At 71.6% G+C, this 111,451-nt stretch carries 111 protein-coding genes (2 of these 111 cut by a window edge); 53 read left to right on the top strand and 58 right to left on the bottom strand.

Features of this window, described 5'->3' with window-relative positions; translation table 11 throughout:
- The 17 genes from ACNJ93_RS20730 to ACNJ93_RS20650 form a co-directional block, all read left to right on the top strand.
- On the top strand, positions 1–96 hold the end of the coding sequence (locus tag ACNJ93_RS20730; RefSeq protein ID WP_418958908.1) for an ATP-grasp domain-containing protein. The gene continues 1,149 nt to the left of window position 1, outside the view; the window shows 96 of its 1,245 coding nt (coding positions 1,150–1,245); its start codon lies beyond the left edge, outside the window; the stop codon is at positions 94–96.
- 21 nt (positions 97–117) lie between these two features.
- On the top strand, positions 118–1,179 hold the full coding sequence (locus ACNJ93_RS20725; RefSeq protein WP_418958907.1) for an LLM class flavin-dependent oxidoreductase: 1,062 nt from the start codon (positions 118–120) through the stop codon (positions 1,177–1,179).
- On the top strand, positions 1,176–2,423 hold the full coding sequence (locus ACNJ93_RS20720) for an ATP-grasp domain-containing protein (RefSeq protein ID WP_418958906.1): 1,248 nt from the start codon (positions 1,176–1,178) through the stop codon (positions 2,421–2,423). The genes ACNJ93_RS20725 and ACNJ93_RS20720 overlap by 4 nt, the downstream gene beginning before the upstream one ends.
- Before the next feature lie 5 nt (positions 2,424–2,428).
- On the top strand, positions 2,429–3,676 hold the full coding sequence (locus ACNJ93_RS20715; protein ID WP_418958905.1) for an ATP-grasp domain-containing protein: 1,248 nt from the start codon (positions 2,429–2,431) through the stop codon (positions 3,674–3,676).
- A gap of 8 nt (positions 3,677–3,684) precedes the next feature.
- On the top strand, positions 3,685–4,941 hold the full coding sequence (locus ACNJ93_RS20710; protein WP_418958904.1) for an MFS transporter: 1,257 nt from the start codon (positions 3,685–3,687) through the stop codon (positions 4,939–4,941).
- A gap of 14 nt (positions 4,942–4,955) precedes the next feature.
- Positions 4,956–5,468: a flavin reductase family protein gene (locus ACNJ93_RS20705; protein ID WP_418958903.1), complete on the top strand. Its 513-nt coding sequence runs from the start codon at positions 4,956–4,958 to the stop codon at positions 5,466–5,468.
- A gap of 82 nt (positions 5,469–5,550) precedes the next feature.
- Positions 5,551–6,615 carry a 4-hydroxyphenylpyruvate dioxygenase gene (gene hppD, locus ACNJ93_RS20700; protein ID WP_418958902.1) on the top strand — a complete coding sequence of 355 codons (1,065 nt, stop codon included), beginning with the start codon at positions 5,551–5,553 and terminating at the stop codon, positions 6,613–6,615.
- A gap of 268 nt (positions 6,616–6,883) precedes the next feature.
- Entirely contained in the window at positions 6,884–7,804 is a 921-nt protein-coding gene (locus ACNJ93_RS20695) for a phytanoyl-CoA dioxygenase family protein (protein ID WP_418958901.1), read from the top strand.
- Positions 7,804–8,724: a prephenate dehydrogenase gene (locus ACNJ93_RS20690; protein ID WP_418958900.1), complete on the top strand. Its 921-nt coding sequence runs from the start codon at positions 7,804–7,806 to the stop codon at positions 8,722–8,724. The genes ACNJ93_RS20695 and ACNJ93_RS20690 overlap by 1 nt, the downstream gene beginning before the upstream one ends.
- A gap of 1 nt (position 8,725) precedes the next feature.
- Positions 8,726–10,045 (top strand): PLP-dependent aminotransferase family protein, encoded by a 1,320-nt coding sequence (locus ACNJ93_RS20685; protein WP_418958899.1) that lies wholly within the window; start codon positions 8,726–8,728, stop codon positions 10,043–10,045.
- Positions 10,046–10,281: 236 nt separating this feature from the next.
- Positions 10,282–11,379 carry an alpha-hydroxy acid oxidase gene (locus ACNJ93_RS20680; protein WP_418958898.1) on the top strand — a complete coding sequence of 366 codons (1,098 nt, stop codon included), beginning with the start codon at positions 10,282–10,284 and terminating at the stop codon, positions 11,377–11,379.
- A gap of 99 nt (positions 11,380–11,478) precedes the next feature.
- Positions 11,479–12,060: a Uma2 family endonuclease gene (locus tag ACNJ93_RS20675; RefSeq protein WP_418958897.1), complete on the top strand. Its 582-nt coding sequence runs from the start codon at positions 11,479–11,481 to the stop codon at positions 12,058–12,060.
- A gap of 90 nt (positions 12,061–12,150) precedes the next feature.
- Complete coding sequence (locus ACNJ93_RS20670) at positions 12,151–12,321, top strand: CPCC family cysteine-rich protein (RefSeq protein ID WP_418958896.1); 171 nt, start codon at positions 12,151–12,153, stop codon at positions 12,319–12,321.
- Positions 12,318–13,049: a HEAT repeat domain-containing protein gene (locus ACNJ93_RS20665; protein ID WP_418958895.1), complete on the top strand. Its 732-nt coding sequence runs from the start codon at positions 12,318–12,320 to the stop codon at positions 13,047–13,049. Before ACNJ93_RS20670 ends, ACNJ93_RS20665 begins: the two co-directional genes overlap by 4 nt.
- Positions 13,050–13,052: 3 nt before the next feature.
- On the top strand, positions 13,053–13,685 hold the full coding sequence (locus tag ACNJ93_RS20660) for a DUF6000 family protein (RefSeq protein WP_418958894.1): 633 nt from the start codon (positions 13,053–13,055) through the stop codon (positions 13,683–13,685).
- Between the two features lie 113 nt (positions 13,686–13,798).
- Positions 13,799–14,050, top strand: coding sequence for a hypothetical protein (locus tag ACNJ93_RS20655; protein ID WP_418958893.1), 252 nt, complete (start codon positions 13,799–13,801; stop codon positions 14,048–14,050).
- Positions 14,050–14,442 carry a DNA-binding protein gene (locus ACNJ93_RS20650; protein WP_418958892.1) on the top strand — a complete coding sequence of 131 codons (393 nt, stop codon included), beginning with the start codon at positions 14,050–14,052 and terminating at the stop codon, positions 14,440–14,442. Before ACNJ93_RS20655 ends, ACNJ93_RS20650 begins: the two co-directional genes overlap by 1 nt.
- Positions 14,443–14,570: 128 nt before the next feature.
- Here the strand turns inward: ACNJ93_RS20650 and ychF are convergent, their stop codons facing one another.
- Entirely contained in the window at positions 14,571–15,659 is a 1,089-nt protein-coding gene (gene ychF / locus ACNJ93_RS20645; protein ID WP_418958891.1) for a redox-regulated ATPase YchF, read from the bottom strand.
- A 267-nt stretch (positions 15,660–15,926) separates the two neighbouring features.
- On the opposite strand from ychF, the gene ACNJ93_RS20640 reads away from it, so the two are divergent.
- Positions 15,927–16,520, top strand: a complete 594-nt coding sequence (locus tag ACNJ93_RS20640) for a DUF6542 domain-containing protein (RefSeq protein WP_418958890.1) — start codon at positions 15,927–15,929, stop codon at positions 16,518–16,520.
- 10 nt (positions 16,521–16,530) lie between these two features.
- Here the strand turns inward: ACNJ93_RS20640 and ppgK are convergent, their stop codons facing one another.
- Together ppgK and ACNJ93_RS20630 are read right to left on the bottom strand one after the other, a co-directional pair.
- The gene (gene ppgK / locus ACNJ93_RS20635; protein WP_418958889.1) at positions 16,531–17,319 is read right to left on the bottom strand and encodes a polyphosphate--glucose phosphotransferase; all 789 of its coding nucleotides are present in this window, start codon (positions 17,317–17,319) and stop codon (positions 16,531–16,533) included.
- A gap of 56 nt (positions 17,320–17,375) precedes the next feature.
- Positions 17,376–18,389: a 4-hydroxy-3-methylbut-2-enyl diphosphate reductase gene (locus tag ACNJ93_RS20630; protein WP_418958888.1), complete on the bottom strand. Its 1,014-nt coding sequence runs from the start codon at positions 18,387–18,389 to the stop codon at positions 17,376–17,378.
- A gap of 103 nt (positions 18,390–18,492) precedes the next feature.
- Here ACNJ93_RS20630 and ACNJ93_RS20625 point away from each other — a divergent pair, with 103 nt between their 5' ends.
- The 4 genes from ACNJ93_RS20625 (at position 18,493) to ACNJ93_RS20610 (ending at position 22,286) form a co-directional block, all read left to right on the top strand.
- Complete coding sequence (locus tag ACNJ93_RS20625) at positions 18,493–19,890, top strand: APC family permease (protein WP_418958887.1); 1,398 nt, start codon at positions 18,493–18,495, stop codon at positions 19,888–19,890.
- A gap of 204 nt (positions 19,891–20,094) precedes the next feature.
- Positions 20,095–21,315, top strand: coding sequence for an exodeoxyribonuclease VII large subunit (gene xseA / locus ACNJ93_RS20620; RefSeq protein ID WP_418958886.1), 1,221 nt, complete (start codon positions 20,095–20,097; stop codon positions 21,313–21,315).
- A gap of 19 nt (positions 21,316–21,334) precedes the next feature.
- Positions 21,335–21,574: an exodeoxyribonuclease VII small subunit gene (locus ACNJ93_RS20615; RefSeq protein WP_418958885.1), complete on the top strand. Its 240-nt coding sequence runs from the start codon at positions 21,335–21,337 to the stop codon at positions 21,572–21,574.
- Between the two features lie 118 nt (positions 21,575–21,692).
- Positions 21,693–22,286, top strand: coding sequence for a malonic semialdehyde reductase (locus tag ACNJ93_RS20610; protein ID WP_418958884.1), 594 nt, complete (start codon positions 21,693–21,695; stop codon positions 22,284–22,286).
- 55 nt (positions 22,287–22,341) lie between these two features.
- Here the strand turns inward: ACNJ93_RS20610 and ACNJ93_RS20605 are convergent, their stop codons facing one another.
- Positions 22,342–22,875 (bottom strand): DUF4245 domain-containing protein, encoded by a 534-nt coding sequence (locus ACNJ93_RS20605; protein ID WP_418958883.1) that lies wholly within the window; start codon positions 22,873–22,875, stop codon positions 22,342–22,344.
- A gap of 117 nt (positions 22,876–22,992) precedes the next feature.
- Between ACNJ93_RS20605 and glpX the strand changes: the two genes are divergently transcribed.
- Positions 22,993–24,027, top strand: coding sequence for a class II fructose-bisphosphatase (gene glpX / locus ACNJ93_RS20600; RefSeq protein WP_418958882.1), 1,035 nt, complete (start codon positions 22,993–22,995; stop codon positions 24,025–24,027).
- A 74-nt stretch (positions 24,028–24,101) separates the two neighbouring features.
- Here glpX and ACNJ93_RS20595 read toward each other — a convergent pair whose 3' ends face one another.
- Both ACNJ93_RS20595 and ACNJ93_RS20590 read right to left on the bottom strand, forming a co-directional pair.
- Positions 24,102–24,473, bottom strand: a complete 372-nt coding sequence (locus tag ACNJ93_RS20595) for a WhiB family transcriptional regulator (RefSeq protein WP_418958881.1) — start codon at positions 24,471–24,473, stop codon at positions 24,102–24,104.
- A 145-nt stretch (positions 24,474–24,618) separates the two neighbouring features.
- Positions 24,619–25,320, bottom strand: a complete 702-nt coding sequence (locus tag ACNJ93_RS20590; protein ID WP_418958880.1) for a DUF1707 SHOCT-like domain-containing protein — start codon at positions 25,318–25,320, stop codon at positions 24,619–24,621.
- A gap of 233 nt (positions 25,321–25,553) precedes the next feature.
- Here ACNJ93_RS20590 and ACNJ93_RS20585 point away from each other — a divergent pair, with 233 nt between their 5' ends.
- Positions 25,554–27,224, top strand: a complete 1,671-nt coding sequence (locus ACNJ93_RS20585) for a fumarate hydratase (RefSeq protein WP_418958879.1) — start codon at positions 25,554–25,556, stop codon at positions 27,222–27,224.
- Between the two features lie 81 nt (positions 27,225–27,305).
- Here the strand turns inward: ACNJ93_RS20585 and ACNJ93_RS20580 are convergent, their stop codons facing one another.
- Positions 27,306–28,418, bottom strand: coding sequence for a calcium-binding protein (locus ACNJ93_RS20580; protein ID WP_418958878.1), 1,113 nt, complete (start codon positions 28,416–28,418; stop codon positions 27,306–27,308).
- A 397-nt stretch (positions 28,419–28,815) separates the two neighbouring features.
- Here ACNJ93_RS20580 and ACNJ93_RS20575 point away from each other — a divergent pair, with 397 nt between their 5' ends.
- Complete coding sequence (locus ACNJ93_RS20575) at positions 28,816–29,445, top strand: HAD family acid phosphatase (RefSeq protein ID WP_418958877.1); 630 nt, start codon at positions 28,816–28,818, stop codon at positions 29,443–29,445.
- A 53-nt stretch (positions 29,446–29,498) separates the two neighbouring features.
- On the opposite strand, the gene ACNJ93_RS20570 is transcribed toward ACNJ93_RS20575, so the two are convergent.
- A complete protein-coding gene (locus ACNJ93_RS20570; RefSeq protein ID WP_418958876.1) occupies positions 29,499–31,025 on the bottom strand; it encodes a ricin-type beta-trefoil lectin domain protein in 1,527 nt (508 codons plus the stop codon).
- A gap of 106 nt (positions 31,026–31,131) precedes the next feature.
- Here ACNJ93_RS20570 and ACNJ93_RS20565 point away from each other — a divergent pair, with 106 nt between their 5' ends.
- From ACNJ93_RS20565 to ACNJ93_RS20555, 3 genes are all read left to right on the top strand, one after another.
- Entirely contained in the window at positions 31,132–32,526 is a 1,395-nt protein-coding gene (locus tag ACNJ93_RS20565) for a class II fumarate hydratase (RefSeq protein WP_418958875.1), read from the top strand.
- A gap of 44 nt (positions 32,527–32,570) precedes the next feature.
- On the top strand, positions 32,571–33,245 hold the full coding sequence (locus ACNJ93_RS20560) for a DUF402 domain-containing protein (RefSeq protein WP_418958874.1): 675 nt from the start codon (positions 32,571–32,573) through the stop codon (positions 33,243–33,245).
- Positions 33,246–33,511: 266 nt separating this feature from the next.
- Entirely contained in the window at positions 33,512–35,659 is a 2,148-nt protein-coding gene (locus ACNJ93_RS20555) for a SpoIIE family protein phosphatase (RefSeq protein WP_418958873.1), read from the top strand.
- A 104-nt stretch (positions 35,660–35,763) separates the two neighbouring features.
- Here the strand turns inward: ACNJ93_RS20555 and ACNJ93_RS20550 are convergent, their stop codons facing one another.
- Together ACNJ93_RS20550 and ACNJ93_RS20545 are read right to left on the bottom strand one after the other, a co-directional pair.
- Positions 35,764–37,950 (bottom strand): transglycosylase domain-containing protein, encoded by a 2,187-nt coding sequence (locus ACNJ93_RS20550; RefSeq protein ID WP_418958872.1) that lies wholly within the window; start codon positions 37,948–37,950, stop codon positions 35,764–35,766.
- A gap of 206 nt (positions 37,951–38,156) precedes the next feature.
- Positions 38,157–39,116 (bottom strand): LysR substrate-binding domain-containing protein, encoded by a 960-nt coding sequence (locus ACNJ93_RS20545; protein WP_418958871.1) that lies wholly within the window; start codon positions 39,114–39,116, stop codon positions 38,157–38,159.
- 151 nt (positions 39,117–39,267) lie between these two features.
- Between ACNJ93_RS20545 and ACNJ93_RS20540 the strand changes: the two genes are divergently transcribed.
- Together ACNJ93_RS20540 and ACNJ93_RS20535 are read left to right on the top strand one after the other, a co-directional pair.
- Entirely contained in the window at positions 39,268–39,822 is a 555-nt protein-coding gene (locus ACNJ93_RS20540; RefSeq protein ID WP_418958870.1) for a peroxiredoxin, read from the top strand.
- Between the two features lie 2 nt (positions 39,823–39,824).
- The gene (locus tag ACNJ93_RS20535; RefSeq protein ID WP_418958869.1) at positions 39,825–40,358 is read left to right on the top strand and encodes an alkyl hydroperoxide reductase; all 534 of its coding nucleotides are present in this window, start codon (positions 39,825–39,827) and stop codon (positions 40,356–40,358) included.
- A gap of 88 nt (positions 40,359–40,446) precedes the next feature.
- Here ACNJ93_RS20535 and ACNJ93_RS20530 read toward each other — a convergent pair whose 3' ends face one another.
- Both ACNJ93_RS20530 and ACNJ93_RS20525 read right to left on the bottom strand, forming a co-directional pair.
- The gene (locus ACNJ93_RS20530; protein WP_418958868.1) at positions 40,447–41,889 is read right to left on the bottom strand and encodes an AI-2E family transporter; all 1,443 of its coding nucleotides are present in this window, start codon (positions 41,887–41,889) and stop codon (positions 40,447–40,449) included.
- 134 nt (positions 41,890–42,023) lie between these two features.
- Positions 42,024–42,731: a transglycosylase SLT domain-containing protein gene (locus tag ACNJ93_RS20525; RefSeq protein WP_418958867.1), complete on the bottom strand. Its 708-nt coding sequence runs from the start codon at positions 42,729–42,731 to the stop codon at positions 42,024–42,026.
- Between ACNJ93_RS20525 and ACNJ93_RS20520 the strand changes: the two genes are divergently transcribed.
- The gene (locus tag ACNJ93_RS20520) at positions 42,670–42,873 is read left to right on the top strand and encodes a hypothetical protein (RefSeq protein ID WP_418961622.1); all 204 of its coding nucleotides are present in this window, start codon (positions 42,670–42,672) and stop codon (positions 42,871–42,873) included. The two genes, ACNJ93_RS20525 and ACNJ93_RS20520, sit on opposite strands and share 62 nt — an antisense overlap.
- Positions 42,874–43,099: 226 nt before the next feature.
- Here ACNJ93_RS20520 and ACNJ93_RS20515 read toward each other — a convergent pair whose 3' ends face one another.
- Positions 43,100–44,422: a PhoH family protein gene (locus tag ACNJ93_RS20515; protein ID WP_418958866.1), complete on the bottom strand. Its 1,323-nt coding sequence runs from the start codon at positions 44,420–44,422 to the stop codon at positions 43,100–43,102.
- 296 nt (positions 44,423–44,718) lie between these two features.
- Complete coding sequence (locus tag ACNJ93_RS20510) at positions 44,719–45,480, bottom strand: isoprenyl transferase (RefSeq protein WP_418958865.1); 762 nt, start codon at positions 45,478–45,480, stop codon at positions 44,719–44,721.
- A gap of 110 nt (positions 45,481–45,590) precedes the next feature.
- On the opposite strand from ACNJ93_RS20510, the gene mgrA reads away from it, so the two are divergent.
- Positions 45,591–46,628 carry an L-glyceraldehyde 3-phosphate reductase gene (gene mgrA, locus ACNJ93_RS20505; protein ID WP_418958864.1) on the top strand — a complete coding sequence of 346 codons (1,038 nt, stop codon included), beginning with the start codon at positions 45,591–45,593 and terminating at the stop codon, positions 46,626–46,628.
- 522 nt (positions 46,629–47,150) lie between these two features.
- Complete coding sequence (locus ACNJ93_RS20500; protein ID WP_418958863.1) at positions 47,151–48,125, top strand: SMP-30/gluconolactonase/LRE family protein; 975 nt, start codon at positions 47,151–47,153, stop codon at positions 48,123–48,125.
- 44 nt (positions 48,126–48,169) lie between these two features.
- Here ACNJ93_RS20500 and ACNJ93_RS20495 read toward each other — a convergent pair whose 3' ends face one another.
- Positions 48,170–49,702 carry a DUF2079 domain-containing protein gene (locus ACNJ93_RS20495; RefSeq protein ID WP_418958862.1) on the bottom strand — a complete coding sequence of 511 codons (1,533 nt, stop codon included), beginning with the start codon at positions 49,700–49,702 and terminating at the stop codon, positions 48,170–48,172.
- Positions 49,703–49,815: 113 nt separating this feature from the next.
- Positions 49,816–50,775, bottom strand: coding sequence for a prepilin peptidase (locus ACNJ93_RS20490; RefSeq protein ID WP_418958861.1), 960 nt, complete (start codon positions 50,773–50,775; stop codon positions 49,816–49,818).
- 111 nt (positions 50,776–50,886) lie between these two features.
- On the opposite strand from ACNJ93_RS20490, the gene ACNJ93_RS20485 reads away from it, so the two are divergent.
- Positions 50,887–51,240, top strand: coding sequence for a DUF192 domain-containing protein (locus tag ACNJ93_RS20485; protein ID WP_418958860.1), 354 nt, complete (start codon positions 50,887–50,889; stop codon positions 51,238–51,240).
- Between the two features lie 99 nt (positions 51,241–51,339).
- On the opposite strand, the gene ACNJ93_RS20480 is transcribed toward ACNJ93_RS20485, so the two are convergent.
- The 13 genes from ACNJ93_RS20480 to ACNJ93_RS20420 form a co-directional block, all read right to left on the bottom strand.
- Complete coding sequence (locus tag ACNJ93_RS20480; RefSeq protein WP_418958859.1) at positions 51,340–52,134, bottom strand: hypothetical protein; 795 nt, start codon at positions 52,132–52,134, stop codon at positions 51,340–51,342.
- Between the two features lie 61 nt (positions 52,135–52,195).
- Positions 52,196–53,323, bottom strand: a complete 1,128-nt coding sequence (locus tag ACNJ93_RS20475; protein ID WP_418958858.1) for a hypothetical protein — start codon at positions 53,321–53,323, stop codon at positions 52,196–52,198.
- Positions 53,324–53,421: 98 nt separating this feature from the next.
- On the bottom strand, positions 53,422–53,748 hold the full coding sequence (locus ACNJ93_RS20470) for a hypothetical protein (protein ID WP_418958857.1): 327 nt from the start codon (positions 53,746–53,748) through the stop codon (positions 53,422–53,424).
- 92 nt (positions 53,749–53,840) lie between these two features.
- The gene (locus ACNJ93_RS20465; protein ID WP_418958856.1) at positions 53,841–55,253 is read right to left on the bottom strand and encodes a polymorphic toxin-type HINT domain-containing protein; all 1,413 of its coding nucleotides are present in this window, start codon (positions 55,251–55,253) and stop codon (positions 53,841–53,843) included.
- Between the two features lie 315 nt (positions 55,254–55,568).
- The gene (locus ACNJ93_RS20460; RefSeq protein WP_418958855.1) at positions 55,569–55,841 is read right to left on the bottom strand and encodes an Imm32 family immunity protein; all 273 of its coding nucleotides are present in this window, start codon (positions 55,839–55,841) and stop codon (positions 55,569–55,571) included.
- 76 nt (positions 55,842–55,917) lie between these two features.
- Positions 55,918–57,336: a Hint domain-containing protein gene (locus tag ACNJ93_RS20455; RefSeq protein ID WP_418958854.1), complete on the bottom strand. Its 1,419-nt coding sequence runs from the start codon at positions 57,334–57,336 to the stop codon at positions 55,918–55,920.
- Between the two features lie 217 nt (positions 57,337–57,553).
- Positions 57,554–58,357: a hypothetical protein gene (locus ACNJ93_RS20450; protein WP_418958853.1), complete on the bottom strand. Its 804-nt coding sequence runs from the start codon at positions 58,355–58,357 to the stop codon at positions 57,554–57,556.
- On the bottom strand, positions 58,354–59,904 hold the full coding sequence (locus ACNJ93_RS20445; RefSeq protein ID WP_418958852.1) for a polymorphic toxin-type HINT domain-containing protein: 1,551 nt from the start codon (positions 59,902–59,904) through the stop codon (positions 58,354–58,356). The genes ACNJ93_RS20450 and ACNJ93_RS20445 overlap by 4 nt, the downstream gene beginning before the upstream one ends.
- 299 nt (positions 59,905–60,203) lie before the next feature.
- Complete coding sequence (locus ACNJ93_RS20440) at positions 60,204–60,860, bottom strand: class I SAM-dependent DNA methyltransferase (RefSeq protein WP_418958851.1); 657 nt, start codon at positions 60,858–60,860, stop codon at positions 60,204–60,206.
- A gap of 9 nt (positions 60,861–60,869) precedes the next feature.
- Positions 60,870–61,790, bottom strand: a complete 921-nt coding sequence (locus ACNJ93_RS20435; protein WP_418958850.1) for a hypothetical protein — start codon at positions 61,788–61,790, stop codon at positions 60,870–60,872.
- Positions 61,791–61,926: 136 nt separating this feature from the next.
- Positions 61,927–63,675: a polymorphic toxin-type HINT domain-containing protein gene (locus tag ACNJ93_RS20430; RefSeq protein WP_418958849.1), complete on the bottom strand. Its 1,749-nt coding sequence runs from the start codon at positions 63,673–63,675 to the stop codon at positions 61,927–61,929.
- Between the two features lie 186 nt (positions 63,676–63,861).
- Positions 63,862–64,464: an SUKH-4 family immunity protein gene (locus ACNJ93_RS20425; protein WP_418958848.1), complete on the bottom strand. Its 603-nt coding sequence runs from the start codon at positions 64,462–64,464 to the stop codon at positions 63,862–63,864.
- A 152-nt stretch (positions 64,465–64,616) separates the two neighbouring features.
- A complete protein-coding gene (locus tag ACNJ93_RS20420; protein WP_418958847.1) occupies positions 64,617–66,452 on the bottom strand; it encodes a hypothetical protein in 1,836 nt (611 codons plus the stop codon).
- Between the two features lie 120 nt (positions 66,453–66,572).
- Between ACNJ93_RS20420 and ACNJ93_RS20415 the strand changes: the two genes are divergently transcribed.
- Positions 66,573–67,631, top strand: coding sequence for a hypothetical protein (locus tag ACNJ93_RS20415; RefSeq protein ID WP_418958846.1), 1,059 nt, complete (start codon positions 66,573–66,575; stop codon positions 67,629–67,631).
- Here ACNJ93_RS20415 and ACNJ93_RS20410 read toward each other — a convergent pair.
- The 16 genes from ACNJ93_RS20410 to ACNJ93_RS20335 form a co-directional block, all read right to left on the bottom strand.
- Positions 67,559–67,972, bottom strand: a complete 414-nt coding sequence (locus ACNJ93_RS20410; protein WP_418958845.1) for a hypothetical protein — start codon at positions 67,970–67,972, stop codon at positions 67,559–67,561. The genes ACNJ93_RS20415 and ACNJ93_RS20410 overlap by 73 nt on opposite strands.
- 25 nt (positions 67,973–67,997) lie before the next feature.
- Complete coding sequence (locus ACNJ93_RS20405) at positions 67,998–68,597, bottom strand: DinB family protein (protein ID WP_418958844.1); 600 nt, start codon at positions 68,595–68,597, stop codon at positions 67,998–68,000.
- Positions 68,598–69,390: 793 nt separating this feature from the next.
- Positions 69,391–70,032, bottom strand: coding sequence for an OmpA family protein (locus tag ACNJ93_RS20400; protein ID WP_418958843.1), 642 nt, complete (start codon positions 70,030–70,032; stop codon positions 69,391–69,393).
- Positions 70,032–70,628, bottom strand: a complete 597-nt coding sequence (locus ACNJ93_RS20395; RefSeq protein ID WP_418958842.1) for a hypothetical protein — start codon at positions 70,626–70,628, stop codon at positions 70,032–70,034. The genes ACNJ93_RS20400 and ACNJ93_RS20395 overlap by 1 nt, the downstream gene beginning before the upstream one ends.
- Before the next feature lie 28 nt (positions 70,629–70,656).
- A complete protein-coding gene (locus ACNJ93_RS20390) occupies positions 70,657–71,313 on the bottom strand; it encodes a pilus assembly protein TadG-related protein (RefSeq protein WP_418958841.1) in 657 nt (218 codons plus the stop codon).
- A complete protein-coding gene (locus tag ACNJ93_RS20385; protein WP_418958840.1) occupies positions 71,310–71,540 on the bottom strand; it encodes a hypothetical protein in 231 nt (76 codons plus the stop codon). Before ACNJ93_RS20385 ends, ACNJ93_RS20390 begins: the two co-directional genes overlap by 4 nt.
- Before the next feature lie 221 nt (positions 71,541–71,761).
- On the bottom strand, positions 71,762–72,865 hold the full coding sequence (locus ACNJ93_RS20380) for a response regulator (protein ID WP_418958839.1): 1,104 nt from the start codon (positions 72,863–72,865) through the stop codon (positions 71,762–71,764).
- A gap of 19 nt (positions 72,866–72,884) precedes the next feature.
- Positions 72,885–74,216 (bottom strand): sensor histidine kinase, encoded by a 1,332-nt coding sequence (locus tag ACNJ93_RS20375; RefSeq protein ID WP_418958838.1) that lies wholly within the window; start codon positions 74,214–74,216, stop codon positions 72,885–72,887.
- A 44-nt stretch (positions 74,217–74,260) separates the two neighbouring features.
- Positions 74,261–75,145 (bottom strand): DUF5936 domain-containing protein, encoded by an 885-nt coding sequence (locus tag ACNJ93_RS20370; RefSeq protein ID WP_418958837.1) that lies wholly within the window; start codon positions 75,143–75,145, stop codon positions 74,261–74,263.
- 17 nt (positions 75,146–75,162) lie between these two features.
- Positions 75,163–76,101 (bottom strand): type II secretion system F family protein, encoded by a 939-nt coding sequence (locus tag ACNJ93_RS20365; RefSeq protein WP_418958836.1) that lies wholly within the window; start codon positions 76,099–76,101, stop codon positions 75,163–75,165.
- A gap of 56 nt (positions 76,102–76,157) precedes the next feature.
- On the bottom strand, positions 76,158–77,495 hold the full coding sequence (locus ACNJ93_RS20360) for a CpaF family protein (RefSeq protein WP_418958835.1): 1,338 nt from the start codon (positions 77,493–77,495) through the stop codon (positions 76,158–76,160).
- Positions 77,496–77,582: 87 nt separating this feature from the next.
- Positions 77,583–77,945 (bottom strand): TadE/TadG family type IV pilus assembly protein, encoded by a 363-nt coding sequence (locus ACNJ93_RS20355; protein WP_418958834.1) that lies wholly within the window; start codon positions 77,943–77,945, stop codon positions 77,583–77,585.
- 2 nt (positions 77,946–77,947) lie between these two features.
- Positions 77,948–78,361, bottom strand: coding sequence for a TadE/TadG family type IV pilus assembly protein (locus ACNJ93_RS20350; protein WP_418958833.1), 414 nt, complete (start codon positions 78,359–78,361; stop codon positions 77,948–77,950).
- 71 nt (positions 78,362–78,432) lie between these two features.
- Positions 78,433–79,686, bottom strand: coding sequence for an AAA family ATPase (locus ACNJ93_RS20345; protein WP_418958832.1), 1,254 nt, complete (start codon positions 79,684–79,686; stop codon positions 78,433–78,435).
- Between the two features lie 7 nt (positions 79,687–79,693).
- Positions 79,694–80,413: a Flp pilus assembly protein CpaB gene (cpaB, locus tag ACNJ93_RS20340; protein ID WP_418958831.1), complete on the bottom strand. Its 720-nt coding sequence runs from the start codon at positions 80,411–80,413 to the stop codon at positions 79,694–79,696.
- Positions 80,414–80,620: 207 nt separating this feature from the next.
- Positions 80,621–81,475, bottom strand: coding sequence for a hypothetical protein (locus ACNJ93_RS20335; RefSeq protein WP_418958830.1), 855 nt, complete (start codon positions 81,473–81,475; stop codon positions 80,621–80,623).
- A gap of 439 nt (positions 81,476–81,914) precedes the next feature.
- Between ACNJ93_RS20335 and ACNJ93_RS20330 the strand changes: the two genes are divergently transcribed.
- The 6 genes from ACNJ93_RS20330 (at position 81,915) to ACNJ93_RS20305 (ending at position 88,554) form a co-directional block, all read left to right on the top strand.
- Positions 81,915–83,453 (top strand): hypothetical protein, encoded by a 1,539-nt coding sequence (locus tag ACNJ93_RS20330; protein WP_418958829.1) that lies wholly within the window; start codon positions 81,915–81,917, stop codon positions 83,451–83,453.
- A gap of 28 nt (positions 83,454–83,481) precedes the next feature.
- Positions 83,482–84,051: a hypothetical protein gene (locus tag ACNJ93_RS20325; RefSeq protein WP_418958828.1), complete on the top strand. Its 570-nt coding sequence runs from the start codon at positions 83,482–83,484 to the stop codon at positions 84,049–84,051.
- Position 84,052: 1 nt separating this feature from the next.
- Complete coding sequence (locus ACNJ93_RS20320) at positions 84,053–84,469, top strand: DUF3592 domain-containing protein (protein ID WP_418958827.1); 417 nt, start codon at positions 84,053–84,055, stop codon at positions 84,467–84,469.
- Between the two features lie 174 nt (positions 84,470–84,643).
- Positions 84,644–85,096: a hypothetical protein gene (locus ACNJ93_RS20315; protein WP_418958826.1), complete on the top strand. Its 453-nt coding sequence runs from the start codon at positions 84,644–84,646 to the stop codon at positions 85,094–85,096.
- 192 nt (positions 85,097–85,288) lie between these two features.
- Positions 85,289–86,995, top strand: a complete 1,707-nt coding sequence (locus ACNJ93_RS20310) for a chitinase (protein WP_418958825.1) — start codon at positions 85,289–85,291, stop codon at positions 86,993–86,995.
- A gap of 224 nt (positions 86,996–87,219) precedes the next feature.
- Positions 87,220–88,554 (top strand): M14 family metallopeptidase, encoded by a 1,335-nt coding sequence (locus ACNJ93_RS20305; protein WP_418958824.1) that lies wholly within the window; start codon positions 87,220–87,222, stop codon positions 88,552–88,554.
- Between the two features lie 196 nt (positions 88,555–88,750).
- Here the strand turns inward: ACNJ93_RS20305 and ACNJ93_RS20300 are convergent, their stop codons facing one another.
- The 3 genes from ACNJ93_RS20300 to ACNJ93_RS20290 are packed head-to-tail and all read right to left on the bottom strand — an operon-like array spanning position 88,751 to position 91,007.
- Positions 88,751–89,158, bottom strand: coding sequence for a RidA family protein (locus ACNJ93_RS20300; protein WP_418958823.1), 408 nt, complete (start codon positions 89,156–89,158; stop codon positions 88,751–88,753).
- Positions 89,155–89,919 (bottom strand): IclR family transcriptional regulator, encoded by a 765-nt coding sequence (locus ACNJ93_RS20295; RefSeq protein ID WP_418958822.1) that lies wholly within the window; start codon positions 89,917–89,919, stop codon positions 89,155–89,157. The genes ACNJ93_RS20300 and ACNJ93_RS20295 overlap by 4 nt, the downstream gene beginning before the upstream one ends.
- The gene (locus ACNJ93_RS20290; protein ID WP_418961475.1) at positions 89,916–91,007 is read right to left on the bottom strand and encodes a sugar kinase; all 1,092 of its coding nucleotides are present in this window, start codon (positions 91,005–91,007) and stop codon (positions 89,916–89,918) included. The genes ACNJ93_RS20295 and ACNJ93_RS20290 overlap by 4 nt, the downstream gene beginning before the upstream one ends.
- Positions 91,008–91,183: 176 nt before the next feature.
- On the opposite strand from ACNJ93_RS20290, the gene ACNJ93_RS20285 reads away from it, so the two are divergent.
- Positions 91,184–92,467 carry an amino acid deaminase gene (locus tag ACNJ93_RS20285; protein ID WP_418958821.1) on the top strand — a complete coding sequence of 428 codons (1,284 nt, stop codon included), beginning with the start codon at positions 91,184–91,186 and terminating at the stop codon, positions 92,465–92,467.
- A gap of 14 nt (positions 92,468–92,481) precedes the next feature.
- Positions 92,482–94,065, top strand: a complete 1,584-nt coding sequence (locus ACNJ93_RS20280) for an N-acyl-D-amino-acid deacylase family protein (protein WP_418958820.1) — start codon at positions 92,482–92,484, stop codon at positions 94,063–94,065.
- A gap of 106 nt (positions 94,066–94,171) precedes the next feature.
- On the opposite strand, the gene mptB is transcribed toward ACNJ93_RS20280, so the two are convergent.
- Positions 94,172–95,623 (bottom strand): polyprenol phosphomannose-dependent alpha 1,6 mannosyltransferase MptB, encoded by a 1,452-nt coding sequence (gene mptB, locus ACNJ93_RS20275; protein WP_418958819.1) that lies wholly within the window; start codon positions 95,621–95,623, stop codon positions 94,172–94,174.
- 11 nt (positions 95,624–95,634) lie between these two features.
- Positions 95,635–95,964 carry a hypothetical protein gene (locus tag ACNJ93_RS20270; protein WP_418958818.1) on the bottom strand — a complete coding sequence of 110 codons (330 nt, stop codon included), beginning with the start codon at positions 95,962–95,964 and terminating at the stop codon, positions 95,635–95,637.
- A gap of 194 nt (positions 95,965–96,158) precedes the next feature.
- Between ACNJ93_RS20270 and ACNJ93_RS20265 the strand changes: the two genes are divergently transcribed.
- From ACNJ93_RS20265 to ACNJ93_RS20240, 6 genes are all read left to right on the top strand, one after another.
- Positions 96,159–97,370 carry a pyridoxal phosphate-dependent aminotransferase gene (locus tag ACNJ93_RS20265; protein ID WP_418958817.1) on the top strand — a complete coding sequence of 404 codons (1,212 nt, stop codon included), beginning with the start codon at positions 96,159–96,161 and terminating at the stop codon, positions 97,368–97,370.
- A gap of 84 nt (positions 97,371–97,454) precedes the next feature.
- Positions 97,455–97,844, top strand: coding sequence for a hypothetical protein (locus ACNJ93_RS20260; protein ID WP_418958816.1), 390 nt, complete (start codon positions 97,455–97,457; stop codon positions 97,842–97,844).
- 138 nt (positions 97,845–97,982) lie between these two features.
- Positions 97,983–99,083, top strand: coding sequence for a hypothetical protein (locus ACNJ93_RS20255; RefSeq protein ID WP_418958815.1), 1,101 nt, complete (start codon positions 97,983–97,985; stop codon positions 99,081–99,083).
- A gap of 19 nt (positions 99,084–99,102) precedes the next feature.
- Positions 99,103–100,302 (top strand): toxic anion resistance protein, encoded by a 1,200-nt coding sequence (locus ACNJ93_RS20250; protein WP_418958814.1) that lies wholly within the window; start codon positions 99,103–99,105, stop codon positions 100,300–100,302.
- Entirely contained in the window at positions 100,299–101,876 is a 1,578-nt protein-coding gene (locus ACNJ93_RS20245; protein WP_418958813.1) for a substrate-binding and vWA domain-containing protein, read from the top strand. Before ACNJ93_RS20250 ends, ACNJ93_RS20245 begins: the two co-directional genes overlap by 4 nt.
- Entirely contained in the window at positions 101,863–102,474 is a 612-nt protein-coding gene (locus ACNJ93_RS20240) for a hypothetical protein (protein ID WP_418958812.1), read from the top strand. The genes ACNJ93_RS20245 and ACNJ93_RS20240 overlap by 14 nt, the downstream gene beginning before the upstream one ends.
- Before the next feature lie 138 nt (positions 102,475–102,612).
- Here the strand turns inward: ACNJ93_RS20240 and ACNJ93_RS20235 are convergent, their stop codons facing one another.
- Positions 102,613–104,436 carry a phosphoenolpyruvate carboxykinase (GTP) gene (locus tag ACNJ93_RS20235; RefSeq protein WP_418958811.1) on the bottom strand — a complete coding sequence of 608 codons (1,824 nt, stop codon included), beginning with the start codon at positions 104,434–104,436 and terminating at the stop codon, positions 102,613–102,615.
- Positions 104,437–104,632: 196 nt separating this feature from the next.
- Here ACNJ93_RS20235 and trhA point away from each other — a divergent pair, with 196 nt between their 5' ends.
- Complete coding sequence (gene trhA / locus ACNJ93_RS20230) at positions 104,633–105,319, top strand: PAQR family membrane homeostasis protein TrhA (RefSeq protein ID WP_418958810.1); 687 nt, start codon at positions 104,633–104,635, stop codon at positions 105,317–105,319.
- Positions 105,320–105,381: 62 nt separating this feature from the next.
- Here trhA and ACNJ93_RS20225 read toward each other — a convergent pair whose 3' ends face one another.
- Together ACNJ93_RS20225 and ACNJ93_RS20220 are read right to left on the bottom strand one after the other, a co-directional pair.
- On the bottom strand, positions 105,382–106,038 hold the full coding sequence (locus tag ACNJ93_RS20225; protein WP_418958809.1) for a vitamin K epoxide reductase family protein: 657 nt from the start codon (positions 106,036–106,038) through the stop codon (positions 105,382–105,384).
- 4 nt (positions 106,039–106,042) lie between these two features.
- Positions 106,043–106,540 carry a DUF5949 family protein gene (locus ACNJ93_RS20220; RefSeq protein WP_418958808.1) on the bottom strand — a complete coding sequence of 166 codons (498 nt, stop codon included), beginning with the start codon at positions 106,538–106,540 and terminating at the stop codon, positions 106,043–106,045.
- A 167-nt stretch (positions 106,541–106,707) separates the two neighbouring features.
- On the opposite strand from ACNJ93_RS20220, the gene ACNJ93_RS20215 reads away from it, so the two are divergent.
- Positions 106,708–107,106 carry a tyrosinase family oxidase copper chaperone gene (locus ACNJ93_RS20215; RefSeq protein ID WP_418958807.1) on the top strand — a complete coding sequence of 133 codons (399 nt, stop codon included), beginning with the start codon at positions 106,708–106,710 and terminating at the stop codon, positions 107,104–107,106.
- Positions 107,090–107,956 (top strand): tyrosinase family protein, encoded by an 867-nt coding sequence (locus tag ACNJ93_RS20210; RefSeq protein WP_418958806.1) that lies wholly within the window; start codon positions 107,090–107,092, stop codon positions 107,954–107,956. The genes ACNJ93_RS20215 and ACNJ93_RS20210 overlap by 17 nt, the downstream gene beginning before the upstream one ends.
- An 86-nt stretch (positions 107,957–108,042) precedes the next feature.
- Here ACNJ93_RS20210 and ACNJ93_RS20205 read toward each other — a convergent pair whose 3' ends face one another.
- The 5 genes from ACNJ93_RS20205 to ACNJ93_RS20185 all read right to left on the bottom strand — a co-directional run bounded on the left by ACNJ93_RS20205 (position 108,043) and on the right by ACNJ93_RS20185 (position 110,787).
- Positions 108,043–108,321, bottom strand: a complete 279-nt coding sequence (locus ACNJ93_RS20205) for a chaplin (protein ID WP_418958805.1) — start codon at positions 108,319–108,321, stop codon at positions 108,043–108,045.
- Between the two features lie 375 nt (positions 108,322–108,696).
- A complete protein-coding gene (locus tag ACNJ93_RS20200; protein ID WP_418958804.1) occupies positions 108,697–109,224 on the bottom strand; it encodes a hypothetical protein in 528 nt (175 codons plus the stop codon).
- Positions 109,225–109,342: 118 nt separating this feature from the next.
- Positions 109,343–109,603: a hypothetical protein gene (locus ACNJ93_RS20195; RefSeq protein WP_418958803.1), complete on the bottom strand. Its 261-nt coding sequence runs from the start codon at positions 109,601–109,603 to the stop codon at positions 109,343–109,345.
- A gap of 239 nt (positions 109,604–109,842) precedes the next feature.
- Positions 109,843–110,262: a hypothetical protein gene (locus tag ACNJ93_RS20190; RefSeq protein ID WP_418958802.1), complete on the bottom strand. Its 420-nt coding sequence runs from the start codon at positions 110,260–110,262 to the stop codon at positions 109,843–109,845.
- Positions 110,263–110,547: 285 nt separating this feature from the next.
- Positions 110,548–110,787, bottom strand: coding sequence for a chaplin (locus ACNJ93_RS20185; protein WP_418961474.1), 240 nt, complete (start codon positions 110,785–110,787; stop codon positions 110,548–110,550).
- A 364-nt stretch (positions 110,788–111,151) separates the two neighbouring features.
- Between ACNJ93_RS20185 and ACNJ93_RS20180 the strand changes: the two genes are divergently transcribed.
- A protein-coding gene (locus tag ACNJ93_RS20180; RefSeq protein ID WP_418958801.1) for a glycosyltransferase crosses the window boundary here: on the top strand, positions 111,152–111,451 show its beginning. 861 nt of this gene lie beyond the right edge of the window; 300 of the gene's 1,161 nt are visible here — the first part of the coding sequence; the start codon lies at positions 111,152–111,154; the stop codon falls past the right edge of the window.

The following is a 111,451-nucleotide window of genomic DNA, read 5'->3' as shown; positions in this document are numbered from 1 at the left end:
CGGATCGCCGCCGTCGTCTTCACGGCGGACTCCCCCGAAGAGGCCCACGAACGCTGGTCCCAGATCGGTGACCGCGTACGCGTGCTCGGCGCCTGAAAGAGAAGGGAAAACCACACGATGGATGCTCCTCTGCGCCTTCACTGGTGTTCGCCCCCCGACACGGGCCAGGCGACGCCGACGGACACCTACAAAATCGGCAAGCTCGACATGGGCGAGGTCCGCGACTTCGTCCAGGAGGCCGAAGAACTCGGCGTCGACAGCCTGCTGTTCGGCATATCCAACTATCTGCCCGATCCGCTCCCGGTGCTCGGCGCCCTCTCCCAGGTGACGGACCGCGTCAAGTTCATGCTGGCCTACCGGCCCGGACTGATGTCGCCGACGCTTTTCGCGCAGGTCGTCAACACGCTTTCCTGGATGACCGACGGGCGTATTTCGCTCAATATCGTCTCCGGAATCTCCCCCGCGGAGCAGGCTGGCTACGGCGATTTCCTCAGCCACGACGAGCGCTATGCGCGCTGCAACGAATTCCTGGAGATCATCCGCGGTCTCTGGGAGGGCGAATCCCCGTTCAGCTACGACGGGCAGCACTACACGCTCAAGGACGCCTCGCTCGGTCTCGGCCACAAGGGCGGCGGCCGGCCCGAGATCTACATCAGCGGCGCCTCCGCCGTCGCCCAGCAGACGGCGCTCGCCTCCGGCGACTGCTGGCTGCGCTACGGGGACACCCCCGAGGGCATCGCCAAGGCGAGCAAGCCGCTCATCGACGGCGGCTGCCGCGTCGGCACCCGCATGCACGTCCTGTCCCGGCCCACCCGCGAAGAGGCCATCGCCGAACTCGCGAACCTCATGAAGAACCCGGACGAGGACCACACCGCCTGGATCCGGCAGTGGGTGAACACCACCGACTCCGAGGCCGTGAAGTCCTCCTACAAGCTGGCCGACGAGGCCGCCGACGAATGGCTCTCGCCGTACATCTGGACCGGCGCCGTCGCCTACCGCGGCGGACCGGCCCTGTGCATCGTCGGCAGCCACGAGGAGGTGGCCACGTACATCCACAGCTACAAGGCCGCCGGCATCAGCGAGTTCATCTTCTCGGGCTGGCCCACCCGGGACGAGATGCGGAACTTCTTCACGAACGTCGCCCCCCTGATCCGCCGGCTCGAGGAGCAGGAGTCATGAGCGAGGCGAACGACACGACCGGGAACGCGGCCGACGCCGGGGAACTCCTCCTCGTCGGGGTCGGCTTCATGGGCCGCCCGTACGTGGCGGCCGCCAAGCGGCTCGGCCTGCGGGTGCGCGCCGTCGAGGCGCACGACTGGGCCCACATGTGCGAGGACCTGGTCGACGAGGTCGAGCCGAGCTGGGGCAAGTACGGCGCCCTCGACGAGCTGTGGGCCGAGACCGTGCACGCCGCCGCCGAGAAGCGGCGGCCGACCGGGATCTTCGGGTTCACCGAGTCGCACGTGCTCGGCGCCGCCATGGCGCAGGACCGGTTCGGGCTGCCCGGGCCGTCCCTCCAGGCGGCCGTGATCTCCCGCAACAAGGCGCTGCAGCGCGGCCGTTTCCGCGCCCACGGCGTCGGCCAGCCGGAGTACCTGCTCACCGACGACCTGGCGTCCGCCGCACCGTGGGCCGCCGAGCGGCTGCCCGTCGTGCTGAAGCCGCTGTCGTCGGCCGGCAGCGACGGCGTGGAGCTCGTCCCCGACGCCGCCGCCTTCGAGCGCGCCGCCGTGCGCCGGGCCGCCGAGCGGCCGATCCTCGTGGAGCAGGCGGTCGAGGGCCCCGAGTACAGCTGGGAGGCCCTGGTCCGGGACGGCGAGGTCTGGTTCGCCAACGTCACCGCGAAGACCACCACGGGCGCCCCGCACTTCGTCGAGCTGGAGCACCGCGCCGCGGCGCCCCTGTCGCCGGAGGACTCCGAGCGGGTCGCCGCGCTCGGCCGGTCCGTCCTCGACGCGATCGGGATGCGCACCGGCATCGTCCACCTGGAGTTCCGGCTGACGAGCGAGGGCCCCGCCGTGATGGAGGTCGCGGTGCGCACGCCCGGCGACTACCTCATGGAGCTCTGCTCGCTGACGTACGGGATCGACTGGTTCGAGATGGTGGTGCGGCTCGCCGTCGGCGCCGAGCTGCCGGCCCCGCCCCAGGGCCCGGTCAAGCACGCGGCCAGCCTGTTCGTGGTCTCCGACCCGGGCGAGGTCGTCGCCCTGGAGGGGCTCGACGAGGTCCTCGCCCACCCGGCCGTCGAGACCGCGGCGTTCCGGGTCTCCGTCGGCGACACCGTCGGACGCACCTCCTCGTCCCTGCAGCGGACCGCGTACGCGGTGCTCGCGGCGGACACGGCGGAGGAACTGGAAGAAGCCATCGCGTTCACCCGGCGGACCCTTTCGATCAAGACGGTTCCCACGGGGACTGAGGAGTGACCCCCTTGCACATCGTCGTCGTCAATCGCTGGCCCAGGTTCCCGGACGACGGGCGGCGCTGGGACTTCTCCCTCGGCCGCTTCGAGGAGTTCGTCGACCACGAGCGGCACCGCGTCAGCTACGTGGTGGACGCCGTCGGCGCCACCGGCGTCCTCGCGGACCCCGAGCGGATCGCCGGCCTCGTCGAAGTCCCGGACGTCAACGACTTCGAGGCGCTCAGCACCGCGGTGCGCAAGCTCGCCGACGAGGTCGGCCCCGTCGACCGGCTCATCGCCGTCTCCGAGTTCACGCTCGGCATCGCCGCCGAGGTCCGCGAGGCCCTCGGCATCCCCGGCCCGCGCCCCGCGGAGGTCGCGGTCTACCGCAACAAGGTGCGGATGAAGGAGCTGATCGCCGAGGCCGGCATCCGCGCGCCGCGCTTCACCTCCTGCGACAGCACCGAGGCGGCGCTCGACTTCGCCCGGACGACCGGCTACCCGCTGATCCTCAAGCCGGTCGCGGGCGCGGCGAGCATGGGGGTGCACCGCGTCGACGACGAGGCCGCGCTGACGGCCCTCCTGGAGGGGGCCGACACCGCCGGCCTCGAACTGGAGGAGTTCGTCGAGGGGCCGATCTACCACGTGGACGGCTTCGCCGACGAGCAGGGCGGCATCCCGTTCATGGCGGTCTCGCGCTACATCAACGACTGCCTGTCGTACGAGGCCGGCGGGCAGCCGCTCGGCTCGGTCGTCGTGCAGGCGTCGCCGCTGCGCGCCCGCATGGAGGAGTTCGCCCGCCGTTGCGTGGCGGCCCTGGGCATGACGTCCATGCCGTTCCACCTGGAGCTGTTCCTCACACCGGACGACGAGCTGGTGTTCCTGGAGATCGCCGGCCGCATCGGCGGCGCCGAGGTCCCGTACCTCACCGAGAAGCTCTTCGGCGTCAACCTGTTCCAGCCCTGGCTGGAGGCGCTCTGCGAGGGCCGGGCGACGCTGCCGGCGCAGGCCGGCGACCCCTCGGGCGGCTGGCTGATCATCCCCAAGCCGTCCGGCCTGCCGGCGAAGGTCGTCTCGTCGACGCCCATGAGCGGGAAGCTGCCCACGGTCTGGAAGGAACTGGTGCCGGAGCCGGGCGAGATCCTGCAGCCGGGCGGCAGCTACGACGCCCTCCACAGCGGGCGGTTCATCCTCGTCGGCGACGAGGCGGCCGTGGAGGCGGACATCCGCAGGATCATCGCGGAGTTCCGCATCGAGACCGTCCCGGTGTCCGAGTGACGGCCCCCGTGACTGAAGGAACCAGCGCCTCGCAGCTGCACCGCAGGCTCTTCGCCACCGGTGTCCTGCTCGGCATCGTCGCCGAGCAGATGGTGCTCTTCGCGGTGCCGCTGCTCATCTTCCAGGACACCGACGAGGTGGCCTCGCTCGGCCTGGCCTACGCCGTCGAATGGCTGCCGGCGCTGCTGGCGTACCCGTTCGCGGGGCTCCTCGCCGACCGGGACGGCGGCGCGCGGCTGTTCTCCCTGGTGACCTCCGGCCGGGGCGTCGTCCTCGGCGCCGCGCTCGTCGGCTGTCTGGCGGCCCCCGAGCTGCTCACCCCGATCCTCATGGCGACGGGCGCGCTGCTCTCGCTGCTGATGGCGCCGGTGCGGATGTCCGTCGAGAAGGTGGTGCCGCAGCTCGCCAAGGGCACGGAGCTGCCGAAGGTCCAGGGCCTGGTGCAGAGCATGGAGGTGTCGGCGATGGCCGTCGGCCCCGCGCTCGCCATGCTGGGCGTGGCCTTCATCGACAAGGTCTGGCTGCTCGGCGGCGCCGCGGCGATCTTCCTCGCGGCCGCGGCCTGCTGGCTGCCGCTGCCCCGCGGGGTGCGGACGCCCAGCGAGGGCGGCGCGAAGGAGATCCTCGCCGAGCTCCGGCTCGGCTGGTCGCTCCTGATCGGCAGCCGGCCGCTGGTCCTGCTGGCCTCGGTCAACTTCTCGATCAACTTCGTCTTCGCCACCGTGCTCGCCGCCAACGCGGCGCTGGTCACCGGGGTGTTCAAGGCCCCCGAGTCGTCGTTCGCGCTGCTCAACATCTGCGTCGGCGTCCTCGGGATCGTCAACCTCCTGGCCATCCCGTTCGTCCTCAAGCACGTCGAGGTACGGGTGCTCGGGGTCTTCGGCCTCGCGCTGCTGTGCGGCTGCCTGCTGCTCATCGGCGTCGCCCCGTCCATGGCGGTGTACGCCCCGGCGTTCGTCGCCGCGATGGTCGGCGTGACGTACTTCAACGTGTTCAACCGGACCCAGCGGATCAAGGTCCTGCCGGAGGAGCACCTGGGCAAGGTGATGGGGCCGTTCTACCTGCTCAACATGCTGGCCCTGCCCTTCGCCGGCCTGCTCGTGGCCGGCTCCGGCTCCCAGCTGGGCCCGCAACGGCTCGTCCTCGTCCTCGCGGCGGCGCTCACCGTGTTCGGCGCGATCATGCTGCCGCTCACGATCCGCGCCTTCGGCCGCGCCATCGCCGCACGGGAGAAGACTCTCGTCGGCACGAACGCAGAACAGTGAGGAACGTGATGGACGTGGGTTCTGCACGTTTCAGCGAACTCTTCGGCTCGTTCCCGACCCCGATCGCGATCGTCACGGCCGTCGACGCGGACGGCACCCCGTACGGATTCACCAGCAACGCGTTCTGCTCCGTCTCCGCGGCGCAGCCGTCCCTGCTGATCTCCGTGGGGAAGAGCTCCCGGACCCTGCCGGCGATCCTGTCCTCGCAGGCCTTCGCGGTGAACTTCCTCTCCGCGGCCGGACGGGCCGCCTCCCAGGTGTTCGCCAGCAAGGCCACGGACAAGTTCGCGCAGGTGGAGTGGCGTCCCTCGGCTCTCGCTGAGGGCGCCCCGCTGCTCGTCGACATCGCCCTGGGCTACGCGGAGTGCCGCGTGGACAAGGCCGTCGAGGTCGGCGACCACTGGCTGTTCGTCGCCCGGGTGGAAGGCACCGCCGTCTTCCCCCGCGAGCCGCTGCTCTACCGCCGGGGCGACTACGGCGTCTGGTCGCCGAGGAACGTCGACCTGGAAGAACTGTCGGCCCTGTGACCAGCGGCCGGCCCTCGCACCACCCTCATGTGACGCACCGTCACTTACTTGCTCGTCGATCAGTCACAGAGAAAGGCTACGCATGGACATCGGCGCCGTAGATCACGTCGAGTTCTACGTCGGGGACGCCCAGCAGTCCGCGTTCTACCTCTGCACCGCCTTCGGCTTCCGCGTCTGCGGCGAGGCCGGCCCGGAGACCGGGCAGCCCGACCACCGCTCGCTGCTGCTCCGCCAGGGCGGCGTCGAGCTCGTCCTGACCTCCGCCCTGAGCCCCACCCACCCCGCCGCCGCGTACGTGACGCAGCACGGCGACGGCGTGGCCAACATCGCCTTCGAGGTCGACGACGCCGCCAAGGCGTTCGAGACCGCGGTGGAGCGGGGCGCCACCCCGGTCGAGCCGCCCGCCGTGCACAGCAAGGACGGCACCGAGGTGGTGACCGCCTCGGTCCTGGGCTTCGGGGACGTGGCGCACCGGTTCGTCCAGCGCTCCGGGGACCGCGAGCAGTTCCTGCCCGGCGTGATGGACATCTTCGCGCCGGACCCGGACGAGGGCGAGCACCTGCTGAAGACCGTGGACCACGCGGCGATCTGCCTGCCCGCCGGTCAGCTGCGCCCGACGGTCGCCTTCTACGAGGAGGTGTTCGGCTTCTCGCAGATCTTCGAGGAGTTCATCGAGGTCGGCAGCCAGGCCATGGACTCCAAGGTGGTCCAGAGCCCGTCCGGCCAGGTGACGTTCACCCTGATCGAGCCGGTCACCGACCGGGATCCGGGCCAGATCGACGGCTTCCTGGCCCGCCACGGCGGCGCCGGCGTGCAGCACCTCGCGCTGCTGTGCGACGACATCGTGGGCACGGTCGGGACGCTGGAGAACCGGGGCGTCAAGTTCCTGCAGACCCCGGGCTCGTACTACGACCAGCTGCAGGAGCGCTTCGCGCGGCCGAACCTCCAGATCGAGGACCTGCGCCGGACGAACGTGCTGATCGACGAGGACCACTGGGGCCAGGTGTTCCAGATCTTCACCCAGTCCCAGCACGTGCGGAAGACCTTCTTCTGGGAGGTCATCGACCGGCACGGCGCGCGGACCTTCGGCAGCGGCAACATCAAGGCGCTGTACGAGGCCGTCGCCCGCGAGAAGGCCACCTCCTGAGGCAGGCCCCGCGCACCGCGCGCCCGTCGCGCGCTTCCGGCGCCGCAGCGTGCGTCCTCCCGGTGCCGTGACGCGCTCCGCGCGTCCCTGACGAGGGCCGCCGCGCCCTCCGCCCGGCGCTCCGCCGCACCCCCGCCCGCGGCTCCACGGGCCCCCGACCAGGGCCTCTCCGTCCACGATCCGGTTTCCGCCGGCGACCCGTACCCGCCGAACGGCGGTGCTTGTCGCGTACATGTCACACACCTGTCACGTACCCGTAAGGAACACCATGACCGTCCAGGACTCCCGCACCACCTTCACCCTCACCGACGAGGAGCGGGCCCTCCTCCCCACCGACGAGGACGTCGCCTTCTACGCCGAGCACGGCTGGTACCTCTCCCAGAAGCTGTTCACCGACGAGGAGGTCGAGCAGCTCGAGGCCGCCAGCGAGCGCTTCTACGCCGGCCACCGCGACCGCACCCTGCCGGTCCGGCCGCCGAAGCTCGCGTACTGGGAGCCGGAGCACGGCCCCGTCCAGCGGCACAACGACTACATCCACTACGAGGACGACACCATCGGCCGCATCCTGCGCAAGCCGCTCCTCGGCGCGGTGGCGGCGCGGCTCGCGCAGGCCGAGCAGATACGGGTCTTCCAGTCGACCCTCATCTACAAGCCCCCGGTGGCGCAGGAGCAGTCGAACATCGTGCCCTGGCACTTCGACCGGCACTACTGGGCCACGTCGACCTCCGAGCGGATGCTGACCGCCTTCATCCCCTTCCACGACTGCGGCGAGGAGATGGGCACCATCACGATGGTCGACGGCAGCCACCGCTGGAAGGAGATCGCCACCAACGACGCCACCTCCCTCCACTTCGCCGAGCGCGACCGCTCCGAACTGGACCGGATGCTGGAGGAGAACGCGGCCTACAACGGCGTCGAGGTCAAGAAGATCCCGGTCTTCATCCCGAAGGGCCACGTCAACTTCCACCACTGCCGGACCTACCACGGCAGCGGCGCCAACGTCAGCGACCGCCCGCGCCGGGCCATCTCCTTCCACCTCCAGGACGGCGACAACCGCTACCGCGAGTTCCGCCGCTCCGACGGCGCCCCGGTCTCGTACAACCACGACGTGCTCGTCCGGCGCACCGCCGAGGGCATCCCCGACTACAGCGACCCCGAGTTCCTGCCGCTCCTGTGGAGCGACCACTGATGCGCAGTGCCGCAGTGGTGGGGACCGGCCTGATCGGTACCTCGATCGCCCTGGCCCTCCGGGGCCGGGGCGTCACCACCTACCTGATCGACACGGACCCGGAGGCGGCCCGGACCGCCGCCGAGCTGGGCGCCGGGATCGCGGAGAGACCCCGGCAGCCGGTCGAACTCGCCGTCATCGCGGTGCCGCCGCAGTACGTGGCGGCCGCCCTGAGGGAGCATCAGCTCGCCGACCTCGCCGAGGACTTCACGGACGCGGCGAGCGTCAAGGAACTCCCCCAGCGGGAGGCGGCCCGCACCGGCTGCGACCTGACGCGCTTCGTCGGCGGGCACCCCATGGGCGGCCGGGAGCAGTCCGGGCCGCTGGCCGCGCGGGACGACCTGTTCCACGGCCGGCCCTGGGTGCTCACGCCCTCGCCCGAAAGCCGGGCGCAGACCCTCGCGCGGGCCGAGGAGCTCGCCGGGCTGTGCGGGGCCCGGCCGGTGGTGATGTGCCAGGCGGAGCACGACCGGGCCGTCGCGCTCACCTCCCACGCGCCCCACGTGGTGTCCAGCCTCCTCGCGGGGCGCCTGCTGCACGGCGAGCCGTCCCAACTGGGGCTCGCCGGACAGGGCCTGGCGGACGTCACCCGGCTCGCCGGCGGCAGCGCCGAGCTGTGGACGGACATCCTCGGCTCCAACGCGCCGGCCGTCGCCGACGTGCTCGCGGAGTTCACCCGCGACCTGCACCAGGTCGTCGACGCCCTGCGGGGCCTGGGCTCCGCCCGGGAACCGGAGCAGCGGCGCGCCCACGCGGACCGGCTCTCCACGGCGCTGGTCCGCGGCATCCAGGGCCGGGCCCGGATCCCGGCCCGCGGCACGAGCACGACCGCCGCACCGGGCCTCGGCCCGGCGCTGGCGACGGCACCGAGAGGGGTGTGAGATGACACCGACGCCACCGCCGCTGCGGCTCTCCGAGCTGCACGGCTCCCTGACCGACCCGGTCCTCGACGCGATGAACTTCCTCAACGAGGTCGTCGGCCGCTTCCCGGAGGCGATCTCCTTCGCCCCCGGCCGGCCGACCGAGGGGGACTTCGAGCCGGAGGACCTGGCCCGCCACCTGGCCACGTACACCCGGTACCTGGAGGAGGAGCGCGGCTGGTCGCGGGACCGGATCCGCACCCAGCTCTTCCAGTACGGCAGGACCAACGGGATCATCCACGAGCTGATCGCCCGCACGGTCGCCCACGACGAGGGCATCGAGGTCCCGCCGGAGGCGGTCGTGGTGACGACCGGCTGCCAGGAGGGCATGCTCCTCACCCTGCGGGCGCTGTTCGCCCGGCCCGAGGACACCCTGCTGGTCAGCTCGCCCTGCTACGTCGGCATCACCGGCGCGGCACGGCTGCTGGGCATCCGGGTGCGGCCGGTGCCGGAGGGCCCGGACGGACCGGACCCGGAGGCGGTCCGCGCCGCCGCACAGGCGGCCAGGGCGGCCGGCGAACGCCCCCGCGCGTTCTACGTGGTCCCCGACTTCGCCAACCCGACCGGCACCAGCATGACCACCGCCGACCGGGAGCGCCTGCTCGACGTGGCGGCGGCGGAGGACCTGCTGATCCTGGAGGACGACCCGTACGGCTTCTTCGTCCGGACCGGCGAGGCCCGGCCCACGCTGAAGGCCCTCGACCGCGAGCGGCGCGTGGTGCACCTGGGCTCCTTCGCCAAGACGGCGCTGCCCGGGGCGCGCGTGGGGTACGTCCTGGCCGATCAGGAGGTGCTCGGCGAGGACGGCAGGCGGTCCCTGCTCGCCGACGAACTGTCGAAGATCAAGAGCATGACGACGGTCAACACCTCGGCCGTCAGCCAGGCCGTGATCGGCGGGCTGCTCGTCGAGGCCGGCTGCCGGCTCCGCGAGGCGAACGCCGGGACCATCGCGTACTACCGGACGGCCATGGACACGCTGCTCGGCGAGCTGGAGCGGCACTTCCCGGCGGACCGGCGGGCCGAGCTCGGCATCTCGTGGAACCGCCCGGACGGCGGCTTCTTCGTGGTCGTCACGGTGCCGTTCGCCGCCGACCACAAGGCCCTGGAACTCTCCGCCCGCGCGTACGGCGTGCTGTGGACGCCGATGCAGGACTTCCACCTGGACGGCGGCGGCACGCACCAGCTGCGGCTGTCGTGCAGCGCGCAGACCCCGGAGCGGATCACCGAGGGCATGGCACGCCTGGCGGCCTTCGTCACGGACCAGCTCGAAGCACGGCCATGAACCGCGGGCCGAGCCCGGAACCGAGGGCACGGCCCTGAGCGGAGGGCACGGCCGTGAGCGGGGCACAGCCCTGAGCAGAGGGCACAGCCCTGAGCAGACGGCACAGCCCTGAGCAGAGGGCACCGCCCTGAGCGGGCGGGGCACCGCCCGAACCGACCGCACAACCCTGAACGACCGCACAACCCTGAACGATCGCACTGCCCTGAACGATCGCACTGCCCTGAACCGGAGGAAAAGTGGCACTGGCACTGCACGCCTACGAGGCAGCGGCCAAGGAGCGGCTGCCGGGCCCGGTGTGGGACTTCTTCGCCGGCGGCAGCGGCACCGAGTCGATGCTGACGGCCGGCCGGAAGGCCCTGGACCGCATGCAGCTGCGGCCGCGCTGCCTCGTCGACGTCTCGCACTGCGACCCGCGCACGCGGCTGCTGGGCTCGGACCTGGCCGCTCCGCTGGCCGTCGCGCCCATGGCGTACCACCGGCTCGCCCACCCGGAGGGCGAGGTCGCCACGGCGCGCGCGGCGGGCGAGGCGGGCGTGCTGCTGACGGTCAGCATGTTCGCCAGCCGCACGCTGGAGGTCATCGCCGCGGCGGCGAGCGGCCCGCTGTGGCTCCAGTTGTACTGGCTCAGGAACCGCGCGGTGATGCGGGACCTGATCCACCGCGCGGAGGCGGCGGGCTACCGGGCCCTGGTCCTGACGGTGGACGCCCCCCGCGTGGCGACCCGCCCGCGGGACGCGCGGAACGGCTGGGCGATCCCCCCGGACATCCGCGCCGTCAACCTCCCCGAGGAGACCATGTCGGCCTCCCACGGGAGCCGGGCGGGCGAATCGGCGATCGCCCGCCACTCCAGGGACCAGTTCGACTCCTCGATCACCTGGGCCGACCTGGCGTGGCTGAGGGAGACCACAAGCCTCCCCCTGGTCCTCAAGGGCGTCCTCACCGCCGAGGACGCCGAACTGGCCGTCAAACACGGCGTCTCGGCCCTGATCGTCTCCAACCACGGCGGCCGGCAACTGGACTTCGCCCGCAGCGCTCCCGAGTGTCTCACCGAGATCGTGGAGGCCGTGAAGGCCGCGGACGCAGAATGTCAGGTCGTCCTCGACGGCGCGATCCGCCACGGCGCGGACATCGCCAAGGCCCTGTGCCTCGGCGCCGACGCCGTCATGACCGGCCGCCCGGCCCTCTGGGGCCTGGCCCACTCCGGCACCGAGGGCGTCACCGCGGTCCTCCGCCACCTGATGGACGAGTTCGAGGAGGTCATGGCCCTCATGGGCGCCCCGACCCCCACGGACTTCCCCCGCACGGGGGTGACCCAGCCCACCTGCCCGCACTGACCCGGCCCCGGGGGGCGGCTGCGGCCGCCCCCCGGGCGCAGAGGCGCACAGGCCCCGCCACAGACCCCGACCTGCCGACGCAATCGCTAGGGTTGTCCCATGACCGCACTGCCCGACTGGATGCGCCCGCCGCGCGCGGAAGGCTGGTTCGCGGAGGATCTCGACCGCCTCCCCGAGGCGCCCCGCCACACCGAGCTGATCGATGGAGCTCTCGTCTTCATGATGTCGCCGCAGAGGTGGTGGCACGGCCACCTCGTCACCATGCTCACCGTCGCTCTCATGGAGCAGGCACCCGCCGAAGTCAGAGTCGGCCGCGAGATGACCATCAAGCTCGACCAGCGCAACCGCCCCGAGCCGGACCTGCTCGTGACGACGGCGGACTTCGAGGACGACCGGACTTGGTTCGCCCCCGCCGAGGTGCAACTCGTCGTCGAGGTCGTCTCCCCCGAGTCCGCCCACCGGGACCGCACCGTCAAGCTCCGCAAGTACGCGGAAGCCGGCATCCCGCACTACTGGTGCGTCGAGGACGAGCACGGCGCACCCGTCGTCCACGTGTACGAGCTCGACGAGCCCACCGGCGCCTACGCGCCCGCCGGCATCTTCCGCACCACCCTCAAGCGCCCGGTCCCCTTCGACATCACCCTGGACCTGGACGCCCTCACACCCCGCCGGCAGGGCTGACGCCTCGGCTCCCGACCGCCGTTCACGAGGGGCGTGCGGAGGCCGGGAAATCCGTGGCGCACCGGCCGGACCTGCACCGAGACTACGCAGGTGAGCGCCGCCTACCCCTGCCCCTGCCGCGGGCACCGCGTGCTGGACGCGATGCCCGGCTCGTACGGGATCCGCCCCGTCTGCTTCCGGGAGGACGACGGGGTCCAGTTCCGCCGGCCCACGGTGCTCTGCTGGTGGCTGCCCACCTTCTGGCGCCGGGACCACCCATGACGCCTCGAACCGAGGAACTCGTCCAGCAGCTCGACGACTCGACCGGCCCGTCGTACGACGCCCGCGCGGCACTGATCGGCATCGGCGCCGACGCCATCCCCGCCCTCATCGACGGTCTGCCCTCCCTGGGCGGCTTCGGTCAGCTGACCGCCATCGAGGTCTTCGAAGAGGTGGCGGACCCCCGCTGCGGCCCGGTCCTGATCGCCCTCCTGGGCAGCGACGACTCCACCGTCCGGGAATGGGCGGCCATGGCCCTGGGCAGCCTGAAGATCGACGGCGCGGTCGAGCCCGTGCGCCGCGCCTACCGCGCCTGCCTGGAACGGGCGACGCCACCGCACTGGACCGAGCCGGAAGGCATCCGCTGGGCCCTGACGGAACTCGGCGCCCGCACGCCCCTCGTCCCGCCGCGCACCGCCCGCCTGCGCGCCACCGCCGCGGCCGGCGCCCCGGGCTGGCCCTCGGCCCACTTCACCGAGATCGTCGACGACCTGGCCGACCACGCCCAGGTGATCCTCCACTCCCAGTTCTGGCGAGTGGAGGCCGGGGGCACGTACGGCGTCTCCGGCCCCGGCCTGGACTGGGAACTCGACTGGACCGCGCCCTGGGAGCACCTGGTCGAGGAGTCCCGCACCTGGTCGCTGCTGGAAGCCTCCGAAGCGCCCCTCGGCGACGACATCTTCGTCGCCCCCACCTGGATCGACCGTACCGACCTGTACCCGGAGAGGTGACCGATGCCGTTCCAGCACCCCGAGGAGATCGGTCACGGCCACGTGATCGAGCGCTATGTGACGAGGAAGGACTCGGGCCGCCCGCGCTACCTCGACCTGAAGAGCCGTCGTGTCCTGCTGCCCGGATGGCCGCACGCCGAAGGCTTCATCCGGCACCTCGTCGACGACGCGGCCACGATCAGCGACGCCGAGCTGGAGGCCCTCCTCGGCTACGAGTGGCGCTCACGCCTCACCGCCGGCTGGCTGATCGGCGTCGACCGCCGCGCGTCGTTCCGCGAGCGCCTCGGCGACCTGCTCCTGGCCAGCGAGTTCTGCTACTCCGGCGGCGCCTACTGCTTCGCCCTGGCCCGCTTCGGCACCCCCGCCGACGCCGAAATCCTCACCGCCTACCTCGACCATTACCTCCCCCGCACCGACCTCCGCTACGACCAGCCCGCAGCCCTCGGCGCCCTTCTCCGCCTCGACGCCCGCCTCGGCACCCACCACGCCGACCGCTTCACCCAGCCCGGCGGCCTCTGGGACGAGTGGGTCGACGCCCTCCCCCACCTCCGCGGCGACCCGGCCTACACCCCCGCCGAGGTCCACCGCCGCACGGACCTCGCCTGCGACGCCGCCCACAGCTGGTCCCACACCTGACAGAAGACCCCCTCGCGTGCGTCGCCGCGCAGTGCGAATTCATCCAGCACATCCAGCACGAGCGATAGAGCGCTATTGCCCCCGGACTTACGACCGCCGGTAGGATCGGCACCATGAGCGGTAGTAGGAAGTATTCGATCAGCCTGCCCGAGGATCTCGCCGAGGCCGTGCGCGCCCACGTCGGGCCCGGCGGTTTCTCCGCCTACGTCGCCGAGGCTCTCGAACAGAGGGTTGCCATGGACAAGCTGCGGGAGATCGTCGCCGACTTCCAGACCGACAACGAAGCTCTCACCCGCGAGGAGGTCGAGGCCGCCCGGGCGCTGCTGCGCCACGACCACCGGCAGGCCGGCGGGGCCGCCGCCTGATGCCCGGCACCCTCCTGCTCGACAGCGAAGGACTCTCGAAGCTCTACCGCAAGGACCGCACCGTCATGGCTCTGGTCCAGGCGGCGGCGGAGGAGGGCGTCCGCGTCGCCACCAGCGCCATGACCACGCTTGAGGCCGACTACGAACGCATCCACCCGGCCCGCATCAAGTGGGTCCTCTCCCGCGTCGACGTCCACGACGTCACCAAGGAGATCACCGACCAGGCCGCCGCGCTTCTGCGCGCCCATCACCTCCACGGCCACAAGTACGCCACCGTTGCCGCCTTCGCCGTCATCGCCCGCGACGCACCCCGGCCGGTCACGGTCCTTACGTCCGACCCCGAGGATCTGGCACTCCTGTGCGGCCCTTCCGTGGAGGTCGTCAAGGTCTGAGACCGCGTCCCGCCACGCCGGCCGGCCGAACGCTGTCACCGCATCGCGGGATCGAGAACGCCACTGCGGACACAACAGCTGTGCCCGACCCACCCACAGGCGGATCGGGCACAGATATCGGCATAGCGTCAGACGTTGAAGCGGAACTCCACCACGTCGCCGTCCTGCATGACGTAGTCCTTGCCTTCCATGCGGGCCTTGCCGGCTGCGCGGGCGTCGGCGACCGAGCCCGTCTCGACGAGGTCGGCGAAGGAGATGACCTCGGCCTTGATGAAGCCCTTCTGGAAGTCGGTGTGGATCACACCGGCCGCCTCGGGGGCCGTCGCGCCCTTCTTGATGGTCCAGGCCCGGGTCTCCTTCGGGCCGGCCGTCAGGTAGGTCTGCAGGCCCAGCGTGTCGAAGCCGACGCGGGCGAGGGTCGCGAGGCCCGGCTCCTCGGCGCCGACGGACTGGAGGAGCTCCATCGCGTCCTCCTCGTCCAGCTCCGCCAGGTCCGCCTCCAGCTTGGCGTTCAGGAAGATCGCCTCCGCCGGGGCGACCAGCGCGCGCTGCTCGTCCTTGAACGCGTCGTCCGTCAGCTCGTCCTCGTCCACGTTGAAGACGTACAGGAACGGCTTCGTGGTGAGGAGGTGCAGGTCGTGCAGGAGCTCGGCGTTCTCCGAGCCCTGGACGATGCCCTGGGAGAAGAGCGTGTCGCCCCGCTCCAGGATCTCCTTCGCCGCCTCGACCGCCGCGACCTTCGGCGCCACGTCCTTCTTGATCCGGGACTCCTTCTGGAGGCGCGGCAGGACCTTCTCGATCGTCTGCAGGTCGGCGAGGATCAGCTCGGTGTTGATCGTCTCGATGTCGTCCTTCGGCGAGACCTTGCCGTCCACGTGGACGACGTTCTCGTCCTTGAACGCCCGGATCACCTGGCAGATGGCGTCCGACTCGCGGATGTTCGCCAGGAACTTGTTGCCCAGGCCCTCGCCCTCGCTCGCGCCGCGCACGATGCCGGCGATGTCGACGAAGTCGACCGTCGCCGGGAGGATGCGCTGCGAGCCGAAGATCTCCGCCAGCTTCGCCAGGCGGGCGTCCGGCACGCCGACGACGCCGACGTTGGGCTCGATCGTGGCGAACGGGTAGTTGGCCGCCAGCACGTCGTTCTTGGTCAGGGCGTTGAACAGGGTCGACTTGCCGACGTTCGGCAGGCCGACGATTCCGATCGTGAGCGACACGGGGCGACTTCCCTAGCGGTGTGGGTGTGGAGTGGCTGATGCGGTCTGGTGGCGGGGCGCGGTGTACTGCTGCTTCGCGATGCCGTGCGGGGTTCTGTTCCGCTCTGCTGTGCTCTGCCGGGCCGTCCTCGCGCGCCGCGATCCCCCAGTTTACGGGCGTGGCGAACCGGCCAGCCACGCCCACCTTCGGCCGTTCTCACCGCCCGCCTCACCCAAAGGGCGTGTCCTGTGCCCGGTTCCTGCCCGGTTGCGACCTACGTTGGAGACGTGGAGCAGCCCAAGACTCGTCCCCCTCAGCGCCGCGCCTTCGCCGACGGCGCCGCGGTCTACCCGGTGCCCGCGCGCCCGGGCGGCCGCCCGGTCCGCGCGGCCGGCGCCGCCGCGCGGCCCCGCCCGGCCCGGCCCGCCGCCGTGCCGGCCGCCCCCGCGCCCCTGCTGCGGCGGCTGCCGAACCCCCGGCTCACCGGGCTCGGCGCCGGGCTCTTCGCCTCCGCGGCCATGCTCGTGCTCGGCTTCCTCGACGCGCTGCTCCTCGACGGCTCCCCGCTCGCGTACGGGCTGCTGTTCCTGCCGGTCAGCGCCCTCACCGCGCTCTGGGTCCGTACGGCCGACCTCGTGACCGCGCCGATCAGCGTGCCCATCGCCTTCGCGGTCGGCGTCGTGCCGATCTCGGGCGGCAGCGGCGGCGCCGGCGGCCGGACCATGGCCGTCGTCACCGCCCTCGCCGTCCACGCCGGCTGGCTGTACGGGGGCACGCTGATCGCCGGGCTCATCACCTGCGTGCGGAAGGTACGGGACATGGGGCGGCGGCAGCGCGCGGCCGCCACGGCCGCCGCCAGGCGGGCGGGCGCGCGGCCCTGACCCGGCGAAGCTAGCGAGCGGACTCCGGTCCGCCCGTCCTCGCGGCCGTGGCCGTACTCGCGGCCGTCGCCGCCATCGCCGCTCCCACGATGCCCGCGTTGTTCTGGAGCTTCGCCGGGACGATCTCCGCGCGGATGCCGTCGAGCAGGTGCAGGAACTTGTCCGCCTTGCGGCTCACCCCGCCGCCGATGATGAAGAGCTCCGGCGAGAACAGCATCTCCACGTGCGCCAGGTACTTCTTCAGGCGCCGGTCCGCCCAGTGCTCCCAGGTGAGGTCCTCGTCCTCCTTGGCCTTCGTGGAGGCGCGGGTCTCCGCGTCGTGGCCCTTCAGTTCCAGGTGGCCGAGCTCCGTGTTCGGGACCAGGCGGCCGTCCGTGAACACCGCCGAGCCGATGCCCGTGCCCAGGGTGAGCAGGATGACCGTGCCCGTACGGCCCCGGCCCGCGCCGAAGGTCATCTCGGCCACGCCCGCCGCGTCCGCGTCGTTCAGGACGGTCACCGGGAGGCCGCCGAGGCGCTCGCTCAGCAGCCGGCCGGCGTCCACGCCGATCCACGCCTTGTCCACGTTGGCCGCCGTGCGGACGGTCGAGTCCGTCACCACGCCCGGGAACGTCACGCCCACCGGCCCCTGCCAGCCGAACTTCCCGACGACGTCCGCGACGCAGCCCGCCACGCCGTCGGGCGTGGCGGGCTGCGGGGTCAGCACCTTGTGGCGGGGCTCGGCCAGGTCGCCGCGTTCCAGGTCAACGGGCGCGCCCTTGATGCCAGAGCCGCCGATGTCCACTCCGAAGACGTTCATGCCGTCCACGGTAGGGGGAGTGCGGGCGGCCCACTGCCGGAACTACTCCCCCGGCGTCACTCCTTCACGAGTTCCGCCGCCTCCGCGCGCAGGTCGCGGCGCAGCTCCTTCGGGAGGGAGAAGGTGAGGGACTCGTCCGCGGTCTTCACCAGCTCGACATCGGCGTAGCCGCGCTCCGTCAGCCACTGCAGGACCTCCTGGACCAGGACGTCCGGCACCGACGCGCCCGAGGACAGGCCGACGCTGGTCACGCCCTCCAGCCACGCCTCGTCGATCTCGCTCGCGAAGTCCACGAGGTACGCGGCGGCGGCGCCGGCCTGCTTGGCGACGTCGACCATGCGCTGGGAGTTGGACGAGTTCTTGGAGCCGACGACGATGACCAGCTCCGCCTGCGTGGCCAGCTCCTTGATCGCGGCCTGACGGTTCTGGGTGGCGTAGCAGATGTCGTCGGACGGCGGGGAGATCAGCTGCGGGAACTTCTCCTTCAGCGCGTCCACGGTCTCCATCGTCTCGTCGACGGAGAGGGTGGTCTGGGAGAGCCAGACGACCTTCGACGGGTCGCGGACCTCGACCTTCGCGACGTCCTCGGGGCCGTCGACCAGCTGGATGTGGTCGGGGGCCTCGCCGGTGGTGCCGATGACCTCCTCGTGGCCCTCGTGGCCGATCAGGAGGATGTCGAAGTCCTCGTTGGCGAAGCGGACGGCCTCCTTGTGGACCTTGGTGACCAGCGGGCAGGTGGCGTCGATGGTCGCCAGCCTGCCGCGGCGGGCCTCCTCGTGGACGGTCGGGGCCACGCCGTGGGCGGAGAACATCACGATGTTGCCCGGGGGGACCTCGGTCGCCTGGTCGACGAAGATCGCGCCCTTCCGCTCCAGGGTCTGCACGACGTACTTGTTGTGGACGATCTCGTGCCGGACGTAGACCGGCGCCCCGTACTGCTCCAGGGCCTTCTCGACGGCGATCACGGCACGGTCCACACCCGCGCAGTAGCCGCGCGGGGCGGCGAGCAGGACACGCTTCGGGCGGGTGGGCGCGGGCGACGACGCGGGCGTTGCAGTCATGCGTCCCATCGTAAGGGTGGGCGGGGCGGCGGCCGCGTGCGCGGGCCTCGCGGCAGGGGTGCGGGTCGCGTCGCAGCGGGGCTGTGCACAGGCCGTGCCAGAGACTGTGCGCATGACCGAGGAAACGCGCATTGCGGGACATACGGGACTGCGACGGAACCTCGGGTTCCAGGACCTGGTCGTCTATGGCCTGCTCTTCATCGCGCCCATGGCACCGGTCGGCGTCTTCGGCACGCTGGACGCGCGCTCGCACGGGGCGGTGGCGCTGGTGTACGTGGTCGCCACGGTGGCGATGGCGTTCACGGCGTACAGCTACGCGCAGATGGTCCGGGTCGCGCCGCTGGCCGGGTCGGTGTTCACGTACGCGCGCAAGGGGCTCGGGGACGGGCCCGGGTTCATCGCCGGGTGGATGGCGATGCTCGACTACCTGCTGATCCCCGCGGTGGCCTACCTCTTCGCGGGGATCGCGATGGAGGCGCTGGTGCCGGGGGTCGACCGGTGGGTGTGGACCGGGCTGGCGGTGGTGATCACGACGCTGCTGAACCTGTGGGGGGTGCGGGCGGCGGCGCGGGTGGGTTTCGCGGTGCTGGCGATGGAGATCGTGGTGCTGCTGGTGTTCGTGGTGTCGGCGATCGTGGTGCTCGTCCGGGACGGGGCGCGGCGCGACTGGTGGTCGCCGCTGGCCGGCGACACGGCGTTCTCCCTGGCGGCGGTGCTGGGGGCGGTGTCGGTGGCGGTGCTGTCGTACCTGGGGTTCGACGCGATCGCGAGCTTCGCGGAGGAGGTGACCGGGGGGTCGGCGAAGGTGGCGCGGGCGGTGCTGTTCTGCCTGGCGCTGGCGGGCGTGCTGTTCGTGGCGCAGACGTACCTGGTGGCGCTGCTGTCGCCGGTGCCGTCGGAGACGCTGGCGCTGGAGCCGGCGCGGCAGGGGTCGGCGTTCTACGACGCGGTGGACGCGTCGGTGGGGACGTGGCTGCACGATCTGGTGGCGGTCAGCAAGGCGATCGGGGCGGCGTTCGCGGCGCTGGCGGGGCAGGCGGCCGGCGGGCGGCTGCTCTTCGCGATGGGGCGCGAGCGCCGACTGCCGCATGTGCTCGCCCGGACGGACGCGGGGGTGCCGCGGGTGGCGCTGCTCGTCTCGGCGACGGTGACGATGGCGGCGGCGCTGTGGGCGGCGCGGCGGGACGACGGGCTCGACCACCTGGTGTCGGTGGTCGACATCGGGGCGCTGACGGCGTTCGTGCTGCTGCACGCGAGCGTCGTCGGCTGGTTCGCGGTGCGGCGGATGGCGGGGCCGCCGCACTGGCTGCGCCATGTGGTCGCGCCGGTGACCGGTGCGGCGATCCTGATCGCGGTGATCGCGGAGGCGGCGGTGTCGGCGCAGGTGGTGGGCGTCGTCTGGCTGGGGGTGGGGCTGGTGGTCCTCGCCGTCCAGGGCGCCCGCGGCGGCCCGGAGGCCCACGGCGCGGCCAAGGGCCGGCACGACCCCGGCCCCTCCCGGCCGGTCTGACGGGGCCGACGAAGCGCCCGGACCGCGCGCCACCTTCAGCCACGCTTCGAGGGGTACGAGCTCCGCCCCGCACCGCCCCGGACTTCCGAACCGCCCCCGAGCCGAGCCCCCGCCACCGAAGGCCCCCGCCAAGCCGGGCCCCAGGGCGAACCGACCGTGGCGGGGGTGGGTGGAGTTGTCCTTGGGGGGCGCTACGGTCGGGGCATGGCTTTGACTACGTCTGCCGAGGCGCCGTTGCCCGTGGGGGAGGTCTCGCGGCTGATCGGAGGGTGGATCGACCGGCTCGGGGCCGTGTGGGTGGAGGGGCAGATCACGCAGCTGTCCCGGCGGCCCGGGGCCGGGGTCGTGTTCCTGACCCTGCGGGACCCCTCGTACGACATCTCCGTGTCCGTGACCTGCTACCGCCAGGTCTTCGACGCCATCGCCGACGTCGTCTCCGAGGGCGCGCGGGTCGTCGTGCACGCCAAGCCCGAGTGGTACGCGCCCCGGGGGCAGCTGTCGCTGCGGGCCGCCGAGATACGGCCCGTCGGCGTCGGCGAGCTGCTGATCCGGCTGGAGCAGCTCAAGCGGGCCCTCGGCGCCGAGGGCCTCTTCGCGGCCGAGCGGAAGAAGCCGCTGCCGTTCCTGCCGCAGCTCGTGGGGCTCGTGTGCGGACGGGCCTCCGCCGCCGAGCGGGACGTCCTGGAGGTGGCCCGGCGCCGCTGGCCCGCCGTCCGGTTCGAGGTGCGGAACGTCGCCGTGCAGGGCGTGCACGCCGTCCCGCAGGTCGTCCAGGCGGTCAAGGAGCTCGACGACCACGAGGAGGTCGACGTGATCGTCGTGGCGCGCGGCGGCGGCAGCGTCGAGGACCTGCTGCCGTTCTCGGACGAGCAGCTGATCCGCGCCGTCGCGGAGTGCCGCACCCCCGTCGTCTCCGCGATCGGCCACGAACCCGACTCACCGCTCCTCGACCTGGTCGCCGACCTGCGCGCCGCCACCCCGACCGACGCCGCGAAGAAGGTCGTCCCCGACGTCGGCGAGGAGCTGGAGCGCGTGCAGTCCCTGCGGGACCGCGCGTTCCGCACCATCCACGCACTGCTCGACCGCGAAGAGCGCGGGCTCGCCCACGCCCTCGCCCGCCCCGTCATGGAGCACCCGCAGCGGATGGTCGAGGAGCGCGGCGCCGAGGTCGACGCCCTGCTCGCCCGGAGCCGGCGCGTCCTCGGGCACCTGCTCGACCGGGCCGACTCCGAGCTCTCCCACACCCGCGCCCGCGTCCGGTCCCTCTCCCCCGCCGCGACCATGGAGCGCGGTTACGCGGTGCTCCAGCGCGCCGACGGGGCGGTGGTCCGCTCCCCCGAGGAGGTCGCCGAGGGCGAGCGGCTGCGCGCCCGGGTGTCCGAGGGGGAGTTCGCCGTGCAGCGCGTCCCGCAGTCCGATTCGTAGCAACCCGAAGGTGGAATTGATGGCAACCCGTACCGACGAGACCGCGCCCGGCTACGAGCAGGCCCGCGACGAGCTGATCGAGGTCGTGCGGCGCCTGGAGGCCGGCGGGACGACCCTCGAGGAGTCGCTGGCGCTCTGGGAGCGGGGCGAGGAGCTCGCCAAGGTGTGCCGGCGGTGGCTGGATGGCGCCCGTGCCCGGCTCGACGCCGCGCTCGCCGCCACGGACGAGAGCGGGGAGCTGGTCGCTGACCAGGACTGATACAGAGAGCAGGTGTGAAACGGACCACTATCCGGTTCGATTGGTTGAATTTTCATCAATCCAGGGCGTACCTTTCAAGACATCGCACCACCCCCTTGCACGTCCGGAAGGTACGCACATGTCCCTCGTTCTCGACCCCGCCGCCCAGGACCTCCTCTTCCGCGAGGCCCGCACCGCCAACGCGTTCACCGACGAGCCGGTGACCGAGGAGCAGGTCCAGGCGATCTACGACCTGGTCAAGTTCGGGCCGACCGCCTTCAACCAGACCCCCCTCCGGGTCACCCTGGTCCGCTCCGCCGAGGCCCGCGAGCGCCTCGTCGCGCACATGGCCGAGGGCAACCAGGCGAAGACCGCCGCCGCCCCGCTGGTCGCGATCCTCTCGGCGGACAACGAGTTCCACGAGGAGCTCCCGCAGCTCTTCCCGCACTTCCCGCAGGCCAAGGACGTCTTCTTCGGCGAGCGCCCGGTCCGCGAGCAGTCCGCGCTGCTGAACGCCGCTCTGCAGGCCGCGTACTTCATCGTCGGCGTCCGCGCCGCCGGCCTGGCCGCCGGCCCGATGACCGGCCTGGACTTCGCCGGCGTCCAGAAGGAGTTCCTGGACGACGACCACACCCCGCTGATGGTGATCAACATCGGCCGGCCGGCCGAGGACGCGAACCCGTTCCCGCGTTCCCCGCGCCTCGCCTACGAGGACGTCGTCACCACCGTGTGACCCACGCGCACCGGAAAGGCCCCGCACACCTTGTGTGCGGGGCCTTTCCCGTTCGTCACGCCTTCTTCGACTGCAGCGCGCCCGCCATCTCCGCCAGCCGGTCCAGCGACGCCGTGCCGGTCACCACCGTCGTCGCCCCGCCCTCGGCGCGGACCAGGGCGTCGTACTTCGGGCCCTCCCACACCTGCCAGGCGCGGCCGGCCACCGTCCGGGTCTTCCCCGTCGCCTTCGCCTGCTGGGTGACCTCCGGCACATACTTCTCCGGCTGCGCCGTCGACTGGTACAGCGCCGCGTACTGGGTGTCCGGGGTCAGGAAGCCGAGCTGCCAGCGGTCGCCCGCCTCACGCTTGTACGAGACGACCGTCGCCCTCCAGCCCTCGCCCAGCCCCTCCGGGGCCAGCACGGGGTACGGGGCGGCGCGCTGCGCCGTCAGCAGCTCGACCCGGTAGTCCTTCGTCCGGACCGGGTTCGCGTCCTCGTCGTGCGGGATGAACAGATACATGACGCCCGCGGCGACCATGATCACCGCCAGCGACTGGAACATTCCGCGTACTGTCTGCCTGCCTCGCATACCTGCCACGCCCCCCATGGTCGCATCATGGTGTTGTGCTCATCCGTGGGCCCCTCTGCTCAATTTGTCGACCTGACGATAGAGTCACAGCACCCTCTTGTTTTCCGGCCGTCGCCGTACAGAAAGGTGCGCTCGATGACCGAGCATCACTTGCTGCCGCCCGAGCTGGAGGTCTCTCCCGAGGCCCCCGACCGCAACCTCGCCCTGGAGCTGGTCCGCGTCACCGAGGCGGCCGCGATGGCCGCGGGCCGCTGGGTCGGCCGCGGTGACAAGATCGGCGCGGACGGCGCGGCGGTCAACGCCATGCGGACCCTGATCTCCACCGTCTCGATGAACGGCGTGGTCGTCATCGGCGAGGGCGAGAAGGACGAGGCGCCCATGCTCTTCAACGGCGAGCGGGTCGGCGACGGCACCGGCGCCGAGGTCGACATCGCCGTCGACCCGATCGACGGCACCACCCTGAACGCCAAGGGCATGCCGAACGCGATCGCCGTGCTGGCCGCCGCGGACCGCGGCACCATGTTCGACCCGTCCGCCGTGTTCTACATGGACAAGCTGGTCACCGGCCCCGAGGCGGCGGACTTCGTCGACATCGACGCGCCCGTGTCGGTGAACATCCGACGGGTCGCCAAGGCCAAGAACTCCTCGCCCGAGGACATCACGGTCGTCATCCTGGACCGCCCCCGCCACGAGGGCATCGTCAAGGAGATCCGCGAGACCGGCGCCCGGATCAAGTTCATCTCCGACGGCGACGTCGCCGGCTCGATCATGGCGGTCCGCGAGGGCACCGGCGTCGACATGCTCATGGGCATCGGCGGCACCCCGGAGGGCATCATCTCCGCCTGCGCGATCAAGTGCCTCGGCGGTGTGATCCAGGGCAAGCTGTGGCCGAAGGACGACGCCGAGCGGCAGCGCGCGCTGGACGCCGGTCACGACCTGGACCGGGTGCTCTCCACGAACGACCTGGTCAGCGGCGACAACGTGTTCTTCGTCGCGACCGGCATCACCGACGGCGAGCTGCTGCGCGGGGTCCGCTACCGCGCCGAGACCGCGACCACGCAGTCGCTGGTCATGCGCTCGAAGTCCGGCACGATCCGGCAGATCGACTCCACGCACCGGCTGTCCAAGCTGCGCGCGTACAGCAAGATCGACTTCGACCGGGCCAAGTAGCCCGCGCGGCGGTACGAAGAGGGGCGCCCCCATGTGCGGTGGGGGCGCCCCTTCCCGTACGGGCGAGAGACCCGTCAGCCCGCCTGGGCGATCCGCTCCGCGGCCGCGGCCTTGCGCAGCTCCACCTCGCGGCGCCGGCGGCGGGCCAGCACCACCCGGCGCTCGGCGGCGGTGAGCCCGCCCCACACGCCGTACGGCTCGGGCTGCAGCAGCGCGTGCTCCCGGCACTCGACCATCACGGGGCAGCGGGCGCAGACCCGCTTGGCGGCCTCCTCGCGGGAGAGCCGGGCGGCGGTCGGCTCCTTGGAGGGGGCGAAGAACAGTCCGGCCTCGTCGCGGCGGCAGACCGCCTCCGCGTGCCAGGGTCCGGCCTCGTCCTCTCGGGCGGGCGCGCGCTGGGCCGGAACGGTGGCGGCGTGGAGGGGCTGATGCGGCAGTTGCAGCACGGTCTACTCCTGACGACGGCGACGGCTTCGCGAGCGAGAGACGATGCAGCAAGCCCTACCCGCTGTGCGCGCGCCTATGCACCGGGTGGCGTCAGGGTTCCGAACTCCGGGCAGCCGTCGGCGAATTCCGGTCGGCCCGGACCGCTCAGTGGCCGAGGTGCTTGCGCAGCCGGTCCTGCAGGTCGGCGATGAACTTGCCCCGCTTGGGGCGGGCCTCCACGTGCCCGAGGACCGCGTAGCCGTTGACCACGACGACCGGGGCCTCCGGGTCGGGCGCCTCCAGCGTGCGCACCTCGAAGTTGCCGAGGACGCCGGTGCCGTTGCCGCGCAGCGTGATGTTCTCCGGGACCCGGACCTCCACGCTGCCGAAGATCGACGTGGCGTTGATGGTGGTGAGCCGCTGGGCGAAGATCGCCTCGGTCAGGTCGATCTCGACGTTGCCGAACACCGCGAAGGCGTTGGTGCGGCGGCCGACCCGCCAGCGGCCCTTGCGGGTCGTGCTGGAGAAGACCGCGACGAGGTTGTCGGCGGGGACCGCCGGGTCGTCGGGCCCGTAGGCGTAGGGATCCTCGGCCGGCCGGCGGGCCGCGGTCGGCCGGGGCAGGTCCCGTACCAGCGGCTCCAGTTCGCCCATGGTCTTGGCCCGGTAGACGGCGTCGATCCGCTCGCCGTGCTCCTCGGCGTCGAGCCGCCCCTCGGCGAGGGCTTCGCGCAGGATGTCCGCGACCCGGTCCCGGTCGGCGTCCGAGGCGCGCAGCGAACCCGCCGGGTCGGCGGCGGCCGGCGGTGCGGCGGCGGGCTCCGCGGGAGCGGCCGGCGGCTGCTGGGGCTGCTTTTCGAGGTCCACGGAGGCAGCGTAGCGAAACGCGATAGATCGCGACCAGGGGGCGCGGGGGGAGGGTCGCGTTCCACTTGACGGGCCGAGCGGGGGGAACGAAACACGCCATTCCGGCGTGGTCGGGTGCTCCTAGTGAGCCTTACCTCACAGGATCGGCGCCGCGCCCGCGTCTTACGCTGGAGGGCGCGCCCGCCAACGGAGGCGGCGCGCCGCCGTCTGCCCGAGTGAGGAATGGCCCCGTCATGCCAGAGTTCGCGTACTCCGATCTGCTCCCCCTGGGAGAGGACACCACGCCCTACCGCCTGGTGACCTCCGAAGGCGTCTCGACCTTCGAGGCCGACGGCCGTACGTTCCTCAAGGTCGAGCCGGAGGCGCTGCGCCAGCTGGCCGCCGAGGCCATCCACGACATCCAGCACTACCTGCGCCCGGCCCACCTGGCCCAGCTGCGGAAGATCATCGACGACCCGGAGGCGTCGAGCAACGACAAGTTCGTCGCGCTCGACCTGCTGAAGAACGCCAACATCGCCGCCGCCGGCGTGCTGCCCATGTGCCAGGACACCGGCACCGCGATCGTCATGGGCAAGCGCGGGCAGAACGTGCTGACCACCGGCCGCGACGAGGAGGCCCTGTCCAAGGGCATCTACGACGCGTACACCAAGCTCAACCTGCGCTACTCCCAGATGGCCCCGGTGACCATGTGGGAGGAGAAGAACACCGGCTCGAACCTGCCCGCGCAGATCGAGCTGTACGCGACCGACGGCGGCGCCTACAAGTTCCTCTTCATGGCCAAGGGCGGCGGCTCGGCCAACAAGTCGTTCCTCTACCAGGAGACCAAGGCCGTCCTGAACGAGGCCTCCATGATGAAGTTCCTGGAGGAGAAGATCCGCTCGCTGGGCACGGCCGCCTGCCCGCCGTACCACCTGGCGATCGTCGTCGGCGGCACCTCCGCCGAGTTCGCGCTGAAGACCGCCAAGTACGCCTCCGCGCACTACCTGGACGAGCTGCCCACCGAGGGCGACGCGGCCACCGGTCACGGCTTCCGCGACAAGGAGCTGGAGGAGAAGGTCTTCGAGCTCACGCAGAAGATCGGCATCGGCGCCCAGTTCGGCGGCAAGTACTTCTGCCACGACGTCCGCGTGGTCCGTCTCCCCCGCCACGGCGCCTCGCTGCCGGTCGCGATCGCCGTCTCCTGCTCGGCCGACCGCCAGGCCGTCGCGAAGATCACCGCCGAGGGCGTCTTCCTGGAGCAGCTCGAGACCGACCCGGCGCGCTTCCTGCCGGACACGACCGACGAGCACCTCGACGAGGCGGGCGACGTCGTCAAGATCGACCTCAACCAGCCGATGGACGAGATCCTCGCCGAGCTGACCAAGTACCCGGTCAAGACCCGGCTCTCGCTGACCGGCCCGCTGGTCGTGGCGCGCGACATCGCGCACGCCAAGATCAAGGAGCGGCTGGACGCGGGCGAGGAGATGCCGCAGTACCTGAAGGACCACCCGGTGTACTACGCGGGTCCCGCGAAGACCCCCGAGGGCTACGCCTCCGGCTCCTTCGGCCCGACGACGGCCGGCCGCATGGACTCGTACGTGGAGCAGTTCCAGGCGGCGGGCGGCTCGAAGGTCATGCTGGCCAAGGGCAACCGCTCGAAGCAGGTCACCGACGCGTGCGGCACGCACGGCGGCTTCTACCTGGGCTCCATCGGCGGCCCCGCGGCGCGCCTCGCGCAGGACTGCATCAAGAAGGTCGAGGTCGTCGAGTACGAGGAGCTCGGCATGGAGGCGGTCTGGAAGATCGAGGTCGAGGACTTCCCCGCGTTCATCGTCGTGGACGACAAGGGCAACGACTTCTTCCAGAACCCGGCGCCCGAGCCGACGTTCACCCACATCCCGGTCCGCGGCCCCGGCCTCGGCTGAGCCGTACGGCGTGACGACGACGCCCCCCGGTCCGTACGGGCCGGGGGGCGTCGTCGTGTGTCGTCGCGCGTCGTCCCGGTGCTACGGGACTCCGACGACCGTCTCGCAGCGGGTCGCGGAGTCGGCCGTGCCCGTCTGGCCGTCGCAGTGGTCGGTGTGCGGGCCGCCGTCGAGGCTGTCGGCGCCGGGGCCCGCGAAGATCCGGTCGTCGCCGGCGCCGCCGCGCAGGGCGTCGTTGCCTCCCGCGGTGCCGACGGTGGTGTCCGCGTCGAAGTTCACGTTGTCGCCGAAGATCACGTCCGCGCCGCCCCGGCCCTCGATGAGGTCGTGTCCCGCGGCCGTCTGCGAGGCGTCGGGGACGGAGCTCTCGCCGATGAGGATCTCGTCCGTGGCGCCGCCGCGGATGTGGTCGTTGCCCGCGCCCGTGGCCCGGCCGCCCGTGGGGCTGTTGATGTTGTGGTCGCCGAGGGCGAAGAAGCCGCCGTCGCCGCCGAGGTCGATCAGGTCGTCGCCGCCGTTGCCGTGCGCCCCGGTCACGCCCTCGCTGTCGCCGATGACGTTGTCCTCCGGGCCCGGACCGGCGAGCAGGACGTCGTCGCCGGCGCCGGTCGCCGAGCCTCCGAAGGGCGAGGCCGAGTCGCCGAGGAGGCCGTCGTTCCCGGGGCCGCCCTCGATGTGGTCGGCGCCGCCGCCGGTCGCCTCGCCGCCGCCGAAGGCGAGGCTGTCGCCGTCGAGGTGGGCGTCGTCGCCGGGGCCGCCGTAGATCCGGTCGCGGCCGCCGCCGGTGGCGTCGCCGGTCTCGGCCTTGTTGTCGCCCTGGATGTTGTCGTCGCCCGGACCGCCGTACAGGACGTCGTTCCCGCCGCCCACGGCGTCGCCGGTCGCGGCGTAGGCGTCGCCCTGCATGCTGTCGTTCCCGGCGCCGCCGTCGAGGCGGTCGTTGCCGGACCCGCCGATGACGTGGTCGGCGCCGCCGAGGGCGCAGATCAGGTCGTTGCCGCCGCGGCCGTCGACGACGTCGGCGCCGTCCGAGGCGACGATGACGTCGTTGCCGGGGGTGCCGGTGACGGTGCCGGAGCCGGTGATCGTGGCCGTCTGGCCGAGGCAGGTGGGCTGGGCCGCGGCGGCGGTCGCGGGGGCGCCCAGGAACAGCAGGGCCGCGGCCGCCAGGCCGGTGGTGAGCGGACGGGCCATCGAGGACCTCCGTGTCGGTGGGGCGGGCGCCGGGCGGCGCCCCGGTCCGGACGCTAGGGCGGCCCGCCGGGCCCGGCGACCGCGGCCCGGTCAACCGGGTGAGCACGGGGACCGCACGGGTGGCGACCTTGCTCCGTCGCGGTGGCCGGCCCACCGACTGCGGGTCCGCCCCAGCCGGGAGCCGAGGCCGCCGGCGACGGCCTCACAAGCCGCGAGCCGGGCCCGACGGTGCGCCCCAGCCGCGAGCCGGGCGACACTCCAAGGCGCCATCGCCCCCGCGGTGTCGACGGTCGATCAGAAACTCGCTACCGACCGGTAGTCCTGTCGTCGCCTACCGGTCAGTATTAGCCGCGAGCATGTCAACCACTGAGCCGGTTCGACCACTCGGGAGCCCCCCATGTCCTCCTCCGCCACCCGTGCCAGGGCCGCCGCGACCCTCGGCCTCACCGCCGTCCTCGTCGTCGGGCCCGCGCCCGCGGCCCTCGCCGCCGACCCGGACCGCCACCACACCTCCACCGCCGCGGTCCACGACATCGACTACACGACCTGGCGCAAGGACGTCGCGGCGGTGATCGCCCAGGCCCGCCCGTACATCGAGCAGCGCTCCGAGGAGGCGGGCGGCGAGAAGCAGGCGATCGTCCTCGACATCGACAACTCCTCGCTGGAGACGGACTTCCACCCGTTCTGGGAGCTGCCGACCCCGGCCATCCCCGAGGTCCGCGCGCTGGTCGAGGACGCCCACGAGCGCGGGGTGGCGATCTTCTTCGTGACCGCCCGCCCGGGCATCATCCACTCGCTCACCGACTGGAACCTCAAGCAGGTCGGCTACCCGGTCGACGGGCTGTACGTGCGGTCGCTGCCGGACCTGTTCGCCGAGGTGAGCGCGTACAAGACGGAGAAGCGCGCGGAGATCGAGGCCAAGGGCTACACGATCATCGCGAACATCGGCAACAACACCACCGACCTCGTCGGCGGCCACGCCGAACGCGCGTACAAGCTGCCGGACTACGGCGGCAAGCTGTCCTGACACGCCGGAAGGCCCGGCCACCCCCCGGTGGCCGGGCCTTCCGCGCGTACCGCCTACGCGAAGCGCTGGTTCGCCGCGCCGGTGCAGCTCTGGATCCGGACCGGCTCCCGCGCCGCCGCGTGCGTCAGGCACATGCCGGTCGCGGCCGCCGGGCGGATCGTGGCGCCGACCTTCACGAACTTCTGGTTGCCGCCGCCGTGGCAGTTCCAGATCAGCAGGGCCGTGCCCGCCGCGTACGAGGTGCTGGGCACGTCGAGGCAGCGGTCCTGGGTCAGGCCGGTGTGGACAGTCTGCCGGGCGGAGTCGTGCCACCAGGTCTGGTTGCGGCCGCCGTGGCAGTCCCAGCCGAGGACCGCGGTGCCGTTGGCGCTGGTGGAGGCGTTCACGTCCACGCAGTTGCCGGTCGCCTCGTTCCTCAGCGGCCGGTACGCGTCGTCCCAGGCGAGCGGGAACAGGGTCGGCTTCCCGGTCGAGTTGACGTCCGCGCAGCTCGCCTCGCGCAGGCCCGAGCCGTACAGCTGGGTCAGGCAGGAGGCGAAGGCGGCGTGGCCGCGGGCGTTCGGGTGGAAGGACTGGCGGACCGAGTTCTCGTCCGGGGTCCCGGGCTTGGAGAGGTCGATGTACAGACCGCGGGCCCAGGGGTCCTCCATGCAGACCTCGTGGCCGTGGAACAGCCGCGAGTTGTCCAGGTACGTCGCCCCGGTGGACTGGGCGGCCTTGCGCATGCCGCGCTCGAAGGCCGGGACGGCGGTGTTGCGGCCCCAGACGGTGTCGGAGTCGTAGCCCATGCCGCCGCAGGCGAGCTTGCCGGGGAAGTCCGGGTTGTCGCGGAAGTCCGGGCCGATGGGGCTCGGGTAGCCCATGACGACCAGCTTGTAGTCGCCGTCCGCGTAGCCGGCGTCGCGCATCACCGTGCGCAGGTCGCGCACGGTCTGCTCGACCTTGGGGACGAGGGCGTCGACGCGGGCCTGCCAGCCGGGGGCGTACTTCGGCTCGCAGGGCCCCTGGGAGAGCAGGTAGCGCTGGACGCAGTCGGTCATGACCGGGCCGAACTGCAGGTCGTCGTTGGCACCGGCGACGAGCAGCACCATCTTGACGCGGGTGTTGCGGGCCTTGATGGCGAGGTTGTCGCTCTGGACCAGCTCGTCGGCGTACTGCTTGGAGCCGCCGATCCGGATGTTGCCGGTGTACGCGCCGGAGCAGGACACGTTGAACGTGAGGTCCGCGGGGATTCCGGTGCGGTGGATGGCGGCCTCGGGCGAGCGGTGGCACCAGTTGGTGGGGCCGTTCGTCGGCGGCTCGTACGTGCCGACGCCCTCGCCGGAGATCTCGCTGTCGCCCAGCGAGATCAGGCCCGTCTTGCGCTGGTCGAGCGGCCGTTCCTCCGGGGAGCCGTAGATCTTCGTGGCCTCGGCCGCCCGGATCGCCTCCAGCTCGGCCGGGAGCGGAACGGATGCGGTGGTGCGGGGAGCGGTGGCGGCCGCGCCGGCGGGGGCGGCGGCCGTCATGGTTCCGAGGACTGCCGCGGCCGCGGCGCCGGCCGCGATCGCCCATCGGAGTCTGTACCTGGTGCGCCTCATCGCGCCTCCTGGTGAGTGGGGTTACCCACGGTTTTTACTGGCCGGTACGTGACATGGGAATAGCCGGAACAAGACAAGTGCTCATCTTTACTGGGAGGTTGAGGACATGAACGACAACGACAGGTTCCGCATCGAGCACGACTCCATGGGTGAGGTACGGGTCCCCGCCCACGCCAAGTGGCGCGCCCAGACCCAACGGGCCGTGGAGAACTTCCCCGTCTCCGGGCAGCGCCTGGAGCGCGCCCACATCGAGGCCCTGGCCCGCATCAAGGCGGCGGCGGCCAAGGTGAACGCCGAACTCGGGGTGATCGACGCGGACGTGGCCGGCGCGATCCAGGAGGCCGCCGCGGAGGTCGCCGAGGGCCGCTGGGACGAGCACTTCCCGGTCGACGTCTTCCAGACCGGCTCCGGCACCTCGTCCAACATGAACACCAACGAGGTCATCGCCACCCTCGCGAGCGAGCGGCTCGGCAAGGACGTCCACCCCAACGACCACGTCAACGCCTCGCAGTCGTCCAACGACGTGTTCCCGTCCTCCATCCACATCGCGGCCACCGCCGCCGTCACCGCCGACCTGATCCCGGCCCTCGAACACCTGGCCGCGGCCCTGGGGCGGAAATCAGCCGAATTCGCGGACGTGGTGAAGTCCGGCCGCACCCACCTCATGGACGCCACCCCGGTCACCCTCGGCCAGGAGTTCGGCGGCTACGCGGCCCAGGTCCGGTACGGGATCGAGCGGCTGCGCGCCTCCCTGCCCCGGCTCGCCGAACTCCCCCTCGGCGGCACCGCCGTCGGCACCGGCATCAACACCCCGCCCGGCTTCTCGGCCGCCGTGATCGCCGAGGTCGCCCGCACCACCGGACTGCCGCTCACCGAGGCCCGGGACCACTTCGAGGCGCAGGGCGCCCGCGACGGCCTGGTGGAGACCTCCGGCCAGCTCCGCACCATCGCCGTCGGCCTCACCAAGATCGCCAACGATCTGCGCTGGATGGCCTCGGGGCCGCGCACCGGGCTCGCCGAGATCAACCTGCCCGACCTCCAGCCCGGTTCCTCGATCATGCCCGGCAAGGTCAACCCGGTGGTCCCGGAGGCCGTCCTGATGGTCGCCGCGCAGGTCACCGGCAACGACACCACCGTGGCGGTGGCCGGCGCCGCCGGGAACTTCGAGCTCAACGTGATGCTCCCGGTCATGGCCAAGAACCTGCTGGAATCCGTACGGCTTCTGGCCAATGCCTCCCGGCTGCTCGCCGACCGCACCGTCGACGGCATCACCGCCAACGCCGAACGGGCCCGCGAGTACGCCGAGTCCTCGCCGTCCGTCGTCACCCCGCTCAACAAGTACATCGGCTACGAGGAGGCCGCGAAGGTCGCCAAGCGGTCGCTGGCGGAACGGAAGACCATCCGCGAGGTCGTCCTCGCGTCCGGCTACGTCGAACGCGGCGACCTGACGGTCGAGCAGTTGGACGAGGCGCTGGACGTGCTGCGCATGACGCATCCGTGACCTTCGCCGCAGCGGCCGGAGCGCGCCCCACCTAAGATCTGCGCATGACAGCATCGGCAGCTTCGCAGGACACCGTGCACTGGGCGCCGGGGGACCGCATCCTCTGGCGCTACCGCGGCATCGGCTCCGGTGACGTGCACATCTGCCGGCCCGTGACCGTCGTGCAGGACACCGACGAGCTGCTCGCCGTCTGGATGGCGCCCGGCACCGAATGCGTCAAGCCGGTACTCCTGGACGGCACCCCGATCCACCAGGAACCGCTCGCCACCCGCTACACCGCACCGCGCACCACCACCCGCGCCCCCTGGCAGGGCGCGGGGGTGCTGAAGCTGGCCCGGCCCGCCGACCCCTGGTCGGTCTGGCTGTTCTGGGATCAGGGGTGGCGGTTCCGCAGCTGGTACGTGAACCTGGAGCAGCCGCGGACCCGGTGGTCCGGCGGCGTCGACTCCGAGGACCACTTCCTGGACATCTCCGTGTACCCGGACCGCAGCTGGCTCTGGCGCGACGAGGACGAGTTCGCGCAGGCGCAGAGCTGCGGGCTGATGGGCGCGGCGCAGGCCGCCCGGGTGCGGGAGGCCGGCGCGGCCGCCGTGGAGCTGATCGACGCGTGGGGACCGCCGTTCTCGGACGGCTGGGAGCACTGGCGGCCGGATCCCGCCTGGACGGTCCCCGAACTGCCGGCCGACTGGGACAGAACCCCGGCGCACACGGCACCGTGAGACCCTTGATGCGCCCCCCGGGTTCAAACGTAGGATCGTCCTCCGCAAGCCCGTGACGCAGCAACCAGCGAATACCGCACAGGACCTGACCGTAAGTCATTCATGAGGGGGAGAGCCGTGCCGGACGTGTGCCCGGGTGGGCGTGCCCCCGCCGATGCCGTGCCCGCATCGTGCTCCCGTCAGGGGTTTAGCCCCGGTGACGGCGCGGCATCGGCTGACAGAGCGATGGCATCGCACCACCGGCCCGGACGGACGGAATCCCACGCGTGACGGAGCATCCCACCTCCCACGAAGGCCGCCAGCCCCTGGCTGCCCGCCCCCAGGAACCCACCCGGCCGCGCCCCGACGCCGCGGCGGGCGGGGACGGCGCGGCGCCCGACGCCGTGCCCTCGCCGCGCGCCTCCGATCCGGCCCGCCCGGCCGACGCCGTACGCCCCGCCGACGCCGTACGCCCCGCCGACGCCGTACGCCCGGCCGACGCCGCCCGCGCCAAGCCGTCCCGCCGCCGCAAGCCCGCCCGCAAGCCCGGCTCCGCCGCGGCCCTGCCGGCGCAGGCCGCCGCGCAGGACCGGAAGGACGCCGGCCGCCGCCGCGGCACCGGGCCGGCCGCCCGGGCCACGGTGCCGGCCCAGCCCGCCGACGACCACGCCCGTACGGACGCGGGCGGCGCGGCCGGCGGCGACGGGCCCGCCCGGCCCGGCGGCAACGGACCCGCGGGGGAGCCCGCCCGGCGCGAGGGCGACCGGCTGCGGTTCGTCGGCGCCGCCACCCGCCGGGTCGCCCGCGGCCTGGACCTGGACGAGATCGTGCTCGGTCTGTGCCGGGCCACCGTGCCGACCTTCTCCGACGCGATCCTGGTCTACCTGCGCGACCCGCTGCCGGTCGGCGACGAACGCCCGGTCGCGCCGTTCGTGCTGCGGCTGCGCCGCACCGACCGGCTCCGTTTAACCGACGTCGACGGCGAGGACCCGATGCTGGTCCCCGACCCGGACCCCACGCCGGCCGCCGAGCTGTGCGAGGTCCTGACCGGCGGCGCGCTCGCGGAGGTGCTGCGCGGCGTCCGCCCGGTGTTCGGCGACTCCGCCGCCGTCCGGGAGGCCCTGGCCGAACTGCTCGGCCCCGAGCACCCGCTGCCCTCCGGCCACCGCGCGGTCCTCGCCCCGCTGCGGGGCCGCCGCCGGGTGATCGGCGCGGCGGTGTTCCTGCGCCGGGCCGAGCGGCCCGCGTTCGAGCCGAACGACCTGCTGGTCGCCGCCCAGCTGGCCACGCACACCGCGCTCGGCATCGACAAGGCCGTGCTGTACGGCCGCGAGGCGTACATCGCGGACGAGCTGCAGCGCACGATGCTGCCGGACTCGCTGCCACAGCCGACCGGCGTCCGGCTCGCCTCGCGCTACCTGCCCGCGGCCGAGACCGCGCGGGTCGGCGGCGACTGGTACGACGCGATCCCGCTGCCCGGCAGCCGGGTCGCCCTCGTCGTCGGCGACGTCATGGGCCACTCCATGACCTCCGCCGCGATCATGGGCCAGCTGCGCACCACCGCCCAGACCCTCGCCGGGCTCGACCTGCCGCCGCAGGAGGTACTGCACCACCTCGACGAGCAGGCCCAGCGGCTCGGCCAGGACCGCATGGCGACCTGCATGTACGCCGTGTACGACCCGGTCTCGCACCGCATCACCATCGCCAACGCGGGCCACCCGCCGCCGATACTGCTCCACCTCGGCGGCCGCGCCGAGGTGCTCCGCGTCCCGCCGGGCGCGCCGATCGGCGTGGGCGGCGTGGACTTCGAGGCGGTGGAGCTGGACGCCCCCGCCGGGGCGACGCTGCTGCTCTACACCGACGGCCTCGTGGAGTCCCGGCTGCGCGACGTGTGGACCGGCATCGAGCAGCTGCGCGAACGGCTCGCCGCGACCGCGCAGCTGACCGGCCCGGACCACTCGCCGCCGCTGGAGGCGCTCTGCGACGACGTGCTCGACATGCTCGGGCCGGGCGACCGGGACGACGACATCGCGCTGCTCGCGGCCCGCTTCGACGGGATCGCGCCGAGCGACGTGGCGTACTGGTTCCTGGAGCCGGAGGACGCGGCCCCGGGCCGGGCCCGCCGGCTGGCCCGCCGGGCGCTGGCCCGGTGGGACCTGGAGGAGCTGACGGACTCGGTCGAGCTGCTGGTCAGCGAGGTCGTCACCAACGCGGTCCGGTACGCGGAGCGGCCGGTGACGCTGCGGCTGCTGCGTACGGACGTGCTGCGCTGCGAGGTGGGCGACGACTCGCCGCAGCTGCCGCGGCAGCGCCGGGCGCGGGAGACGGACGAGGGCGGCCGTGGGCTGTTCCTGGTGAACCGGCTGGCCCGGCGCTGGGGCGCGACCCGGCTGTCGGGCGGCAAGGTCGTCTGGTTCGAGCTGCCGACGCGCTGACCGTCCCGGCGCGGCGGCCGCGCGCCGCACGGACGAAGGGCCGCGGCCCGGAACCCCCTCAGGGGCTCCGGGCCGCGGCCCTTCGCATGTCGTCGCCGGTCCCGTCACTGGAGCGCGTCGGAGACCACGCCCTCGTCCGGGGGCGGCGGGGTCGCCGGCGAGGTCGGACGGGTCGGACGGGTCCAGGTCGGCGTGGGATCCGGGTCCTGGGTCTGCGTCCGGGTGGGCGTCGGCTCCTGCGGCGTCCCGGTCTCGGCCGGCGCCGTCGGCTCGTCGGTCTCCGTCCGCGTCGGCGTCGGGTCCGGGCTCTCGGAGGTCTCGCTGCGGCTCGGCACCGGCTCGACGATCTGGCTCTCGTCGATCTCCAGGTCGAAGCGCTCGTCGGAGCCGCCGCCCAGGGCCTTCGTGGTGTACGCGCCCCAGATCTGCGCGGGCGTCCGGCCGCCGTTGGCGCGGCCCGGGTTGATGGTGTCGGTGAGCGTGACCTGACCGGTGCCGTCCGGCTTCTCGCCGAACAGCCCGACCGCGGTGACCAGTTCGGGGGTGTAGCCGACGAACCAGGCGGAGCGGTTGTTCTCCGAGGTGCCGGTCTTGCCGGCGGCGTCGTAGTTCCCCGCGGCGCGGAAGCCGGAGCCGGACTCCACCACGCCCATCATGGCCTTGGTGACCGTGTCGGCGGTCTCGCGGCTGACGACCTGGCTGCCGATCGACCGCACCGGCTCGGCCTTGCGGTCCTTGTGCGCGGCCGTCTTGACGATGGTCGGGGTGACCTTCTTGCCGTGGTTGTCGAGCGTGGCGTAGACGCCGGCCATGTCCCACGTGGAGGCGCCCATGGTGCCGAGCGACATCGCGGGCGTCTCGCCGAAGTCCTTGCCGTCCTTCATGCCGAGGTCGAGCGCGGTCTTCTTCACGTTGCCCACGCCGACGTCCACGATCATCTGGGCGTAGACGGAGTTGATGGACTTGTTGGTGGCCGTCTGCACGGTCACCATGCCGTGGCTGCGGTCGTCCTCGTTCTCCGGGGCGAACGGCTCGTCGCTGCCCTCGACGGGGCGCTTGCTGGTGCCGTCGTAGACGGTGCCCAGGCCGATCTTGCGGCCGTCCTGGGTCTCGGCGTCGTTCTCCAGGGCGGAGGCGAGCACCAGCGGCTTGAAGGTCGAGGCGGGCTGGTAGTCGCGGCGGGTGGCGTTGGACATCCAGTGCTCGGTCGCGCCGACGCCGCCGTACAGGGCGACGACCGCGCCGGTCTTCGGGTCGACGGAGGTCGCGCCGGCCTGGACGACGGCCTGCTCGTCGTCCTTGCGGTCGATCTTGTCCTCGAGCTGCTGCTCGACGGCCTTGACCAGCGCCTTCTGCTTCTTCTCGTCGATGTTGAGGGTGATCGTCCAGCCGCCGGCCTTCAGGTCGGTCTCGTTGACGCCCTGGCGGACCAGTTCGGCGTTGGCGGCCTCGACGATGTAGCCGGTCTGGCCCTCCATGCCGGGGGCGGCCTTCGGGGCCTTGGGGACCGGGAAGGTCAGGCCGGAGCGCTCGGCGGCGGGCAGCCAGCCCTCCTCGACCATGTTGTCGAGGGTGTAGTTCCAGCGCTCCTGGACCAGGCGGCGGCCCTTGTCGCCGGCGGCGTGCCAGTCGTACTGGCTCGGGGCCTGGAGCACGGAGGCGAGGTAGGCGCCCTGGGCGACGGTCAGCTTCGAGGCGTCGACCCGGTAGTACGCCTGGGCGGCGGCCTGGATGCCGTAGGCGTTGCGGCCGTAGTAGCTGGTGTTGATGTACCCGGCGAGGATCTCGTCCTTGCGCATGCGCTGGTCGACCTTGAGCGCGATGACGAGTTCCTTGAGCTTGCGGGTCGCGGTCTGGCTCTGGTCCAGGTAGTAGTTCTTGACGTACTGCTGGGTGATCGTCGAACCGCCCTGCTTGCCCTTGCCGGTCAGGGTGTTCCAGGCGGCGCGGGCGGTGCCCTTGATGTCGACGCCGTTGTCCTTGTAGAAGGTCTTGTTCTCGGCGGCGACGAAGGCGTTCTGGACCTTCTTCGGGATCTGGTCGAGGCCGACGATCTCGCGGTTCACCTTGCCGGTGCGGGCGAGGACCTTGCCGTTGCTGTACTTGTACACGTTGCTCTGCATCGTCGCCTCGGCGTTGGCGTTCGCCGGGACGGGGACGATGAGGTAGGCCGCGTACAGGGCGCCCATGCCCAGCAGGCAGGCCACGAGAAACGTGCCAAGCAGCTTGCGCCAGGTGAACAGGCGGCGTATGCCGCCGCCCCGTGACGCTCGCGTGTCGCCTCGGGCCATCGCTTCGTCGCTCCGCTCGTCGTGGTGGTGTGGGTCTGCTACCGAATCAGCTGAAGAAGCTAACACCGCCGCCTATGACAAAGCGCGATCGATCCGGTCTTTTCCGGACGTGAGAATCAGCACCCACTTCACTGGAACCGACGCTCAGAAGCCCCGAAGGGTTGCGTCCGGGGCGGTTTCCGTCACCCGTAGGGGGCCCCTCCGGCTCATGACCGAGCAGCCCGGGCGGCCTCGTCCGCCCCCGTCGCCACCCGGACCGGGAGGCGGCGCATCGCGTCGCGGAGGGCGTGCGCCAGTTCCTCGAACTCGGACTGGCGGGCCGCTCCCGCGCGCATCGCCAGGGCGATCCGGCGGGACGGCGCCGGGGCCGCGAAGTCGCCGGTGCGCAGCGACGCGTTCCGGGCCGTCTCCACCTTCACCGCCGTACGCGGCAGCAGCGTCACGCCGAGGCCGCCGGCGACCAGCTGGACCAGCGTGGACAGGCCCGCCGCGGTCGTGGTGACCGGCGTGCCCTCGGTACGGCCGGCCTCCCGGCAGATGTCCAGGGCCTGGTCGCGCAGGCAGTGCCCCTCGTCGAGCAGCAGCAGGTCCAGCTCCCTCAGGACCTCGCGCGGCAGGTCCGAGCGCCCGACGAGCGGATGCTCCCGGGGCGCGACCAGCACGAAGTCCTCGTCGAACAGCGGCAGCTCGACGACCCCGGGCACGCCGAGCGGCACCGCGAGCAGCAGCAGGTCGAGCCGGCCGGCGGCCAGCCCCTCCAGCAGGGACGAGGTCTGCTCCTCGTGGACCTGGAGGTCCAGCTCCGGGTAGCGGGTGTGGACCAGCCGCAGCACGGTCGGCAGCAGGTACGGGGCGACCGTCGGGATCACCCCGAGCCGCAGGACCCCGGTGAAGGGCGCCTGGGCCGCCTCGGCCTCCTCCATCAGCTCGCCCACCGCGTCGAGCACCGCCCCGGCCCGCACCGCGAGCCGCTCCCCGGCGGGCGACAGCAGCACCTTGCGGGTCGTACGTTCGAGGAGCTGGACACCGAGTGCCTCTTCGAGAGCCGAAACCGCGCCCGAAAGGGCGGGCTGGCTCATGCCGAGCGCCGCGGCCGCGTCGCGGAAGTGCAGGTGCTCCGCGACCGCCGCGAAGGCCCTGAGCTGGGAGAGACTGGGCTGCTTCACGCGCCGTGCCGGAACCACTGATAACCACCTTCGATCAACACGACGCAGTCTAGCTATTTCACTGATCAATGCACCCCGTGCCAGGATGTGAGACGTCCAACCCCTCACGGAAGCCCCCAAAAGGGATGCTTCCCGCCTGCAAGGAGAGCGCGTGCTCACTGTCGGTGACAAGTTCCCCACCTACGACCTGACCGCCTGCGTGTCGCTGGAGAGCGGCAAGGAGTTCGCGCAGATCGACCACAAGACCTACGAGGGCAAGTGGCGCGTGGTGTTCTTCTGGCCGAAGGACTTCACCTTCGTCTGCCCGACCGAGATCGCCGCCTTCGGCAAGCTGAACGACGAGTTCGCCGACCGCGACGCCCAGATCCTCGGCGTCTCCGGCGACTCCGAGTTCGTCCACCACGCCTGGCGCAAGGACCACGCCGACCTGCGTGACCTGCCCTTCCCGATGCTGGCCGACTCCAAGCACGAGCTGATGCGCGACTGCGGCGTCCAGGGCGAGGACGGCTTCGCGCAGCGCGCCGTGTTCGTCGTGGACCCGAACAACGAGATCCAGTTCACCATGGTGACCGCCGGCTCCGTCGGCCGTAACCCCAAGGAGGTCCTGCGGGTCCTGGACGCCCTGCAGACCGACGAGCTGTGCCCCTGCAACTGGACCAAGGGCGAGGACACCCTCGACGCCGCCAAGCTGCTGGCCGGTGAGTGAGCATGGCCCTCGATGAGCTGAAGTCGGCCATACCGGACTACGCCAAGGACCTGAAGCTGAACCTCGGTTCGGTCATCGGCAACAGCGAGCTGCCCCAGCAGCAGCTCTGGGGCACGGTCCTGGCCTGCGCGATCGCCTCGCGCTCGGCGAAGGTCCTCGCGGAGCTGGAGCCGGAGGCCAAGGCCAACCTCAAGCCCGAGGCGTACCAGGCCGCGAAGTCCGCCGCCGCGATCATGGCGATGAACAACGTCTTCTACCGGACCCGGCACCTGCTGTCGGACCCGGAGTACGGGACGCTGCGCGCCGGTCTGCGGATGAACGTCATCGGCAACCCGGGCGTCGAGAAGATCGACTTCGAGCTCTGGTCGCTGGCCGTCTCCGCGATCAACGGCTGCGGCCAGTGCCTGGACTCGCACGAGCAGGTGCTCCGCAAGGCCGGTGTGGACCGCGAGACGATCCAGGAGGCGTTCAAGATCGCCTCGGTGATCCAGGCGGTCGGCACGGTGCTGGACGCGGAAGCGGTCATCGCCGAGTAACGGCTCACAGGCGCCGAAGGGCCCCGGGGACACGTCGTCCCCGGGGCCCTTCGCCCGTTCTCGACGGTTCGTGGCGGGTGGTGGCGGGTCACTCCTCCCGGCGGGGGTCGCCCTCCCGGGGAGGCGCGGCGCCCGGCGCAGGCGTGGGGGCGATCTCGTACGCCGTCGCGCCGTGCGGTTCCGGCAGGGTGCGCAGGGCCTGCTCCTGGCTGTACGCGCGGAGGTAGCCGACGACCGTGTTGGTGACCGCGACCAGCGGGACCGCGACCACCGCGCCGCCGATGCCGGCGATCAGACCGCCGGACGCGACCGCGAGGACGACCGCCAGCGGGTGGACCCGCACCGCCCGGCCGAGGATGAACGGCTGCAGCACATGGCCCTCGATCTGCTGCACCGCGAGCACCACGACCAGCACCATCAGCGCGGTGAACACCCCGTTGGTGACGAGCGCGACGACCACCGCCAGCGCGCCCGAGACCACCGCACCGACGAGCGGGATGAACGAGAACAGGAAGATGAACACGCCCAGCGGCACGGCCAGCGGCACCCCGAGGAAGTAGATGCCGACGCCGATGAACACCGCGTCGATCAGCGCGACCAGGACCGTGCCGCGCACGTACGCGGTGAGGGTCCGCCAGGCCCGCGGGCCGGCGCCCGCGACACCGGGCCGGGCCTGCGCCGGCACCAGCTTCAGCATCCACTGCCACACCTTCTTGCCGTCGTACAGCAGGAAGAGCGTGCAGAACATCGCGAGCAGTATCCCGGTCACCGCCTCGGCGACCACGGTCACGCCCTGCAGTCCGGCGCTGGTGAGCTGCTCGGTGTTCGCGCCGATGTAGTCGCTCAGGCTCTGCGCGATGTCGTTGATCTGCTGCTCGGTCACGTGGAACGGGCTGTCGAGCAGCCAGCGCTTGAGTTCGTCGATGCCGTCGCGGACCCGGTCGGACACGTTGTCGATGTTGTCCATGACCTGCCAGACCACGAACCAGCCGACCAGCCCCATCAGCACGAAACCGGAGACGGCGGTGATCGCGGTGGCCAGGCCGCGCGGCATCCCCATCCGGCGCAGCCGGGTCACGGTGGGCTGGAGCAGGGCGGTGATGAGCAGCGCGGCGACGAACGCGAGCACCACCAGCTGGACCGCGCTGACCACCCGCATCAGCACCCACAGGGTGCCGGCGAGGACGAGGAGCCGCCAGCCGGCCTCGGCGGCGACCCGCATCCCCCACGGGATCGCGGCGGCGGGATCGGGCCGGGCGGCGACGGCCGGCGCGTACGAGGGAGGCGGGGGGACCGCGCCCGGCGCGGCCCCGGCGGCGCGCGCCCCGGCCGCACCGGCGGCCGCGCCCTTCGCTCCGGCGGCCGGTTCGGGGGCCGCGCCCGCGCCCTCGCCGGCGTCGCGGCCGGAGTCCGGGTACGGGGCGTCGAGCCCGTCGTCCCGCTCCGCCGCCGCCCTGCGGGCGTCCAGGCGTTCGCCCATGCGCTGCAGCGCGCCGCCCAGTCCGTGGAGCCAGCCCGGCAGTCTCGACATTCCTCTTCCCTCTTCCCCCGCCACTCCCCTCGGGAGTCCGCTCGATACCGGACCCCGAACCTACACGCAGCCGGCCCCCCACCGAAGGACGGTGAGGGGCTGGGCGAGGTCGTGCTGAGGCTTCGGCCGGGGGCCTAGTACCAGTTGTTGGCCTGCCAGAAGGACCAGGCGCCGCAGGGGCTGCCGTAGCGTCCGTCCATGTAGCTGAGGCCCCACTTGATCTGGGTGGCGGGGTTGGTCCGCCAGTCCGCGCCGGCCGAGACCATCTTCGAGCCCGGCAGCGCCTGCATGAGGCCGTACGCGCCCGAGGACGGGTTGGTGGCGCGGTAGTTCCAGCCGGACTCGTGGTCGACGATGTTGCTGAAGCACTGGAACTGGTCCGCCGGAACCATCTGGCGGGCCATCGCCTTGACCTCGGAGATGGAGTACGAGCTCTGCGCCGCGAAGTCGGACGCGTCGCGCACGGAGGCGCGGTTGGCGCGCAGCTCGGCTTCCTTGCGGTCGGCCTCCGCCTTGTCGGCCGCCTTCTTCTTCGCCTCCGCGTCCTTCGCGGCCTGGAGGCGGGCGGCCTCCTCGGCCTGCTTGCGCGCAGTCGAGTCGGCCGCGGCGGCCTGGGCGTCGGCCTGCTGCGAGAGCGACGACACCTGTACCTGGGCCTGCTCGCCGACCGGGATGTCCGCGAGCAGCGTGGTGTCGGCCGCGGTGGCCTCGAAGTTCTCGTCGACAGCCTGGGTGTTGCCCGAGGCGACGCCGACGACGGCGCCGACAGTGGTGACCGCAGTGGCCGAAGCCACCGCGAATCCCCGGACCGAGATCCGGCTCACACGGTTTCCTTCCAGCATCGCCCGCACCGGTGACCACGCGGGCGAAATCGTGCCCCTGGCGCTGGTCTTCATCCTGATGGTCACAAAAGACACGGGCCCGTGGTGCTGTGGGCGGCATACGACGGCGTATCTGGAGTTGTGTGGTGCGGTGCGTCCCTGAGGATGCACGTGTGCCGTATGCGGGGCCTGACGGAAGCAAGACTCTGCCCGAAGCCGATGCCGCAAGGCAATTCCCGGTTACGTGGGAAAGCTCACACCCCCTGCGTCACAGGAGTTTTGACGAAACGCCCGCGACGCACGACGCCGCCCGGCTAAGCTCCTTCGCTTCGCCGGGCGGCGTCAACTCCCTTTCAGGGCATATGGGGCGGCATTTCGGACGTCACGCCTCAGACGTGCCCGTCCTCCAGCATCTCGGTCACCAGCGCGGCGATCTGCGAGCGCTCGGACCGGTTGAGCGTGACGTGCGCGAAGAGCGGATGACCCTTCAGCTTCTCGACCACGGCGACGACTCCGTCGTACCGGCCGACCCGCAGGTTGTCCCGCTGCGCCACGTCGTGCGTGAGGACGACCCGGGAATTCGCCCCGATCCGGGACAACACGGTCAGCAGTACGTTCCGCTCCAGCGACTGCGCCTCGTCGACGATCACGAACGCGTCGTGCAGCGAACGGCCGCGGATGTGCGTGAGCGGCAGGACCTCCAGCATCCCCCGGCCCAGCACCTCCTCGATGACCTCACGGCTCGTCACCGCCGACAGCGTGTCGAACACGGCCTGCGCCCACGGGCTCATCTTCTCGGCCTCGGTGCCCGGCAGATAGCCCAGCTCCTGCCCGCCCACCGCGAACAGCGGCCGGAAGACCATCACCTTCTGGTGCTGGCGCCGTTCGAGCACCGCCTCCAGACCCGCGCACAGCGCCAGCGCCGACTTGCCGGTGCCGGCCCGCCCGCCCATCGACACGATCCCGACGTCCGGGTCGAGCAGCAGGTCCAGCGCGATCCGCTGCTCCGCGCTGCGGCCCCGGATGCCGAACGCGTCCCGGTCCCCGCGCACCAGCCGGACGTTCCCCTCGGCCGTGACCCGGCCGAGCGCCTTGCCGCGCTCCGACTGGAGCACGAGGCCCGTGTGGACGGGCAGTTCCGCCGCCTCCGGGACGTAGAGGGACTCCTGGTCGTAGAGCAGGTCCACCTGGTCCGCGGAGAGCGCCAGTTCGGACATTCCGGTCCAGCCGGAGTCCGTGATGGCGAGCTCCGCCCGGTACTCCTCGGCCAGCAGGCCCACCGACGACGCCTTGATGCGCAGCGGAAGGTCCTTGGAGACGACCGTGACGTCGTAGCCCTCGGCCTGGAGGTTGCGGGCCACCGCCAGGATCCGCGAGTCGTTGTCCCCCAGCCGGTAGCCGGCCGGGAGCACGCCGGGGTCGGAATGGTTCAGCTCGACCCGCAGTGTCCCGCCGAGGTCCCCGATGGGCAGCGGGGCGTCGAGGCGTCCGTACCGGACCCGGAGATCGTCCAGCAGGCGCAGCGCCTGCCGGGCGAAGTAGCCGAGCTCGGGGTGGTGCCGCTTGGCCTCCAGTTCGGTGACCACGACGATCGGGAGCACGACCTCGTGCTCGTCGAACCGGGCCAACGCCTTGGGGTCGGCCAGCAGGACGCTGGTGTCGAGAACGTAGGTGCGCCGGTCGGGCATGCGGCGCTTTGCACTGGTCACCACGGAAGGACAGACCCCCCTTTATAGGGACGCATGATCGCGGGTGGTTGGGGCCGGGCTCTGGCCACGATGCGTGGGCCGAGCACCGGCCCTCCGCGTCGTCCGTGCACGTCGGGCACGGTCGTCGTCCTGGTGCAAAGGGCCTCCCGGGTGAGCGGTCTCCGTGTCGCTCACTCAAGAAGTGGTATTCCCTCGAACTACCTCCGCCATGCCATGGCATATGACGGCGCGCCGGTGAACGAGAGTTGACCAGTGGTGTCCGAGTGACGGACGCCCGGGGTGGCCGGACGCCCGGGGCCTCAGGTGCCGTAACGGCGGTGGCGGGCCGCGTAGTCGCGCAGCGCCCGCAGGAAGTCGACCTTCCGGAAGGCCGGCCAGTGCACTTCGCAGAAGTAGTACTCGGAATGGGCGCTCTGCCACAGCATGAAGCCGGACAGCCGCTGTTCGCCGCTGGTGCGGATCACCAGGTCCGGGTCGGGCTGGCCGCGGGTGTAGAGGTGCTCCGCGATGTGGTCGATGTCGAGGACCTCGGCCAGCTCCTCGAAGCTGGTGCCCTTCTCCGCGTGCTCCAGGAGCAGCGAGCGGACCGCGTCCGCGATCTCCTGGCGACCGCCGTAGCCCACGGCGACGTTGACGAGTATCCCCGTGTTGCCGAGGGTGGCCTCCTCGGCCTCCTTCAGCACCGCCTGCGTCCGGGCGGGCAGCAGGTCCAGAGTGCCCACGTGGTGCACCCGCCAGCGGCCGTCCGCCGCGAGGGCGCGCACCGCGTTCTCGATGATCCCGAGCAGCGGGACGAGCTGCTCCTCGGGCCGGTTCAGGTTGTCGGTGGACAGCATCCAGAGGGTGACGACCTCGACGTCCGTCTCGGCGCACCAGCCGAGCAGCTCCTGGATCTTGTCCGCGCCGGCCTTGTGGCCCTGCTCGGGGGTCCCTCCGGAGGCCTTCGCCCAGCGCCGGTTGCCGTCGAGGATGACGCCGATGTGCTTGGGCACCTGGGCGTGATCGAGTCGGCCTTCCACCCGGCGCGCATAGAGCCTGTACACCAGGTCGCGCAGGTTCACTTTCCTTACCCCTCCATGGCTGCGGCGGCCCCCGAAGCCGCCACATTACTGCGGACGGGTAACGGGCTCCCAGCCCGGTGCTGTCACAAGTCCGTGATAAGGAGGGATACGTGACTGATTCCCCCTTCTACCGCGCAGCCGCGGACCGCTACGACCACATGGAGTACCGCCGCAGCGGGCGCAGCGGCCTGAAGCTGCCCGCCGTCTCGCTGGGCCTGTGGCACAACTTCGGCGACGACCGCACGCTCGACTCGCAGCGCGCGATCCTGCGCCGCGCCTTCGACCTCGGCGTCACCCACTTCGACCTGGCGAACAACTACGGGCCGCCGCCCGGCTCGGCCGAGCTGAACTTCGGCAAGATCTTCGCCCAGGACTTCGCGCCCTACCGGGACGAGCTGATCGTCTCGACGAAGGCCGGTTACCTGATGCACCCGGGCCCGTACGGCGAGTGGGGCTCCCGGAAGTACCTGATGTCCTCGCTCGACGCCTCGCTGAAGCGGATGGGCCTCGACCACGTCGACATCTTCTACTCGCACCGGTTCGACCCGCACACCCCGCTGGAGGAGACCATGGGGGCGCTCGCCTCCGCGGTCCAGCAGGGCAAGGCGCTGTACGTCGGCGTCTCCTCGTACAACAGCGAGCAGACCGCCGAGGCGGCGCGGATCCTGACCGAGATGGGCGTCCGGCCGCTGATCCACCAGCCCTCGTACTCCATGATCAACCGCTGGACGGAGGAGGACGGGCTGCTGGACACCCTGGAGGCGGCGGGCATGGGCTGCATCGCCTTCGTGCCGCTGGCCCAGGGCCTGCTCACCGACAAGTACCTGAAGGGCATCCCCGAGGGCTCCCGGGCCACCCAGGGCAAGTCCCTGGACCCGAACCTGCTCTCCGAGGAGGTGCTGCGCCGGCTGCGGGGCCTCGCGGAGATCGCGCAGCGGCGCGGCCAGTCGCTGGCGCAGCTGGCGCTGTCGTGGGTGCTGCGGGACGAGCGGATGACCTCGGCGCTGATCGGCGCGTCGAGCGTGGCGCAGCTGGAGGAGAACGTGGCGGCGCTGTCGGCGGCCCCGCTGACGGAGGAGGAGCTGAAGGAGATCGACTCCTTCGCCGTCGACACCGCGGGCACGAACATCTGGGCCGGACGGGGCTGAGCGAGGGCCCGGCCTCGGCTGAAGGCCGCACCGGGCGGGGCTGAGCGAGGAGCCCGCCGGGGCGGGACGCGAGGGGCCCGGCCGGTGTGGGCGACGGGCCCGACCGCGGCTGGGCCCGTCGGGCCCGGGCGGGGGTGGGGAAAGAAAACGGGCCGGTCCGTGGGGGGGATACGGACCGGCCCGAGGGGGGGTTTCCACCATAACCCTTCATTACTCGTGCTGCGTGCCACGCGACGCCGACGGATCGCGGCGGAACCGCCCGAGGCCAGGCGGGACACGGGTCGTGGCCCCCGATGGCGGGTTTACGCCCGGGCGTGGCGGCGGGTTCCGTCCCCCCCAAGGGTGACCCCCGAGAACGTCTCCGGGGTTGACGCCCGGGGCGGGGCGCTGCGCCGGACAGGGGCTGGGCGTGGACCGCGCGGGGGACGGTGCGGGCGGGGTGCCCGGACGGTTCGCTGACGGGTCGTCATGTTCTTCCTGGCACCGGAACCCCGGCGCCCCCGTGCCGCACCAGGAGAACCCATGCCCCGACTCCCCCGACTGGCCGCCACGGCCTCCGCCGCGCTCGCCCTCGCCGTCCTCGGCGCCGGCCCGGCCACCGCCCACGAGCCGACCGTCTCGAACCCGCGGATCGTCGCCCATTTCGACCTCGGAGCCGGACAGACGCCCGAGAGCATCGCCCTCGCCCCCGACGGCTCGGCCGTCCTGAGCTTCGCCTTCGCCCGCCAGGTCGCCCACGTGACCCCCCAGGGCGTGATCACCCGCCTCGTCGACCTGCCCGCCGTCACCTCTCCGGCGACCCCGATCATCGGCGTGGCCGCCGCCACCGGCCTGGCCCGCGCCAAGGACGGCACCGTCTACGTCAACTACGCCACCGGCACCGAGGAGGAGAACGGCGTCTGGCGCATCCCGGCCGACGGCGGCGCCCCCGTGCGGCTCGCCGCGCTGCCGCCGAACGGCTTCCCCAACGGCCTCGCCCTCGACGAGAAGTGCGGTGTCCTCTACGCCGCCGACTCCGTCCTCGGCACCGTCTGGCGCGTCCCGCTCGACGGCAGCACGCCCACCGCCTGGGCCACCGGCACCGCGCTCGAACGGCTGCCCGCGCCGGACGGCTTCGTCGGCGCGAACGGGATCAAGGTCCACAAGGGCGCCGTGTGGGTCTCCAACACCGACCGGAAGACCCTGCTGCGCATCCCGGTCGGCGACGACGGCACCGCCGGCCCCACCGAGGTCAGGGCGACCGGGCTGAACTGGATCGACGACTTCGCCTTCACCGGCCACGGCGACCACGTCGTCGCCGCGCTGATCGGGGAGGACCAGCTGGCCCTCGTCCGGCCCGACGGCACGCACAAGATCGTGCTCACCGAGCGGGACGGACTCGACAACCCCACGTCCGCGGCCGTCCGCAAGGGCACCCTGTACGTCGCCAGCGCGGCCTTCCTCTCACAGGGCGACCCCAACCTGCTGCTCGCCGACATCGACAAGAAGCACAAGTAGCAGGGCGCGGCGCCGTGCCGTCCGCGCCCGGACCCGGCGCCGGGCTACCCGTCGCGGCGGTGGAGCAGCGTCACACCGTCGCGGCGGGCCACCACCTCGTAGCCGTGCACCCGCTCCGCCGCCACGAGCTCCGCCTCCTGCTGCTCGAGCGGGTACGGCCAGTGGCCCGGCTTGTACGGCCACGCCTCGGGCGCCTCGCGGTCGTGCACGATCCACTCCGCGGTGGGCGCCGGCAGCCGCTCGCGGTCGTACCGGTACAACTCGCTGTCGACCGGGAACGTCGGGAAGACCACGACCGTGCAGCGCGAGGTCAGCTGCGGGACCAGCCGGTTCGAGGCGGCGACCGTCGCCCCGTCCGGGATGCGGTCGAGCAGCGCGCGGGCCGCCTCGATGTGCGGGGTGGTGCGCCACGTCGCCCGCTGGGCGAGCTGCGCCAGCGGGAACGACGGCAGCATCACGACCGCCACGGCCAGCACCGTCGCCAGCGAGGCCCGGACGTGCCGGGCGGCGAGCGGGTGCACCGCCCCCGAGGCGGCGTCCGGGACGCGCCACCGTGCCAGTACGTCGATCAGGCCCGCGAACACCACCGGCATCAGGATCGCGCTGTAGTGGAACGAGGTCCCCCAGTGGAAGCCGTTCTCCGACAGCATCCGCCAGGCGAGCGTCGGCGCCGTGATCAGCGCCAGCGGCGAGCGCAGCGCCAGCAGCGCGGACGGCGCGAAGACCAGCACCAGCGTCATCGCCTTCGCGTCCGGCCGCAGCAGGTCGAGCGGCGCGTGCGCGAGGGTGGAGAGCAGCGAGCCGTACCCGTCGGCGAGGTTGCCGCCGTGCGCGTACCCGCCGCCCGGGTTGAAGGCCGGCAGCAGCAGCGTGACCTCGACCGCCGAGCCGATCAGCCCGACGGCCGCCGTCAGCAGCCCCAGCCGGCGCGGGCCCTTCAGCGCGATGTACGCGCCCACCGCCGCCAGCGTCAGCCCCAGGTCCTCCTTGACCAGCAGCAGCGGCGCCGCCCAGGCGACCGCCGCGCGCCAGCGGCGCCGGCCCAGCGCCTCCAGGGCGAAGGCCAGCAGCGGCACCGCGAGCGCCACCTCGTGGAAGTCGAAGGCGGCGGCCGAGGCGATCCCCCAGCTCAGCCCGTACCCGGCGGCGACCACATGCGCCGCGCGCCGGCCGAGGACGCGCAGCGCCCAGCGGGCGAGCGGCACGACGGCGAGCGCGAGCAGCGCCGACTGCGCGACCAGGAGCAGCAGCGCCGAGGGCCAGAGCCGGTAGAACGGGGCGAGCACGGCGACCAGCGGGTGGAAGTGGTCGCCGAGCAGGTTGAAGCCCTCGCCGCGCAGCGGGACCACCGGAGCGCGCAGCTCGGCGTACGCGCGGACGGCCTGCTCGAAGATGCCGAGGTCGTAGCCGGTGGTCCTCAACAGCAGGTGGCGGCGCACGGCGACGGTGGCGTACAGCGCGCAGAGCACGGCGGCCCAGGCCCACGGGAGGAGCACCGCGCGGCGGGGCGGGGCCTGCCGGGCGGTGAAGACACGGGAGGCGGGCACGCGTTCCTGAATGTCAGTGGTTGTCCGCATATGGCTGGATGCTAGGGCGGACACGCCCTGATCTCCGGGAACGCACCGGGGAACGTCGGACGCGGTGGACGTCGGACGGGAACGTCAGGGCGGTGAACGTCGCGCAGTGAGCGTCAGGCGGTGGCGGAGAGGGCGCCGAAGACCACGCCGAGCAGCGCGCCGCCGATCATGAAGGGCCCGAAGGGGATCGCGGACTTGCGGTTCGCCCGGCGCAGCAGCACGAGGCCGAACCCGTACGCGCCGCCGAACAGGAACCCCGCGAAGGCGCCGATGAACAGGATCCCCCAGCCGTACCAGCCGAGCAGCACGCCGAGCGAGAGCGCGAGCTTCACGTCGCCGAAGCCCATGCCGTTCGGATTGATGACGAACAGCAGGAAGTACGCGGCGCCCAAGACCAGTCCGCCGAGCAGCGCGTGCGGGAACGAGCCCGCCGCGGCCGGCACCAGCGCGGCCACCCCGAGGAGCATCGGCGCGGCCACGGCGAGCGGCAGCGTCAGGTGGTCGGGCAGCCTGTGGACGCGCAGGTCGACGGTGGCGAGCAGCACGGCGAACGGCGCGCACAGCAGCCAGACCGCCAGCTCGGGCCGGAACCCGGTGGCCGCCGCGAGCAGGGCGCAGGCGAGCGCGGTGACGAGCGGGATGGCGGGGGTGGTGCGCAGCGGGACGCGGACGGGTGCGGGTGCGGGGGCCGGGTGGACACCGGCGTCCGCGACCCCGTTTCCGGTCGCGTCATCGCCGGTGGTGTCCTGGCCGATGGCGTCATGGCCGGTGGTGTCGTCGGCGGTGCTGCGGCCGGTGCCGGCCGGGACCTCGGCGGTTCGGTGCGCGCCGGACTTCGCCCCGGCGGTGACCTCCGCGGGCACGGGCCGCCGCACCGGGACGGCCACCGCGCACACCCGGCACTTCGTCCCGCCGAGCCAGCCGCGCGCCGGGCCCATGAGCGCATGGCCCTCGGGGCACTCGCCGCGCCACCGCTCCTCCGGCTCGACGGAGAGCCGGTACGCGGCACGCGGCACGAGCAGCCCGGTGGCGGCGCCCCACAGGGCGGCGACGGCGATCAGCGTGACGTACACGCTCCGACCCTACGGGCGCGCCCCGCGGCCGGTCTTGGGCCCAGGGGCCCACTGGCCGCGGGCACGGGGCCCAAGCCGCGCCGGCCGGGCGGGGCGCTACGGTCTTCGACCATGGCGAAATGGCGCAACGGCAAGGGCACATTGACCGTCCAGGGACGGACCGAGGCGATACCGGTCGAGATCGCCGCCTCGTACGGGACGCGGCGACGCGGCCTGCTGGGCCGCGACGGGATCGAGGGCGCGCTGCTGATCACCCCGTGCAACAGCGTCCACACCTTCCGGATGCGGTTCACCATCGACGTGGCGTACCTCAACCGGAACCTTGAGGTCGTCGCCGTGACGACCATGAAGCCCGGCCGGATGGGCCGCATCAGCCTGCGCGCCCGCCACGTGCTGGAGGCGGAGGCGGGCAGGATGGCGGAGTGGGGGGTCCGGCCGGGGGCGCGGCTGACGGTGGAGGCGTAGGGGAAGGGGAAGCGCAGGGACAGCGGCAGGGGCAGGCGGGCCGAGCATGGAAGCCGCCCGGGGCGGCACCTGCGCCGCCCACGGCCCCCTCCCCTTCGGCTACTTCTTCAGCTTGGCGACCTGGGCGGTGACGACGGCGGCCGGGATCTTCGGGGTCGCGGGCCCCTCGAAGTTGGCGGTGTAGAAGGTCGCGACGGTCGGCCCCTGGCGGACGACCTGGAAGACGAGCGGCACCGGGGCGCCCTCGAAGTCCGCGGTGAGCTGGTACGTGAAGCTGTCGTCGCCGACCCGCTGCGCCGGCAGTTCCTTGACGCCCTTGTACGAGGACGGGCCGGAGTCGCTGCGGGTGGTGAAGCCGCCCTGGCAGGCGGTGGCCGCGGCGCGGAGCCGGGACAGGACGGTCTCGGCGCTCGGCCCGTGGCTCGTCAGGTACGCGGAGACGGCCGGCTTGAGGTCCTTGTTGGCGCCGGTGAGCTGGCGGTAGGCGGCGGCCGAGCCGGTCGGCTCGGGCTTGCCGTTGAGGACGGAGATCAGCGGGGCGCACTCGGGCTTGTCGGAGATCTCGCCCTGCGGCGGCGGGGCGTCCATCGGGCCCACGTTGAAGCCGGGGACGTCGGCGGTGACGACCATCGCCTTCTCCAGCTCGGCCTTGGTCAGCGGCTTGCCCACGGGAGCGGCGGGCGTGCCGGCGGGGGACGAGGGCGTGGTGGCCGGGGCGCTCGGGGTGGGCTTCTGCTTCTGCGCGTTCTGCTTGTTCTGGTCGTTCTGCTCGGCGACGGTCTTGCCTTCGTCCTTCTTCTCACCGCCGTCGCCCTCGCAGGCCGTGGCCAGCCCGAGGGTGAGCGCGGCGGCGACTGCCGCCGTCGTGATCCGTGCGATGCGTCGTCGAGTCATGTACCGCACGTTAACAAGGCAGTTCGGGCAGAAGCATGGGCCCGGGGGCCCATAGCACGTGTCACGGCGGTCCGGAGCCGAGCAGGCTGAAGGCCCCGAACGCCCCGGAGGCGAGCGCGAGCACCCCGAGGACGGCTACCCGCCCGCGGACGGGCACCCGCAGGAGGGCGACGGCGGCGGGCAGGAGCAGGCCGAAGGCCGGCATCATCAGCCGCGGCCGGGAGCCGAAGTACGCGGCGCCGATCAGCGAGACGACGACGACGGCGACCGTGTAGACGAGCAGGGGCAGCGGCTGCCGCTGCCGTACGCAGAGCACGAGCACCCAGGCGAGCAGGGCGAGGGCGGCGCAGAGACCGAGCGCGGCGAGCGGCGGGCGGCTCGCGACGAAGCGGGCGAGCGCGACGCCGCCGTCGATGCTGTTGCCCCAGGCGGCCTGGACGTCGAAGTAGGCGGTGGCACTGCCGCGGCGGACGCCGACGTACACGATGTAGGCGAGCCAGCCGAGCGGCGCGAGCAGCACGCCGGCGGCGACGCGGGCGGGCAGCCGCCGTTCGCGTACGACGGTCACGACGGCGGTGACCCCCAGGGCCGCGACGAGCGCGGCGGCGGTGGGGCGGGTGAGGCCGGCGAGGGAGCAGAGCAGTCCGGCGAGGTGCCAGCGGTCGCGCAGGACGGCGTAGAGGGACCAGGCGGCGAGGGCGGTGAAGAGCGTCTCGGTGTACGCCATGGACTGCACGAACGCGGTGGGGTACACCCCCCACAGCACGGCCAGCAGGATGCCGGCGTCCCGTCCGGCGACGTGCGCCCCGACCGCGTAGATCCCCCAGGCCGCCGCGAACCCGGCGGCCCAGGCGAGGACGAGCCCGGCGGTGGCCGCGTCGAACGGCGACACGGCGGCGAGGGCCCGCTCCAGGGCGGGGAACAGGGGGAAGAACGCGAGATCGGAGTGCACGTCACCGTTCGGCAGGGTGACCTGGTACCCGTACCCGTCCTCGGCGATCCGCACGTACCAGACCGCGTCCCACCGCCCCTTGAGCCGGTGCAGCGCGTCCTCCCCCTGGACGCCCGCGGCCGCCGCGAACACCGCCATCCCCACCACCCGCACGACGGCATAACCGAGCAACGCGGGGGCGACGGCGACGAGGCGGGCGGAGGCCCGGCGGGAAGGAAGGTCCTGGTCGACGGACATGCGCTCGATTATGTCCGCTGCGCCTGCGCCGCCCTCGCACGGCTCAGGCTCCGCCGGCTGCGGGAGCCGATGTCGACGACCCGGTGGGTGGACACCGTCTATGGGCCCGCCTCGACGGTGATCAGGGAGACGTCGGGGAGGGCGGTGGGCGGTTCGTCCCCGTACCACGCGTACTCGATCGCGGAGAGACAGCCGTCGGTGACCCAGAGGAGGATCTCCCCGAAAAGCGAACCCGATGCGTCCACCACCGTGGCGTCCACCGGAATGACCCCGGCGACCGCCGTGGATCGAGGAGCCTCCTCCGATACCCGCAGATCGACGCTGGGAGAATCCTCTCCCCATTTCGCGACGACCTGAACGAAGTCGACTTGAGCCCGGAGTTCCACCGCGCCAGGGAAATCACTGGCGAGGATCAGCTCGACCACGGCCTTCTCATGTGCGCTCAGGGGACGAGGGGTGATCGGAACAGGCACGGAAGAAGCCTCCTGATGGTCGCACCCTCGGGGCGGCAGCCACTCTAGCGGTTGAACTTCGCCGGAATGAACGCCGTACCGAGCCGGGGAACTCCGTTCACCACGGCTCCTCGAATCGTCACCGTCTCGCCCTCGATCACTCGCGTCACCACGTACTTTCCCGAAGCGGGCAGATCCGTCGCCCCACGAAGGCTGTCGAGCAGCGCACGAAGGGCTTGCTCGCGGCCTCCGGCCTTGGCCACCAGATCCTCGAAGCCGTGTTTGGGCGGGTCGATCACGTGCTCAAGATTCGCCGGCGTGTTCCACGTCTCCCACGCCTGCTCCAGAGTCTCGTCCGTCACACCACAGTCGGGGCCCGTGTTGTGGACGAGAACGGGCGTGGTCCCGGCGAGTACGTAGTACGTGTGGATGCCCGCGACGGACAGGTCGTGCGTGGTCTGCCGCTGGGTGAACCGGTCCACCTTCGCGACGGTGAGGGTCGCCCCGGACGGGACGCGGAGCAGGTCGCCGGTCTCGATGTCGCCGGCGTCGGCCCAGCGGCGCTCGTCGACGAGCCAGAACGGGTGCGTGTCCGTGGCCGTGACCGTGCCCGCGGCGGTCGTCAGACGGGTGAAGTCCTTGTCGTCGTGGGTGGTGAAGGTGCGCGTGACCGTACGCAGGGTCGTCAGACCGGTGACGGGGTCCGTGGCGAGGACCTCGTCGCCGAAGCGGACGGACTCGATCGGGACGGTCAGACCGGCGGCGGTCAGGACCCGGGTGCCGGGCGGGAAGCTGTGCTTCGTCGGGCACTTCGTGGGTTCTTCGTCCGGCTTCTTCTCGTCTGGCTTGTCCTTCTTTTCTTGGTCGACCTTCTTCTTGGCGTCGTCGAGTTTCTTCTGGGCGTCCTGGACCTTCTTGCGGTTCTTGATCAGGTCCTTGATGCCGTCGTAGAGATCGCCGCCGTGCTTCTTCAGCTTGCCGATCAGCTCGGCGGCCTTCTTCCACTTCCACGGAGCCCCATACTTCGCGGCCAGCTTTCCGACCGCGCCGCCGACGAGACTCGTCAGAATGTTGATGAGCGTGTCGGTGCAGGCGCCCATGTCGCCCTTGGTGATGCAGTCGAGCGCGTCCGTGATGCCGAGCTCCTCGGCCAGGATCTTCGCGAGCTCCTTCGCCGCTTCCTTGGCCTTGTCGCCGGCGTCCTTCTCCGCCTTCTGCGCGTCCTGGAGCTCCTTCAGCGCCTTGTCGTAATCGATCTGCGCCTGCGACTTGGGCTGATCGCCGCCGTTGCCCGCCGGCTGATCGCCCTTGCCGTCCGAGCCGTCGGCCCGGTCGTCCGCACCACCGCCGCAATTGTCGCCGCCCGTGGCCTCACAGACGGCCGTCTTGAAGCTGCCCGCCAGCTCCGGGCCCATGTTCGTCGCCAGGAGCGCACCGACGATCGCCACGACGACCACGATCAGACCGACATACTCCAACGCCCCCTGCCCCGACTGCGACCTGCGCAGCCCGAACAAACGACCCCCCGTACGCGGCATCAGCGTGCGTAAACGACGCCGGACCCTGCGAACACCCGGAAGCAGCGACATACACCCGACGCTACGGACCGGTCGACGCTGCGTCATGGGTCCTGAGGCCCAAAGGCGGGCCTCTGCAGACGATTTCAGGCGAGGCGGCCGGCGGTGCGACGCAGGCCGGCAGCGAACCCGGCGGCGTTCTCGCGGAAGCAGCCCACCTGCTGCATGAAGGAGAGTTCGGACGGGACTGCCAGCTCAGGCCTCATCGGTAGGGCGTCATTCCGAGGTTTCCGGGGCCCTTTCGAGGATCAGGTCGACCGCGGAATCGATCTCCTGGTCCGCAGTCAAGTGGAGATGGGCACCGGGGCGTACGCCGTCCTGCGCGAGCGTGAGCAGGTGGCGCGCCAGGGAGGTCAACCCGGCGGCATTCGCCTTGATGATCACCTCCGTCGAGCCGGCCACCACCTCGATCTCGAACCCGTCGTCCCACGCGAACCGCAGCCCACCGCCGTCGGTCGGGTACTCGGGTACATCGATCGTGCGATCCATTTCTCACCGTTCGTCGTCGTCCAGCACGCCATGGCCGGCGGCTTGCCGCCGTCGCCCTCCGGTCAGCGTATGAGAGCTACTTCAGGTAGATGTGCCGGTTCTCGACCACCATCTGCTTGCCCGGCTTGCGCGGGTTGGGCGCCAGGCGCTCGAAGTTCATGTGCGGACCGCCGCCGTGCTGCCCGGTGATGTCCGATTCGCCCATCCGGGCCACGCGCGTTCCGTCGGCCGAGACGTACCGTCCGCTGCCCGGCACCGGCTCCGTGTAGCCGGGGCCCAGCCACTTCTCGGCCGCCGTGAGGGCGTCGTCCGTGGGGATGCGGGTCCCGTCGACCGGGTGGCCGTCCGCGTCGTACTCGTTCTCGGACTTCCAGGGATCACACGGGTTGTTGTTGTGGACGAGGACGCTCACGGCACTTCGGCCGACGCCGACGTAGTAGCTGTGCAGCCCGCTGACCGTCAGGTCATGGGTGGTCTGCTGTCGCGTGAACCGGTCGACGGACAGGACGGACAGGGTCGCCCCGGACGGGACGCGGAGCAGGTCGCCGGTCTCGATGTCGCCGGCGTCGGCCCAGCGGCGCTCGTCGACGAGCCAGAAGGGGTGCGTGTCCGTGGCGGTGACCGTACCGGCGGACGTGGAAAGCCGCGTGAAGTGCTTGTCGTCGTATGTCGTGAACGTCCGGCTGACCGTACGGAGCATGGTCAGCCCGGTCATCGGATCGGTGGCGAGGACCTGGTCGCCGAGGCGGACGGACTCGATCGGGACGGTCAGGCCACCGGCGGTCAGAACCCGGGTGCCGGGCGGGAAGCTGTGCTTCGTCGGGCACTTCGTGGGTTCTTCGTCCGGCTTCTTCTCGTCTGGCTTGTCCTTCTTTTCTTGGTCGACCTTCTTCTTGGCGTCGTCGAGTTTCTTCTGGGCGTCCTGGACCTTCTTGCGGTTCTTGATCAGGTCCTTGATGCCGTCGTAGAGATCGCCGCCGTGCTTCTTCAGCTTGCCGATCAGCTCGGCGGCCTTCTTCCACTTCCACGGAGCCCCATACTTCGCGGCCAGCTTTCCGACCGCGCCGCCGACGAGACTCGTCAGAATGTTGATGAGCGTGTCGGTGCAGGCGCCCATGTCGCCCTTGGTGATGCAGTCGAGCGCGTCCGTGATGCCGAGCTCCTCGGCCAGGATCTTCGCGAGCTCCTTCGCCGCTTCCTTGGCCTTGTCGCCGGCGTCCTTCTCCGCCTTCTGCGCGTCCTGGAGCTCCTTCAGCGCCTTGTCGTAATCGATCTGCGCCTGCGACTTGGGCTGATCGCCGCCGTTGCCCGCCGGCTGATCGCCCTTGCCGTCCGAGCCGTCGGCCCGGTCGTCCGCACCACCGCCACAGTTGTCGCCGCCCGTCGCCTCACAGACCGCCGTCTTGAAGCTGCCCGCCAGCTCCGGACCCATGTTCGTCGCCAGGAGCGCACCGACGATCGCCACGACGACCACGATCAGACCGACATACTCCAACGCCCCCTGCCCCGACTGCGACCTGCGCAGCCCGAACAAACGACCCCCCGTACGCGGCATCAGCGTGCGTAAACGACGCCGGACCCTGCGAACACCCGGAAGCAGCGACATACACCCGACGCTACGGACTCCTCACCGTGGAGTCATGGGCCCAGAGACCCAAAGGGCGCTATCTGTAGGCAAGTTGATGATCAGCCGGGACGTGTCGCCCCGGCTGTCAGTCGGCCCAGGTGTGGCGCGGGCGACGGGTGCGCCACCAAGGGGCGTCCGCCGGGGCCGCCGGGTCCTCCTCCGTGAGCTCGCGGAAGAGCGCGTCGACCTCGGCGGTCGCGGCGGCCAGCGCCGCCCCAGCCGGCTCCGGCGCCTCGGCGAGCTCCCGTTCGAGGAAGTCGCGCGTGCGCAGGTCCTCCGCGTACAGCTCCGGCAGGTAGCGCCCGGCCGGCGGCCAGCCGGCCGCCATGCGCCGGACCAGCCGCTCCCAGACGGTCAGCGAGACCACGGCCGGGCCGTCGAGGCCGAGCGCCGAGGCGACGGGCGTCGCGATCGGCTCCTCCCGCAGGATCTCCGCCAGCGGGGTCACCTTCGCGAAGGGGAAGGCCAGGGACGGGGCCTCGACGGCGTCGACCGTGTACGTCGGCGTCTCCTCGTCCGAGGCGAGCAGCCGAAGACGGGTCACCGTGCCGCCGGGGTCGGCCAGCCAGTACGTCTCCGGATCGGCCCGCTCGTCCGGGTACAGGACGCCCGCCCCGGTCCGCCCGGCGAGCGCCGCCGCCAGCGCCGGCTCGCCGGCCGAGCCGTCGGCGCCCTCCTCGTCCCGGACGTACAGGTCGAGGCTCATCGCGAGGTCCCCGCGCAGGTAGTGGTACGTGCACAGGACGTCGGCCTCCCAGTCGCGGGCGTCCTGGTCGCCTTCGTCGTGGCAGACGTCCACCCGCTCGGCCGGCACCCCGACCGCGTCGGCGAGCGCCGCGGCGAGTCGGGACGGTTCGAGGCGCCGGCTGATCAGGAGATCCGCGATCACGACTTCTTGTTTCCTTCCCAGACCTCCCTGGCCCGCTGCACGACCTCGGGGTGGTTCTTGTACCTCGGGTTCATCTCCAACTGCTTGGCGGCGCCCTTGTCGCCCTTCTCCGCCTTGGCGATCAGCTGCATGGCCGAGTACTCGTGGCTGTTCATCTCGATCAGACCGGGACCGCTCTTCGGGAAGACCGTACCGTTGTCCTTCACCTGGTACGTGCGACCGTTGATCTCGTACGTGTTGCCGTCGTCGAGGAACTTGCCCTTGCCCTGGGAGATGCCCTTGATGTCCTCGTCGATCTGAGCGCGCATGCTGTCCGGGATGACGGTGTTCTTCTCCTTCACCTCGTTCTTGGCCGCGGCCTGACTGATGTAGTGCCGGCGGTGCGGCCGCTTGAGGACCTTGCCCGCGGCCGGGCCCTCGATGTCGTCGCGGGCCTGCCACTCGCAGTCGTTGTTGTGGACGAGTACGGACGACGTGCCCATGCCCACGTAGTACGAGTGGAGACCGGCGACCTCCAGGTCGTGCGTGGTCTGCCGCTGCGTGTACCGGCTCACGGCCGTGACCTGGAGCGTCGAGCCGGACGACAGGCGGAGCAGGTCGCCGGTCTCGATGTCGCCGGCGTCGGCCCAGCGGCGCTCGTCGACGAGCCAGAACGGGTGCGTGTCCGTGGCCGTGACCGTGCCCGCGGCGGTCGTCAGACGGGTGAAGTCCTTGTCGTCGTGGGTGGTGAACGTGCGCGTGACCGTGCGCAGGGTCGTCAGACCGGTGACGGGGTCGGTGGCGAGGACCTCGTCGCCGAGGCGAACGGACTCGATCGGGACGGACAGGCCGCCGGCCGCCAGGACCCTGGTACCGGGCAGGAAGCTGTGACTGACCGGGCAGGTCGTCGGCTTGTCGTCCGGCTTCTCCTCGTCGGGTTTGTCCTTCTTCTCCTGGTCGACCTTCTTCTTGGCGTCGTCGACCTTCTTCTGGGCGTCCTTGACCTTCTTGCGGTTCTTGATGAGGTCCGTGATGCCGTCGTACAGGTCGCCGCCGTGCTTCTTGAGCTTCTTGATCAGCTCGGCGGCCTTCTTCCACTTCCACGGAGCGCCGTACTTCGCGGCCAGCTTGCCGACCGCGCCGCCGACGAGACTCGTCAGGACGTTGATCAGCGTGTCCGTGCAGGCGCCCATGTCGCCCTTGGTGATGCAGTCGAGCGCGTCCGTGATGCCCAGCTCCTCGGCCAGGATCTTCGCGAGTTCCTTCGCCGCTTCCTTGGCCTTGTCGCCGGCGTCCTTCTCCGCCTTCTGGGCGTCCTTGAGTTCCTTCAGGGCCTTGTCGTAGTCGATCTGCGCCTGGGACTTCGGCTTGCCGTCGTCGACGGCCGGCTGGTCGCCCCCGCCGTCCGTACCCGACGCCTGGTCGTCCGCACCGCCGCCACAGTTGTCACCGCCCGTGGCCTCACAGACCGCGGTCTTGAAGCTGCCGGCCAGTTCCGGACCCATGTTGGTCGCCAGGAGCGCGCCGACGATCGCCACGACGACCACGATCAGACCGACGTACTCCAACGCCCCCTGGCCGGACTGCGCATGGCGCAGCCCAAGCAGCCGAGCGTCGGTACTCGGCGTCAACGCGCGAGCGCGACGCCGGATTCTGCGGAACCCCCGTGACAGCCACATGGGCTCGACCCTACGGACGACACCGCTGGTGATCATGGGCCCTGAGGCCCAATCAGTGCCCGTTCTCGCGATCTTTGGGCCCAAGCGTGCTCATCTGCCCGGACAGAGCGTGCTCATCTGCCTGGACAGAGCGTGCTCATCCGCCCGGACAGAGCGTGCTCATCTGCCTGGACAGTGGGGCAGTGGCGTCACGGCCGGCGGCGGGCCAGGACGATGCCGCCGAGGGTGCTCTCGGCGGAGGTCAGGGTCCGGTGCGTCCTGGCGGTGAAACCGGCGTCGTCCAGGCGGGCGGCGAGGCCGCTCTGCCGGCGGCGGTGGACGTAGATCTTCATGGGGTGGCCGCCGTACCCCTCCGTCTTCAGCGTCGACTCGTCCCCGACGTGGAAGCCGAGAAGCAGCGGCGCGCCCGGCCGGAGCACCCGGTGGAAGTGGCCGAGGACCGCGTCGAGTTCGTCCTCCGGCACGTGGATCAGCGAGTACCAGGCGACGAGTCCGGCCAGCGAGCCGGCGTCGAGGGCGAGGTCCGTCATGGAGCCGACGTCGAAGCGGAGGCCGGGGTGCTCGCGCCGGGCCACTTCGATCATGCGCGGCGACAGGTCGATGCCGAACGCGTCGAGGCCCAGTCCGGCAAGGTGGGCCGTGATGCGGCCGGGTCCGCAGCCCACGTCGGCCACCGGACCGTCGCCGTTGCTCCGCACCTCGTCCGCGAAGAGGGCCATGACGGCGCGTTCCTCGGGCGTCTCGTCCAGGAGGCCGCGAACGTAGTCCGCGTAGCTCTCGGCGACCGTGTCGTAGGACGTCCGTGTGTCGTCGAGCCAGCTGTCGGTGTTCGGTGCGCTTTCCACGCGCGCAGGCTACTGGGCGGGGCGGGGCCAGTCGACGCGGCGGCCGTCGCGCTCGAAGGTCTCCTCGACGGCGGGCCAGTCCTCGGCCCACTCGGCGTGAACGTCGACCGTGACGGCGGGGTCGCCGGCGATCCGGATCATCACGCCCTTGGCGTCCGGGCCCTCCTCCGGCCACCCGAGATCGGCCACGCGGTCGACTCGTACGTACCGGCCGGTGTCGCGGCCCTCGACGATGCGGCCGACGACTCCGTAGTGGGGCACGGCGTTCGCGTACCGGGCGAGGACGGCGGAGCGGTCCACGGTCGCGGTCACGCGGAGCCCGGGGGCGGGCGCGGGCGGCTGGTCGGTGGTGGTTCGGTGCCAGGCGGCGGCGACCGCCATGTAGGACCGGCCGTCCTCGGCCGCGGTCGCGCGGAGCGCGGGCAGGTCCGGCTCGGCGGCGCCTGTCTCAAGGGTCCGCACGTCGCGTTCCTGCGCCGCCAGCTCCTGGGCGGCCAGGTCCTCGCCCGCACGCTCGCCGAGTGCGGCGGCGAACTCCGCAGCCGCCAGGGCGACCTGCGTCAGACCGAAGGAACTGCCTCCGAGTACGACCCCGAGTGCGGTGTCGGCCACATCGACGGCTTCGGCGGCCAGCTCGTCCCGTGGGTCGGGGTCGTCACCGCCGCTGCTCTCCGACAGGTCCTCCACGAGCTGCTGCAGCTCGTCGTAGACCTCGCTCACCCGCTCGTCGTCCACGGGTCCGGGCGACCACAGCAGCTCCAGGGCCCGGAGCAGGGACTCGGGAGCGGCGGAGGCTCCGGACTCGGCGTGTGCCCAGAAGGCGACCGCGGCGGTCCGCTCCACACAGGCCGCCATGAAGGCGACGGCCTGGTCGAAGGGGGCCGAGAAGGCGAAGCCCTTCACCTTCTCCGACAGCTCCACGTCGTTCATGTCTCTCCTACTTCCGCCGGCTGCCGGCCGCCGACCGCCCTCGGCGTTCGCCCGCTGGCAGTCTAGGACGTGCGGCCCCGGGGCCCCGGCCTGTCCGCCGGCGTGCGGGGCCCCGGCCTTTCCGCCGGCGCGCGGCTCACTTCTTCTTCGTGGGCAAGGCACCGGCATCAGGGAACCAGAACGTCCGCACGCCGCTGCCCTTGCCGGGCATCACGTCGCCGGCCACCTCGCCACCGCCCGCGTTGATCAACGGCTTGCAGGTCTCCAGGCAGACGTTCCTGGAGGCGCCGCCGGCGATCGGCTGACCACCGAGGTCCCTGATGTAGAGCATGAGCTTCTGCTCGGCGTGCTTCGCGTTCTTGTAGTTCTTCAGGACGGGCACGTGGCCGTTGGCCTTCGCCGCCGCGATCTGCGCCGGGGTCAGCTTCTTGCCCTGGCCGCTCAGCGCGACGAACGTACGCTCCTCCCACTCACCCGTCGCGGGATTCTGGATCCGGGCCCGGACCACCGCCGTCGTGTAGTCCCGATCGGCGTACTCCTTCGCCTTCGCCCCGGCCTCGTCCTCGGCCTTCTTGATCTCCTCCTCGGACTTGCCCTCCTTCTGGGCCTGCTCGCGCGCCTTCTTCCGCGCCTCCTCGACCTTCTCCTTGGCCAGGACTTCCTGGTAGTCGGACGCGGACTTGGCGTTCTGGTTCGCCAGGTCTTTCAACTGGGCCGGAGTGCGCGCCTTCGCCTTGTTGCAGTCGTTGTTGTGGACGAGGACGCTCTCGGCGCCGCGGCCGACGCCCACGTAGTAGCTGTGCAGGCCGGCGACGGTCAGGTCGTGCGTGGTCTGGCGCTGGGTGAACCGGTCCACCTTCGCGACGGTCAGGGTGGCGCCGGAGGGTGCGCGGAGCAGGTCCCCGGCCTCGATCGCGCCGGCGTCCGCCCAGCGGCGCTCGTCGACGAGCCAGAACGGGTGCGTGTCCGTGGCCGTGACCGCGCCCGCCGCGGTGGTGATCCGCGTGAAGTCCTTGTCGTCGTGGGTGGTGAACGTGCGCGTGACCGTGCGCAGGGTCGTCAGACCCGTGACCGGGTCGGTCGCCAGGACCTCGTCGCCGAGACGGACGGACTCGATCGGGACGGACAGGCCACCGGAGGTCAGGACCCGGGTGCCCGGCGGGAAGCTGTGGCCGACGGGGCAGTCGGTGGGCTTGTCGTCCGGCTTCTTCTCGTCCGGGTTGTCCTTCTTCTCGTCGTCGAGTTTCTTCTTGGCGTCGTCGAGTTTCTTCTGGGCGTCCTTGACCTTCTTGCGGTTCTTGATGAGGTCCGTGATGCCGTCGTACAGGTCGCCGCCGTGCTTCTTGAGCTTCTTGATCAGCTCGGCGGCCTTCTTCCACTTCCACGGAGCGCCGTACTTCGCGGCCAGCTTGCCGACCGCACCGCCGACGAGACTCGTCAGGACGTTGATCAGCGTGTCCGTGCAGGCGCCCATGTCGCCCTTGGTGATGCAGTCGAGCGCATCGGTGATGCCCAGCTCCTCGGCCAGGATCTTCGCGAGCTCCTTCGCCGCTTCCTTGGCCTTGTCGCCGGCGTCCTTCTCCGCCTTCTGCGCGTCCTTGAGTTCCTTCAGCGCCTTGTCGTAGTCGATCTGCGCCTGGGACTTCGGCTTGCCGTCGTCGACGGCCGGCTGGTCGCCCCCGCCGTCCGTACCCGACGCCTGGTCGTCCGCACCGCCGCCACAGTTGTCACCGCCCGTGGCCTCACAGACCGCGGTCTTGAAGCTGCCGGCCAGTTCCGGACCCATGTTGGTCGCCAGGAGCGCGCCGACGATCGCCACGACGACCACGATCAGACCGACGTACTCCAACGCCCCCTGGCCGGACTGCGCATGGCGCAGCCCCAACAGACGACCCTTCGTGCGCGGCATCACCGCCCGCACGCGTCGCCGAACTTTGCGCAGACCCCGTGACAACGACATGCTCATGACTTTACGGTCATACGTTCGCCCGCACATGGGCCCAGGGGCCTATGTGCCGATCTGTGAGTGTCCGTCAGTGTGTGTACGCGGCGCGGGGTTTAGGGAGTCGGCTCAGCTCAGCGTCAGGCTTTCCCACCAGCTCTGACCGGTCGCGGAGAGGGCCGTCGCCTCCGGGTCCCGCTCGACGCACCAGGCGGCGAAGCGGTCCAGGCACCAGGCGAAGGTGTCGTGGTCCCCGCGCTCCTCCAACGGATCGACGACATCGCAGAAGCAGATCCAGCGCCAGACCGTCTCGACGTACGCGGCGACCGAAGTGTTCACCGGACCGCCGGTGGTGTTGCCGGGACGGGGCACGCCGAACACCGTCCCCGCTCCTTCCACCGCCCCGTACTCGCGCAGCCGGCTGTCCGCCAGCCGGTAGGCAGCCCGCTCGCGGTTCTCGCCGCCCGCGCCGTCGGCGTCGCCCGCACCGGGGACGGTGAGCATCGGGCGAGGGCCGTCCTGGAACGCGGCGGTCGGGTTGTGGGACGCGGCTCGGGGGTCACGCCTGGCGGGCAGACCCCACCGTACGAGCGCCTCGACGTCTCCGGCAGGGAGCCGCCAGGTGCGTACGACGGCCCCTGGACGCGCCGTCACGTACGGAGCCGCGCCCGTCAATGCGTCCAAGTCCCGCGCGAGCAGGCCCTCCAGAGCGCGCCGGATCTCCTTGTCCACGCGCCCACGCTATCCGGAGCACTGCACCGTCGGTCGGCATCGGCGGCGCCCGGCCCCGTGCGAGGACCGTCGTCGCGTGGAGAGCCGCGCGTCCGGGGCGGGCGTCTCCTCGGGCACCGGACGGCGCACCGTCCGGCGTTCGTGGTGCGCCGTCACGGCAGTGTCCCGCCGTGCACCGCGTCGAGGAGGCGGACGGCCGCCTCGCGGAGCACGGAGTCCGGGTGGCGGGCGCCGTCGTCGAGGAGCGGGAGGGCGGAGGCCATGCGGCGGCGGCCGTGCGCGAGGGCGTCGACGGTCGGCCGGGCCGCGTCCGGCAGGAGGGCCATCTCGGTGAGGGCGCGCAGGGCGTCGAGGCGAGGGCCTGCGGGGCCCGTGCCGTGGACGACGACGTCGGCCAGGAGCGGTGCCGTGTCGTCGGTGCGTCCCGTGATGCGCCAGACCGCGGCCGCTGCCGCGGCGCGTCTCTCGCGCGTGACGGCCTTCAGGTGGGGCTCCACGTCGGGCAGCAGCTCCGCGCCCGCCGGGCCGAGGCGGCCCGCCGAGGGCAGTGCCGCGGCCGCGCGGTCGGTGCGCAGTGCGGCCCGTACGCGCGCGAGCGCCGGGCGGGGCTCGCCGGTGGCGTGCAGGTACGCGAACGCCGCCGCCTCGCCGCCGGCCTCCGCCGCGGCCCGGAGGGCCGGTATGACCTCCGGAGCCTCGTGGGCTCCCGCCAGGACGGCACACGCCTCCTCGGACTTGGGCGCCAGGCGGACGAGCGTCGGCAGGCAGCGGGCGGCGTGCTGCGGGAAGCCGTCCAGGACGCCCGCCCAGGCGGTCGCGGCGGGGACGTCGTCGGCCACAAGGTCCGCGACGCGGGCCGCCAGCGGCTCGGCCGCCGGGCCGTAGACCTCCGCCGCCGCGCGTACGGCGAGCTCCGTCCCCTGCTCGGAGGGCAGTTCGTCGAGCAGCCGCAGGACGTGGGCGAGCGCACCCGGCACACGGAAGCGCACCGCCGCCACCACCGCGGCCGTCCGCAGCGCCGGGTCCGTGGCTGCCAGGTGGGGTACGAGCCAGGGCTGCTCCTCGCCGCCGGGGAAGGTCTCGCCGAGGCGAGCCAGCCCGTGCAGCTGGTGCGGGTACGCCAACTCCGCGACGAGCCACGGCAGTACCGCGCGCTCGCAGTCGCGCCACCGCTCCACCAGCTCCCCCGCCGAGGGCAGCACGCCACCGCTCTCCGTCACCGCGAGCAGCGCCGCGTCGGGGTCGTCGAGGAGCCGGTCGGCGAGCGTGCGGTACGGCTCGGGCCACTGCGCGCCGTGCTGCACCACCGGGTGCTCGCGGTGCACGGCGACGGCCCGGCGCACCAGGTCGGGCGGGAGCGGCAGCGGCGCGGTGCGCAGCAGGTCGGTGACGGCGGCGAGCCGTACGGCGGCGGGCTCCTCCGTCTCGTGCAGCAGGGCGGTCGCGCGTGCGGTACGGGCGGTGTCGTCGAGGTCGAGCAGGCCGAGGGCGGTGACGACGTCCGCCCGTACCTCCGCGTCCTTCTCCTCGTCGAGCCGGGCGCGCAGGAGCGGCATCAGGGGCAGGGCGACGTCGCCGGCGGCGGCGATCAGCCACACCATGGCCTGCCGCACCGCCGGGGCGTCGTCGGCGACCAGCGGCAGCAACGACGGGAGCGTCTCGGCCATGGCCCGCCGCACCGCCGCGCGTTCCGCCCGGCTGCCCGCGCCGTCCGCGATGCCGCCGACCAGCCACAGCAGTTCCCTGCGGTGTCCGGGTCCGTGCAGGGCGAGCCGCGCGAGGTGCGGCAGCGCGGCGGCGGACGCCGTGTATATGGAGCCCTGGTGGCACAGCGACGAGACCAGCTCCTCCATCGCCTCCTCGCGTGCGTCCGCGTCCGCGGACTCCATCGCGTGCAGCAGCCCGGGAACGTCCTCGGCGCTCCCGTACGCGTGCTCCAGCGCACGCCAGTCGGCGTCCGCCGTCATCCCCCACACCGTCTCGGTCATGAGTCGACGATAGGGCCCGGGAACGACACCGCCGGAGTTGTCCACAGGTGAAAAGTCCTGCGGCCGAGGGGTTGTCCACAGGGGATGCGGGATCGGGGGCGTCGGTGGATCGTTGCCGGCATGCGCGAACTCGACCTCACGGTGATGGCCAGGGGCGGAATCCTCCTGACCGCATGGGCTTTGGACGCCGGCGTATCGCCGGGCGGCCTCCGCGGTGTGCTGCGCACCGAGGGCTGGCAGCGGCTGTGCCGGGGCGCGTGGGCGGTGCCGGGCACGGACGTGGACTGGAGGACGAGGGCCAGGGCGATACAGCTGCTCGCACCGGAGCTCGTGTGCAGTCACCGCACCGCCGCCGCGGTCCTGCGCATCGAACTCCTCTCGGACGAGGAGGACGACGTGGAGACGCTCGAGTTCGTCCACCCGCGCCGCGCCGCCGACCGGCCCGGGGTCCGGATCCACCGCGTGCCCGCGCTCTCCGCGGAGGACCACGTGGTGCGCAGAGGGCTGCGGGTGACGACGCCCGCGCGTACCGTCGCCGACCTCATGCGCGCCGCCCGCTGCCGGGAGGAGGCGGTGGTGCCGGCGGACTCGGCCCTCGCGCGGCGCGTGATCAGGGGCGTGCGCCGCGACGCCCTGGTCGACGCCGAGGCCGTGGCCGCCGAACTGCGGGCCCGGCGGCCGGGCGCCCCGGCGGCCCGCAGATGGCTGCGCCTGACCGACCCGGGCGCGGGCTCGCCCGCCGAGACGGTGGCCCGGCTGCACCTCCACGACGCGGGCCTGCGCCCGGAGTGCCAGCCGGTGCTGCACACGCCGAGCGGCAGAGCCGTCCGCCCCGACTTCTACTTCCGCGCGGCCGGTCTCGTCGTCGAGATCGAGGGCTACGCCTTCCACGGCACACGGCACGCCCACGAACGCGACATCCGCCGCTACAACGCGCTCTCCGGCTGCCCCGGAGTGCGCAGGATCCTCCGCTTCACGGCGGCGGAGGTGTTCGCCCGCCCGGCCGAGGTCGTCAGGACGGTCGCAGCCGCCCTGGCGGGCCTGGAGGCCGAGCAGGACCCGTCACCGCCGCGCCGGCCCCGCAGACGGACAAGAGCCGGCCACCGTCAGGAGGCCGTGGCGGTGGGCCACCAGGGCCGCAGCTCCGCGAACTTGGCCGCCATCACGGGCCCCAGATGAACCTCGAAACCGCACCCGGGCTGCCCCTCGTAGGGCAGGTCGTACAGGAAGGACGTCACGATGACCGAATACGCCCCCGGCACCGCCCGCCGGGACTCCCCCTCCAGGAACGCCAGGACCGCACGCCAGTCGGGTCCCTCCGGGTCACCCTCGCCGAGATAGGACCGGAGGGTCTCCGGAAGGACGTCCAACATGAAGAAAACATGCGGAAGGACACCCCCTTCCTCCAGCACATGCGACTCGTACGCTTCCTCGAACCCCGGCACCTGCGCCACGAGATCCTCGACGAGCCGCACCGCGGCCCGGGCCTCGTCAGGGTGCTGTCGCGGCGTCGTCGTCATGCCGGAACGGTACGCGACGCCCCCGTCAGCCCGACGCAGCGTCCGCCTCCCGGGCGGCGCGCTCCAGACGGTCCCGGTGCTCCCGCCAGTAGTCGGCGCCGCCGGGAGCCAGGTCGGTCTTGTCCGGCCGCGCGCCGACGGCCCCGTCGATCGTCTCCCGCACGATGTCGGCGTGCCCCGCGTGCCGCTGGGTGTCGGACAGCACCCGCACCAGCACGTGGTGCAGGGTCACCTTCCGCCGCTCCTCGGGCCACCAGGGCACGTCCCCGGTCGCGTCGAGCGGCAGATCCGCGAGGGTCGCGTCGGCGTGCCGCCAGGCCCGCCGGTAGAGCTCCACGATCTCCTCGCGCGACTCCTCCGGCGTCGCCCACATGTCGGCGTTGTCCTCGGCGGTCACCCCGTACCAGGCCGGCGGCTCCTCGAAGTACGGCCGCCCGAAGGTGTCCCCGAAGTACCCGAACTCCACACCGGCAAGGTGCTTGAGCAGCCCGAGGAGATTGGTACCCGTCGGAGTCACGGGCCGTCGGACGTCGTACTCCGACAGCCCCTCGAGCTTCCAGACAAGCGCATCACGAGCATCCTGCAGATAACGGACAAGATCCGCCTTGACCTGAGAGTCGTCCATGCCCGCGAGTCTCCCACCGCCCACTGACAACGCCCCGCCCCCGCTCCTCGGCGCGGCCGCCGGCCACCCTGGGGCGACCGGAGGCACCGGCCGACCGGAGGTCAGGCCGGAGACCAGGCCGGCCGGCGCCCCACCGCCGCTATCGGATCCACGGCACCCGCCGCGGCCGCCGATGCCACCACCAGCCCCGTTCGCGCACCGCTGCTCCCGACCGGGTCACACCGCCCGGGAACTCCCCACCGTCGTCGTCCGTGTGGGAGCGGTAGATCGCGTCGATCTCATCCGTCGCCCGCTCCAGAGGCCCGCGCAGCGCAGGCTCGGCCATGCACAACCGCTCGGCGTACAGCTCGCGACTGCGGGACCGGGGACTCGACCGACTCGACCCTCACCAGCCGCTCCTCGTCGCCCGACTGCGTGATCCGGGCGCGGATCACCTGTCCGTCCGGCAAGGCCGCCCAGTACACCGACGGTGCACCCGGCCCCACCCCCGGACAGAGCACCGTCGTACCCATCACGGCGGCAAGGCGCACGGCAGCCGCGCGCTCGTCGGCCGTCCTGGTCACCGTCGAGGTCTGTGACGTCCACGTCCGAGGGCGCCACGCCGAGCACCTGGGCCAGAGCGCGCGCCATCGTGTCAGGTGTCGGCCGATGCGCCGTCAAGAAGTTGTCATTCACCTGTAGGTCCGGTCGTACACGGCCTTGGCCTACGTCCGCGCGAGCGCTCAACGAGACGGGGCCGCACGGGAATCGTCCCGTGCGGCCCCGGTCTTTCAGGGTGCTGTGCTTCGCGAGGTCACGCGCCGCCGGCGGCGCGCTGGAAGGAGACCTCCACGCGGCGGTTCTTCTTCCGGCCCTCTTCGGTGTTGTTGTCGGCGATGGGGTACTGCTCGCCGTAGCCGCGGATCTCGTACGTGATCCCGGCGGAGGCCAGCTCCTTCGCCAGCACGGTGTGGACGGCCTCGGCGCGCTGCTTGGACAGCACGTCGCCGTGCGCCGAGGAGCCCAGGTTGTCCGTGAAGCCGAACACGCGGACCTTCTTCGCGTCCTGCTTCTTGATCTCGGCCGCGATGGCCGCGATCCGCGCGTTCGCGGCGGACGACAGCTTGGCGCTGTCCTTGCCGAACAGCACCTCCGCCTGGAGCGCGAACTTGATGTCGGTGTTCGTGTCCTCCCGACGCTCGTTGCCCTCCAGGTCCTCGACGACGGACTTGATGTCGAGCACCTTGGCGGGCGCGAGGGTGCCGCCCTCGGGGAGCTTGAGGTCGGGATCGTTCGGATCGATCTTCACCGGCGGCGCGGCGGACGCCGACGGGTACGGGTTCTCATCGGCGAGAGCATTCGGCGCGGCCAGCAGCCCGAGCGCGAGCGCCCCGGTGACGGCGACACCGGCCACGCGCACGGCGTTGCGCCGGGTACGGGTCAGAGTCAGGGTCATCAGGAGATCTCAATCGTGCCGGTGGTGAAGCCCGGGAACGTGACGCCGACCTCGGTGGTCGACGTGGGCGGAGCCGGGAACTGGGCGAAGAACGACAGCGAACCGCCCGCCTTGATCGGCGACGTGTACTTCGTCGTGGTCAGCGGACGGTTGTCCGTGTCCCGCAGCACGTAGTACCGCTTCTTCTCCTTGGAGTCGGTCAGCGTCATCGCCGCGAAGGAACTGCCCGTCATCGCGACGTCCTGCTCCTGGCCGTTCCACTGGATGGGCGTGGAGTAGTCCTCCGTGCCCGTGTTCTTCATCGTGCCCGTGACCGTGAGGAAGCCACCCGCGTCGCGCTTCGCCTCGTGGATCACCATCTCAAGGCCCTTCTCGCCCTTGAAGGTGGCGATGACCTTGCTGCTGTCCGGGTAGGTCTTGCCGTCGCCGCCCTTCGACGGCTGGTCCTTTCCGGTGCCGGAGGACGAGGACGAGGAGGTGTTCTCCTTGCCCGTACCGTCGTCGCCCCCACAGGCAGACAGCGTGAAGGTCAGGGCTGCCGCCAACAGGGCGGCTGCGCCGGCCCGACGCGTCGTCCTCACATGCCGAATGCTCATGAATGGTGTTCCTTTGCTTCGCTCGCGGTCAGTCCTCGGCCAGACGGACGTTGAACAGGTCCGCCATGCCCGGAAGGAGGTCTAGATTGCCTGGGTCGATCTCCCAGTCCCTGCCGTCACACTCGAGACCGCCGAGAGAGGGCTTCTTGTCGTTGCCCTTGCCCTCATCGTCGTCGTCCCCGTCCTCGGGCTTGGGCACCTCGGGGGGTTCGAACTGACAGCGAAACTCGACCACGGCCGTGGCCTTGGATTCCGCGTAGTCCGTTTCCGTCCCCTCGACGATGCTCTTGCCCACCGGCTTCGTCGCCCTGACGTCCACCGTCACGCCCCAGCGGCCGTCCCACAGCTCCTTGCAGCTGACCTGCTGGGCGTCGTTGGCTCGCGCGAAGCGCGGTGACTCCCAGCAGCCGTTCCGCCGCTCGGGCACGTTGCCGTTGTTGAACAGAGCCACCAGCCAGGGCACATCCCGCGCCAGGATGTGCTGACGAAGCGCGTCGTCGAGGTCGTCCCGGGATTCCTGGGCCGCGGCGAGAGCAGCGGCGTCCGCCGCCGTCTGTGCCTTGTTGCGGCTGACATCCGCCTGACCGAACGCGAAGAACATCAACGCGAGAAAGAGCAGGCCGACCACCGCTGCGATGTACAGCGGTGCGGCCTGCCCTGACTCGCGGTGAGAGCGAGACGTCACTTGATGACGCTCTCGATCTTCTCCTTGAACTTGTTCGCGATGGTCTCGCCCATGTTGGTCTGCAGCAGGGCGGCGAGGATGGCGACCACGAGGATCGTGATGCCGACGTACTCCATCGCGCCCTGACCACGGTCCCGGCGCTTCTGCAGGGCGTCGACGCGGGTGTTCACCCAGGAGCCGACGTAGACCTTGGTGGTGGCGGCAGCCTTCAGCATGACGTCGTTCATGATGTTCCCCTCCGGGTTCGGCCGACCGATTGCCGGCCGACTCTGCGTAAGTCTTCGTGTCGTTCGCGCTTCCGGCTTCCTCCTGGCCGGTCTCGCTGTCGACATGAGAAACGTACGCCGGGGCGACACCCTCGGGCATGGGCCCCAGGGCCCAACTCCGGTCCCAACGCGGGGATTGGGCCCGGACGGCCGCGAGGTGGGCCCGGAGGCCCAGAACGCGCTCACGCATGGCGGGACGCACCTCCCCGTGCCACGCCGTGCCAGATGGCGATGGCCTCGCCACGGCTGCCGGCGTTGAGCTTGGCGAAGATGCGGTTGATGTGGTTCTTGACGGTCTTCTGACTGATGAAGCAGGTGGCAGCGATCTGCTGATTCGTCATGCCCGAGGCGATCAGGTCCATCACTTCCACCTCCCTCTGACTCAGTTCGGACAGCAGGGCCCCGCTCACCTGGGGACCCGTTGAAGACTGTCCCATATTCGCTTGCAGAAGCGAAGGGTTTTGCTGCGATTGTTGCGCAGCCGACATCGCCCCAACGCCGCCCACCTGCGGGTTCATTGGTGGCATGGGCTGATGATGCCCGCTTGTGTCGTATGCGGGTGCAGACGGTTGCTGGGGTACGGCCGGCTGGTAGCCGGGGCCCGTGAACGCCGTGCCCAGGCCCTCCGGCAGCCGCTGGCCGCCCTGGGCCGGCACACCGCCCCGCAGCTGCTCGATGAGCGCGGAGGACGCCGAGTGGGTGAAGTGGGCCCGCCCCTGCTTGATGTCGCGGACCGCCGCGACCAACTGGTCCGCGGTGAACTCGCCGTGCACGAGATAGCCGCCCGCGCCCAGGCGCAGCGCCTCGTGCACGATCTCGCTCTCGCGGCTGTAGGTCATCATCAGCACGGGTGCGATCCGCACCAGGTGCGGCAGGGCCGAAATGCCGTCCACTCCTGGCATGCGGACGTCCAGCAGCACCACATCGGGCCTGTGCTGGACCGCCGCCTCGTAGGCCTGACGGCCGTCCGCGCCCTCCGCGACGACCTCGATGTCGTCGCGGCCGGACAGCAGGACGGTCAGTCCCGCCCGTACGACGGGGTTGTCGTCGGCGACGACGACCCGCAGCGGCTGGACAGCGGCGGGAGGGTGCTCCGGCAACGCGGGGAACCCCTCGGAAGCGGCGGGGGTCGGGGGCATGGGCGGAGCGGGGACGGGCGATCCGGACACCGGTGTTCCGGCGGTGTGGCTCGAGCTGAGCGGTGACGGATGCGACGAGGTGTGCTGCGAGACGTGATGCTGCTGGGTCCAGTGCTGCCCAGAGTTGGGGGAAACGTCGTCCGGCATGGTTGCGGCCTCCTCTCTCTCAGAAGGTGGGGGACGTCAGGGAAGGAGTGACAACGTGCTGTGGGGGGAGCAGCCGGGCCCACTCCGGGCCCAGGGCTGCGATCGAGAGTTCCAGTCGTACTTCGGTGCCTTTCGCGGCCCGGCCCTTGCCGATGCGGATGCGCGCCCCGATGGACGCCGCCCGCTCGACCATGCCGACCAGGCCGAAGTGGCCCGCCCGTCTGAGGTCCTCCAACGTCGTTCCGGCGGGCAGGCCGGTGCCGTCGTCGTACACGCTGATCCGCAGGACGTCGCCGACGATGCCGGCGGAGACGTCCACCTGGGTCGGGCGGGCGTGACGGTGGGCGTTCTCCATGGCCTCGCCCGCGATGGTGAGCGCGTGGCGGGCGATGACCTGCGGCATCGGCGGGACCGGGGTCGTGCCGAGCCGGTGGAACGTCGCGCGGAAGCTGTGGCGGCGCGAGAAGTCGGCGGTCCGCGCCTCCAGTTCCGTCAGGACGTCGACGCCGCCGTCGAGGCCCGATTCGCGGCGCAGGTCCGAGAGCAGTTCCCGGGACTCCGCCGCCGCCCGCCGGGCCGAACGGGCGACCAGTTCCGCCTGGTGCTTCACGGTGAGCGGATCCATCCGCTCGACCGTGCTGGCCAGGCCGTCCGCCGCGAGCGCCAGACCGTGCAGGGTCTTCGCGACGGAGTCGTGCATCTCCCGGGCGAGCCGGGCCCGCTCCCCCTCGACCGCCTCGTTGACGGCCAGCCGGGCGCGGGTCTCGGTCAGTGCGGTGGACGCGGCGCCGAAGCGGAGCAGCAGCCCGCGCAGGGTGCTGCCGACGGCACCGGCCATCAGACACAGACCGACGAGCAGCAGCGCGGACATGTCGGCCTCGGCCGGGCTCACGCCGTAGGCCGCACCGAGCAACGCGACCTGGCAGGCCGCGAACACCGCGCCGCCCCGCCAGCTGTAGACCAGGCCGGCGAGGAGCGGGGTACAGATGGTGACGTACGCGAGCGTCGAGTTCGGCGAGGCCGCGAAGAGCAGCAGGGCGCCGAAGACCATGTCCACGGCGAGCAGCCATGGGTGCTTGAGAAGGAAGGGACCGAAGCGCTCCCAGTCCCGCAGCAGGGCGTACGAGCCCATGACCGTGACCAGGACCGCTGCCCCTATGAGCCAGCCGGCCAGGCCGTGCTCCGCCTTGGCGAGGGCGAACGGGGTGGCGAGCGCCGTCATGGCGAGCCGGAAGCCGAAGAGCTGTCGGCAGAGCGCCTGGAGTGCGTTGATCTGGATCGGGATACCGGGCGCCGGCTCGATGGCCGGCTGCGGCAGTCCGCCACTGATGCCGCCGGGCTGGGTCGTCATGTCGTCGTCACCCCCTTCTTGTCGTCGTCGTCTCGTCGCACCGATCAGCCGAACATCGAGCCGAAGTCCACCTCGGACGCGTAGTAGAAGCCCACGCCGATGAGGATCATCGTGGCCGGCAGCATGAAGCTGGTGATGAGGAGCGTGGCCTTCGGGACGGCCTTCGACGCCTTCTGCCGGGCCAGCTGCGCGTCCGTACGACGCATGTCGTTGGCGATCTGGATGAGCGTGTCGACGATCGGGGCGCCGAGTTCCTCACCCTGCTGGAGCGCGGAGACGAACATCGACACCTGCTCGGAGTCGTTGCGCTTCCGCAGTTCCTCGAACGCCTGACGGCGGCCCATGCCCATGTCCATCTGGCGCAGGGTGATCTTGAGTTCGTCCGCCCAGGGGCCCTCGTACTTCTCCGAAACGCGCTCCAGCGCCTGACGGAAGCCGAGACCGGCGGAGACGACGACCGCGAGGACGTCGAGGAAGTCGGGGAGCGTGCGCTCGATGTCGTCCCGCCGCTTCTGCAGGGCGATGCGGAGCAGGAAGTCCACCCAGAACAGGCCGTAGGCAGCGAAAATCACAGCCAGAAACACCTGGCCGTTGATCAGGACCGAGAAGGCCGCGGCGCCGCCGAGGATCGTGTACCCCGCCTTCCGCGCCGCGTACCGGTTGATCGTCATGCCGTTCGGGTTGCCGGCGAGGTCGAGCTTCTTGCGCATCGCGTCGACGCGCTTCTGCCCCATGATCTTGTGCACGCGGTCGACGTGCCGTTCGCCGAGCTTGTCGATGAGCGAGCCGGTCGCCGTCGTACGTGACGATCCCGACTCCAGCGCCGAGACCAGGTCCTTCGGCAGCTTGGCGTCGGCCCGGTACATCCGTATGCCCTGGAAGGCGCCCCAGACGGCGAGGCCTATGACAAGGGAGAGAATCAGATCCATGACAGCGTCCTCGCCCTTCAGGTACGGATCTTGGTGAGTCGGGTGATCAGGAAGAAGCCGGTGGCGTAGAGGCCGGCCGCAACGATCACGGCGATCTTTCCGGTCGTGGCCGCGGTCATGTCGTCGAGCGCGCCGTCGCGCATGCTGTCGATGATCAGCAGGAAGCCCGCGCCGAGCAGCGGCACCATCACGGCCGTCATCTTCACCTGCGACAGCAGCGTGTTGACCTCGCGTCGGGTCTCCTTGCGCTCCTCCAGGGTGTCCGTGAGGTTGCGCAGCGAGGTGACGATGGTGCCGCCCGCGCGGCTGGACAGGATCAGGGTCGTCATCAGGACGGTGAGCTCACGGGACGGGAGTCGCTCGCTGAGTTCGTTCAGCGCGTCCTCCAGCGAGTGGCCGACGGCGAGCTGGTCCGCGACGCGGCGCAGTTCCGAGCGGGCCGGGTCGTCCATCTCCTCGCACGCCATGGCGATGGCCGTACGCAGGGCCAGACCGGCCTGGGTGGCGTTGGCGAGCAGTCGGGTCAGCTCGGGGAGCTGGTTGATGAACGCCTCGGTCCGCTTGTTGATCTGCATGTTGAGGAAGGCGTTGCCGCCCCACACGCCGATCGCGGCGGCCAGCAGGCCGAAGAAGGAGGCGAAGATCGAGGAGACGATGAAGTACACGACGACGAGCACGGCCACCACGTAGACGACGTACTCGCCCGGCGTGATCTCCAGACCCGTCGCCGCGAGCTTGCGCTCGATGTGGTTGCCGAGCCGGGTGCCGCGGAGCTTGCGGTCCACCTTGCCGAACCGGCGGCGCCGGCCCACGCCCTCGTACTGTCCCGTCTGGGACATCCGCCGGTAGAGCTCCTCCTGGTGGGCCTTGCCCGACGAGAAGGTGTGCACGCCTATCACCACGAGCACACACGCGGCGAGCGTGACTCCGATCGTCAGAAGCGGGAGTTTGTCCATGTCGGGCGGGAACCTTCGGGTGAGCGGCGGATGGGGGACGTGTGGGGCCGTCGGGGCTAGGCCGACTTGCGCATCATCAGCTGGTCCTCGGACTGGGCGACGCCGAACGCGGCGGGAATCGGCTCGCCCCGCATGTACAGGCGCTCGGCGATGCGCCGGGGCATCGGGTAGTACTCCCAGTTGCCGTAGATGCGGCCGTCGGCGGCCATGGGCTGGGCGTGGTACTTGCAGACCGAGACGATCCGGTAGTCCTCGCGGCCGTGCGAGTCGACGATGGCGATCTCGGTGATGCGACGGGAACCGTCGGTGTGACGGGTCAGCTGGACGATGACGTCGAGGGCGCTGTTGATCTGGTCCTTGATCGCCACGAAGGGGATCTCGACCTCGGACATGGACGCCAGGGTCTGGAGTCGCATGAGCGCGTCCTCGGCGTTGTTCGCGTGGACGGTGGCGAGCGAGCCGTCGTGACCGGTCGACATCGCCTGGAGCATGTCGAGCGTCTCACCGCCACGGACCTCACCGACGATGATGCGGTCGGGGCGCATACGCAGGGAGTTCTTGACCAGATCGCGAATGGTGATCTGGCCCTTGCCCTCGACGTTCGGCGGGCGGGACTCCAGGGTGATGACGTGCGTCTGCTGGAGCCGGAGCTCGGCGGAGTCCTCGATGGTGACGATGCGCTCGCCCTCCGGGATGAGGCCCGAGAGCGCGTTGAGCAGCGTGGTCTTTCCGGTACCGGTGGCGCCGGACACGATCACGTTGAACTTGGCCCGCACCAGACCCGACAGCAGCACCATCATGTGCTCGTCCAGCGAACCGAGGCCGATCATCTCCGCGAGCGTGTACGCGCGGGGGAAGCGGCGGATGGTGAGGATCGGGCCGGTCAGGGACAGCGGCGGGATGATGACGTTGACACGCTCACCGGAGGGCAGACGGGCGTCGACCATCGGGTTCGCCTCGTCGACACGGCGGTTGACGGTCGACACGATGCGCTCGATCGTCTGCATCAGCTGCTCGGACGACGAGAAGCGCATCGGCAGCAGTTCGAGCCGGCCGCCGCGCTCGACGAAGACCTGGTCGGGTCCGTTGACCATGATCTCGGAGACGGACGCGTCCTCGAGCAGCGGCTCCAGGATGCCGAGGCCGAGGGCCTCGTCGACGACGCGCCGGATGAGCTGGGAGCGCTCGTTGGTGGAGAGGACGGGGCCCTCGCGGCTGATGATGTGGCCGAGGACCCGCTCCAGGCGGGCCCTGCGCTCGGCCGCCGCCAGCGAGGACATCTCCGCGAGGTCGATCTCCTGGAGGAGTTTGGCGCGGTAGACACCGACGAGGAGGTCCCCCTCGTTCTGGCCGCTGTTCGGCTCAGGGCTGTTGATGCGTGCCCTCAAGCTCATGTCGTCAACTCCTGGGTGCTGCTGTGCTGCTGGTGGGTGCTGCTGGTGGCTTGCTCGGTCGTGCGCGGTTCCGTCGTGCGGCGCCGGTCAGTCCCTCGGCATCGTGGCGCTCTTCTCCGCCTCGCCGAAGCTGATGCCGGGGACGACGGAGGGCACCTTGACCCGGACGGTCACGGTGACCTCGTCGCCCCAGCCGCTCTTGGTGATCCGGGCGCCGGGCTCGAGGAAGTCGGAGAGCGACTCCCGCGCGGCCCGCTCGTACCAGACGTCGTTGCGCTGGTCGGTGTCCACGCGGGCCGCCGCACGCGCGGCGGTGCCGGCCTGCTGCGCCGCGAAGACGCCGAGGCCGAGCTGGATGACGAGGAGACCGACGAGGAGCAGGAGCGGCGTCCAGCTGACCAGCTCCATGGCAGCCTGGCCCCGGTCGCGCTGTCGTGCACGGAGCTTCATCGTCAGTTCTCCTTCGCTGCGACGGAGTCGCCCCGGACGTCGATACCGATCCTCGGGCCGCCGGGGAAGAGGAGCGGGATCTCCAGTTCAACCTCGGCCTTGACCAGGTCGCCTTCCCGCCAGCAGTCGATGTCCGCCCCGCGCCACTGCTCCGGGAGGTCGTCCCTGCCGGCCTCCTCGCAGGCGCGCTCGCGGCCGCCGGGCAGCCAGATGCGCTCGGTCACCGCCCCCGCCCGCACCCCCTTGTCCGCCGCGTTCCCCGCCAGCGAGTACGTGTAGCCGATCAGCGCGCACTGCCACAGCACGACGAGCACCATCAGCATCAGCGGAAACGTGCCGGCGAACTCGACCGAGGTCTGGCCCCGGTCGTCAGCCGAGCGGGACGGTGCTTCCGCCCGTATCTCTGGTGAACTCATGATTCAACGTTCCCCCTTGACTCCTGATGACGACGTGAAACGACGTGCGACGACGTCTGACGACGAGTGTCCTACGAGCGCTTGCGCAGTCCGAACGAGCCGCGGTCGCTGCCCCGGGCACGTCCGGCCGGCTTCTCCGGCTGGTCCTCGCGCCGTACGAGTTCCAGCTCGCCCGCCAGGGCCCACACCGCCTGCTTGACCACGGCCCGCGCCTCAAGGTCCTGCATCCGGCCCGCGTCCACGGACGCCTGCAGTTCCTTGAAGTTGGACGGGATCGCGACGCCGGCCACCTTCGTCCCGGTGATCTTCTGGACGAGCGGCGGCTGGATCTCGGTGTTGCGGATGTAGCGGTTGACGACCGTGACGGTCTCCTCCGCCTTGCGGATCTGCAGGCGGGTCCACAGACCCACCATCCGCTTGGCGGCGCGCACGGTGATCACGTCGGGCGTGGTCACCAGGACGGCCCGGTCGGCCATCTCGATGGCGGCGGCGTTCGCACTGTTCAGCACGGTGCCGCAGTCGATGACGACGGTCTCGTACTTGGTGCGCAGGGCGCTGATGACCTGGCGCACCGCGCGGTCGTTGACCTCCTCGGCCCGCTCGCCGTCGGCCGGGGCCAGCAGCAGCGCGACCTTGCCCGCCTTGTCGCCCGAGTAGACGACGTCCTGGAGGACGCGCGGGGTGATGTCCTGGATGGACGCCAGGTCGACGATGGAACGGCGGTGCTGGACGTCCACGTACGAGGCCACGTCGCCGGCCTGGAGGTCCAGGTCGACCAGCACCGTGCTCATGCCCGACGCCTGCGCGGCCAGCGCCAGCTGCACGGCGATGAGCGTCGTGCCGACGCCGCCCTTCGCGCCGCTGACGGTGACGACCTTGCCGCCGGGGCCGCTGAAGACGTCGGCGCCCTGGCCCAGGTGGCGGCGGACGCCGACGGACCAGGCCGCCGCCGCCTGGACGCGCTGCGCCAGTTCCTCGTACGAGAGCGGGAGCCCGACCAGGCCGCGGGCGCCGGAGTCCATCGCCGCGGAGTAGAGGCCGGGGCTGGCGTCGGCGGTGACGAGGATGACGCCGACCGCCGGGAATCGCAGGGCGACCTCACGGATCAGCTCCAGCGCGGGAACGGGACCGATCCGCTCGTGCACCAGGACGACCTCGGGCAGCTCGTCGAGCGACTCGCCGGCCAGCTGCGAGAGCAGGTCGATGAGCGAGGTCGAGTCACCGACCGGCTGGGCCGGCTCCGCGTCGGGGAGCTGGCTCAGCAGGCTGGTGATGGATCGGGCCGCGTCGGCGTCACCGACGGCGGGGAGGATGCGTGTGGTCATCCGGTTGTCACCTGCTCGTGTCTTCCTGCAGCGTGTACCGGTCGTCGCCGGGCCGCAGAGTGGTGGGGCTGCCCTTGGCAACGAGGGCAAGACGGAGGTTCACGGCGAACGACTCCGCGAAGGCGACTCGCTGGGCGTCCTGGGTCTTCAGGGCGAACGTGATCGGCACGGCCTCGGACCCGCCGGAGTTGCGGTCGTCCTTCTTGGGCTCCAGCGCGGTCAGCCGGCCGACGTCGAGGACCTTGGCGTTGGCGACGATGATGCGGGACTCGGCCGGCTTGTTGTCGCCGAGGGCCTCGTCGTTGAACGTGGCGAAGATGTTGACCAGCGAGCCCGGGGTGATCTTGCCCGCCACGCCGGTCGCCGCGTCGATCATGATCGCGATCTCCTGCTGGTCGTTCTCCAGCGCGGGACGCTTGACGATCATGTCCTCCTGGAGGAGGGAGCCGCGCCGGAGCTGGGTCACCGCCGTCTTCTGGTCGATGATGCTGATGTCCGTCACGGCGTTCGGCGAGAGCCACCGCTTGGGCATGCTCACCTTCTCGAACTGGGCGGGGCTGAGCTTGGTGTACGGGGCTATGTCCGTCTTCAGCCGGTACGCCGTGACCTCGGGCCCCACCTTCGAATTCACGTCGCTGATCACCGACAGGACACCGGCGAAGGCGGCGAAGGCGCACAGCACGGAGAGGAGCAGAAGAACGACGCCGCGGCGTTGGCGTGAATTCATGGGCGGGACAACCTCATTGGGAGACGGTTACGGGCAGGCGGACGGGCTGCGATGCAGGGTCTGTGCGTGGTCGCGGTGCTGTGCAGCAGTGCTTCGAGCGGTCGATCCGTACGGGGTGGGGGGCGGAACGCGTCGCGTCCGGAGTGCTTCGGGGCGTGCCTGCGGCGGGCTCGCGGGGACGGCGCCACCGGCACTCCTCGATGCCCCCTAAGCGTTCAGGACACCATGAGCGTGGGTTTGGTTCTCGGGAGTTCCCAGCGGGGCCGCGCAGAACCCGCAGCGGTCGCCGATGAGTTCCAGGCCGCACCAGGTGCAGATCTCCCGCCGGACGGAGGAGACCAGCTGGTAGATGATCGAGATGTTCGGCAGGAACGCGGCGAACTCCACCAGCTTCGACGTCCCCCACCAGCCGGCGGACTCGGCCGGCAGCGCCGCCTCCTGCACCCCCTGCACCTGCCAGGCCGGCGCCAGCGTACCGGTGACCCAGTCCGACTGGAGCTGGCCCTTGGCGACGACGAGCTGGGTGGCGAACTCGGGCCCGGTCAGGTCCCCGCTGCCGACCTTGACCAGCTGCGGGGTCGGGTTGGCCAGGACCGCGAACTGGGAGCCGGGGACCCACGACTTGGCGTGCGTCTTGAGGCTGACGGGTACGCGGTCGAGGCGGGTGACCGAGTTCAGCAGTGCACCCGCGTAGATGTAGTGGGAGAGCAGGCGGGCCGCCGAGGCCACCACGCCCGCGCTGAAGTCGCAGATGGACAGCTGGCGCAGCTGGCGCACCAGGACGGCGACGCCCAGCGGCGGCAGGTCCAGCTTCAGCAGGGCGATGCGGTCGCTCTCCAGCACCGCCCGGATGGTGTGCAGGCGTCGCTCGTGGGCCGCCGGGATGGAAGCCGGGTACACCGCGACGACGTAGCCGTGCTGCTCGACCAGGACCTGCATGTCGGCCAGGGCGGCCTCCAGCGGCTGCGCGTCAGGGTGCTGCAGTAGCGCGGCGGTCGGCGTTTGATGATCTTGTGGTGGCAGCACCAGCTCCGTACTGGTGACGGCAATGGCGGTCGGCACGCTGATTCCCCGTTCAGCTCCGGTCCACCGGGGATCCGGCGGCCGCAGTTCGCTCATACTCTCCGTGCTCAGGTATCAGCACTTTATCCACCTCCTACGACACAGAGAACACCTATCAGGTTCCGAGCGGGCAACCATCACAAGGCCTCTACGGGTCAATTCGGGCATAACGTCCGCTAGTTAACTGTTCTACCAACTTTTCCTCGCACGACCGGGGCGGGCCCAACCCCCACGCTGGGCCCGCAATGGGGCCCCAGGGCCCACGCGTACGGCCCGGGTTGATCCGTACTCTCGGCTTCCGTTCGGAGAAATCTCGAGGAGGCCGCAGCCGTGCGGCGAAGTTCGGAGGGGGCGCGGTATGCGACGAAGGGGCCGAATACCGGCCGAGTCCAGAATGTGGCGCGACACACATATGCCGCGCGACACATGGGGCCGTGCGATGCGTGATCTCGGCCCCGACGGCTCCCTGCGCGACGACCGCGGCGCCGGCGCGCTGGACTATGTCGGCGCGACCGTCGTCGCCGTCGCCATCGTCGCCGCGCTGCTGGGCACTAGCGTCGACTCCCGGCTCGCCGACAAGTTCCGCTGCCTGCTGTCGTTCAGCGGCGGCACCTGTGCGACGGGCAACGGCGACCCCACCGCGGCGCCCAAGACCGACGCCGACTACGAGCCCCCGCTCTGCCAGATCTCGGCGATCAGCGACAAGGCCGGCTCCAAGGCCAAGTTCCTGTTCTGGGAGTTCGGCAAGGAGTACGGCTTCCAGGAGCAGCACTTCCAGTCGAAGACCGACCTCAACAAGGACGGCAAGGTCGACGACAAGGACAAGATGGTCATGATGACCTTCACCGACGCCGCGTCGATCGCCGCCAAGAAGGAGTTCAAGCCGGGCCTCAAGGTCGGCAAGCTCGGCTCCGACACGCTGGAGCTCGGCGCGGGCGTCAAGGTCACCAACGGCGACACCTGGGTCTTCGAGAGCGAGGAAGAGGCCAAGCGCTTCCGCGACGACATCGAGAAGCTGCAGATGTACGAGATGCGGCGCACGATGCCCGGCGGCGCCGAGGCCAGCGTGGGCGACAGCATCCTGTACCTCTTCGGCACCGGCCCCCTCAAGGAGGAGGAGGAGACCCGGGAGCGGATCGAGCGCGACCTCGGCAAGAACCGGAACATCACGTACGGCAAGCTCGGCCTCGAGGGCTCCGCCTCCGGCGGTCTCAAGCTGTCGGCCGGCGACGACAAGAAGCTGAGCGCGACGCTCGGCGGCAACGTCAAGCTCGCGCCCGAGGTCACCTGGACCGACAACAACTACAAGGGCACGAAGGCCTACACGTACTCCATGGCCATCGAGTACGGCACCAAGGTCGGGTACGAGGCCGGGCCGCTGAACGGCGAGCACAGCGCCCAGACCACCCAGACCGGCACCATCACGGTCACCAAGGACAAGAAGACCGGCGAGATCGTCCGGATCGACATGACGCGCACCGTCGAGAAGAACGCGACCAAGGACGGCGTCAAGGGCAAGGGCGACAACGGCAAGGACGGCGACGACAAGAAGACCGGCAGCGGCGGCATCAAGGGCTCCGACGCGGAGACCGGTATCGACGTCGTCACGAACTCCATCGTGATTCCCAAGGGGGACCAGGGCGCCGCCGACCGCAAGATCGTCGAGGACTGGCTCGCCGGCAACAACGAGATGGGCACGGCCTGGGGCTACATGTTCGACGACCAGGCGCCCACCAAGCGCCCCGGCGACGACGACCCGTTCGGTCAGCTCATGTTCGACAAGGGAATGTCGAGCAAGACGAAGTACACCGGAAAGACCGACGCCGCGGAATACGGCTTCGATCTGAATCTCGGACTCAGCCTCGGATTCTCGATCTCGACGGAGCGCAAGGAAGAAACGCTCAACGACGCCGAATTCCTGGGCGCCCCCCAGGGAGGATCGCGGTCCTATGTCCCGTACAGCTACTGTGCGAACTGATCCGGACAAAGGGAGCAGGAGTACGGTCATGAAGATCTTCCAGCGCGCGGCGGCCCTGGGGGTGGGCGCGGTCCTCGCCCTCGCCCTCACGGGCTGCGGCGGAGGCGACGAGCCCGAGAAGACCGCGGCGGTGCCGCAGGGCTGGTCCGAGCTGACGACGAAGGGCGTCGACGTCGCGTACCCGCCGGCCTTCACCCCGCAGAGCGACGCGGAGCGCAGCAAGTACAACGCCGCCGCGGCGAGCCTGACGGAGGGCGACCGGACGGTGGGCATCATCACCGTCCAGCTGAACTTCACCACGGCCCGCGACGCGGAGCAGGCGGCCATCGCCGCCGAGGCGGGCGTGCAGCTCGGCTCGAAGGTCGAGGGCACGAAGAAGATCGAGCTCGCCGGCGCGGACGACGCGCGGCGGATCGACTTCGAGTTCGTCTCCGGCGGCGACAAGGGCCAGCCCGTCAAGGGCGCCAAGATCCACGGCACGATCGTCACGGGCCTGGACTCGAAGGACAAAACCTTCGCCGTCCGCATCGATGCCCAGGAGGGCAAGCTCTCCGACGGCGACCTGGCGAAGATCATCGAATCGATCGAGGTCCACTGACATGGACGTCCCCGGCGGCAACGTGCTGTTCTTCGGCTTCATGGCCGTGCTGTTCGGTGTGTTCGCGGCGTCGTACGGACGCCGGCTGTTCACCGTGCTGCGCACCCTGCGCCGGGGCGTCCGTACCAGCGGCACGTGCAGCCGGGTCGAGTACCCGGACCGGAACTCCGACGCGAAGGACCACTACTTCGTGTTCCGCACGGCGGACGGCCGCGAGGTCGAGTTCAAGGACCTCGCCGGCTGGTCGATGAGCAAGGGCGCCCCGGTCACGGTCGCGTACGACCCGGCCGACCCGGAGCGCACCGCGACCATCGCCGGCCGGGACAACTGGGCCCCGATCCGGCTGGGCCTGGTCGTGGTGACGGGGTGCGGGCTGGCCGGCCTGCTGTTCCTGGTCCTGCTGTTCCACGAGCTCTGAGCACACCCCGCACCACCCCGGTACCTCCGCGCACCACCCCGGTACCTCCTCGCACGACCCCGCACCACCCCGCACCACTCCGTACCACCGGCCGCGGCGGACCCCACGCCGCCGGGGCCGGGTCCCCTGCCCCCTACTCCCCCGTTCCCCCCACTCGGATCCCAGGGACTTCCCATGTCGTACTACCGCAACTACGGCTCGCCGGCCCCGGCCGACACCGGGCGGCCGATCTTCGCCCTGCTGAAGTCATGGGCGGCCGGCCTGGTCGTGCTGCTGCTGACCTCGTACCTGCAGACCGCCTACTTCTACGGCGCCTTCGCCACGCCCGAGCGCCTCGAGTCGTTCGTGAACGTGCTGTGGCTGGTGCACCTGCCGAACGCGGTCTGCGTCGCGCTCTCCGTCTGGGTCTCGGCCCGCGTCCACGCGGAGCCGCACCGGGAGTCGGCCGTCCAGCACATGAGCGCGGCGTTCGCGGTGCCGGTCGCGGCGCAGCTGGTGGCCTTCGCGCTGAGCGCGGGGCTGCCGTGGCGGAACCTCGGTGTGCTGAGCGTCCTCATGTCCCTCGCGGTCCTGGTCGTCGGCTGTGTCGCGGGGTACGCGGCGGAGCGGCTGCGCGAGCAGGACTGACGCCGGACCGCACACCTCGTCCACGCCGGAGGGCCCCCGCAGCCGCGGGGGCCTTCGGCGTTCCCGGGGCCCGGCGGGAGCCCACCCCGGCGTACGCCGTCCCGCCAGAGGTCTTGACAACTCAATTGGTCTGGACCAGATTTCAGCAGCGGTGGCCACCCACACCCCCGACTCCCCCACTGGAGGCAGCAAGTGGACCGCACCACACGCGCTCGCGGGCGCCGCCTGCTCGGCGCCTCGCTGGCGCTCGCCGTCGGGTCCGGACTGGTCCTGATCGGCACCGCCGGCACCGCGCAGGCCGCCGATGTGAACGTCGCCAAGAACGCCGGCTTCGAGTCCGGCCTGACCAACTGGAGCTGCTCCGCCGGCTCCGGCGCCGTCGTCTCCTCGCCCGTCCGCACCGGGGCCGGGGCGCTGAAGGCCACCCCGGCCGGCCTCGACCACGCCAAGTGCGTGCAGACCGTGGCCGTGAAGCCGAACTCCACGTACAAGCTGAGCGCCTGGGTGCAGGGCGGGTACGCGTACCTCGGCGCGTCCGGCACCGGCACCACCGACGTCTCCACCTGGACGCCCGACTCGCCGTCCTGGAAGCAGCTGACCACGACCTTCACCACCGGCTCGGCCACCACGTCCGTGCAGGTGTACACCCACGGCTGGTACGGCACCGCCGCCTACCACGTCGACGACGTGAGCGTCTTCGGCCCCGACGGAGGCGGCGGCACCGACCCCGACCCGGTCGTCCCGGCCACCCCGGCCGGCCTCGCGGCGGGCACCCCGACCTCGTCCTCCGTCCCGCTGACCTGGAACGCCGTCTCCGGCGCGACGGGCTACAAGGTGTACCGCGACGGCGCGCTCGCCCAGACCGTCTCCGGCACCTCGGCGACCGTGACCGGGCTCGCGGCGGACACCGCGTACCAGTTCCAGGTCGCCGCGACGAACGCGGCGGGCGAGTCGGCGAAGTCGGCGGCTGTCACCGCCCGTACGGCCAGGACCGGCACGCCCGGCCCGGGGCCTGCCGTGCCGAAGCACGCGGTGACGGGGTACTGGCAGAACTTCGACAACGGCGCGACGGTGCAGAAGCTGCGCGACGTGTCCGCCCAGTACGACATCATCGCCGTCTCGTTCGCGGACTCCACGGCCACGCCCGGCCGGATCGTCTTCAACCTCGACCCGGCCGTGGGCTATGCCTCCGTCGCCGACTTCAAGGCCGACATCGCGGCCAAGAAGGCCGCCGGCAAGTCGGTGATCATCTCGGTCGGCGGGGAGAAGGGCAACGTCACGATCAACAGCGACGCCTCCGCGACCGCCTTCGCCGACAGCGCGTACGCGCTGATGCAGGAGTACGGCTTCAACGGGATCGACATCGACCTGGAGCACGGGATCAACTCCACGTACCTGACGAAGGCGCTGCGGCAGCTGTCCGCCAAGGCGGGCCCGTCGATGGTCCTGACGATGGCCCCGCAGACCATCGACATGCAGAGCACCGGCACCGAGTACTTCAAGACGGCGCTGGCGGTGAAGGACATCCTCACCGTGGTCAACATGCAGTACTACAACAGCGGTTCGATGCTGGGCTGCGACGGCAAGGTGTACAGCCAGGGCTCGGTGGACTTCCTCACCGCGCTGGCCTGCATCCAGCTCCAGGGCGGGCTCGACGCCTCGCAGGTCGGCCTGGGCGTGCCCGCCTCGACGCGGGGCGCGGGCAGCGGGTACGTCGACCCGCAGATCGTGAAGAACGCGCTGGACTGCCTGGCCCGGGGCACGAACTGCGGCAGCTTCAAGCCCTCGCGGACGTACCCGGACCTGCGCGGCGCCATGACCTGGTCGACGAACTGGGACGCCACGGCGGGCAACGCCTGGTCCAACGCGGTGGGCCCGCACGTCCACAACCTGCCGTGACGCGGGGGGCGTGCGACCCGGTCGCCGCGCCCTCCCGCACCCCGCACACCACCCCTTCCGACCGCAGCGCCGCCGCTCCCCCGGCGGCGCTGCGGTGTTCACTCCCGTTGTCGTCCGCTCCAGTTGTCCGAACCGCATCTTGACCGGGCCATGTCATGGACGGACGATGGGCCGGATCCGCACAGCTTGTCGCACACCCCCACACTCCCCACCCAGGAGACAGCATGCGACTTCGAACCCGCGGCAGAAGGACCGCCACCCTCGCGGTCCTGGTGGCGCTCGCGCTCGCCGCACCCCTCTCGTCGGGCGCCCACCAGGCCGGCGCCGACGCGAAGCCGACCGCCGCCGCCGAAGAGGTCATCCGGCAGTACGAGATCCACGGCCCCTCCACCGCCGAGGAACGCACCGCGCTCGCCGCGACCGGCGTCTCGATCGACGAGGCCGACGACCACTCGGTCGTCGTCAGCGCCAACCAGGCCCAGCTGCGCAAACTGCGCGCGCTCGGCCACAAGCCGCACGCACTGCCGGCCCCGCCGGACCGCTCGATCGCCGGCCAGGCCGTCGAGCCGTTCGACTTCCCCTCCGCGGACGCGAAGTACCACAACTACGCGGAGATGAACGCGGAGATCAACCAGCGCCTCGCCGCCTACCCGAACATCATGAACAAGCGGGTGATCGGCAAGACGTACCAGGGCCGGGACATCGTCGCCATCAAGATCAGCGACAACGTGGGCACGGACGAGGCCGAGCCCGAGGTCCTGTTCACCCACCACCAGCACGCCCGCGAGCACCTCACCGTCGAGATGGCGCTCTACCTGCTGCGCGAACTCGGCGCGGGCTACGGCACCGACTCCCGGATCACCAACGTGGTCAACAGCCGCGAGATCTGGATCGTGCCCGACCTCAACCCGGACGGCGGCGAGTACGACATCGCCTCCGGCTCGTACCGCAGCTGGCGCAAGAACCGGCAGCCCAACGCCGGCTCCTCGTACGTCGGCACGGACATGAACCGCAACTGGAACTTCAAGTGGGGCTGCTGCGGCGGCTCCTCCGGTTCCTTCAGCTCGGAGACCTACCGCGGCTCGGCCCCCGAGTCCGCCCCCGAGGTGAAGGTCGTCGCCGACTTCGTCCGCTCCCGGGTGGTCGGCGGCAAGCAGCAGATCACCGCCGGGATCGACTTCCACACGTACAGCGAGCTGGTCCTCTGGCCGTTCGGCTACACCAAGTCCGACACGGCCCCGGGCATGACCCAGGACGACCGCGACGCCTTCGCGGCCGTCGGCCGCAAGATGGCCGCCAGCAACGGGTACACCCCCGAGCAGTCCAGCGACCTGTACATCACCGACGGCTCGATCGACGACTGGCTGTGGGGCGCCCAGCGCATCTTCGGCTACACCTTCGAGATGTACCCGGCCTCGTCCTGGAACGGCGGCTTCTACCCGCCTGACGAGGTCATCGAGCGCGAGACCAGCCGCAACCGCGACGCCGTCCTCCAGCTCCTGGAGAACGCCGACTGCATGTACCGCTCCATCGGCAAGGCCGCGCAGTACTGCTCCTGACGCGCACGGGGCGCCCCGGCAGGCCCGGGGCGCCCCCCTCACGTCACACCGCCAGACTGAGCAGTGCCGCCGCCGTGAAACCGGCCACGGACAGGACCGATTCGAGGACCGTCCAGGACGTCAGGGCGTCCCGTTCCGAGATGCCGAAGTACTCGCCACGGGACCAAGCCGCGCCGGATGCCGAGGGCCGGGTGTCTCAGCCGAGGACCGCGAGGGCGTCGATCTCGATGAGCAGGCCCGCGGGCAGCCCGACGTACACCGTGGTGCGGGCCGCGGGCGCCTCCTTCAGCTCGGAGGCGAAGTACTCGTTGTAGATCTCGTTCATCTCGGCGAAGTGGGCGACGTCCGTGAGGTAGACGCGCATCATCATCACGTCGTCCCAGCGCGCGCCGCCCGCCTCCAGGACCGCCTTGACGTTGGCGAAGGTCTGGAGGGTCTGCTCGCGCAGGGTGGGGCCGGCGGGCGTGGGGGCCTGGCCCTCGACGGCCGGCAGGAAGCCGACCTGGCCGGCGACCTGGAGGATGTTGCCCTTCTTCACGCCGTGCGAGAACTTCGCCGGCGGGGCGGTGTGGGTGGGCGGGGTGATCGCGGTCTTCTCGGTCATGCGGTGGCTTCCTTCGGAGGGGTCGTGCCGGAGTACTCCCGGCTGATGGCGTCGGCGGTGCGGCGCACCAGCGGGAGCAGGGCGAGGAGTTCCTCGGCGGTGACGACGACGTTGGGCGCGGAGACCGACATGGCGGCCACGACCCGGCCGTCCGCGCCGCGGATGGGCGCGCCGACGCAGTTGATGGACTCCTCGTGGCCGCCGAGGTCGGTGGCCCAGCCCTGTTCGCGCACGGTCGCCAGCTCCTTCAGGAAGGCGGCCGCGTTCGGCGTCGAACGGGGCGTGTACGGGGGGTAGTCGAGCTTGGCGGCGAGGGCCCGCCGCTCCGGCTCGGGCAGGTCGGCGAGGAGCAGCTTGGCCACGGCGGCGACGGTGATCGCGACGGGCTTGCCGATCCGCGAGTACATGCGGACCGGGTAGCGGCTCTCGACCTTGTCGATGTAGAGCACCTCGCCCTCCTCGTACACCGCGAGGTGGACGGTGTGTCCGATCTCCTCGTTGAGCGCGACGAGATGGGGGTGGGCGATCTCGCGGATGTCGAGGTTCTCGACGGCCTCCTGCGCCAGCGCGAACAGCCGGGCGCCCAGCCGGTACCGCTGGTCCTCCTGGCGGTACACGAGGCCGTGCTCGTGCAGGGTGCGCAGCAGGCGCAGGGCGGTCGACTTGTGGACGCCGAGCCGCTCGGCGACCTGCCCGAGGTCGGCGGGGCCCTGGGCGAGCAGCGGCAGGATGCTCAGCGCGCGGTCGACGGTCTGGCTCATGGCGTACGTACCTCCTGGTCCTCCCCCGTCCAGCCGGGGCCGAGACGAAGTCTCCCCCAGGCGGTGTCGTCCAGGGCGACGAGCCGGTCGGCGTGTGCGCGGGCCGGGGGAACGCCGAGGTCGGCGGGGACGGTGAGGGCGGCGGCGGCCATGAGGTGCCCGTGCCGCAACCGCTCCTTCGGCCCCAGCCCGCGCAGGGTCCCGGACAGGAACCCGGCGGCGAAGGCGTCACCGGCGCCGACGGGCGCGACGACGTCGACGACGGGGGCGGGGACGGCGGTACGGGTGTCGGCGGTACCGGTGTCGGCGGTACCGCCGATGCGGGTATCGGCGATGCGGGCGTCCGCGGTGCCGGTGCCAGTGCCGGTGTCGGCCGTACGGGCGTCCGCGGTGCCGGTGTCGGACCCGGCGCGGCGCTCGTACGCGACCGCGCCGCGCCCGCCCCGCTTCACCACCAGCGTGCCGGGCTCCGGGAGGGCGGCGCGGATCGCGTCCGGGCCGGCGAGGCCCCAGACCTCCTCGGCCTCGTCCTCCCCGACGAACACGAGGTCGGCGCGTCGCGCCAGCTCCAGGAGCACCCGGGCCCCGCCGCCGTCGCGCCACAGCCCCGCGCGGAAGTTCACGTCGAAGGAGACCAGGGGCCGGCCGGGCCGCGGTGCCGTGAGCCCGCGCAGCAGCGCCCGGCAGTCGTCGGACAGGGCCGCGGTGATGCCGGACAGGTGCAGCACCCGCCCGCGGCCCACCGTCTCCCACGGCACCGTCGCCGGCGACATGGCCGAGGCGGCGGAGCCGGAGCGGTAGTAGACGACCTCGTGGCCGTCCGTCGCCCGGTCGGTGGCCGTGCGGAAGTAGACGCCGGTCGGCCGCGCGGGGTCCCGCGTCACGGCTGTGGTGTCGACGCCGTACGCGCCGATCGCGCGGACGAGGTGGTCGCCGAAGCCGTCGGCGCCGACCCGGCCGACCCACTTCGCCCGGTGTCCGGCCGCCGCGAGCGCGCAGGCGACGTTGGACTCGGCGCCGCCGATCGTCCGGGCGAACGCGGGCACGTCGGCGAGGCGGCCCGGGGTCGTGGGTACGAAGGTGACCATGGACTCGCCCAGGCAGACGACGTCCGTGTCCGATGCGCTGGCCACCGTCTGGCTCCTCGTGGGTCGGGCGGATCCATTGACCCGGCGTTGGCCCGGATGTTAGACAGCCGTAAGCGATATACGCAATGCCTGTTGCACAGAATGCAACACCAGGACGCAGTACCCGAGGAGGCCCCATGTCCGCCGACCGGCTCGACGACGAACGCGCCGACCACCGCTTCAAGGCCCTGCCGCCGGACGCCCAGGGGCTGACCCTCGCCGAACTGGCCGCCGAGCGCCGCAACCTCTTCACCGGCGGGTTCACCACCCCCGTACTCGCGCTCTCCGCCGAGCGTCTGGAGCACAACCTGCGCCTCCTGGAGGAGTACACCCGCCGCCACGACCTCGCCTTCGCACCGCACGGCAAGACCTCCATGTCCCCGCAGCTGTTCCGGCGCCAGCTGGAGCACGGCGCCTGGGGCATCACCGCCGCCGTGCCCCACCAGGTGCGCGTCTACCGGGCTTTCGGCATCCAGCGGATCTTCCTCGCCAACGAGGTCGTCGACGCGCCCGCGCTGCGCTGGATCGCCCGCGAGCTCGCCGACGACCCCGAGTTCCGCTTCGTCTGCTACGTCGACTCCGTCCGCGGCGTCGAGCTGATGGACGAGGCCCTGCGCGGCGCGCCCCGCCCCGTCGACGTGGTCGTCGAGCTCGGCGCCGGCGAGGGCGCCCGGACCGGCGCGCGCACCGAGGCCGACTGCCACGCGATCGCGGACGCCGTCGCCGCCGCCGGCACCCTGCGCCTCGTCGGCGTCGCCGGGTACGAGGGCGAGGTCCCGCAGGCCACGGCCGAACGCGTCCGGGCCTGGCTGGACCGGCTGATCGCCCTCGCCGCCGACTTCGACAAGGCGGGCCGCTTCTCCGACTCCGGCACCGGCACCGGCACCGGCACCGACGAGATCGTGATCAGTGCCGGCGGCAGCGCCTGGTTCGACGTCGTCGCCGACGCCTTCGCCGAGATCCCCGCGCTCGGCCGCCCCGTCCTCAAGCTGCTGCGCTCCGGCGCGTACGTCTCGCACGACGACGGCCACTACCGCACGCTCACCCCGTTCAACCGGATCCCCGACGAGGGCGCGCTGCAGCCCGCGTTCCGCCTCTGGTCGCAGGTGATCTCCCGCCCCACCCCCGAGCAGGCGTTCACCAACGCGGGCAAGCGGGACGCCGCGTACGACCTCCACCTCCCGGTGGCCCAGGTCGTCCGCACCCCGGCCGGCGAACTGCGCGAGGCCACCGGCATCACGGTGACCGGCCTGTCCGACCAGCACGCCTGGCTCGCCACCGACCCCACCGCCGAGCTCCAGGTCGGCGACTGGGTCGGCATGGGCCTCTCGCACCCCTGCACCACCTTCGACAAGTGGCAGCTCATCCCGGTCGTCGAGGCGGACGGCACCGTCGTCGACTTCGTCCGTACCTTCTTCTAGGGGGAGCCGTCCTCATGAACGATCTCGTCCTCCGTGATGTCGACGTCGTCGACGGCAGCGGCGCGGACTCCTACCGCGCCGACGTCGCCGTCGACGACGGACGCATCGTCGCGATCGTCAAGGAGGCCGCCGCGGCGGGCTGCCAGCGCCCCACCGGCACCCGGCTCCTCGACGCCGAGGGCCTGGTCCTCGCGCCCGGCTTCATCGACATGCACGCCCACAGCGACCTCGCGCTGCTCCGCGACCCGGACCACAGCGCCAAGGCCGCGCAGGGCGTCACCCTCGAAGTCCTCGGCCAGGACGGCCTGTCGTACGCGCCCGTCGACGACCGCACCCTCGACGAGGTCCGCAGGGCGATCACCGGCTGGAACGGCGACGGCTCGGACCTCGACCTCGACTGGCGCACGGTCGGCGAGTACCTGGACCGGCTCGACCGCGGGATCGCGGTGAACGCCGCGTACCTGATCCCGCAGGGGACGGTCCGCGTGTACGCGATGGGCTGGGAGGACCGGCCGGCGACCGACGACGAGCTCCTGCGGATGAAGCAGCTCGTCGCCGAGGGCATGGAGCAGGGCGCGGTCGGCATGTCGTCCGGGCTCACGTACACCCCCGGGATGTACGCCCCCGACGCCGAACTCACCGAACTGTGCCGGGTGGTGGCGCGCTACGGCGGCTACTACTGCCCGCACCACCGCTCGTACGGAGCGGGCGCCCTGGAGGCGTACGCGGAGATGGTGGCGCTCACCCGCGAGGCCGGCTGCGCCCTCCACCTCGCCCACGCCACGATGAACTTCGGCGTGAACAAGGGGCGGGCGCAGGAGCTGCTCGCGCTCCTGGACGAGGCGCTCGACGCCGGCGCGGACATCAGCCTCGACACCTACCCGTACACGCCCGGCTGCACGACGCTCGCCGCCGTCCTGCCGAGCTGGGCGCACGAAGGCGGTCCCGAGGCGCTGCTCGGCCGGCTGCGGGACGACGCGACCGCGGAGCGGATCCGTCACCATCTGGAGGAGCTGGGTTCCGACGGCTGCCACGGCGTTCCCGTCGAGTGGGACACCCTCGAGATCTCCGGGGTCACGGAGCCCGGACTGACCGGCTTCGTCGGGCGCCGCGTCCCGGACTGGGCCACGGCCCGCCGCCTCCTGCTGGAGGACCGGCTCGGGTCGACGATCCTCCAGCACGTGGGCCACGAGGAGAACGTCCGCGCGATCATGCGGCACCGGGTGCACACCGGGGGCTCGGACGGGATCCTCCAGGGCGCGAAGCCGCATCCGCGCGCGTACGGGACGTTCCCCGAGTACCTGGGGAGGTACGTCCGCGAGGAGGGCGTGCTGTCGCTGGAGGAGTGCGTCGCGCACCTGACCTCCCGGCCCGCGGCGCGGCTCGGGCTGCGGGACCGGGGGCTGGTGCGGGAGGGGTACCGGGCGGATCTGGTCCTCTTCGACCCGGGGACGGTCGCGGCGGGGGCGACGTACGAGAATCCGCGCGTGCTGCCCACCGGGATTCCGCATGTGCTCGTCGACGGGCGGTTCGCGGTGGAGGACGGGCGGCGTACGGATGTCCTGGCCGGGCGGTCCGTGCGGCGCGCGGCTGGGTAGGGGCGTGTGGCCGAGTAGCGGCGTGCGGGTGGGTAAGGGCGGGGGGGCAGGCCTGTGGTCGGTGACGCGTGGGACGTTCCGGGGGTGGCATTCGGGACTGCATGATTTACGGCGCGCTTCGGTCGCTGGTTTTCCGGGCGTTTCTCCCGCGCCACACCTCACGCTCTACGTCCCGAACGCCACCCCCTCCACGTCCCCCGCTTCCGTCGTGGGCCTCCTTCCGCCGGCCCCACAGCGCCAGGCCGCAGGCCGCCGCCCCGGCGAGGACGAAGCCGTACCACGGGGTGTGGCCGTCGGGTGCGGTCTCATAGACGAGCGCCCCCGAGAGCACGGCGGCCGCCTGCCACGGCCGGCCGGTCCGCGCGGCCGCTGCCAGTGCCGCCGTTCCCCACAGCAGGTACCAGGGCTGGACCATCGGGGAGAGGGCCACCAGGGCAAGCAGTGCCAGGCCGAGGCCGTGGGCGGGTTCCAGTCGCTGCTGCCACGTGCGCCAGGCCGTCCAGGCGATCAAGGTGGCCGCGGACAGGAGGCCCGCCTGCTGGACCGCCGTCTTCGCCGCGTCCGAGCCCGTCAGGACGCTGAGGCCGAGGCCCAGGTCGCTGGTGAGCGACAGGGCGGTGTGGATCGTGCCCGCGACGCCCTGCGTGCGCAGCCAGCCGAAGCCGGTGCCGGCCAGGAGGGAGGCGCCGGCCGCCACGGCTGCGGCGACCAGCGTGGGGCCCAGTACGCCCCGGAGTGGGCCGGTGCGGCGGGTGACGATCACGGAGACGAAGACGAGGGCCACCGCTGCCGGGGACTTCACCATGATCGCCAGGCCCAGGAGGGCGCTGCCGAGGATCCACCGGCCGCGCACGGCCAGGAGCAGGCCGCCGAGCATGAGCCCGATCATCAGGCCGTCGTTGTGCAGGCCGCCCACGACGTGGATCAGGAGGAGGGGGTTCAGGACCGCCAGCCACAGGGCCCGCGGGCCGCCGCCCAGGCCGCGTACGGCCCAGACGATCAGGGCGACCGCCGCCAGGGCGAGCAGCCGCATGCCGAGGACGGCGGGGACGACGGTCCCGCCGGTCAGCGCCACGACGCCCTGGGCGAGCAGCAGGAAGGCGGGTCCGTACGGGGCGGGGGTGTCGGTCCAGTGGCCGCCCACGCTGTCGGCGGCATCGGCGCCGAGGTCGTGCGGGCCGAGCACGGAGGGCCCGGCGGCGTACACGTCGTGGCCCTCCAGCACCATCGCGCCCTGGGCGACGTAGCTGTACACGTCCGCGCTGTAGAGGGGCGGCGCGAGGAGGAGGGGGGCGGTCCAGCAGGCGAACGTGGCGAGGACCCGGTCGCGCTCGCCGCGGGCGAGCAGCGCCCCGTACCGCCACCAGGCGGCGACGAGCAGGGTCAGCCCGAGGTACGCGAGGAGGGCCCCGGCGACGGAGAGCGCGGGACCGCGGTCCACCCACAGGCCCCAGGGGTCACGGACCGGCAGGGCGCCCGCGGTGAGGCCGCCGACGGCGATGCCGAGCGACCCGGCCGCACCGAGCCACCGGCAGCCGGAAGCGCTCACCATCCCCATGACGGCTCAACCTACCGGGGCCGCTTGGTGGGCCCGCGCCCCTTGCCGGGCTTCTCGGTCGGCTCCCAGCCGGGCGTGGAGCTGCCCTCGGGGGCGGGCGCGGAGGCGGAGGCGACGGTCTTCGGCGCCGAGGCGGAGGGGGAGGCGGAGGGGCGCGTCCCGGGCTGCGTGGCGCGCGGCGGGGACGCCGACGGCGAGGGGTCGGCGGAGTCCGTGCCGGCGCCGCCGCCGATCAGCGCCGGAGCCTCCCGCCGCTGCTCGGACCCCGGCTCGGGTCCGCCGGACGAGCCGCCGCCGAGGAGCGCGGCGGCCCCGGCGATCGCCACGCCGAGGAAGGCCACGACCGCTGCGATCGGGGCCCAGCCAGGTATCCGGCTCCGCTTTCGATGCCTGGACGCACACATGTGCGCAGATCGTAACGGTCCCGCGCCCGGCCCGTGCACACCCGCGGTGGAGCGGCCGTGGGGGCCGCCGGGGTGCCCGACGTGTCCCAAAACACGAAGCGTCCCGTCCGCCCCCGCCGTAAGCTCTCGACATGCAGGTGATCCAGTCCACGAAGCTCGCCAACGTCTGTTACGAAATCCGGGGCCCGGTGCTCGAGGAGGCGATGCGGCTGGAGGCTGCCGGTCACCGCATCCTCAAGCTGAACACCGGCAACCCGGCCGCGTTCGGTTTCGAGTGCCCGCCGGCGATCCTCGAGGACATGCTCCGCAATCTGGCGGACGCGCACGGCTACGGCGACGCGAAGGGCCTGCTGTCCGCGCGGCGCGCGGTGATGAGCCACTACGAGACGAAGGGCATCCCGCTCTCCGTCGAGGACATCTACCTGGGCAACGGGGTCTCCGAGCTGATCCAGATGGCGATGCAGGCGCTGCTGGACGACGGCGACGAGGTGCTGGTCCCCGCTCCGGACTACCCGCTGTGGACGGCGTCGGTCTCGCTGGCCGGCGGCACGGCGGTGCACTACCGCTGCGACGAGCAGGCGGACTGGATGCCGGACCTCGCCGACATCGAGCGGAAGATCACCGACCGCACCAAGGCGCTGGTGATCATCAATCCGAACAACCCGACCGGCGCGGTCTACGACGACGAGATGCTGCGGGGTCTGACGGAGATCGCCCGCCGGCACAACCTGATCGTCTGCTCGGACGAGATCTACGACAAGATCCTGTACGACGGCGCCACGCACACCCCGACGGCCGCGCTCGCGCCGGATCTTCTCGTGCTGACGTTCAACGGCATGAGCAAGAACTACCGGGTGGCCGGTTTCCGCTCCGGCTGGCTGGCGGTCTGCGGCCCGAAGGCGCACGCCTCCTCGTACATCGAGGGCCTGACGATTCTGGCGAACATGCGGCTGTGCGCGAACATGCCGGCGCAGCACGCGGTGGCCGCGGCGCTGCAGGGCAGGCAGTCGATCGAGGACCTCGTGCTGCCGGGCGGCCGGCTGCTTGAGCAGCGGAACGTGGCGTACGAGCTGCTGACGCAGATCCCGGGCGTGACCTGCGTGAAGCCCAAGGGCGCGCTGTATCTGTTCCCGCGGCTGGACCCGAACGTCTACAAGATCAAGGACGACCGGCAGATGGTCCTGGACCTGCTGCGGGCCGAGAAGATCATGGTGGTGCACGGCACGGGCTTCAACTGGCACGAGCCGGACCACTTCCGCATCGTGACGCTGCCGAACGCGACGGATCTGGCGGACGCGGTGACGCGGATCGGGACCTTCCTGGACGGCTACAGCCAGCCATAACCCGCACACACTCCGGACTGTCCTCAACTTTAGACCGAATCCAATGTAGGATGGCTGCAGAGCTACCGCTGCAGGAGGCCGTCCATGTACGAACCGATCCGCACCAAGTCGGTCCATCGGGTGGCCGACGACGCCCGGGAGTCGTTCCCGCACCGCTCCCGCGAGGAGGAGCTGGACATCCAGCTCGCCGGACACCTCGCCGCGCTGCTCGCCGTCACCGACGAGCTCGGCGACCCGGCCGGCGAGCGCATCGCCGAGCAGGTCGCCCGGCTCCGCGGCGCGCCCCCGGCGCGGCACGCCGGCCTCTCCGGCGCGGACCGCACCGCCCTGCACCGCCGCGCACACGCCCTCGCGGGCCGCGCGCTGGTCGTGGCGGCCTCCCGGGCCGACACGGCCGCAGCGATCCTCGCCGCCGAGCGCATGGACGCCCACACCGCCGCCCTCACCGACCAGGACCTGGTCACCACCCCCTGACGGCCCCGGCCCGCGCGCCGGGGAGGCAGCGCGGCCCGGGCGCCACCCACCCCGGCGGCCGGCGTACCGAAACCCCCTGCTCCGGTTCGGTACCGCGATGGCAGCTTCACCCCCCGTCCACCCAACTCCCCCCGGAACGTGGGTTTCCGCGAGCAGATTGCCCCCGTGAGACGCATCGTGGGAATCGTCCTGGCGGTGCTGCTGATCGGCGGAGTGGGAGCAGCCGTCGTCGCAGGCCGCGACACAGGAGACGGCACGGCAACGAAGACCGTGCGTGGAGTGATCGGGTCGGAGAAGGCGGAGTTCTTCGACGATCCCGACGTGGTGAAGGCCCTCGCCGCCAAGGGCTACACCGTGACGACGGAGACCTCCGGGTCCTGGGACATGGAGCAACTGCCCCTCGCGGGCTACGACTTCGCGTTCCCGTCGTCCAAGGCGCCGGCCGACACACTGCGGGCCAAGGCCAAGGTGACCGGCGCGCCGCAGCGGCCGTTCTACTCGCCGCTCGTCGTCGTCGCGCACCGCGGCGCCGCCGAAGTGCTGGCCGGCAACGGGCTGGCCCGGCTGAACGGGCCCTTTGGCGGCACGCTGCGGATGGAGGCGTACCTCGCCGCCGCCCGCGCCGACCGGACCTGGCAGCAGCTCAAGGGCGCCGAGAAGCACCCGGAGCTGAGCGGCACGCTCTTCATCACCTCGACCGACCCGGTCGCCTCGAACTCCGGCGCCCTCTACCTCGCCGCCGCGAGCTACGTCGCCGACGGCGGCAAGGTCGCCGGCGACACGGCCGCCGTGGAGCGCACCGCGCCGCTGCTGCGCAAGCTCACCCAGGTGCAGGGCGCCCAGCAGACCGGCTCCGACGCCCCGTTCCGCGACTTCATCAGCGGCGTCGGCAACCCGCTGGTCCTCGTCTACGAGTCGCAGGTCGCCGCGCAGCTGCTCGCGAAGCAGGACCTCGGCGACCTGGTGCTGCTCTACCCGGACACCACCGTCAGCAGCGACCACACCGTCGTCGCGCTGACCGAGCACGGCCGCGCGGTCGGCGAACTGCTCGCCACCGACCCGGAGTTGCGCAAGCTCGCGGTCCGGCACGGCTTCCGCCCGCAGGGCGCCGCCGCCGAGTTCACCACCGCCACCGCGGCCCACGAGGACCGCATCAACCAGACGCTCACCGGAGTCCGCCAGGCGCCCGTGCCCACCAGCGAGGTGCTGCACGAGATGGCGCGGCGGGCCCGTTCCTGAGGCAACCAGGGGGACACGCATGACCACCAGCCCACAGGGCCCGCTCCTCACCCCGCCCGACGAGCCGCCACTCGTCCTGACCCCGCCCGAGCCGGTCGCCCCGGTCCGCACCGAGCAGGCGTCCGGACTCGTGCCGCTCGACGACGCGGTCCGTGCCGAGATGAGCCGGCGCGCCGCCGAGTACGTCGGCTCGCTCGCCGGCGTCGACCCCCGCTCGCCCGAGTTCGCCGGCCGCATCGGCGAGATCACCTCCCTCGGCGCGGGCGACATCCGCAGCGCCGCCCAGCAGACCAACCGCATGCTCGACCGCACCGTCCGCTCCCTCTCCGACGGCGGCGGCGACGCCTCGTCCCGCGTCGGCGGCTCCCTGGTCGAACTGCGCCGCACCATCGACGACCTCGACCCGCGCGACACCCCCGCGAAGGGCGCCCGCAAGCTGCTCGCGAAGCTGCCCGGCGGCAACAGGGTCCGCGACCACATCGCCAAGTACGCCTCCTCGCAGGCCACCCTCAACCGCATCGTCGGCACCCTGCGCGGCGGCCAGGACGAACTGCGCCGCGACAACGCCGCCCTGCAGACCGAACGGACCCGCCTGTGGGAGACCATGGGCAAGCTCCAGGAGTACGCGGTGCTCACCGAGGCCCTGGACGCCGCCGTCGAGGCGCACGTCGCCCGCACCCCGGACCCGGCCGCCGCCGACGCGCTCCGCGCCGACGTGCTCTTCCCGGTCCGCCAGAAGCACCAGGACCTGCTGACCCAGCTCGCCGTCTGCGCCCAGGGCTACCTCGCGATGGACGTGGTCCGGCGCAACAACGACGAGCTCATCAAGGGCGTGGACCGGGCGGCGACGACCACGGTCTCGGCGCTGCGGATCGCGGTCATGCTCTCCTCCGCGCTGGAGAACCAGCGCCGGGTCACCGAGCAGATCGACGCCCTGACGGCGACCACGGACGGCCTGATCCGCGCCAACGCGGACGCGTTCTCCCGCCAGTCCGGCGAGATCCAGCGCATCGCGGCCGACCCGGCGGTGGCCGCCGACACCCTGCGCACCGCGTTCCAGCAGATCTACCGGACCCTCGACGCCATCGACACGTACAAGGTCCAGGCGACCGAGGCGATGGCGTCCACCGTGGAGTCCCTGACGGCCGAACTGCACACCGCGAGCGCGTACCTGGACCGCACCCGCCGCACCGGCGCCCTGGAAGGCGGCCTCGGATGAGACGCCCGACCGCCCTGCGCCGCGCCGCCGCCCTCCTCGCCTCCGCCCTGCTCCTCGCCGGCGCCGCGGCCTGCGGCGGCGGCACGGAGGACGACGCCCAGGACGACCACACGTACAGGCCGGGCACCCTGCGCGTGCTCGCCTCCTCCGAACTGGCCGACATGAAGCCCGTCCTGGACGCGGCCGCGAAGGCGACCGGCGTGACCGTCCGCCCCACGTACGCGGGCACCCTCGACGCCGTCGAGCAGGTCGCCTCCGGCCGGGCGGACGGCCGGTACGACGCCGTCTGGCTGTCGTCCAACGACTACCTGCGGCTGCGCCCCGAGGCCGGGAGGCGGATCACCGGCGAGACGCCCGTCATGACCTCGCCCGTCGCCCTCGGCCTGCGGGCCGAGGCGGTCGCCCGGCTCGGCTGGGACCCGGCGAAGGTCACCTGGGCGCAGGTGCACCGTGCCGTCGCCGACGGCAGGCTCGGCTACGGCATGACCGACCCGGTCCGCTCCAACTCCGGCTTCTCCGCGCTGGTCTCGGTCGCCTCCGGCCTGTCCGGCGCGCAGTCCGCGCTCACCGACGCGGACGTGGCGCGGGCGACGCCGTTGCTGAAGGAGTTCTTCGCCGGGCAGAAGCTGACCTCCGGCTCGTCCGGCTGGCTGGCCACCGCCTACGCCCGCCGCTCCGACGTGGACGCGCTGGTCAACTACGAGTCCGTCCTGCTCTCGATGCGGCCGAAGCTGACGGTGATCCGTCCCAGCGACGGCGTCGTCACCGCGGACTACCCGTTCACCACGCTCACCGCGGCCCGCCCCGAGGCGAAGGACGCCGCCCGCCGCCTCACCGCGCACCTGCGCGGCCCGGAGGCCCAGCGGATGATCACCGAGAAGACGCTGCGCCGCCCCGTCGTCCCCGGTGTGAAGCCGGCCCCGGCGATCGCCGCCGACGCCCGCCGCGAGCTGCCCTTCCCCGGCAGCCGGTCGGTGGCCGACGGGCTCCTCGACGCGTACGACAACCGGCTGCGCCGCCCCTCGCGCACGGTGTACGTGCTCGACACCTCGGGCTCGATGTCCGGTGAGCGGCTGGAGCGCCTGAAGGCCGCGCTGACGGAACTGACGAAGGACTTCCGCGACCGGGAGGAGGTCACGCTGCTGCCGTTCGGCTCCTCGGTGAAGCGGGACCAGGTCCGTACCCACACCGTCGACCCGAAGGACCCGGACGAGGCGCTGGCCGCGATCCGGGCCGACGCCGGCCGGCTGTCCGCCTCCGGCGAGACGGCGATCTACAGCAGCCTCCAGGAGGCGTACGCCGTCCTCGGGTCGGGCGACACCCGCTCGGTGTTCACCTCGATCGTGCTGATGACCGACGGCGAGAACACCTCCGGCGCGCCGGCCTCCGGCTTCGAGGACTTCTACCGGGCCCTGCCGGAGGACCGCCGGAGCACCCCGGTGTTCCCGATCCTGTTCGGCGACTCGGACCGCGCCGAGCTGGAACGCATCGCGGAACTCACCGGCGGCCGGCTGTTCGACGCCACGACCGGCTCGCTCGACGGCGCCTTCGAGGAGATCCGTGGCTACCAGTGACCGCCCCCACGCGGTGCTCCGTTACCTGGAGTCCCGCAAGAACCTGGCCGGTTCCGCCGCGGGCCTGGCCGGGCTGGCGCTGACGTTCACCGGCCTGGCCGGCGCGTACTGGCCGGTGGTCGTCGCCGGCCTGTACGGCGCGGCGGCGCTGCTCGCCCCGCCGGACCGCCCGCCGGTGCCGCCGTTCCCCGACCCGGAGGAGGAACTGGGCGCGCTGCGGCAGAACTTCACGACCCTGCGGACGTATCTCGCGGAGGTCGACCTGCCGCCGGCCGCGGCCGGCCGGCTCACCGAGCTGAACGCGGTCCTGGAGGCGCTGCTCGACGAGCGCTGGGTGGCGGACGTGCTGAAGCAGGACCCGGAGGCGGTGCACGTGCTGTCCCGGGGGGTGCGCCAGGACATCCCGGAGGCGGTGGACGCTTTCGTCCGCACCCGCTGGTGGAACCGGGTCGCGCCGGGCGCGGACCCGCCGGAGCGGCATCTCGAACGCCAGCTGGGCGCCCTGCACCGCAAGATGACCGCGATCGCCAGCGCCATGCGGGACGCCGAGCTGCGCCGCCAGGAGGCGCACACCCTCTTCACGGAGGAGGACGTGTAGCGGCCGGTACGCGGACATGCTGCGGCCCCCGGAGCCTGGTGAGGCGGCTCCGGGGGCCGATGCGTCGTGGCGGGCCGTCGTGACCCCACTGGTCAGGGCGGTGTTCGGGGCAACCCGCCACGAGTCACGGGGCGGGGACTAGCCCAGGCGCTCCACGAGGGCGCGGTACTCGTCCCACAGCTCCTTCGGCGTGTGGTCGCCGAAGGTGTTGAGGTGCTCGGGGACCAGGGCGGCCTCCTCGCGCCAGATCTCCTTGTCGACGGTGAGCAGGAAGTCCAGGTCCGCGTCGGCCAGCTCCAGGCCGTCGGTGTCCAGGGCCTCCTTCGTCGGCAGGATGCCGATGGGGGTCTCGACGCCCTCGGCCTTGCCGTCCAGGCGCTCGACGATCCACTTCAGCACGCGGCTGTTCTCGCCGAAGCCGGGCCACACGAACTGGCCGGCGTCGTTCTTGCGGAACCAGTTGACGTAGTAGATCTTCGGCAGCTTCGCGGCGTCCGCGGACGCGCCGACCTTGATCCAGTGCGCCATGTAGTCGCCCATGTTGTAGCCGCAGAACGGCAGCATGGCGAACGGGTCGCGGCGCAGCTCGCCGACCTTGCCCTCGGCGGCGGCGGTCTTCTCGGAGGCGACGTTCGCGCCGAGGAAGACGCCGTGGTTCCAGTCGAAGGACTCGGTGACCAGCGGCACGGCGGAGGCGCGGCGGCCGCCGAAGAGGATCGCGGAGATCGGGACGCCCTTGGGGTCCTCCCACTCGGGGGCGATCGTCGGGCACTGCGCGGCCGGGACGGTGAAGCGGGCGTTCGGGTGGGCGGCCGGGGTCTCGGACTCCGGCGTCCAGTCGTTGCCCTTCCAGTCGATGAGGTGCTCGGGCGCCTTCTCGGTCATGCCCTCCCACCACACGTCGCCGTCGTCGGTGAGCGCGACGTTGGTGAAGACGGAGTTGCCCCAGAGGGTCTTCATGGCGTTGGCGTTGGTGTGCTCGCCGGTGCCGGGCGCGACGCCGAAGAAGCCCGCCTCGGGGTTGATCGCGTACAGCCGGCCGTCCTCGCCGAACCGCATCCAGGCGATGTCGTCGCCGATGGTCTCCACGGTCCAGCCGGGGATCGTGGGCTCCAGCATGGCGAGGTTGGTCTTGCCGCAGGCGGACGGGAAGGCCGCGGCGACGTACTTGGACTCGCCCTGCGGCGGGGTGAGCTTGAGGATCAGCATGTGCTCGGCGAGCCAGCCCTCGTCACGCGCCATGACGGACGCGATGCGCAGCGCGTAGCACTTCTTGCCGAGCAGGGCGTTGCCGCCGTAGCCGGAGCCGTACGACCAGATCTCGCGGGTCTCGGGGAAGTGCGAGATGTACTTGGTGGAGTTGCACGGCCACGGCACGTCCTCCTGGCCCTCGGCCAGCGGGGCGCCCAGGGTGTGCACGGCCTTGACGAAGAAGCCGTCGGTGCCCAGCTCGTCCAGGACGGCCTGGCCCATGCGGGTCATGGTGCGCATGGAGACGGCGACGTACGCGGAGTCGGTGATCTCGACGCCGATGGCGGAGAGCGGGGAGCCGACCGGGCCCATGCAGAAGGGCACGACGTACATGGTGCGGCCCTTCATGGAGCCGCGGAAGATGCCGTTCTCGCCCGCGAAGATCTCCTTCATCTCCGCCGGGGCCTTCCAGTGGTTGGTCGGGCCGGCGTCCTCCTCCTTCTCGGAGCAGATGAAGGTGCGGTCCTCGACGCGCGCGACGTCGGTCGGGTCGGAGGCGGCGTAGTACGAGTTCGGGCGCAGGGTGGGGTCGAGCTTCTTGAAGGTCCCCTTGGCGACGAGTTCCTCGCACAGGCGCTCGTACTCGGCCTCGGACCCGTCGCACCAGACGATGCTGTCGGGCTGGGTGATCCCGGCGATCTCGTTCACCCAGGAGAGAAGCTCCTGGTGCTGGGTGGGGACGGTGGTGGGAGCCGCGTTGTCGCGCGCCACGATTGCTCCTTATGAGGGGTTTTTTAGGTGTCTGCCCCGTGGGGGCCGCGACCCGGATGCGTCGTAGCTGCTCATCCGGTGCCGACCGCACTCATTTGATCATCCGACGCGCGTGCCCATATGTCCAGAGGGCCGCACACGTGAGCATCGCCACTCCCGCCCGGAACCTACGCGCGCGTAGGTAGCATGTTCGTCCATGACTGCAGTGACACCGGAGGACACCCGGACGGACCAGGCTCTGCCGGTGCCGTTGAAGCCGCGCCTGCGCGGCTGGCTGCACGCGGGCATGTTCCCCGCCGTGATCGTGGCCGGGCTGACGCTGGTCGCGCTCGCGGACTCGCCGCGGGCACGGATCGCCTGCGGGATCTACGTGCTCACCGCCTGCCTGCTGTTCGGCATCAGTGCCCTCTACCACCGGGGCGACTGGGGTCCGCGGGGCGAGGCCGTGCTCCGCCGCCTCGACCACGCCAACATCTTCCTGATCATCGCGGGCACCTACACCCCGCTCACGCTGCTCCTGCTCCCCGAATCCACCGGACGGCCGCTGCTGTGGGCCGTCTGGGCCGCGGCCGTCGCCGGGATCGCCTTCCGGGTGTTCTGGGTCGGCGCCCCGCGCTGGCTCTACACGCCCTGCTACCTGGCGATGGGCTGGGCCGCGGTGTTCTACCTGCCGGACTTCCTGCGGGCCGGCGGCATCGCCGTCCTCGTCCTGGTCATCGTCGGCGGCGTGCTCTACAGCGCCGGCGGCGTCATCTACGGGATGAAGCGCCCCAACCCCTCGCCGCGCTGGTTCGGCTTCCACGAGGTCTTCCACTCGTTCACCCTCGCGGCCTTCGTCGTCCACTACGTCGGCATCTCGCTGGTGGCCTACCAGCACGCCTGACGCCCGGCCCCGGAACGCACACGGGGGCGGCCCGGTTCTCCGGGCCGCCCCCGACGCGCGTCTCAGCTCGTCCAGAAGTCCCACCAGCGGGTCAGGATCAGCATCCCGATGACCCCCAGGTGCAGGACCGGCAGGGCGAAGGTGAACTCGGCACAGAAGCCCCGCAGTCCCGCGGGCGCGGGCAGCACGCCCGTCCGCACGTTGTGCGAGGTCACGTACCAGAACATGACGATCGTCGCGGTCCAGGCCAGACAGCACCACAGACAGAGCGCGTTGATCTCGTACAGCGACTGGTGCATCAGCCAGGTGCAGAAGCCGACGCCGAACAGCGTGCCCGCGTTCAGCCCCAGCCAGAACCAGCGGCGGTGGCGGGCCCCGGCCAGCAGCCCGGCCCCGATGGCCACCACCATCCCGTACGTGACGAGCCCCAGCATCGGGTTCGGGAAGCCGAACACCGCCGCCTGCTCGCTCTTCATGATGCTGCCGCAGGACACCACCGGATTGAGGCTGCAGCCCGGCTGGAAGTCCGGGTCCTCCAGGAGGTGGAACTTGTCCAGCGTGATGACCCAGGCCGCGAGCACGCCCGCCGCCCCGGTCACCACCAGCAGCCGGCCGAGCGCCCGGCTCGCGCCGATCAGCCCGTCGCCGTCCGGCCCCGGAGACCTCTCCAGCCGGTGCCGCTGACCCGGCACCCCGTCCCGTACACCTACCGCCGCCATCGGTTCAGCCCTGCAGGCGTCGCACCGGCAGCATCATGTGGGCCGCGCTCCGGACGACCTCGGCGTCGGCGACGAAGGTCTTCAGCCGCGCCTCCGTCACCGGCTCCCCCGGCGCCGCCTCGGGCCACGGCTTCGTCGGCACGATCAGGTACACCTGCTCGCCCTCCTTCGCGGCCGTCTCCCACTCCGCCGGCACGGGGCACTGCACCTTCATGAACGGCAGCGTCAGCACGGCCTGCCGGGCCTCGACGAGCAGGTGCACGCCGGACTGCCGGGTGCCGTCGGCGACCTCGCCGCCGAGCTGGAGGCCCATGCCCTCCAGGACGGCGCGGAACGCGGCCTCGCCCTCCTCGGGGCCGTCCCGGCCGTCCCCGAGCGAATACACCATCAGAAAGGGCGTGATGGCGGCGTTCTCGTGCGGGCCGATGGTCCAGGGAATGACGGTGAGCGTTCCCAGCGGATTGGCACTGCGCGCCGGGGAGATCGCGTTCGGTGAGGTCATGAGGCCGGATGCTAGTGCTCCGCCGGGCAATGACCCGAGCCCTTGTCACCCGTCCGGCAGACATTCACCCGGACCCGTGTTTTCCCCGTGTCCCGAAGGACTTTCCCTCGTTCTACTCGGAAGGCATTCGCCCTTTCGCCCAGGAGAGAACTCCAGGAGAGAAACGCATGAGCGTCCCGCGCCGCTACGCCCTGCGAACGCTGTTCGCGGTGGCCGTCACCGCCTTCACGGGCGGCGCCCTCGCCCGTATCGCCGCCACGCCCCGGCACCGGCCCCGCACCCGGGACGGCCGCCTCGCCTTCGACGAGGTCTACCGCGGCCGCCGCATCCAGGGCGAGCCGCTCGCCGCCGGAGCCGTCCGGGTCCGCGTCGACGGCCGCCCGCTGCACGTCATGCGCTGCGCCGACGGCGGCTGGCTCACCCCTCTCGACCACTACCGCTCCTGCCCGACGCCGCTGGACGCCGCCCGCGCGGCCGTCGACGAACTCGGGTCCGCCCAGCTGTCGCCGCTCGCCGCCGCCCATGGCGGCCACCCGGGAGGGAGCCCGCGTGGCGTACGTGCGTAAGAACCAGCGCGACCTGACGGCCGCCGAACGGCACCGGTTCGTCACCGCGGTCCTGGAGCTCAAGCGCCGCGGCACGTACGACGACTTCGTCCGCACGCACATCGACCACTACCGCGCCGACGGCGAGGGCGGGCTGCGAGTCGCGCACGGCGCGCCCAGCTTCCTTCCCTGGCACCGCCGGTTCCTGCTCGACTTCGAGCGGGCGCTGCGCCGGATCGACCCCGCGGTCACCGTCCCGTACTGGGACTGGACGCGGGACAACCGCCCCGACTCCGCCCTGTGGGCCGCGGACTTCATGGGCGGGACCGGGCGGGCCGGCGACCTGCAGGTGACGACCGGCCCGTTCGCGTACGGCGGCGGCCGCTGGCCGATCGCGGTGGCCATGACCAGCACCCGCTTCCTCACCCGCGACCTCGGCCGGCCGCGCGCCCCGCTGAACCTGCCGACCGCCGCCGACGTGGAGCGGGCGCTGAACGACCCGGTGTACGACGTCTCCCCCTGGGACTCCACCACCCGCTCCGGCTTCCGCAACCTGCTGGAGGGCTGGGGCCCCGGCTCGGGCAGCCCGAGCTGGCTCAACCACAACCGGGTGCACCGCTGGGTCGGCGGGATGATGCTGGGCGGCGCCTCGGTCAACGACCCGGTGTTCTGGCTGCACCACGCGTTCGTCGACCTGCTGTGGACCCGCTGGCAGCAGCGGCACCCCCGGTCCGGGTACCGGCCGGCCGTGCCGCCGCCGTCCGGGGACCCGCAGCACGGCCGGGTCGCGGCGCTGCACGAGCCGCTGCCGCCGTGGCGGGTGACGCCCGCGGACCTGCTGGACCTCTCGCACATCTACCGGTACGCGTAGGGCGCCTCGGCGCGCACATGAACGGAGCGGCCCCCCGGTCCTGGACCGGGGGGCCGCTCTCGGCTCATGCGGCCGGGGGCGGCCGATCAGCTGCCGTAGCCGCCGTCGCCGTGGCCGTTGCCGCCGTCCACGTTGGCGCAGGTGTTGCCGAACGCCGGGTTGATCAGGCCGATCACGTTGACGGTGTTGCCGCACAGGTTGACCGGGATGTGGACCGGGACCTGGACCGCGTTGCCCGAGCCGACACCGGGCGAGTGGGCGGCGATGCCCTGGGCGCCGGAGCTGGCGACGGCCATGCCGGCGCCGCTGAGGGCGACGGCACCCGTGCCGGCGATTACGGCGGCAGCCTTCGCGATGCGAGACATCAAGAACTCCTTGAAAGGTGAAACGCGACCGCGAGAACCACGGCCGTCACAGGCGTTCAACGCCGTGACGCGGAAGGGGTAACGGGGGATTACGTCAGCCGGCCCAGATCATTCGCCCGACGCTCCCCCGTTCGAATACGCCGCGCGAATTACGGCCGGAATCCCGCGGGGCCTCCGGTGCCTGCGCCGGACCCGCCCGAGGACAGGGAAATGGCCCGCGGGCCAGGGTCCGTCACGCCGTCGGGTACGACGGTACGGACCCCGGTCCCGCGGGCCGCGGCCATGCGACAAGCCTCCTGTCGCAACGAGCGAGAGCCCTTGGGGTGTCGGGGAAGAATCGTGTCTTCACGACCCCTCCATCCGTCATACGAATACTCAGACGGACGGCGGCTGGACACCGAGGCCGGAGTCGAGCGCCCCGGACAGCGCCGGAGCGAGCACGCCGGCCTCCGGCGCGTTCAGCCCGGGCAGCGGCAGTCCGAGCGGACCGGTCCGGCCGTCCGGAACCGCGACGGGGGTGCCGATGATCGCGCCGGGCGTCACCGCCTCGAGGTCCGAGCCCGGGGTGGTGAGCAGCGCGCTGCCGGTCTCGCTGCCGTCGAGCAGCTCGGGCAGCGGGGCCTCGACGAGGGTGCGGGGCACGGAGCTGGCGACCGGCACCCGGGGCAGCTGGGCGTCCGGCAGGCCGCCCTGCGTGCCGCCGGCCAGGCCGGTCGGGGCCCCCGGCACCGGCAGCGGAACGGCGCTCGCCACGGTCGGGGCGTCCAGGCCCGGGGCCGCGGTCTCCAGGCCCTGCAGCGGCAGGACGACGGGAGCCTCGGCCGCCGAGGCGGTCGATGCCATCGCGGCGGAGGCCAGGCAGGACATCAGGATTCCCATGCCGGCTTGAGTTCGCAGGTTCATGACTGCGCACGCCCTTCAGGAGCTTGTGGTGGGGGTGGGTGCTGTGTGCTCTAGAACGAGTCCCTCGGCCGGGACGTCGCGTAATTCGCCCGGTTGCAGGAACGTCTCCGTCCGCGCCTTACTTCGCCAGCGGGAGGCCCCCGAGCAGCGGGGCGCTCTGACCGACCTCGTTGAGCTTGTCGGCGGTCTCGGTCACGGTCTGGAGCGCCGAGCCGTCGGTGGTGCTGCTCAGCGCGTCGCTCTTGAGCGGCTGGCTGCTGGTGAGCGAACCGAGGGCACCGTTCAGGCTGGGCGCGGTTCCGGCGGCCATGGCGGGCGCGGCCGCGCCGAGGGCCATCATCGAACCGGCGACGACCGCGGCGACCTTGGTGGGCTTCATGAGAAGAGTCCTTCCTCTGCGGGAGAGTCTCGGGACACACCGTTCTCGTGGCCGATTCCGGCGTGTCGTTTCCGTACTTCTGTAACGAGCCCTGCTCGCACCGGAAACTCCGGGTCAGGGGAATTCCGGGCACTGCACCCGAACGATGAGCACCGGTCGGATTGTCGGACCGGTGGCAACGAAAAAGCCGTGCCGGCCCGGAGATTCCGGGCCGGCACGGCGAGCCGTCAGCGGCGGGCCTAAAGGGCCGGCAGCGTCACGGCGGGTTCGGCCGGGAGTTCCACCGACGGGTCGACCGGGAGGGTCGGCACGTCGGACAGCTCCGGCAGTTCCAGCTCGGGCAGATCCGGCAGGGTTCCGCCCAGCACGGTGCCGAGGACCTGCTGAATGAGCTCGGTCACGGTCGTGGTGAGCTGCGGGACCAGACCGATCGGATCGGCTCCGGTGAGGGAGGCGAGCAGATCGGAGACGGTCTTCTGCACGGTGGTGAGGAGGTCGTCCGTCAGGTCCTGCGGCACGGCCGGCGCCACGGCGGGGGTTTCGGCGGTCTCCGTCCGGGAGACCGGGGCGGTTTCGGCAAAGGCGGGGGCCGCCGTGCCGAGGGAGAGAGCGGCGCATATCGCGATCGCGCAGACGCGGCTCGATACCAGGGGACGCATGTGTGTTCCTTTGCTATGCGTCGGACAACTGCTCCTCCACGTGACCAGCGCCCACTTCGCTCCGCAACCGCTCCGCAACGGAGCGTCGTGCCCGCCCGTCGGGTGAATTCCGGGCACTGACCTGGCGTGTTCGCCGCGTACCGGCCCTGGCCCGTTCACCACCCGGCGACGGCCGAACGAGTACCGGGGCACGAAAAAGCCGGTGCGCCGCCCTCCCTGACGGGAGCGGCGACGCACCGGCGGCGTCGGGGCGCACGGGCGCGGGGCCCGTGCCTCACACCTTGATCAGGCGTTGACGCAGGCGTTGCCGAACGCCGGGTTCAGAGCGCCGATGACGGAGACGGTGTTGCCGCAGACGTTGATCGGCACGTGGACCGGGACCTGGACCAGGTTGCCGGACAGGACGCCGGGCGAGTGCACCGCGGCGCCGTGCGCGCCGGAGTCGGCGGCGGCGACACCGGCGGCGCCCGCGACGGACGCGGCGGCGACGGCGGACAGGGCTACGGCCTTGGCGATACGGGACATGGAGTAGTGCTCCTCGATTGTGCTGAAGACGCGGACGGTTTCGCCCGGCTCCATCAACAACGCGGTCCTATTTCATCGGTTGCTCTCCCGAACGGGTGACGTTCAACAGATCTTTGGGCCATCGGAGCGGCTCGATCGGAAATCGGCCAGGAAAAGGCACAACGGGTTCAACGAGCAAACTGCCGAAAGGGCACGGAAGTTAGCGTTTAGGAGCATCTAATGCTTACTATCGCCCGGCGTTGGGGTTATACCTGCCATCCTCCGGACCTCTTCTCGACGGTTCCGGATCCTCACTCAGCCAAGCGGAGAACCAATATGTGTCGTGCAGCGGTTCTTGCCGTCCAGGCGGACGTCCGGCCCTGACATGCCGCCCTCGCGCGAGTCGGCCGACTCCCTTCCTCCGACCGTCCTCCACCTGGTCCAGCCCGGTGAGGGCGGAGTCGCCCGTGTCGTGGCGGACCTGGTCGCCGACCAGGTGGGCCGCGGACTGCGCGTCGCCGTCGCCTGCCCGCCCGGCACCCCGCTGGCCACCGCCGTACGCGACCGCGGCGCGGAGCTCCACCCCTGGCGGGCCGGTCGCGAACCCGGGCCCCAACTTCTCGGCGAGACACGCGACTTGGCCCGGATCGTACACGCCGTGGCGCCCGGGCTCGTGCACGCGCAC

The organism is Streptomyces tritici (genome assembly GCF_048500665.1).
In the GTDB taxonomy this organism is placed as follows: domain Bacteria; phylum Actinomycetota; class Actinomycetes; order Streptomycetales; family Streptomycetaceae; genus Streptomyces; species Streptomyces tritici.
This window is presented reverse-complemented; position numbering and strand designations above follow the sequence as displayed.

What these genes read in the sequence shown, in the direction of transcription:
- ACNJ93_RS20320 (WP_418958827.1), top strand. Translation starts at nt 84,053, where the DNA reads ATGGACGTCCCCGGCGGCAACGTGCTGTTCTTCGGCTTCATGGCCGTG.
- ACNJ93_RS20330 (WP_418958829.1), top strand. Translation starts at nt 81,915, where the DNA reads ATGCGTGATCTCGGCCCCGACGGCTCCCTGCGCGACGACCGCGGCGCC.
- trhA (WP_418958810.1), top strand. Translation starts at nt 104,633, where the DNA reads ATGACTGCAGTGACACCGGAGGACACCCGGACGGACCAGGCTCTGCCG.
- ACNJ93_RS20280 (WP_418958820.1), top strand. Translation starts at nt 92,482, where the DNA reads ATGAACGATCTCGTCCTCCGTGATGTCGACGTCGTCGACGGCAGCGGC.
- ACNJ93_RS20460 (WP_418958855.1), bottom strand. Translation starts at nt 55,841, where the DNA reads ATGGATCGCACGATCGATGTACCCGAGTACCCGACCGACGGCGGTGGG.
- ACNJ93_RS20385 (WP_418958840.1), bottom strand. Translation starts at nt 71,540, where the DNA reads ATGAACGACGTCATGCTGAAGGCTGCCGCCACCACCAAGGTCTACGTC.
- ACNJ93_RS20695 (WP_418958901.1), top strand. Translation starts at nt 6,884, where the DNA reads ATGACCGTCCAGGACTCCCGCACCACCTTCACCCTCACCGACGAGGAG.
- ACNJ93_RS20630 (WP_418958888.1), bottom strand. Translation starts at nt 18,389, where the DNA reads ATGGGACGCATGACTGCAACGCCCGCGTCGTCGCCCGCGCCCACCCGC.
- ACNJ93_RS20655 (WP_418958893.1), top strand. Translation starts at nt 13,799, where the DNA reads ATGAGCGGTAGTAGGAAGTATTCGATCAGCCTGCCCGAGGATCTCGCC.
- ACNJ93_RS20360 (WP_418958835.1), bottom strand. Translation starts at nt 77,495, where the DNA reads ATGAGCTTGAGGGCACGCATCAACAGCCCTGAGCCGAACAGCGGCCAG.
- ACNJ93_RS20550 (WP_418958872.1), bottom strand. Translation starts at nt 37,950, where the DNA reads ATGGCCCGAGGCGACACGCGAGCGTCACGGGGCGGCGGCATACGCCGC.
- ACNJ93_RS20665 (WP_418958895.1), top strand. Translation starts at nt 12,318, where the DNA reads ATGACGCCTCGAACCGAGGAACTCGTCCAGCAGCTCGACGACTCGACC.
- ACNJ93_RS20300 (WP_418958823.1), bottom strand. Translation starts at nt 89,158, where the DNA reads ATGACCGAGAAGACCGCGATCACCCCGCCCACCCACACCGCCCCGCCG.
- ACNJ93_RS20615 (WP_418958885.1), top strand. Translation starts at nt 21,335, where the DNA reads ATGGCAACCCGTACCGACGAGACCGCGCCCGGCTACGAGCAGGCCCGC.
- ACNJ93_RS20250 (WP_418958814.1), top strand. Translation starts at nt 99,103, where the DNA reads ATGACCACCAGCCCACAGGGCCCGCTCCTCACCCCGCCCGACGAGCCG.
- ACNJ93_RS20495 (WP_418958862.1), bottom strand. Translation starts at nt 49,702, where the DNA reads ATGCGGACAACCACTGACATTCAGGAACGCGTGCCCGCCTCCCGTGTC.
- ACNJ93_RS20260 (WP_418958816.1), top strand. Translation starts at nt 97,455, where the DNA reads ATGTACGAACCGATCCGCACCAAGTCGGTCCATCGGGTGGCCGACGAC.
- ACNJ93_RS20190 (WP_418958802.1), bottom strand. Translation starts at nt 110,262, where the DNA reads ATGCGTCCCCTGGTATCGAGCCGCGTCTGCGCGATCGCGATATGCGCC.
- ACNJ93_RS20200 (WP_418958804.1), bottom strand. Translation starts at nt 109,224, where the DNA reads ATGAACCTGCGAACTCAAGCCGGCATGGGAATCCTGATGTCCTGCCTG.
- glpX (WP_418958882.1), top strand. Translation starts at nt 22,993, where the DNA reads ATGACCGAGCATCACTTGCTGCCGCCCGAGCTGGAGGTCTCTCCCGAG.
- ACNJ93_RS20410 (WP_418958845.1), bottom strand. Translation starts at nt 67,972, where the DNA reads ATGACGACGACGCCGCGACAGCACCCTGACGAGGCCCGGGCCGCGGTG.
- ACNJ93_RS20480 (WP_418958859.1), bottom strand. Translation starts at nt 52,134, where the DNA reads ATGACTCGACGACGCATCGCACGGATCACGACGGCGGCAGTCGCCGCC.
- ACNJ93_RS20220 (WP_418958808.1), bottom strand. Translation starts at nt 106,540, where the DNA reads ATGACCTCACCGAACGCGATCTCCCCGGCGCGCAGTGCCAATCCGCTG.
- ACNJ93_RS20225 (WP_418958809.1), bottom strand. Translation starts at nt 106,038, where the DNA reads ATGGCGGCGGTAGGTGTACGGGACGGGGTGCCGGGTCAGCGGCACCGG.
- mptB (WP_418958819.1), bottom strand. Translation starts at nt 95,623, where the DNA reads ATGGGGATGGTGAGCGCTTCCGGCTGCCGGTGGCTCGGTGCGGCCGGG.
- ACNJ93_RS20215 (WP_418958807.1), top strand. Translation starts at nt 106,708, where the DNA reads ATGAGCGTCCCGCGCCGCTACGCCCTGCGAACGCTGTTCGCGGTGGCC.
- ACNJ93_RS20325 (WP_418958828.1), top strand. Translation starts at nt 83,482, where the DNA reads ATGAAGATCTTCCAGCGCGCGGCGGCCCTGGGGGTGGGCGCGGTCCTC.
- ACNJ93_RS20395 (WP_418958842.1), bottom strand. Translation starts at nt 70,628, where the DNA reads ATGAGCATTCGGCATGTGAGGACGACGCGTCGGGCCGGCGCAGCCGCC.
- ACNJ93_RS20720 (WP_418958906.1), top strand. Translation starts at nt 1,176, where the DNA reads ATGAGCGAGGCGAACGACACGACCGGGAACGCGGCCGACGCCGGGGAA.
- ACNJ93_RS20580 (WP_418958878.1), bottom strand. Translation starts at nt 28,418, where the DNA reads ATGGCCCGTCCGCTCACCACCGGCCTGGCGGCCGCGGCCCTGCTGTTC.
- ACNJ93_RS20435 (WP_418958850.1), bottom strand. Translation starts at nt 61,790, where the DNA reads ATGAACGACGTGGAGCTGTCGGAGAAGGTGAAGGGCTTCGCCTTCTCG.
- ACNJ93_RS20185 (WP_418961474.1), bottom strand. Translation starts at nt 110,787, where the DNA reads ATGTCCCGTATCGCCAAGGCCGTAGCCCTGTCCGCCGTCGCCGCCGCG.
- ACNJ93_RS20690 (WP_418958900.1), top strand. Translation starts at nt 7,804, where the DNA reads ATGCGCAGTGCCGCAGTGGTGGGGACCGGCCTGATCGGTACCTCGATC.
- ACNJ93_RS20605 (WP_418958883.1), bottom strand. Translation starts at nt 22,875, where the DNA reads ATGGGGGGCGTGGCAGGTATGCGAGGCAGGCAGACAGTACGCGGAATG.
- ACNJ93_RS20475 (WP_418958858.1), bottom strand. Translation starts at nt 53,323, where the DNA reads ATGTCCGTCGACCAGGACCTTCCTTCCCGCCGGGCCTCCGCCCGCCTC.
- ACNJ93_RS20525 (WP_418958867.1), bottom strand. Translation starts at nt 42,731, where the DNA reads ATGCTGGAAGGAAACCGTGTGAGCCGGATCTCGGTCCGGGGATTCGCG.
- ACNJ93_RS20570 (WP_418958876.1), bottom strand. Translation starts at nt 31,025, where the DNA reads ATGAGGCGCACCAGGTACAGACTCCGATGGGCGATCGCGGCCGGCGCC.
- ACNJ93_RS20485 (WP_418958860.1), top strand. Translation starts at nt 50,887, where the DNA reads ATGGCGAAATGGCGCAACGGCAAGGGCACATTGACCGTCCAGGGACGG.
- ACNJ93_RS20290 (WP_418961475.1), bottom strand. Translation starts at nt 91,007, where the DNA reads ATGGTCACCTTCGTACCCACGACCCCGGGCCGCCTCGCCGACGTGCCC.
- ACNJ93_RS20530 (WP_418958868.1), bottom strand. Translation starts at nt 41,889, where the DNA reads ATGTCGAGACTGCCGGGCTGGCTCCACGGACTGGGCGGCGCGCTGCAG.
- ACNJ93_RS20315 (WP_418958826.1), top strand. Translation starts at nt 84,644, where the DNA reads ATGTCGTACTACCGCAACTACGGCTCGCCGGCCCCGGCCGACACCGGG.
- ACNJ93_RS20400 (WP_418958843.1), bottom strand. Translation starts at nt 70,032, where the DNA reads ATGACCCTGACTCTGACCCGTACCCGGCGCAACGCCGTGCGCGTGGCC.
- ppgK (WP_418958889.1), bottom strand. Translation starts at nt 17,319, where the DNA reads ATGAACGTCTTCGGAGTGGACATCGGCGGCTCTGGCATCAAGGGCGCG.
- ACNJ93_RS20205 (WP_418958805.1), bottom strand. Translation starts at nt 108,321, where the DNA reads ATGTCTCGCATCGCGAAGGCTGCCGCCGTAATCGCCGGCACGGGTGCC.
- ACNJ93_RS20500 (WP_418958863.1), top strand. Translation starts at nt 47,151, where the DNA reads ATGCCCCGACTCCCCCGACTGGCCGCCACGGCCTCCGCCGCGCTCGCC.
- ACNJ93_RS20685 (WP_418958899.1), top strand. Translation starts at nt 8,726, where the DNA reads ATGACACCGACGCCACCGCCGCTGCGGCTCTCCGAGCTGCACGGCTCC.
- ACNJ93_RS20610 (WP_418958884.1), top strand. Translation starts at nt 21,693, where the DNA reads ATGTCCCTCGTTCTCGACCCCGCCGCCCAGGACCTCCTCTTCCGCGAG.
- ACNJ93_RS20565 (WP_418958875.1), top strand. Translation starts at nt 31,132, where the DNA reads ATGAACGACAACGACAGGTTCCGCATCGAGCACGACTCCATGGGTGAG.
- ACNJ93_RS20350 (WP_418958833.1), bottom strand. Translation starts at nt 78,361, where the DNA reads ATGAGTTCACCAGAGATACGGGCGGAAGCACCGTCCCGCTCGGCTGAC.
- ACNJ93_RS20415 (WP_418958846.1), top strand. Translation starts at nt 66,573, where the DNA reads ATGCGCGAACTCGACCTCACGGTGATGGCCAGGGGCGGAATCCTCCTG.
- xseA (WP_418958886.1), top strand. Translation starts at nt 20,095, where the DNA reads ATGGCTTTGACTACGTCTGCCGAGGCGCCGTTGCCCGTGGGGGAGGTC.
- ACNJ93_RS20285 (WP_418958821.1), top strand. Translation starts at nt 91,184, where the DNA reads ATGTCCGCCGACCGGCTCGACGACGAACGCGCCGACCACCGCTTCAAG.
- ACNJ93_RS20370 (WP_418958837.1), bottom strand. Translation starts at nt 75,145, where the DNA reads ATGGATCTGATTCTCTCCCTTGTCATAGGCCTCGCCGTCTGGGGCGCC.
- ACNJ93_RS20420 (WP_418958847.1), bottom strand. Translation starts at nt 66,452, where the DNA reads ATGACCGAGACGGTGTGGGGGATGACGGCGGACGCCGACTGGCGTGCG.
- ACNJ93_RS20365 (WP_418958836.1), bottom strand. Translation starts at nt 76,101, where the DNA reads ATGGACAAACTCCCGCTTCTGACGATCGGAGTCACGCTCGCCGCGTGT.
- ACNJ93_RS20345 (WP_418958832.1), bottom strand. Translation starts at nt 79,686, where the DNA reads ATGACCACACGCATCCTCCCCGCCGTCGGTGACGCCGACGCGGCCCGA.
- ACNJ93_RS20560 (WP_418958874.1), top strand. Translation starts at nt 32,571, where the DNA reads ATGACAGCATCGGCAGCTTCGCAGGACACCGTGCACTGGGCGCCGGGG.
- ACNJ93_RS20725 (WP_418958907.1), top strand. Translation starts at nt 118, where the DNA reads ATGGATGCTCCTCTGCGCCTTCACTGGTGTTCGCCCCCCGACACGGGC.
- ACNJ93_RS20305 (WP_418958824.1), top strand. Translation starts at nt 87,220, where the DNA reads ATGCGACTTCGAACCCGCGGCAGAAGGACCGCCACCCTCGCGGTCCTG.
- ACNJ93_RS20295 (WP_418958822.1), bottom strand. Translation starts at nt 89,919, where the DNA reads ATGAGCCAGACCGTCGACCGCGCGCTGAGCATCCTGCCGCTGCTCGCC.
- ACNJ93_RS20195 (WP_418958803.1), bottom strand. Translation starts at nt 109,603, where the DNA reads ATGAAGCCCACCAAGGTCGCCGCGGTCGTCGCCGGTTCGATGATGGCC.
- hppD (WP_418958902.1), top strand. Translation starts at nt 5,551, where the DNA reads ATGGACATCGGCGCCGTAGATCACGTCGAGTTCTACGTCGGGGACGCC.
- ACNJ93_RS20375 (WP_418958838.1), bottom strand. Translation starts at nt 74,216, where the DNA reads ATGACGACCCAGCCCGGCGGCATCAGTGGCGGACTGCCGCAGCCGGCC.
- ACNJ93_RS20650 (WP_418958892.1), top strand. Translation starts at nt 14,050, where the DNA reads ATGCCCGGCACCCTCCTGCTCGACAGCGAAGGACTCTCGAAGCTCTAC.
- ACNJ93_RS20625 (WP_418958887.1), top strand. Translation starts at nt 18,493, where the DNA reads ATGACCGAGGAAACGCGCATTGCGGGACATACGGGACTGCGACGGAAC.
- ACNJ93_RS20355 (WP_418958834.1), bottom strand. Translation starts at nt 77,945, where the DNA reads ATGAAGCTCCGTGCACGACAGCGCGACCGGGGCCAGGCTGCCATGGAG.
- ACNJ93_RS20585 (WP_418958879.1), top strand. Translation starts at nt 25,554, where the DNA reads ATGCCAGAGTTCGCGTACTCCGATCTGCTCCCCCTGGGAGAGGACACC.
- ACNJ93_RS20675 (WP_418958897.1), top strand. Translation starts at nt 11,479, where the DNA reads ATGACCGCACTGCCCGACTGGATGCGCCCGCCGCGCGCGGAAGGCTGG.
- ACNJ93_RS20405 (WP_418958844.1), bottom strand. Translation starts at nt 68,597, where the DNA reads ATGGACGACTCTCAGGTCAAGGCGGATCTTGTCCGTTATCTGCAGGAT.
- ACNJ93_RS20660 (WP_418958894.1), top strand. Translation starts at nt 13,053, where the DNA reads ATGCCGTTCCAGCACCCCGAGGAGATCGGTCACGGCCACGTGATCGAG.
- ACNJ93_RS20245 (WP_418958813.1), top strand. Translation starts at nt 100,299, where the DNA reads ATGAGACGCCCGACCGCCCTGCGCCGCGCCGCCGCCCTCCTCGCCTCC.
- ACNJ93_RS20535 (WP_418958869.1), top strand. Translation starts at nt 39,825, where the DNA reads ATGGCCCTCGATGAGCTGAAGTCGGCCATACCGGACTACGCCAAGGAC.
- ACNJ93_RS20380 (WP_418958839.1), bottom strand. Translation starts at nt 72,865, where the DNA reads ATGCCGGACGACGTTTCCCCCAACTCTGGGCAGCACTGGACCCAGCAG.
- cpaB (WP_418958831.1), bottom strand. Translation starts at nt 80,413, where the DNA reads ATGAATTCACGCCAACGCCGCGGCGTCGTTCTTCTGCTCCTCTCCGTG.
- ACNJ93_RS20575 (WP_418958877.1), top strand. Translation starts at nt 28,816, where the DNA reads ATGTCCTCCTCCGCCACCCGTGCCAGGGCCGCCGCGACCCTCGGCCTC.
- ACNJ93_RS20265 (WP_418958817.1), top strand. Translation starts at nt 96,159, where the DNA reads ATGCAGGTGATCCAGTCCACGAAGCTCGCCAACGTCTGTTACGAAATC.